The sequence below is a fragment of the Rothia sp. HMSC065B04 genome, from assembly GCF_001812285.1.
Taxonomy (GTDB): Bacteria; Actinomycetota; Actinomycetes; order Actinomycetales; family Micrococcaceae; genus Rothia; species Rothia mucilaginosa.
In genome coordinates this window covers 124,930-240,272 of sequence record NZ_KV808408.1, presented here as the reverse complement: position 1 = coordinate 240,272, position 115,343 = coordinate 124,930, and the positions used below count along the sequence as shown (strand labels likewise).

General features: G+C 61.4%; 80 protein-coding genes and 5 tRNA genes. 22 read left to right on the top strand and 63 right to left on the bottom strand.

The window, feature by feature from the left end:
* Positions 1 to 25 precede the first annotated feature (25 nt).
* From clpX to HMPREF2845_RS04350, 5 genes are all read right to left on the bottom strand, one after another.
* The gene (gene clpX, locus HMPREF2845_RS04370) at positions 26 to 1,348 is read right to left on the bottom strand and encodes an ATP-dependent Clp protease ATP-binding subunit ClpX (protein ID WP_210394530.1); all 1,323 of its coding nucleotides are present in this window, start codon (positions 1,346 to 1,348) and stop codon (positions 26 to 28) included.
* Between the two features lie 506 nt (positions 1,349 to 1,854).
* Positions 1,855 to 2,544, bottom strand: coding sequence for an ATP-dependent Clp protease proteolytic subunit (locus HMPREF2845_RS04365; RefSeq protein ID WP_012903382.1), 690 nt, complete (start codon positions 2,542 to 2,544; stop codon positions 1,855 to 1,857).
* Positions 2,545 to 2,549: 5 nt separating this feature from the next.
* Positions 2,550 to 3,203, bottom strand: a complete 654-nt coding sequence (locus HMPREF2845_RS04360) for an ATP-dependent Clp protease proteolytic subunit (protein ID WP_005505718.1) — start codon at positions 3,201 to 3,203, stop codon at positions 2,550 to 2,552.
* 319 nt (positions 3,204 to 3,522) lie between these two features.
* Positions 3,523 to 4,824 carry a trigger factor gene (gene tig / locus HMPREF2845_RS04355; protein WP_012903380.1) on the bottom strand — a complete coding sequence of 434 codons (1,302 nt, stop codon included), beginning with the start codon at positions 4,822 to 4,824 and terminating at the stop codon, positions 3,523 to 3,525.
* Between the two features lie 107 nt (positions 4,825 to 4,931).
* Positions 4,932 to 5,006, bottom strand: a tRNA-Pro gene (locus HMPREF2845_RS04350).
* A gap of 268 nt (positions 5,007 to 5,274) precedes the next feature.
* Between HMPREF2845_RS04350 and HMPREF2845_RS04345 the strand changes: the two genes are divergently transcribed.
* Positions 5,275 to 5,345: transfer RNA gene (locus HMPREF2845_RS04345), tRNA-Gly, on the top strand.
* A 466-nt stretch (positions 5,346 to 5,811) separates the two neighbouring features.
* Entirely contained in the window at positions 5,812 to 6,057 is a 246-nt protein-coding gene (locus tag HMPREF2845_RS04340; protein WP_083308734.1) for a hypothetical protein, read from the top strand.
* A 106-nt stretch (positions 6,058 to 6,163) separates the two neighbouring features.
* On the opposite strand, the gene HMPREF2845_RS04335 is transcribed toward HMPREF2845_RS04340, so the two are convergent.
* Together HMPREF2845_RS04335 and HMPREF2845_RS04330 are read right to left on the bottom strand one after the other, a co-directional pair.
* On the bottom strand, positions 6,164 to 7,048 hold the full coding sequence (locus HMPREF2845_RS04335; RefSeq protein WP_070633974.1) for an Fpg/Nei family DNA glycosylase: 885 nt from the start codon (positions 7,046 to 7,048) through the stop codon (positions 6,164 to 6,166).
* Positions 7,049 to 7,151: 103 nt separating this feature from the next.
* On the bottom strand, positions 7,152 to 7,643 hold the full coding sequence (locus tag HMPREF2845_RS04330; RefSeq protein ID WP_070605377.1) for a ribose-5-phosphate isomerase: 492 nt from the start codon (positions 7,641 to 7,643) through the stop codon (positions 7,152 to 7,154).
* A gap of 379 nt (positions 7,644 to 8,022) precedes the next feature.
* Here HMPREF2845_RS04330 and pepN point away from each other — a divergent pair, with 379 nt between their 5' ends.
* Both pepN and HMPREF2845_RS04320 read left to right on the top strand, forming a co-directional pair.
* Positions 8,023 to 10,572 (top strand): aminopeptidase N, encoded by a 2,550-nt coding sequence (pepN, locus tag HMPREF2845_RS04325; protein ID WP_049345623.1) that lies wholly within the window; start codon positions 8,023 to 8,025, stop codon positions 10,570 to 10,572.
* Between the two features lie 275 nt (positions 10,573 to 10,847).
* Entirely contained in the window at positions 10,848 to 12,005 is a 1,158-nt protein-coding gene (locus HMPREF2845_RS04320) for an SGNH/GDSL hydrolase family protein (protein WP_239664191.1), read from the top strand.
* A gap of 144 nt (positions 12,006 to 12,149) precedes the next feature.
* Here the strand turns inward: HMPREF2845_RS04320 and HMPREF2845_RS04315 are convergent, their stop codons facing one another.
* On the bottom strand, positions 12,150 to 12,755 hold the full coding sequence (locus tag HMPREF2845_RS04315) for a phosphatase domain-containing protein (protein ID WP_005508133.1): 606 nt from the start codon (positions 12,753 to 12,755) through the stop codon (positions 12,150 to 12,152).
* A 276-nt stretch (positions 12,756 to 13,031) separates the two neighbouring features.
* Positions 13,032 to 13,889 (bottom strand): DUF8185 domain-containing protein, encoded by an 858-nt coding sequence (locus HMPREF2845_RS04310; protein ID WP_070633973.1) that lies wholly within the window; start codon positions 13,887 to 13,889, stop codon positions 13,032 to 13,034.
* A 219-nt stretch (positions 13,890 to 14,108) separates the two neighbouring features.
* Between HMPREF2845_RS04310 and HMPREF2845_RS04305 the strand changes: the two genes are divergently transcribed.
* Complete coding sequence (locus HMPREF2845_RS04305) at positions 14,109 to 15,017, top strand: acyl-CoA thioesterase (RefSeq protein ID WP_049352423.1); 909 nt, start codon at positions 14,109 to 14,111, stop codon at positions 15,015 to 15,017.
* Positions 15,018 to 15,151: 134 nt separating this feature from the next.
* On the opposite strand, the gene HMPREF2845_RS04300 is transcribed toward HMPREF2845_RS04305, so the two are convergent.
* Positions 15,152 to 15,727 carry an HdeD family acid-resistance protein gene (locus HMPREF2845_RS04300; RefSeq protein ID WP_135007788.1) on the bottom strand — a complete coding sequence of 192 codons (576 nt, stop codon included), beginning with the start codon at positions 15,725 to 15,727 and terminating at the stop codon, positions 15,152 to 15,154.
* 290 nt (positions 15,728 to 16,017) lie between these two features.
* Positions 16,018 to 17,697: an energy-dependent translational throttle protein EttA gene (gene ettA, locus HMPREF2845_RS04295; RefSeq protein WP_070633972.1), complete on the bottom strand. Its 1,680-nt coding sequence runs from the start codon at positions 17,695 to 17,697 to the stop codon at positions 16,018 to 16,020.
* 92 nt (positions 17,698 to 17,789) lie between these two features.
* On the opposite strand from ettA, the gene HMPREF2845_RS04290 reads away from it, so the two are divergent.
* Positions 17,790 to 18,206 carry an MmcQ/YjbR family DNA-binding protein gene (locus HMPREF2845_RS04290; RefSeq protein ID WP_070633971.1) on the top strand — a complete coding sequence of 139 codons (417 nt, stop codon included), beginning with the start codon at positions 17,790 to 17,792 and terminating at the stop codon, positions 18,204 to 18,206.
* 671 nt (positions 18,207 to 18,877) lie between these two features.
* On the opposite strand, the gene HMPREF2845_RS04285 is transcribed toward HMPREF2845_RS04290, so the two are convergent.
* The 8 genes from HMPREF2845_RS04285 to ffh form a co-directional block, all read right to left on the bottom strand.
* Entirely contained in the window at positions 18,878 to 19,165 is a 288-nt protein-coding gene (locus tag HMPREF2845_RS04285) for an antibiotic biosynthesis monooxygenase family protein (RefSeq protein ID WP_012903365.1), read from the bottom strand.
* A 209-nt stretch (positions 19,166 to 19,374) separates the two neighbouring features.
* Positions 19,375 to 20,319 (bottom strand): tRNA (guanosine(37)-N1)-methyltransferase TrmD, encoded by a 945-nt coding sequence (trmD, locus tag HMPREF2845_RS04280; RefSeq protein WP_070633970.1) that lies wholly within the window; start codon positions 20,317 to 20,319, stop codon positions 19,375 to 19,377.
* 3 nt (positions 20,320 to 20,322) lie between these two features.
* The gene (gene rimM / locus HMPREF2845_RS04275) at positions 20,323 to 20,985 is read right to left on the bottom strand and encodes a ribosome maturation factor RimM (protein WP_005505693.1); all 663 of its coding nucleotides are present in this window, start codon (positions 20,983 to 20,985) and stop codon (positions 20,323 to 20,325) included.
* Positions 20,986 to 21,166: 181 nt separating this feature from the next.
* A complete protein-coding gene (locus tag HMPREF2845_RS04270; RefSeq protein WP_070615929.1) occupies positions 21,167 to 21,412 on the bottom strand; it encodes an RNA-binding protein in 246 nt (81 codons plus the stop codon).
* A gap of 2 nt (positions 21,413 to 21,414) precedes the next feature.
* Complete coding sequence (gene rpsP / locus HMPREF2845_RS04265; protein ID WP_005505689.1) at positions 21,415 to 21,837, bottom strand: 30S ribosomal protein S16; 423 nt, start codon at positions 21,835 to 21,837, stop codon at positions 21,415 to 21,417.
* Between the two features lie 332 nt (positions 21,838 to 22,169).
* Positions 22,170 to 22,658, bottom strand: a complete 489-nt coding sequence (locus HMPREF2845_RS04260) for an NUDIX domain-containing protein (RefSeq protein ID WP_005505687.1) — start codon at positions 22,656 to 22,658, stop codon at positions 22,170 to 22,172.
* A 12-nt stretch (positions 22,659 to 22,670) separates the two neighbouring features.
* On the bottom strand, positions 22,671 to 25,484 hold the full coding sequence (locus tag HMPREF2845_RS04255) for a hypothetical protein (protein ID WP_070633969.1): 2,814 nt from the start codon (positions 25,482 to 25,484) through the stop codon (positions 22,671 to 22,673).
* Positions 25,485 to 25,597: 113 nt separating this feature from the next.
* The gene (gene ffh / locus HMPREF2845_RS04250; RefSeq protein ID WP_049342095.1) at positions 25,598 to 27,178 is read right to left on the bottom strand and encodes a signal recognition particle protein; all 1,581 of its coding nucleotides are present in this window, start codon (positions 27,176 to 27,178) and stop codon (positions 25,598 to 25,600) included.
* Between the two features lie 347 nt (positions 27,179 to 27,525).
* Here ffh and HMPREF2845_RS04245 point away from each other — a divergent pair.
* A tRNA-Leu gene (locus HMPREF2845_RS04245) sits at positions 27,526 to 27,608 on the top strand.
* Between the two features lie 214 nt (positions 27,609 to 27,822).
* Here the strand turns inward: HMPREF2845_RS04245 and pyk are convergent.
* Positions 27,823 to 29,286, bottom strand: coding sequence for a pyruvate kinase (gene pyk / locus HMPREF2845_RS04240; RefSeq protein ID WP_070633968.1), 1,464 nt, complete (start codon positions 29,284 to 29,286; stop codon positions 27,823 to 27,825).
* Positions 29,287 to 29,808: 522 nt separating this feature from the next.
* On the opposite strand from pyk, the gene HMPREF2845_RS04235 reads away from it, so the two are divergent.
* Together HMPREF2845_RS04235 and HMPREF2845_RS04230 are read left to right on the top strand one after the other, a co-directional pair.
* Positions 29,809 to 30,381, top strand: a complete 573-nt coding sequence (locus HMPREF2845_RS04235; protein WP_070633967.1) for a flavodoxin domain-containing protein — start codon at positions 29,809 to 29,811, stop codon at positions 30,379 to 30,381.
* Positions 30,382 to 31,010: 629 nt separating this feature from the next.
* Positions 31,011 to 32,921, top strand: coding sequence for a GH25 family lysozyme (locus HMPREF2845_RS04230; RefSeq protein WP_070633966.1), 1,911 nt, complete (start codon positions 31,011 to 31,013; stop codon positions 32,919 to 32,921).
* Between the two features lie 945 nt (positions 32,922 to 33,866).
* On the opposite strand, the gene adhP is transcribed toward HMPREF2845_RS04230, so the two are convergent.
* The 6 genes from adhP to HMPREF2845_RS04200 form a co-directional block, all read right to left on the bottom strand.
* Complete coding sequence (gene adhP / locus HMPREF2845_RS04225) at positions 33,867 to 34,907, bottom strand: alcohol dehydrogenase AdhP (RefSeq protein WP_083308733.1); 1,041 nt, start codon at positions 34,905 to 34,907, stop codon at positions 33,867 to 33,869.
* Between the two features lie 412 nt (positions 34,908 to 35,319).
* Complete coding sequence (locus tag HMPREF2845_RS04220; protein ID WP_070633965.1) at positions 35,320 to 36,702, bottom strand: phosphoenolpyruvate synthase; 1,383 nt, start codon at positions 36,700 to 36,702, stop codon at positions 35,320 to 35,322.
* Positions 36,703 to 37,025: 323 nt separating this feature from the next.
* Positions 37,026 to 38,042: a prolipoprotein diacylglyceryl transferase gene (gene lgt, locus HMPREF2845_RS04215; RefSeq protein ID WP_070633964.1), complete on the bottom strand. Its 1,017-nt coding sequence runs from the start codon at positions 38,040 to 38,042 to the stop codon at positions 37,026 to 37,028.
* The gene (gene trpA / locus HMPREF2845_RS04210) at positions 38,042 to 38,896 is read right to left on the bottom strand and encodes a tryptophan synthase subunit alpha (RefSeq protein ID WP_012903349.1); all 855 of its coding nucleotides are present in this window, start codon (positions 38,894 to 38,896) and stop codon (positions 38,042 to 38,044) included. Before trpA ends, lgt begins: the two co-directional genes overlap by 1 nt.
* A complete protein-coding gene (gene trpB, locus HMPREF2845_RS04205; RefSeq protein WP_049327776.1) occupies positions 38,896 to 40,230 on the bottom strand; it encodes a tryptophan synthase subunit beta in 1,335 nt (444 codons plus the stop codon). Before trpB ends, trpA begins: the two co-directional genes overlap by 1 nt.
* A 317-nt stretch (positions 40,231 to 40,547) precedes the next feature.
* Complete coding sequence (locus HMPREF2845_RS04200) at positions 40,548 to 43,832, bottom strand: chromosome segregation SMC family protein (protein ID WP_070634231.1); 3,285 nt, start codon at positions 43,830 to 43,832, stop codon at positions 40,548 to 40,550.
* A gap of 326 nt (positions 43,833 to 44,158) precedes the next feature.
* On the opposite strand from HMPREF2845_RS04200, the gene HMPREF2845_RS04195 reads away from it, so the two are divergent.
* The 3 genes from HMPREF2845_RS04195 to HMPREF2845_RS04185 are packed head-to-tail and all read left to right on the top strand — an operon-like array spanning position 44,159 to position 49,531.
* Complete coding sequence (locus tag HMPREF2845_RS04195) at positions 44,159 to 45,211, top strand: 3-oxoacyl-ACP synthase III (RefSeq protein ID WP_070633963.1); 1,053 nt, start codon at positions 44,159 to 44,161, stop codon at positions 45,209 to 45,211.
* A gap of 54 nt (positions 45,212 to 45,265) precedes the next feature.
* A complete protein-coding gene (locus HMPREF2845_RS04190; RefSeq protein ID WP_070633962.1) occupies positions 45,266 to 48,256 on the top strand; it encodes an alpha/beta fold hydrolase in 2,991 nt (996 codons plus the stop codon).
* A 33-nt stretch (positions 48,257 to 48,289) separates the two neighbouring features.
* Positions 48,290 to 49,531 carry an NAD-dependent epimerase/dehydratase family protein gene (locus HMPREF2845_RS04185; protein ID WP_070633961.1) on the top strand — a complete coding sequence of 414 codons (1,242 nt, stop codon included), beginning with the start codon at positions 48,290 to 48,292 and terminating at the stop codon, positions 49,529 to 49,531.
* 171 nt (positions 49,532 to 49,702) lie between these two features.
* Here HMPREF2845_RS04185 and mutM read toward each other — a convergent pair whose 3' ends face one another.
* The 14 genes from mutM to murA all read right to left on the bottom strand — a co-directional run bounded on the left by mutM (position 49,703) and on the right by murA (position 67,644).
* The gene (gene mutM / locus HMPREF2845_RS04180; protein WP_070633960.1) at positions 49,703 to 50,743 is read right to left on the bottom strand and encodes a bifunctional DNA-formamidopyrimidine glycosylase/DNA-(apurinic or apyrimidinic site) lyase; all 1,041 of its coding nucleotides are present in this window, start codon (positions 50,741 to 50,743) and stop codon (positions 49,703 to 49,705) included.
* A gap of 75 nt (positions 50,744 to 50,818) precedes the next feature.
* Positions 50,819 to 51,508 (bottom strand): ribonuclease III, encoded by a 690-nt coding sequence (gene rnc, locus HMPREF2845_RS04175; RefSeq protein ID WP_049349058.1) that lies wholly within the window; start codon positions 51,506 to 51,508, stop codon positions 50,819 to 50,821.
* A 16-nt stretch (positions 51,509 to 51,524) separates the two neighbouring features.
* Positions 51,525 to 51,728, bottom strand: coding sequence for a 50S ribosomal protein L32 (gene rpmF, locus HMPREF2845_RS04170; RefSeq protein ID WP_005505656.1), 204 nt, complete (start codon positions 51,726 to 51,728; stop codon positions 51,525 to 51,527).
* A 30-nt stretch (positions 51,729 to 51,758) separates the two neighbouring features.
* Positions 51,759 to 52,367, bottom strand: coding sequence for a YceD family protein (locus HMPREF2845_RS04165; RefSeq protein ID WP_012903341.1), 609 nt, complete (start codon positions 52,365 to 52,367; stop codon positions 51,759 to 51,761).
* Between the two features lie 187 nt (positions 52,368 to 52,554).
* Complete coding sequence (gene coaD, locus HMPREF2845_RS04160) at positions 52,555 to 53,031, bottom strand: pantetheine-phosphate adenylyltransferase (RefSeq protein WP_060824643.1); 477 nt, start codon at positions 53,029 to 53,031, stop codon at positions 52,555 to 52,557.
* 132 nt (positions 53,032 to 53,163) lie between these two features.
* Positions 53,164 to 53,823, bottom strand: coding sequence for a 16S rRNA (guanine(966)-N(2))-methyltransferase RsmD (rsmD, locus tag HMPREF2845_RS04155; RefSeq protein WP_070615964.1), 660 nt, complete (start codon positions 53,821 to 53,823; stop codon positions 53,164 to 53,166).
* 116 nt (positions 53,824 to 53,939) lie between these two features.
* A complete protein-coding gene (locus tag HMPREF2845_RS04150; RefSeq protein WP_083308732.1) occupies positions 53,940 to 57,557 on the bottom strand; it encodes an ATP-dependent DNA helicase RecG in 3,618 nt (1,205 codons plus the stop codon).
* On the bottom strand, positions 57,554 to 58,822 hold the full coding sequence (locus HMPREF2845_RS04145) for a DAK2 domain-containing protein (RefSeq protein WP_070633959.1): 1,269 nt from the start codon (positions 58,820 to 58,822) through the stop codon (positions 57,554 to 57,556). Before HMPREF2845_RS04145 ends, HMPREF2845_RS04150 begins: the two co-directional genes overlap by 4 nt.
* Positions 58,823 to 59,111: 289 nt before the next feature.
* The gene (locus HMPREF2845_RS04140) at positions 59,112 to 60,452 is read right to left on the bottom strand and encodes a thiamine-phosphate kinase (protein WP_070633958.1); all 1,341 of its coding nucleotides are present in this window, start codon (positions 60,450 to 60,452) and stop codon (positions 59,112 to 59,114) included.
* Between the two features lie 78 nt (positions 60,453 to 60,530).
* On the bottom strand, positions 60,531 to 62,210 hold the full coding sequence (locus HMPREF2845_RS04135) for a PT domain-containing protein (protein ID WP_070633957.1): 1,680 nt from the start codon (positions 62,208 to 62,210) through the stop codon (positions 60,531 to 60,533).
* Between the two features lie 568 nt (positions 62,211 to 62,778).
* Positions 62,779 to 63,897, bottom strand: a complete 1,119-nt coding sequence (locus tag HMPREF2845_RS04130; RefSeq protein WP_049347437.1) for a D-alanine--D-alanine ligase family protein — start codon at positions 63,895 to 63,897, stop codon at positions 62,779 to 62,781.
* A 226-nt stretch (positions 63,898 to 64,123) separates the two neighbouring features.
* Entirely contained in the window at positions 64,124 to 65,242 is a 1,119-nt protein-coding gene (locus HMPREF2845_RS04125) for an NAD(P)H-dependent glycerol-3-phosphate dehydrogenase (RefSeq protein ID WP_070633956.1), read from the bottom strand.
* A 111-nt stretch (positions 65,243 to 65,353) separates the two neighbouring features.
* Positions 65,354 to 66,211: a lysophospholipid acyltransferase family protein gene (locus HMPREF2845_RS04120; protein WP_049347432.1), complete on the bottom strand. Its 858-nt coding sequence runs from the start codon at positions 66,209 to 66,211 to the stop codon at positions 65,354 to 65,356.
* Positions 66,211 to 67,644 (bottom strand): UDP-N-acetylglucosamine 1-carboxyvinyltransferase, encoded by a 1,434-nt coding sequence (gene murA, locus HMPREF2845_RS04115; protein WP_049347430.1) that lies wholly within the window; start codon positions 67,642 to 67,644, stop codon positions 66,211 to 66,213. The genes HMPREF2845_RS04120 and murA overlap by 1 nt, the downstream gene beginning before the upstream one ends.
* A gap of 692 nt (positions 67,645 to 68,336) precedes the next feature.
* Here murA and HMPREF2845_RS04110 point away from each other — a divergent pair.
* A complete protein-coding gene (locus HMPREF2845_RS04110; protein WP_049347427.1) occupies positions 68,337 to 69,785 on the top strand; it encodes a hypothetical protein in 1,449 nt (482 codons plus the stop codon).
* Between the two features lie 159 nt (positions 69,786 to 69,944).
* Here the strand turns inward: HMPREF2845_RS04110 and leuD are convergent, their stop codons facing one another.
* Positions 69,945 to 70,538: a 3-isopropylmalate dehydratase small subunit gene (gene leuD / locus HMPREF2845_RS04105; protein ID WP_005505627.1), complete on the bottom strand. Its 594-nt coding sequence runs from the start codon at positions 70,536 to 70,538 to the stop codon at positions 69,945 to 69,947.
* Between the two features lie 26 nt (positions 70,539 to 70,564).
* Positions 70,565 to 72,007 carry a 3-isopropylmalate dehydratase large subunit gene (gene leuC, locus HMPREF2845_RS04100; RefSeq protein WP_049327759.1) on the bottom strand — a complete coding sequence of 481 codons (1,443 nt, stop codon included), beginning with the start codon at positions 72,005 to 72,007 and terminating at the stop codon, positions 70,565 to 70,567.
* A 410-nt stretch (positions 72,008 to 72,417) separates the two neighbouring features.
* Here leuC and HMPREF2845_RS04095 point away from each other — a divergent pair, with 410 nt between their 5' ends.
* Positions 72,418 to 73,314, top strand: coding sequence for an IclR family transcriptional regulator (locus tag HMPREF2845_RS04095; RefSeq protein ID WP_371260507.1), 897 nt, complete (start codon positions 72,418 to 72,420; stop codon positions 73,312 to 73,314).
* 112 nt (positions 73,315 to 73,426) lie between these two features.
* Here HMPREF2845_RS04095 and HMPREF2845_RS04090 read toward each other — a convergent pair whose 3' ends face one another.
* Both HMPREF2845_RS04090 and HMPREF2845_RS04085 read right to left on the bottom strand, forming a co-directional pair.
* Positions 73,427 to 75,319, bottom strand: a complete 1,893-nt coding sequence (locus tag HMPREF2845_RS04090; protein ID WP_070633955.1) for a GTPase — start codon at positions 75,317 to 75,319, stop codon at positions 73,427 to 73,429.
* Between the two features lie 47 nt (positions 75,320 to 75,366).
* On the bottom strand, positions 75,367 to 77,313 hold the full coding sequence (locus HMPREF2845_RS04085) for a dynamin family protein (protein ID WP_049349028.1): 1,947 nt from the start codon (positions 77,311 to 77,313) through the stop codon (positions 75,367 to 75,369).
* 646 nt (positions 77,314 to 77,959) lie between these two features.
* Between HMPREF2845_RS04085 and HMPREF2845_RS04080 the strand changes: the two genes are divergently transcribed.
* The 7 genes from HMPREF2845_RS04080 (at position 77,960) to epsC (ending at position 85,549) form a co-directional block, all read left to right on the top strand.
* On the top strand, positions 77,960 to 78,781 hold the full coding sequence (locus tag HMPREF2845_RS04080; protein ID WP_239663294.1) for a DUF6318 family protein: 822 nt from the start codon (positions 77,960 to 77,962) through the stop codon (positions 78,779 to 78,781).
* Between the two features lie 268 nt (positions 78,782 to 79,049).
* Complete coding sequence (locus tag HMPREF2845_RS04075) at positions 79,050 to 80,252, top strand: DUF6318 family protein (RefSeq protein ID WP_070633954.1); 1,203 nt, start codon at positions 79,050 to 79,052, stop codon at positions 80,250 to 80,252.
* Positions 80,253 to 80,519: 267 nt separating this feature from the next.
* Positions 80,520 to 81,362 (top strand): DUF6318 family protein, encoded by an 843-nt coding sequence (locus HMPREF2845_RS04070; protein WP_070633953.1) that lies wholly within the window; start codon positions 80,520 to 80,522, stop codon positions 81,360 to 81,362.
* A gap of 106 nt (positions 81,363 to 81,468) precedes the next feature.
* Positions 81,469 to 82,434: a DUF6318 family protein gene (locus HMPREF2845_RS04065; RefSeq protein ID WP_070633952.1), complete on the top strand. Its 966-nt coding sequence runs from the start codon at positions 81,469 to 81,471 to the stop codon at positions 82,432 to 82,434.
* A 117-nt stretch (positions 82,435 to 82,551) separates the two neighbouring features.
* On the top strand, positions 82,552 to 83,328 hold the full coding sequence (locus HMPREF2845_RS04060) for a DUF6318 family protein (RefSeq protein ID WP_012903318.1): 777 nt from the start codon (positions 82,552 to 82,554) through the stop codon (positions 83,326 to 83,328).
* 402 nt (positions 83,329 to 83,730) lie between these two features.
* Positions 83,731 to 84,666: a cysteine synthase A gene (gene cysK / locus HMPREF2845_RS04055; protein ID WP_005505601.1), complete on the top strand. Its 936-nt coding sequence runs from the start codon at positions 83,731 to 83,733 to the stop codon at positions 84,664 to 84,666.
* Positions 84,667 to 84,964: 298 nt separating this feature from the next.
* A complete protein-coding gene (gene epsC, locus HMPREF2845_RS04050) occupies positions 84,965 to 85,549 on the top strand; it encodes a serine O-acetyltransferase EpsC (RefSeq protein ID WP_005507433.1) in 585 nt (194 codons plus the stop codon).
* 203 nt (positions 85,550 to 85,752) lie between these two features.
* Here the strand turns inward: epsC and gndA are convergent, their stop codons facing one another.
* Positions 85,753 to 87,225 carry an NADP-dependent phosphogluconate dehydrogenase gene (gene gndA, locus HMPREF2845_RS04045; protein WP_005505596.1) on the bottom strand — a complete coding sequence of 491 codons (1,473 nt, stop codon included), beginning with the start codon at positions 87,223 to 87,225 and terminating at the stop codon, positions 85,753 to 85,755.
* Between the two features lie 196 nt (positions 87,226 to 87,421).
* A tRNA-Val gene (locus tag HMPREF2845_RS04040) sits at positions 87,422 to 87,494 on the bottom strand.
* A 480-nt stretch (positions 87,495 to 87,974) separates the two neighbouring features.
* Here HMPREF2845_RS04040 and aceE point away from each other — a divergent pair.
* Positions 87,975 to 90,707: a pyruvate dehydrogenase (acetyl-transferring), homodimeric type gene (gene aceE, locus HMPREF2845_RS04035; protein WP_070633951.1), complete on the top strand. Its 2,733-nt coding sequence runs from the start codon at positions 87,975 to 87,977 to the stop codon at positions 90,705 to 90,707.
* Between the two features lie 83 nt (positions 90,708 to 90,790).
* Here the strand turns inward: aceE and HMPREF2845_RS04030 are convergent, their stop codons facing one another.
* From HMPREF2845_RS04030 to HMPREF2845_RS03950, 17 genes are all read right to left on the bottom strand, one after another.
* Positions 90,791 to 91,657: a hypothetical protein gene (locus tag HMPREF2845_RS04030; protein WP_070615994.1), complete on the bottom strand. Its 867-nt coding sequence runs from the start codon at positions 91,655 to 91,657 to the stop codon at positions 90,791 to 90,793.
* A gap of 680 nt (positions 91,658 to 92,337) precedes the next feature.
* Positions 92,338 to 96,717 (bottom strand): non-ribosomal peptide synthetase, encoded by a 4,380-nt coding sequence (locus HMPREF2845_RS04025; RefSeq protein WP_210394522.1) that lies wholly within the window; start codon positions 96,715 to 96,717, stop codon positions 92,338 to 92,340.
* Between the two features lie 256 nt (positions 96,718 to 96,973).
* Positions 96,974 to 97,201, bottom strand: coding sequence for a phosphopantetheine-binding protein (locus HMPREF2845_RS04020; protein ID WP_005507422.1), 228 nt, complete (start codon positions 97,199 to 97,201; stop codon positions 96,974 to 96,976).
* 66 nt (positions 97,202 to 97,267) lie between these two features.
* Positions 97,268 to 98,968: a (2,3-dihydroxybenzoyl)adenylate synthase gene (locus HMPREF2845_RS04015; RefSeq protein WP_049352772.1), complete on the bottom strand. Its 1,701-nt coding sequence runs from the start codon at positions 98,966 to 98,968 to the stop codon at positions 97,268 to 97,270.
* A 267-nt stretch (positions 98,969 to 99,235) separates the two neighbouring features.
* Complete coding sequence (locus HMPREF2845_RS04010) at positions 99,236 to 100,624, bottom strand: enterochelin esterase domain-containing protein (protein WP_083308731.1); 1,389 nt, start codon at positions 100,622 to 100,624, stop codon at positions 99,236 to 99,238.
* 504 nt (positions 100,625 to 101,128) lie between these two features.
* Positions 101,129 to 101,971, bottom strand: a complete 843-nt coding sequence (locus HMPREF2845_RS04005; protein WP_070633950.1) for an ABC transporter ATP-binding protein — start codon at positions 101,969 to 101,971, stop codon at positions 101,129 to 101,131.
* Positions 101,971 to 103,077 carry a FecCD family ABC transporter permease gene (locus tag HMPREF2845_RS04000; protein WP_070605456.1) on the bottom strand — a complete coding sequence of 369 codons (1,107 nt, stop codon included), beginning with the start codon at positions 103,075 to 103,077 and terminating at the stop codon, positions 101,971 to 101,973. Before HMPREF2845_RS04000 ends, HMPREF2845_RS04005 begins: the two co-directional genes overlap by 1 nt.
* A complete protein-coding gene (locus HMPREF2845_RS03995) occupies positions 103,077 to 104,126 on the bottom strand; it encodes a FecCD family ABC transporter permease (protein ID WP_246824595.1) in 1,050 nt (349 codons plus the stop codon). The genes HMPREF2845_RS04000 and HMPREF2845_RS03995 overlap by 1 nt, the downstream gene beginning before the upstream one ends.
* 163 nt (positions 104,127 to 104,289) lie before the next feature.
* The gene (locus tag HMPREF2845_RS03990; RefSeq protein WP_070633949.1) at positions 104,290 to 105,336 is read right to left on the bottom strand and encodes a plasmid partitioning protein; all 1,047 of its coding nucleotides are present in this window, start codon (positions 105,334 to 105,336) and stop codon (positions 104,290 to 104,292) included.
* A gap of 178 nt (positions 105,337 to 105,514) precedes the next feature.
* Positions 105,515 to 107,566: a peptidase gene (locus HMPREF2845_RS03985; RefSeq protein WP_049356633.1), complete on the bottom strand. Its 2,052-nt coding sequence runs from the start codon at positions 107,564 to 107,566 to the stop codon at positions 105,515 to 105,517.
* 126 nt (positions 107,567 to 107,692) lie between these two features.
* Complete coding sequence (locus HMPREF2845_RS03980) at positions 107,693 to 108,766, bottom strand: ABC transporter substrate-binding protein (RefSeq protein WP_070593435.1); 1,074 nt, start codon at positions 108,764 to 108,766, stop codon at positions 107,693 to 107,695.
* A gap of 365 nt (positions 108,767 to 109,131) precedes the next feature.
* Entirely contained in the window at positions 109,132 to 109,827 is a 696-nt protein-coding gene (gene rpe, locus HMPREF2845_RS03975; RefSeq protein WP_070633948.1) for a ribulose-phosphate 3-epimerase, read from the bottom strand.
* A gap of 54 nt (positions 109,828 to 109,881) precedes the next feature.
* Positions 109,882 to 111,885: an RsmB/NOP family class I SAM-dependent RNA methyltransferase gene (locus tag HMPREF2845_RS03970; RefSeq protein WP_070633947.1), complete on the bottom strand. Its 2,004-nt coding sequence runs from the start codon at positions 111,883 to 111,885 to the stop codon at positions 109,882 to 109,884.
* Positions 111,882 to 112,850 (bottom strand): methionyl-tRNA formyltransferase, encoded by a 969-nt coding sequence (gene fmt, locus HMPREF2845_RS03965; RefSeq protein ID WP_070633946.1) that lies wholly within the window; start codon positions 112,848 to 112,850, stop codon positions 111,882 to 111,884. The genes HMPREF2845_RS03970 and fmt overlap by 4 nt, the downstream gene beginning before the upstream one ends.
* Before the next feature lie 6 nt (positions 112,851 to 112,856).
* The gene (gene def / locus HMPREF2845_RS03960; RefSeq protein WP_070593439.1) at positions 112,857 to 113,462 is read right to left on the bottom strand and encodes a peptide deformylase; all 606 of its coding nucleotides are present in this window, start codon (positions 113,460 to 113,462) and stop codon (positions 112,857 to 112,859) included.
* Positions 113,463 to 113,706: 244 nt separating this feature from the next.
* Positions 113,707 to 114,555 (bottom strand): cytochrome, encoded by an 849-nt coding sequence (locus tag HMPREF2845_RS03955; RefSeq protein ID WP_070634226.1) that lies wholly within the window; start codon positions 114,553 to 114,555, stop codon positions 113,707 to 113,709.
* Between the two features lie 109 nt (positions 114,556 to 114,664).
* A tRNA-Val gene (locus tag HMPREF2845_RS03950) sits at positions 114,665 to 114,739 on the bottom strand.
* Between the last annotated feature and the right edge of the window lie 604 nt (positions 114,740 to 115,343).

Genomic DNA, 115,343 nt, shown 5'->3' with positions numbered 1-115,343 from the left:
TAGCCTGTCGGCTGGAAGTATTCGGTTATGCCGCCTGACGGTCCGCTTCCTTCAGGGAGGCAGCCTTCGCCTCCCCCTTCACGGTGCGGGTGGTCTCGGTTTCGGGGTCGGGTGCCTGCAACACGTAGCGGGGTTCCGCGCCGTTGAGCACGGTGTCCTCACCGATAACGATGGACACCACATCGGTGCGGTCCGGGATGTCGAACATAATCGGCTGCAGAATCTGCTCCATCATGGCGCGCAGGCCGCGGGCACCGGTGCCGCGTTCGGCGGCGAGGCGGGCAATAGCCGCGACCGCAGCGTCGTCGAGGACCAGGTCCACGCCGTCCAGGGCGAAGAGGTGACGGTACTGCTTGAGCAGCGCGTTCTTCGGTTCCGTCAGCACGCGAGCCAGCTCTTCTTCGTTGAGCTCGCTCAGGGTCGAGATGACCGGCAGGCGGCCAATCAGCTCGGGGATAATGCCGTAGTGCGCCAGGTCCTCGGGCATAATTTGGTCGAGCGGGTTCTTCACGGAGCCACCCAGCTCAGCACCGAAACCGATACCGCCGGCACCCACGCGGGCTGCGATGCGGTCGTCGATATTGTCGAAGGCGCCAGCCACGATGAAGAGAATGTTCGAGGTATCAATCTCAATATTCGCGTGTGCCGGGTGCTTGCGTCCGCCCTCCGGCGGTACGGTCGCCACGGTGCCCTCAATAATCTTCAGCAGCGCCTGCTGCACGCCCTCACCGGACACGTCACGGGTGATGGAGAGGTTCTCGCCGCCCTTGCGGGCAATCTTGTCGATCTCGTCAATGTAGATGATGCCGCGCTGAGCCTTAGCAATATCACCGTCAGCGGCATTGATGAGGCGCAGCAGAATGTTCTCCACGTCATCACCCACGTAGCCCGCCTCGGTGAGGGTGGTTGCGTCGACCAGGGCGAAGGGCACATCCAGCTTCTTCGCCAGGGTTGCCGCCAGGTAGGTTTTACCGCAGCCGGTCGGTCCGAGCATCAGAATATTCGACTTGCCCAGCTCCACCTGCTCCCCCGCGGTCGCCGAAAGAATGCGGGAGGTCAGCACCGGGTTATCAATATCGTGGATGCGCTTGTAATGGTTGTACACCGCCACCGCCAGGGTGCGCTTCGCCGCGTCCTGACCGATGACGTAGTCGTTGAGGTAGCTGTAAATTTCGCGCGGAGTAGCCAGCTGAGATGCAGGCGCCGCCGCGGAGGATTTCACCTTCAGACGCTCTTCAGCGAGGATCTCTTCGCACAGCTCCACGCATTCGTCGCAGATGGAAACATTCGGGCCGAGCACAATCTTGAAAACCTGCGCGCGAGTCTTCTTGCAGAAGGAGCATCGCATGCTGGCGTTGGGCTGTTCGGGAGGCACAATGATGTCTGTGGCCACGAAGATTCCCTTTCGATCGGCGTGGTGAAATCGGTGCAGAAGGGTCAGTGACCTGATGTCTGCGGTGATTCCTCAGGAGGGGCACCGGCGGGTGGTGGGCGCCGTGGTTTGAGTGAGAAACCGGTATGAAATACTCGAATTTTCTCCTTCTCTAAGGCTACCGGAGTTCACCCCGGAACTCAGAATTACGCACCGCAAATGAACGGACTTACCGGGCATATGACAAAGCGCGTCTTTTATGACGGCGGCGGGGCTGATACTCCGGCATATGACGGTAGGCATGTGACGCTAAAGCCCGGCAAGAAAGCGCAGGTCAACGCCACATATCAGCCTGCCTTGCCGTACCCCTGGCGGGCGCAAAAAGGGCGGCACCGCACCGCGCACCAGCCCGAAGGCTCGCACACGGAGCGATGCCGCCCCTCCCCCGAAAAACGCTCGGGGATATTCCTCAAAACTAAAGTTTAGGTGTGGGAAATAGCGGTGTTGGTCGCAGGCTTACGCAGCTTACGAGACTCCAGCACCTTATCGACCAGGCCGTACTCCAGGGCAGCAGCCGCAGTCAGAATGTTGTCACGCTCAATGGAACGGTCAACTTCCTCGTAGGTCTTGCCCGAGTGCAGTGCCAGGGTCTGCGCAGTCCACTCACGCATACGCATAACCTCGTTCGCGTGAATCTCAATGTCAGATGCCTGACCGCCCTGCTGGCCGCTCAGTGCGGGCTGGTGAATCAGCACGCGAGCGTTCGGCAGCGCCAGACGCTTGCCGGGGGTACCGGCAGCCAGCAGAACCGCCGCAGCGGATGCCGCCTGGCCCAGGCACACGGTCTGAATCTCGGGGCGGATGAACTGCATGGTGTCGTAGATGGCGGTCATTGCGGTGAAGGAGCCGCCGGGCGAGTTAATGTACAGGGTGATGTCACGCTCGGGGTCCTGTGCCTCCAGAACCAGCAGCTGAGCCATGATGTCGTCAGCGGATGCGTCGTCCACCTGGGTGCCCAGGAAGATGATGCGGTCCTCGAACAGCTTTGCGTACGGGTCCTGACGCTTGTAACCGTAGGGGGTGCGCTCCTCGAAGCTGGGGAGCACGTAGCGGTTGCTCGGCATAGCCGGCGCCGAGGTGGTGATATCGTTCGGCAGGTAGTTCATGTGCATCTCCCTTATGCGTTCTTCGATTCGGGCAGCTTACCGGCGGTGGTGGCAATGTGGTCGAAGAAGCCGTATTCCAGGCCTTCTTCCGCGTTGAACCAGTTGTCGCGGTCGTTATCCTTCAGGATGGTCTCGAGGCTCTTGCCGGTGCGCTCAGCGGTGATCTCTGCCAGGCGCTTCTTCATGTCCAGAATCAGCTCAGCCTGAGTGCGGATATCCGATGCGGTACCGCCAATACCGCCGAGGGGCTGGTGCATGAGGATGCGGGCGTTCGGGGTTGCGTAGCGCTTGCCGATGGTGCCTGCGGTGAGCAGGAACTGACCCATGGATGCTGCCATACCGGTCACCACGGTCACCACGTCGTTCGGGATGAGCTGCATGGTGTCGTAGATAGCCATGCCGGCGGTGACGGAGCCGCCGGGAGAGTTGATGTACAGGTAGATGTCTGCCTCGGGGTCTTCAGCCGAGAGCAGCAGCATCTGGGAGCAGATGAGGTTGGCGTTGGAGTCGCGCACCTCGGAACCGAGCCAGATAATGCGCTCCTTCAGGAGGCTGTTGTAGACGTAATCTTCCTGGGCACCAACGATGGGGGTTGCCATAGACGGCGCGGGCGCCACGCCGGCTGCCTGGGAGGCGCCGATGGGCAGAGGCATGTAGCTGGACATTCTTCCTCTTCTTCTCTAATGGGTCTTCGCTGCATCTTTGCGCGATTTACGCGCCGGAGCGCACGCGAAAAGTTTCGTTGCTACTACCTTACCGATAGTTGCTCTCCCCCGCTTCCCTTCGGGTTGTTCGTTCGCCAGGGGGTGAAGCCGAGGCGATAACCTCGGTACGGAATAACTTGAGAACGGAATAGTTTGGGGTAAAAAGAGCCTCAGCGGGCACCCAACCGGTAATTCGGTGGATGCCCGCTGAGGCTACACGTTTCAAGCAATCAGCTCACGCCCTCTAGCGGGGTGGCTTCTTGCAGACCGTGGCGGGGATTTAGGCAGCTGCCTCTTCGCCCTCGCCCAGGTACTTGGACAGATCAACAACGTTGCCCTTGGTGTCCTTGACCACTGCGGTCTTCAGCACTGCTGCCAGAGCCTTGGAGCGGCGAACCTCGCCGACCAGTGCGCCAGCCTGGCCGGAGCCGTCCAGCATCTGTGCGAACTGGTTGGGGTCCATGCCGTACTGGGAGCTCATGGTGATGATGTAGTTAATCATCTCAGCCTGGTCGACGGTCACTTCTTCCTTGTCCGCAACAGCGTCGAGAACCATCTCGTTCTTGAATGCGGTCTCGGTGTTCTCGCGAACCTCGGCGCGGTGCTCCTCGGTGTCGTGGCCTGCTTCAGCGTTGGGGTTGTTGAAGTGCTGCTCGAGCTGATCCTCGATAACCTTCTCGGGGACGGGGATCTCAACGAGCTCAACGAGCTTTGCGAGGACCTTGTCGCGTGCCTGGGTGCCCTGCTCGGCAACCTTAGCTTCTGCAACCTGCTTCTTGATGTCTTCCTTCAGCTCGTCGATGGTGTCGAACTCGGAAGCCAGCTGTGCGAACTCGTCGTCAGCGGCGGGCAGCTCGCGCTCCTTGACTGCGGTGAGCTTGACCTTGATGGTTGCCTGCTCGCCTGCGTGCTCGCCACCGGAGAGCTTGGTCTCGAAGGTTGCGTCCTCGCCAGCGGACAGGCCGGTCAGAGCCTCGTCGATGCCGTCGAGCATGGTGCCGGAACCAATCTGGTAGGACAGGTCGTTTGCTGCGTCTACCTGCTCGCCGTCGATTTCTGCGGCGATGTCGATGGTCACGAAGTCCTCGTCAGCTGCGGGGCGCTCAACGGTCTTCAGGGTGCCGAAGCGCTCACGCAGAGCGTCCAGTGCCTGAACCTCGTCCTCAGCGGTGACCTCTACCTCGTCAACCTCAACCTCGAGGCCCTCGTAGTTGGGCAGCTCGATTTCGGGGCGGACGGTGACGGTGATGGTCAGCTTGACGTCTGCCTCACGGTTCTCGGTGGAGGGCTGGGACTGAACGTCCAGCTCGGGCTGTGCCAGGGGGGAGAGTTCGTTCTCGCCCAGTGCCTGTGCGTAGTAGTCGTTCAGAGCGTCGTTCAGGGATGCCTCGACGATGTAGTCGAAGCCCGCACGCTGCTCGATGAGCTGCTTGGGCAGCTTACCCTTGCGGAAGCCGGGAACGCTGATCTGACCCGAGAGGTTCTTGTAGGTGCGGTCCAGGTAGGGCTTGAATTCTGCGAAGGGAACCTCGACCTCAATCTTTGCGAGGGTCGGGTTGAGCTTCTCGACGGCGGTCTTCACGTCCGTGATCTCCTCATATAGTTTCGGTGCGGCACGAATCGTGTGTGCCGCGGTTGCTTAGTGGAAAGAGCGCCACGACCTTGTAGCGTCGCGGCAACCGTTTCACGTCGGGGCGACAGGATTCGAACCTGCGATCTCCTGCTCCCAAAGCAGGCGCGTTAGCCAAGCTACGCCACGCCCCGTGAAACCGACCGTGTTGCGCACTTGCGTGTTTAACACAGTCAGTGCCCTAGTTTACCTGTTTTCCCGCTAAATGCCCAACACAGCGGCTCGTGCACGGTTTATTTCCACTGAGCGCGTACTCCCCTAATAAGGATGCGCAGACCGGCACAAAAAGAGGAGGCGAGCGCCCACAAGAACAGGCAAAGGCCACCACGCAAAACCGCGCCAACACGCCCAAGAGTTTGACAGCACAGATGGAACCTCGCTACTATGGTCAAGTTCCATTCCGGGGATGTAGCTTAATGGTAAAGCCTCAGTCTTCCAAACTGATTACGCGGGTTCGATTCCCGTCATCCCCTCGCACAATCCCCTCGACGTTGTCGGGGGGATTTTTTGTGCTCGGGGATGCCGGGAATCGCTTCCGGGCGAAAATGTATTCCCTCGCGCGCTCGGGATTTTCGCCCTCCAGCCCGTCATCCCCTCGAGAACTATCCTGAACGAATCGTGGGAACCGCTTCCACATGCGGATTTGTTTCCTCGCGCGCTCGGAATCCGCACGCTCCAGCTCGTCATCCCCTCCACAAATCCCGCTCAAGGTTGCCGGGAATCGCTTACGTCTAAAAGTTCCGAAAGCTTTCGAAACTTTTAGACTCCAGCCCGTCATCCCCAACAATATAGAGCCCCCACACACTTACCTCGCCCCAAAAAACTTCACTCCAGCAGAATAATCGGAGACAAATACGAATATTTGCATCAATGCGGATTATATACCGTAAAATATGGTACACTTATTCGAAGGTATTCTATTTCAGATAGGAAAATCCAGTGACCTTGAAGATTAATGAAAAAGCTTTGGAAAAGCTCGTACAGCAACAGATTGCTGCAACGACTCAGAAGTATCAGCATGAGTTTGACCGCATCGCCTCAACTATGAAGGGCAAACCGGTGGAGTTGATCCTGCCGGAACTGCAGAAGTTTGTGAAGCAACAGGGTGGAAATGTTGATAGTGCACAGCTGAAGGAGTGGGCTCAGTGCCTCTCTAAGGGCGAGAAATTCATCTTCACTTCATAAGCCCTCACAAAATCAGAGCAGTAGAGCTAAGCGAGGAGCCCCAATTTATTATCGAGGACTCCTCGCTTTTCTCGTATCCACAGCCGTGAGTTAGAGCCGGATACCACTACTTCTGGCAGCCGGGGCACCAGTAGAGTTTGCGGCCGGCGATTTCCTCCATGCGGATGGTCGTTCCGCAGCGGCGGCAGGGCTCGCCGTGGTGCATGTACACGTAGTTCGCGTGGTCGGGCCACGCTTCGGTTTCGGGCACGCCGGGGCGGTCTTCGGGCTCGGTGGTGATGATGCGCCCCACGCGCACGCCGATGACCAGCAGGTGCTTATTGTCCTCCCAGAGTCGCTCCAGTTCCTCGTCGCTGAGGCTCTTGCCGGGGCGTAGCGGGTCAATTTCCTGGCGGTACAGCGATTCGGCGCGGAAGATATTGCCCACGCCGGAGATTGCCGCCTGGTCCATCAGAATCACGCCAATCGGGCGGGAGCTCTTACGTGCGGCGCGGTAGAACTGTTCGGGGTCGGCATCCGGGTTGAGCGGGTCGGGGCCGAGCTTGGAGCGGACGGTGCGCACCTCCTCCGGAGTGAGGGTGCGGCAGATAGTCGGGCCCACCAGGTCCGCCCAGCCGTGCTCCGAAACAATACGGCAACGCACCGTACTCTTCCGTTCGGGAGGACCGGCGTAGGGTTCCCCCTCCCCCGCCGCGTATTCTTTTTCGCCGATCTTGCGGGGCGCGCCAATGCTCGAAGCACCCGTGAACGTCTCATCCCCACCGAAGCTCCAGTTACCGTAAATACCCAGGTGCACGTTCAGGGTCAGGTCGTTCTCGAAGGTCACGAACAGGTGCTTACCGTGCGCGTACGCCCCGGTGATGGTGTGCCCATCCAGCAGGGCGGCACCCTCGGCGTAGCGGCCCTGCGGGGAGGAAACCTGCACGCGCTCGCCGGTGAAGACGTCACTGATTTGGCGGGCAATACGGTGGATGGAGTGGCCTTCGGGCACGGGTTCTCCTCGAAAACTTGTCGGCTAGAAATAGTGCGGATTATATGGGGTGCAAAGACGACTGAGGCGCATAGCCTGCACTATGCGCCTCAGATTTTAGAGCTTAGGCAGCGTCAATCTGCTTGCCGGCAATGTCGCCGGTCTGCTCGTACTCAGCCAGCTGACCGATACGGCGTGCGTGACGCTCCTCGTTGGTCCAGGGGGTAGCCAGGAAGACCTTGATGATTTCCAGTGCTTCTTCCTTGCTGTGCTGGCGGCCGCCCACAGCAACGACCTGTGCATTGTTGTGCTCGCGAGCCAGTGCCGCGGTGTCGTGGTTCCACGCCAGAGCCGCGCGGATACCCTCAACCTTGTTCGCAGCCATCTGCTCGCCGTTGCCGCTACCGCCCAGCACAATACCCAGGGAGTCCAGGCCAGCCTCGCGGTCACGCTTCACGCCAAGGGCTGCATTAATGCAGAACGAGGGGTAGTCGTCCAGCGGGTCATAGTCGGCGGGGCCGTGGTCAATCATTTCGTAGCCCGCAGCGGTGAGGGACTCGATTAGGTAGTGGCTCAGTTCGAGGCCAGCGTGGTCGGTTGCGATGTGTACGCGCATGGTACTCTCCTGGTGATTTTGTCTTGGTGTGACGTGCGTTTGTGCGTTCGTGGGAGGCGCCGGTTCTCAGTTCTGAGCGCCGTTGCTAGAGTGCGCCGCGCATCCATCAGGTGGGATACGCTTCCCCGTTTGGGTTTTTTCTGTCTTAACTGTATCGAATTCGCGCGGGTTCGGGTAATGCGAAGCCTTCTATACCCCCACCTATACGGTAGACTGTGGGATATGGCACTTTTTGGTGTCCCGATTCGCCGCGCCCAAGCTTGAAGGCCTCCAGCGCTACGTATGCAGCGTCGCAGGAGCCGCGCACCTCGGGAACCAGCGCACCATGACAGGGCGTGTCAACACGGCACGCTATTCACATCTAAGGAGAGGGAGCTGTATGCCCGGCCTGAACCTAACCCGCAATGAGGCAATCGAACGCGCATCCATTATTAAGCGCGTGCACTCGTACCGTATTGAACTCGACCTTCCGAAGGACAAAGACGTCTTCTCCTCGAAGGTTGAAATTCGCTTCGACGCTCAGGAAGGTGCCTCCACCTTCATTGACGCCATCACCTCCTCGGTCAAGTCCATTAACCTCAACGGCGAAGAGCTGAGCACCGACCTGGCGGACGGCGAGCGCATCCAGCTGCCGAACCTTGCTGCTGAGAACACCCTGGTCATTGACGCAGAGATGTTCTACACCAACACCGGTGAGGGTCTGCACCGTTTCGTGGACCCCGCCGACGGCGAAGTGTACCTGTACTCCCAGTTTGAAGTGCCGGACTCCCGCCGCGTGTTCCCCGTCTTTGAGCAGCCCGACCTGAAGGCTGAATTCGAGTTTATTGTGCGCGTTCCCTCGCACTGGGTGGTTGTGTCTAACCAGCCCGAGGTGAAGGTTGAGGAGAAGGAGTGCGGTTGCGGCCGTGCGAAGACCTGGTTCTTCAAGCCGACCCCGCGCATGTCTTCGTACATTACCGCGATTGTGGCTGGCCCCTACGAGAAGGTCACCAGCGAGCTGACTAACTCTGAAGGTCGAGTGATTCCGCTGGGCGTGTACGCTCGTAAGTCCCTCATGCCGTTTGTGGATGCTGAGGACATGTTTGAGCTGACCCGTCAGGGCTTCGAGTTCTACGAGGAGCAGTTCAAGACCCCGTACCCGTTCGAGAAGTACGATCAGCTGTTCGTGCCCGAGTTCAACGCCGGTGCGATGGAGAACGCTGGCTGCGTAACCTACCTGGAGACTTACGTCTTCCGCTCCAAGGTTGCGGAGGCTCTGCGTGAGCGCCGCGCTATCACCGTTCTGCACGAGCTGGCTCACATGTGGTTCGGTGACCTGGTCACCATGAAGTGGTGGAACGACCTGTGGCTGAACGAGTCCTTCGCTGAGTTCATGTCGACCCTGGCTGCTGCGGAGAACACCCGCTACGCGAAGGAGGCGTGGGCCACCTTCGCCGCGTCGGAGAAGACCTGGGCGTACCGTCAGGATCAGCTGTCTTCGACTCACCCGATTGTGGCTGAGATCCGTGACCTTGCCGATGTTCAGGTGAACTTCGACGGCATTACGTACGCGAAGGGCGCTTCGGTGCTGCGTCAGATGGTGGCGTGGGTTGGCCAGGAGAACTTCATGGCTGCTCTGAAGGTGTACTTCGATAAGCACAGCTGGGGCAACACCGTTCTTGACGACCTGCTGGTTGAGCTGGAGCGCACCTCCGGCCGTGACGTGCGTGCGTGGAGCGCTAAGTGGCTTGAGACCGCTGGTGTGAACACTCTCGCCGTTGAGATTGAGAACGACGAGGCTGGCAACATTTCGAACCTGGGTATCCGCCAGTCCTACGCTGAGGGCTTCGAGACCCTGCGCCCGCACCGTGCCGTAATTGGTTTCTACAACCTGGTGGACGGCAAGCTGACCCGCACCGACCGCATCGAGCTGGACATTGACGGCGAGCTGACCGTGGTTGAGGAGGCTCTCGGTAAGAAGCGCCCCGACCTGCTGCTGCTGAACGATGAGGACCTGGCGTACGCCAAGATTCGCCTGGACGAGCGTTCCATCGAGACCGCTATCAAGCACCTGGGCGACATTGATTCGTCCGTGGCTCGCGGCGTGGTCTGGGGTTCGCTCTGGGATACCGTGCGTGACGCTCAGATGCCGGCACGTAAGTACGTTGACCTGGTGCTGAACAACATCGGTAAGGAGACCAACTCCACCGCTCTGCGCACCCAGATCAACAACCTGTCCGCTACTCTGCACTCCTTCGTAGCTCCTGAAGCTCGCGAGGAGACCCGCCACCGTGCCGCTGACCGTCTGTGGGAGCTGGCATGCGTTGCAGAGCCCGACTCGGATGCTCAGCTGCAGCTGCTGCAGGCGTTCATCAACCAGACCCGCACCGAGGAGCAGTACGACAACGTGCAGCGCCTCTTCGAGGGTGAGCTGACCCTTGAGGGACTGGACATTGACGCTGACCTGCGTTGGAACCTGGTGTGCCGCCTGGCTACCGGTGGCCGTTTCTCCGCCGAGCAGATTGCTGCGGAGCTGGAGAACGACAACACCGCAAACGGTCAGCAGTACGCCGCTCAGGCATACGCGTCGATTCCGACCGCGGAGGCTAAGGCTGAGTACTGGAACAAGATCATGGTGACCGGCGAGCTGTCGAACATGATTCAGCGTTACGCTATTTCCGGTTTCAAGTCCGGCAAGCCCGAGCTGATTGCCCAGTACGATGAGCCGTACTTCGAGCAGATTGAGGGTATTTGGCGTTCGCGTTCGCACGAGATTTCCATGCAGATTATTGGTGGCATGTACCCGAGCGAGCCGACCGCTGAGCTGCTGGAGCGTACCGAGGCGTACCTGGCATCTCTGCCTGAGGATGCTGCGGCTCTGTACCGTCAGATTGCGGAGGCACGCGACGGCGTGGCTCGTGCGCTGAAGGTTCAGGCGGCTGACATTTAACAATGCTTGTGAGCTGAGGCGGGTTCGCCACCTGCTCTCATGGGTTTTTGCTCATAGGTTTTTATTCGTCCCCTTCTACCCCGATTCGGGGTGGGAGGGGACGTTTCTATATGGGGGTTTATGCCGGTTCTATTTTGAGTTGTGCCCCAAGTTGCACACCGGTTTGCGCACCGAGTCTAATTCTTGTCACTGCGGTGCATATTTTTTGGTATTTTCATTTGAATATCCCTCAAAAGCTCTCTACTTGGGGTTGCGCCTATCGTATACTGTTGTGCATGCCTTCTATCAAGTCTCCTATCGCGAAAGTTTCTCTGACCGGCACAATCCTTGCTGTGGTTGCCGCCGGTTCCTTTGGCATGTACTCCGCAGGAGGCTTCACCGCACCCGGTAGCACCGCCGCTACCGCTGCTACGGGCGCCGAGCCTACCCAGTCGGCGCAGGAAAGCCCCAGCGAGTCCCCCTCCCCCGAGCCGACTCCGGAACCGACCACCCCGGCGCAGAAGATGGAACGCACCGCGCAGAACGCCTTCGGCAAGGAGGGCGCGCAGGCAACCGGTGAGATTCAGGCGCCGTTCCCCACCTCCGCTGATGCCGCCGACATGCTGGTTCAGCAGTTCAAGGGTGGCGTGGTCATGTACACCCCCAAGTACGGTCCGGTTGCGGTGGAATCCGGCGTCTACGAGCACTGGTGGAAGCAGCGCGGGTACAGCGACTTTGCCGGTTGGGAGGGTCTGCCGGTGAGCTGGCGATCCAAGAAGGGCGTTCTGTACACCAAGTTTGAGAAGGCTGAACTCTACTGGGATAAGGCGAACGGTCTGCCGCGTAACACCAATGTTCTTGGCGCTAAGGATGCCCTGGTGATTGGTGACTCGCAGGTGACCGCAACCTCCTGGGTTGGTTTGGGTCTGAAGCAGGCAGGTTTCGTCCCGTACCTGTTCCGTTGCGGCGGCATCGGTTTTGTGACTGCCCGCGAGGGTGTGTGCCCCTCCTACTATCAGGGTGTGATGGGTGGCCGTTGGGCTCTGCCGAGCGGTAACCCCGGCGTGATTTACCTGGACGCCTCCGGCAATGACATTTACATTCACGAGGATGAGACGAAGGCGCGCGAGCACGTGAACGCTCACCAGACTCAGGTCATTGAGCAGCTGCGACGTATGTACCCGTCGTCGAAGATTGTGTTCGGTGGTGTGGTGTCTATGGATGAGGCGTCTGCACCGGATAAGCAGGTGGCGCATAAGCGTCACGTGGCAAACGAGGTGGCAAGGCAGGGTGCCCGCGAGACCGGCGTGCTGTTCATGGACACCTCGGGCTGGCAGAGCCTCTACCTGGCTGAGGGTGACATGGCTGATGGCGTGCATCTGAAGGAGAAGGCGCACCATAAGCTGGCGGGCCCCTTTGCGACTCGTCTGCGTGAACTGCTCGGCACCGCGTAAACTAACTGTGTAATCAGCCGAGTACATCAGCTTCGATCAACGTATAGAGCATCAAGAATGAGGCGCCGGGAGGATTGAATCCTTCCGGCGCCTCATCCGTTTGAGTGGGTTACCCACCGCAGCTCTCAAGTTAGTGTGCGGGTTTTATGCCGCGACGTTTGCCTGGCGTTCCTTCGCCTCAGCCTTCTGGTGTGCGAGCACGCCCTCCGCAAGGCGACGCTTCTGACGCTCACGAGCGGCTTCCTTCTCACGCTGCTCGGCAGCCCAGGCGACCGGGTCAATGTCGATCGACTCGTAGTGCCATTCGCCAATGTAGTCGCGAATCGGGGCGACCCAGGTGACGGGAATGCCGCGGCGCAGGTACACCTCGTGGTCGGTGTCTTCAAAAGCGTGGATAATGCGGTTGCCGTCAGCAATCAGGGACTCAATGACGGAGTCCTTCCATGCGGGGCTGTTGGAGCCGTCGTTGCCGGGCTTAGCGAACACGTGCTTGGGTTCCAGACCTGCGCGGGCGATGAACTGGTTCAATTCCTTCATGTAGGTGCCATCGCGGCCGGTAATTACTACGACCTCTGCGCCGGTGTCTGCCGCGATTTCGCGAACACGGTCGGCAATTTCAACATTGACCGTGGCGTTGCGGATGGCCTTGAAGAATCGGCGGTTGCTTGCGAAGAAACCGGTCAGGTACTTGTCCATCTGATCTCGGTTGCTGGCAAGGGTACCGTCAATGTCGACTGCAATCAGATCCATATAGGTCTCACTTTCGATCCGTACGGGAAGAATGCGCCTGGTGAGGGCGCGGCGGAAGAGTTCCCGTGCGGTGTGGCTGGTAATCGGTGTGTCAAAGACGCCCCGGTGAAAGGGCGTAGTCTCTCTAGAATACCCTATTTTCGTAAAGTAATGCCCTATCGAATGTCATTATTACAACTACCCCGTTGATGTCATACGGCATAGAAAAACCGCTGGTGGCGCAGGCAAAGAGCCCACACCACCAGCGTAAAAAGTCTAGAAATATCTCGAGGAAAGTTAGAGTAGCGAACCGGAACCGCGGCGCACCAGCACCATACCGGCGGGCGCCACAATGCGCAGCCACTCCTCCGAACCAACATGCGCAGCGAACAGCGGCAGATCGCCCGTGAAGCCTTCCGGGATGAAACCAAACACGCGCAGGGCGAATGCCGCGCCGGTCGGCACAAGCACGGTATCGAACTCAGGTAGGTACTCCAGCACCATATCGGAGGACCAAATACGCGAGCGCACCGTAGAAAGCACAGCAGCGCCGGGGTTCTCGGGCAGGGCGCGTTCTACCGCCTCCAGGCCTTCTGCGGTGGCGCGGTGGAACTCTTCAACCGGGACGGTACCAACCTCGTACCAGCCGCTGAGCGGGGCTGACTTGCCAGCCCAGCTGGCGTTGACGGTCACCGGCGGCATGAACAGCACCAGCTGCGGGTTCTCTTCGTTACCCTGTTCTTCTGCCTGCTTCTGCAGACGCGCCAGACGGTCCAGCAGCGCCTGCGCCTGTACGGTCATGTCCAGGGTGGAGTCAGCCAGCAGGTGCAGGGCACGCAGACCCATAATGACCGGGGTGTCCGAGGAGGCGTCCTCCGGCTCCAGGGAACAGGCGAATACCGCCACCACGTGGCCGCGCGCGGTCAGGCGGATAGCGGCGTCCGGGTTCACCGCCAGGGCGCGAGAAATGTAGGTGGCAAGGTCCTTCACCACTGCGGCACCCTGCGCGCCGCCGGGCAGAATCAGGAAGGGTTCCTCCACGCCTTCGTGGGGGTTGTACTTGAGTTCAATGGGTGCCGCCGCGTTCGGTGCGCTGTTCTGGTCGGGAGCGTTGTCCTGTGCGGTGTCAGGGGTGGTGTCAGACGGCGTAGTCATTTCTGCTCCTTTTCGGCGTTGGCCTGCTCGGTGGCAAGTTGGTGGGTGATATCGTGCGATGGTGTGTTAGGGGAACGTTCCGGATTGTTCATCCAGATCGATAATCCGGGCCGTTGTTCCTAGTCAATGTTCCGAATCAACCTGTCGTGGTTGTCTCAGAGTATGCTCTCCCACTCTACGCCAGAAACCGGTTCATTGAAAACGTGCGAGAATAAAACCATGACCAAGCCCACTGTGACCCAAAACCTCATGCGGATGCTGGACCTCTCCCCCGTGGAGGCGGCGCCCGCTTCCTTCGGTAGTGATGAAGTGTCTACCGGCGTGACGCTCACCCGCGAGCAGCCGCGTACTTTCGGTGGTCAGGTTCTTGCCCAGTCGATTATTGCCGCCGACCGCACGGTGGAGGGCAAGTACATCCACTCGATTCACGCCTATTTTCTGCGTCCCGGCGATATTGAGCGTGAACTGTTCTTTGCCGCTCAGCGTCTGAATGATAGCCGTTCCTTCTCGACCCGCCGCGTGCAGGTGTTCCAGGATGAGGCGCCCATGTTCTCTGCAATTATGTCTTTCCAGGCGGATAGCCGCGGCCCGGAGCACACCGCGGTCACCATGCCGGAGGTTCCGGACCCCGAGTCCCTTCCGAAGGTCAGCGATTATCTGGGCCAGCTCCCCCACCCCATTGCACAGGCGGTAGCGTGGGAACGTCCGATTGATATGCGCCACGTGGATGCGCCCCTGTACACTCAGCCGGATGCCTCCTCGACACAGCCGCGTGCCTGCGTGTGGTTCAAGACCTTTGACCGCCTGGTGCATGCTGATGGTTCTGAGGCGTCGGAGGCGGAGCACCGCGCCGCTATCGCCTACGCTTCGGATTACCTGCCGCTGGAGCCTGCTCTGCGTCGTCACGGCAAGTTCTGGCTGGAACCGGGCCTCAAGAGCGCCTCGCTGGATCACGCGATGTGGTTCCACCGCCCGGCGCGCGCCGACGAGTGGCTGCTGTACGTGCTGGATTCCCCGAGCGCGCAGGGCGGCAGGATGCTCGCGCAGGGTTCGATTTTCAATCGTTCCGGTGAGCTGGTGGCGACCGTGGCGCAGGAAATGATGTTCCGCCTGCCGGAATATCGATAAAGCAGAGCACCGCTAGGACTACCGGAAGGCGTCAGGCGAACCTGGCAGAGCATACAGAAAGACCGTGTGAGGTGGTTGTCTCACACGGTCTTTCTTATGTTCTAGTGTACGGTCTAGAAGCCGTTTGGAAGCTCTTATTTAGCTTCGCCGTCAATCACACCGTCCGGGGAAATGTGCACGGTGCTCTTGGTGCGGCGGGAAACAAAGAAGTCACCCACGAATACCAGACCGGTCACCAGAAGACCCAGTGCTGCCATCCATACTGCCGCCACGCCGTAGATTATCGGGAACAGCACCACGAGCAAGCCCAGAATAAGGGTACCAATAGCAGAGAGCTGCAGGTGGCGTCCGGCGGCGTAGCTCAGGTATTTCACGCCCTGGGCAGTCATCAGACGAATCAGCGCCCACATAATCATCCACGTACCCACAATGGTCGGGATGAAGGTTGCCTGTGCACCCACCGAGGCAGTCAGCAGAATCAGGCCAGCCACCACGGTCAAGATGCCGTCAACCAGGTCCCAGCCGGTACGTGCCTGCTTTGGCGTGCCGAAGTAACGTACCAGTTCAAACACGCCACCAAGCCACACCGAAATGGAGAACACATAACCCAGAACTACCAGCGGAATAGCGGGATTGGCGAACATGTAGATTGCCGCTGCAATCAGCAACAGACCGGTAACCAAGGACATCCAGTTATATTTTGAAAGCATAATGCTCTTCTCTTCGTAATCACATGTGTCAGTTGTACTTACGCACATACCCATTATAAACCGTAAATATGAAGTCCGCCACGATATATCGGTCGCCACTGAGCGAACTATTTCTACCGGCGAACACGCGACCCTCCCCTCGCCAGCACATACAGCAGCCAACGCGCGCAGCATCCAGTACACACAGCGCGTACGGCATCCAGCGCATATGGCATCTAGCGGGCACAGCAAAGCCCCGCCTCCCCACGCTTCAACAGCGCAGGAGGCGGGGCTCGCTACCGAACTAAACCCTATCGGGTCAGCTTGCGGTGCACCACGCGGTGCGGCTTGGCGGCCTCGGGGCCGAGGCGCTCAATCTTGTTCTTCTCGTAGGACTCGAAGTTACCCTCGAACCAGTACCACTGATCCGGGTTCTCGTCGGTGCCCTCCCACGCCAGGATATGGGTTGCCACGCGGTCCAGGAACCAACGGTCGTGAGAGACGACCACGGCGCAGCCGGGGAATTCCAGCAGCGCATTTTCCAGGGATGCGAGGGTCTCAACGTCCAGGTCGTTAGTGGGCTCATCGAGCAGCAGCAGGTTACCACCCTGCTTGAGGGTCAGCGCCAGGTTCAGGCGGTTGCGCTCACCACCGGAGAGCACACCCGCCTTCTTCTGCTGGTCCGGGCCCTTGAAGCCGAACGCGGAAACGTACGCACGCGAAGGCATTTCAACGTTGCCGACCTGGATGTAGTCCAGACCGTCAGAGACGACCTCCCAGAGGCTCTTCTCCGGGTCGATGTTCGCGCGGTTCTGGTCAACGTACGAGATCTTCACGGTCTCGCCGACCTTCAGCTCGCCGCCGTCGAGGGGCTCCAGGCCAACGATGGTCTTGAACAGGGTGGACTTACCCACACCGTTCGGACCAATCACACCCACAATGCCGTTACGGGGCAGGGAGAAGGACAGACCGTTAATCAGGGAACGGCCGTCGAAGCCCTTCTGCAGGTTCTCAGCCTCAATAACGACGTTACCCAGGCGGGGTCCCGGAGGAATCTGAATCTCTTCGAAGTCAAGCTTGCGGGTCTTCTCAGCCTCCGCAGCCATCTCCTCGTAGCGTGCCAGACGAGCCTTCGACTTAGCCTGGCGGCCCTTAGCGTTGGAGCGGACCCAGTCCAGTTCCTCGCTCAGGCGCTTAGCGAGCTTAGCGTCCTTCTTGCCCTGAACTTCGAGGCGGGCGCGCTTCTTCTCCAGGTAGGTGGAGTAGTTACCCTCGTAGGGGTACAGGTTACCGCGGTCAACCTCGGCGATCCACTCGGCAACGTGGTCGAGGAAGTAGCGGTCGTGGGTAATCGCGATGACGGCACCCTCGTAGGACTGCAGGTGCTGCTCCAGCCAGAGCACGGACTCTGCGTCCAGGTGGTTGGTGGGCTCGTCGAGCAACAGCAGGTCGGGCTTCTGCAGCAGCAGCTTGCACAGTGCCACGCGGCGGCGCTCACCACCGGAGAGGTGGGTGACGGGCATGTCAGCGGGCGGGCAACGCAGCGCTTCCATTGCCTGCTCCAGCTGGGAGTCCAGGTCCCATGCGTTAGCGGCGTCGATAGCTTCCTGCAGCTGACCCATTTCTTCCATGAGGGCGTCGAAGTCAGCGTCGGGCTCAGCCATGAGAGCGGAGATTTCGTTGAAGCGGTCCAGCTTGGACTTGATTTCGCCCACGCCTTCTTCAACGTTGCCCAGAACGGTCTTCTCTTCATTCAGCGGCGGCTCCTGCATGAGGATACCCACGGTGTAACCGGGGGTCAGGCGTGCCTCACCGTTGGAGGGCTGGTCGAGGCCAGCCATGATCTTCAGGATAGTCGACTTACCCGCACCGTTCGGACCAACCATACCGATCTTGGCGCCGGGGAAGAACGACATCGTCACGTCGTTAAGGATGACCTTGTCGCCCACAGTCTTGCGGGCCTTGATCATCTGATAAATAAATTCAGCCATAGTTACCTATTTTAGCGTGGATTCGGCTGAGGGTACGAGAGTTTTAGGTTGCATGCTATGCGAAGTACCACGCGGGTACTAGACTCGAAGCTATGAGCACAAACCCCTCCCCCAAACTTCTGGCACCCGAAGACCTCGAGCATGCCGTTGACCGCCTCGCGCTCGCCATGCCGCTGGCGACGCGTGATCAGCCGTTCGGCCCCGAACACACGGTGTACCGGGTGGGCGGCAAAATCTTCGCCATGTACACGGAGGGCATCGGCCACCCCATCGTGAACCTCAAAACCGACCCGGAAGAATCCGAGGTGCTGCGGCGCATCTACCCGAGTATCATTCCGGCATGGCACATGAATAAGCGACACTGGATTTCCGTAGGCGCCGGCGAAGGCATAACCGAGCGGGTTCTGGAGGAGCTGGTGGAGGATGCGTACCTGCGCGTCATGTACTCGCTACCCAAGGCGAAGCGACCCATCGAGTTCCGCGAGCGCCCAGTGCCCGAAAAGCATTAGGGCCTGAAGGAATCTTTTAAACAGCGGAGCGGGCGAGCACCGGTCCGGACCACCGAGTTGCTCACCCGCTAAGCAAAGCACTTTTCTATCCGCGGCTGGGAGGGTCATCAACCACGATGAACGCTCGAACCACCAAGCTCCCATCCCATATATTGCGGGGTCCAGTACCATGCACCACTTGTGTGAATACGTGATAGTTGAGTCGGCTCCCCTGCCAGACCTTCCTATGCAGAGGAGGTACTCACACGGGTGCGCTGAATATTCCCTTGAGTGACTCGGCTGTCTCATGCGATGTAGCCGAGAGGGGATCGCTGTCTTCGCCCGAACTACCGGCACGGACGAAGTGTGCTCTCGGGAACAATCATAACCTTTTTGCATTAAAGTGTCACTTTCGGATTGAAGGATATAGAGGGCATTTATTGACCATAATTCAGGTGTTTTATAGCGCCGAACCCACATATCCAATAACCACGAAATACCTGCAGATTTTATGCCCCGAAAAATCAAGGAGGGGCCACGCTGACCCTTCCTTATACCGCCTCCACATGGGCTAATACCCACTTAAAGCAATATTCAGAAAAGTCAGCGCGACCCCTCACTATATGAGATAAATTCTTCATCTCACATGGGCTTCAGCCATAAATCCGGTCAGACGCAGACAAGCACAGATGTTAGTCGTCGAACTCTACCTTCTCGAAGCTCATGGTGCCGTCAGCGTGAGAGACAACAGTGTTCGGGTCACGCTCACGACGAGCCGCCGCGTACGCATCGTGGCTTGCCTCATCAACCCAGCGGGTCACCACAAAGTAGTCGCCGCCCTCATCCAGGGGGCGCCACAGCTCAAAACCCTCAAAGCCGGGGAAAGAGTCAGCAATGTGGCGGGCAGCAGCGAAGCGCTTCTCCAGCTCAGCCTGGTTGTCGCCAACGACAGCAAGACGGTGAACCTTAACAACGGACATGTGTCCTCCTTCTGTTGAGTACGTGCTTTCAACGATGAAAGCGTATTACCACCTCGCACCACCTATAGGTAGGCTATGTTCTTAGCGAGGTTACCCTCAGAATAACGGTTTGCAGGCACAAAAAATAGGGGTCAGCGCCAACTAACAGTTATATGACGCTAACCCCCATTCAGAGGATTACGAGGCGCTCGCGAGCGCCTATTCGAGGCCTAGGAATTTGCCTCGGGCTGGGCGGTATCGGGCTGAGTAGATTCACCCTGAGGTGCGGTATCCGCCTGAGCGGCGGTATCAGCCTGCACTGCGGGGCTCTTCTTTGCTTTCTTCTGAGCCGCCTTCGCCGGGTTCGCAAAATGCACCCCGCGCTCAGCCAAGAAACGGCGGTCCTTCTTATCCCACTGCTCCACCGGGTACGCCTCCAACAGGTCCGGGCGGCGCTCCAGGGTGCGCTCAATCTGACGGTCACGACGCCAACGCGCAATCGCACCGTGATTACCCGACAGCAGCACCTCCGGCACCTCACGGTCACGCCACACGGCGGGCTTCGTGTACACCGGGTACTCCAGCAGACCGCCCGTGTGCGACTCCTCCTCCAGGGAGGCGGGGTTACCCATCGCGCCCGGAATCAGGCGGGTGATAGCCTCAATCATCGCCATGACCGCGACCTCGCCACCGTAGAGCACGTAATCGCCCAGGGACACGGGCATCACGCGGAAGCTCTCCTGCGCCCAGTCCAGCACACGCTCGTCAATGCCCTCGTAGCGCGCCGGAGCGAAGACAATATGCTTCTCCTCCGCCAGCTCATACGCCATCGCCTGATCGAAAACGGCACCCGCCGGGGACGGGACAATCAGCAGCGGGCGGGTATCAGCGGCGGGTTCGACAGGCTCGGCACCCTCAGTAGAGTCTTCGGAAGCGTTCAGCGGGGAGGCGGCAAGTACCTCGTCCAGGGCCAGGCCCCACGGCTCGGGCTTCATGACCATGCCCGCGCCACCGCCGTACGGAGTGTCATCCACCGTGCGGTGACGGTCAAACGTGTACTCACGCAAATCATGCAGGTGCAGATCCACCAGACCCTTCTCGCGTGCCTTACCCAGCAGGGACAGCTTCAGCGGCTCCAGATACTCGGGGAAAATCGTGACCACATCGTAGCGCACGGACTACTCCCCCGCCTGCTCGGTCGCCTGCGCAGAATCCTGCTCAGCGTCCTCGACCAGGTCAATCAAACCCGCCGGAGGGGTCAGCAGCACAAAGCCGGGCTCATCCTCGGTCGAGGGAACCACCTCGGGCACAATCTCCTCAACAAAAGGAATCATGATCTCTTCACCCGCACCGGATGCAAGACGCGGCGAACGAGCCAGCTTAATCAGCAGCAGATCCTGAACCGGCATGGTCTGCAGACCGGTCACCTTACCCAGCGGCTTGCCCACAGCCGGGTTATCCACGGGGCTCTCACCCTCGGGAACGTCCGCCAGCAGGTACACGGGCAGGTTCACCAGCTCCTGCTCGTAGAAGCCCTCTTCATCGCCCTCATCCTCGGGAACCTCGTAGACCAGGCGGCTGCCGCGCAGCTCCTCAGCCTGGTTGCGGGTAGTCACCTCATCAAAACGGACCACCAGAATCTTCTTGTTCCAGCGGGCACCGGCAACCGTCAGCTCACCGGTGGGCGCCACCGAAGCGGCAGCAGAGCCGGGCTTGAAATTCTCGATACCGAGCACCTCACCGCGGGCAAAACGCTCCTGCGGGGCATCAGTAAAGAGCTGAACCGTCACCTCACCACGAATACCGTGAGGCTTACCGATACGAGCCACCACAACCTGCATATTTTCCCTCCGCTGGATACAAGCTAAAAACCTACGCCGTGCACGTGCACGGCTCCCACTATTCTACCGGGCACTTAGGACGGGCGCATTCTGCCGCACGCACTACCACCGGGACCCGGGTACGCGAAAGCCCCCGCCTTCCGGAAAAACTCCGGGAGCGGGGGCTTCAAGCGTTTACGAGCTAGCGTCGCTTTTTGTCGGTGTCGATAATGTCGATACGCATCGGCTCGCCATCAGAAATAGCGTCCATCACCAGACGGATGCTCTTGGCGGTACGACCAGACCTGCCGATCACTCGGCCCAGGTCATCCGGATGCACGCGAACCTCAAGGGTTTCACGGTGACGCTGAGTGCGCAGGCGCACCTTCACTTCCTCCGGACGATCGACAATCCCTCGAACCAGGTGTTCGAGTGCGTCAGCCAACATAATTACTCAGCTGCTTCCTCAGCCTCAGCCTCGGGTGCTGCTTCCTCAGCAGCCTCTTCAGCCTTCTCAGCCTTGGGGGTGATAGCCTCGGGCAGGATCACGGAACCCTTTTCGGGAACAACGAACTCAGCCTTAGCCTCGACGGGCAGAACCTTGGACTCTGCCTTCTCGCCCTTGAATGCAGCCCAGTCGCCCGAGAGCTTCAGCAGAGCCAGAACCTGCTCGGTCGGCTGTGCGCCGACAGAGAGCCAGTACTGAGCACGCTCAGAGTTGATCTCGATACGCGAGGGGTGCTCGGTCGGGTGGTAAATACCGATCTCTTCGATGGTCTTACCGTCGCGCTTGACGCGCGAATCAGCGATCACGACGCGGTAACGAGGATCGCGGATCTTACCCATACGCTTGAGACGAATCTTAACAGCCACTTTAGTGGTTACTCCTGTTTCATAATTTGGTGCGAGGCACACGGTTCAGCACCCGTGGGGCGGGCCATTCACGGCGCCTCTATGGACACAACGGCGCGCGAAGAGAGGGGTCGCGCGTCGCCGGGTACTCAGCTAGGGTATCAGAGCCCAAGATTTTAAGCTAGCGACACGGAAAAATAATTGCCGCAGGCACCGAACATCACTTTTAAACAGCGTTCTGTTCCCGTGATGTGCCCGGCTGTGCCCGGTCACTCGGCTGTTACTCGGCTCAAATAGCTGCCCCGGCGCCCTCACCGATGAGCTCTAGTCGAGGTTGCTAGGAATTGATGTGGCTAGGAGTCGAGGTTGCTCATCTCCAGAGTCTCCCCCGTCTCCAGGGCGCGGTAGCACTCACGCAGACGCTCCACCATCGACGGACGTACGTAGCCTTCCAGGTTCTCCGGAGCAACCCACTCGTAGGTCACCAGCTCAGCATCCTGCAGGGTAATCTTCGTATCCGCCGCAATCACGCCGCCGTCATACATGTAGTAGGTCGAATCGCCCCACACGCCCAGCGACAAGCCGTGGAAAATCAGCAGCACGCGGCCCAGCTTCACATCCAGGCCCAGCTCCTCCACAATCTCGCGCTCGCAACCGGGCTTGGGAGCCTCGCCAGCCTCCACGGTGCCGCCGGGAAGAATCCAGCCGTCCTTATAGTTCGGCTTCACCAGCAGCATCTCGCCGCGCTCATTACGAATCAGCGCGCCCGCCGCCAAACGGCGCGTGGGCAAGGTGGCGATAAAAGCCTTCAGCTCTTCATCGCTCAGATAGGAATCCTTCATGGCTTCTTTCCTTTAGCGGTCGGTTTTCTTCGCAGCGCGCTGCCTGATGCTACGCACTATACCCAGGGCACGCTCACGCAGTCCAGAGGGTGCCTGCTCCATGGACGGGGCGGCATCCTCCACCGTGCGGTAGTGGCCCTCACGTAGGTCATCAATCAGAGTACGCTTCTTGGTCGAGGGCTGCTCCCCTGCGGTGTCGCCCGGATGCACCAGCTCAGCATCCGCCACCGGGCGGGCATGCTTCTTCCGCTGCATCTCGTCGAAAGAATGCAGAATCGTCGGAATCAGAGCCGTCTCAACCGTGGCATTCAGCGCAAAGAGTGCGGCAGCCACCGAGAACTTACGGCTCGCCTTACCCTGCGCACGGCGGCGGCGCGCCACATTCGCCAGGGTCAGGGCAATAGCGCTTTGAGCCGTCACATCCGCACCCAGGACCAGACCCACGCGGCGGGTCTTCGCACGAATCTGCTCCGGAGTCAGGCGCTTTTTCGAGGCAGGCTTCTTCGAGACAGACCACGCGGAGGGGGATGCCTGCGTTGCCTGAGACGGAACATCTTCAGCAGATGCGTTCTCAGACGGTGCATCATCAGATCCCGCGGCATCAGAAGGCGCGTCCTCAACCGGGGTCGCCTCGGACTGTGAGACAGCAGGCTGTTCTGTTGCGGACTTGGCGGAGTGCGGTGCGAGGGCAGCCCTCAAATGCGCAAGAATAGCTTCTTCTTCCTCCGGGGTGAAATTCCTGCCACCCGTAGGCCGGTTCGCGTCGTCCTTATCGGAATCACGGTCCTGTTCGTAGGGACCCTCGAAGTCGTCAAACGCCTCAGCGTCCAGGAAGTCTTCTTCCTCATCAAGAGTGTCTTCCGGGAAAGACATATGAGTGTACTCGAAGGGAATATGACCTTCGCTAATGGCATCCATCCACTCGGCGAGGGTCACGCGGCGACCGGTCGCAACCAGTCGGTAGCTACGCTCCATGGGCGAGGGGAAATTACCCGGATAGGGCTCAATCTCCTCGTCATCTTCAAAGGATTCATCCTCAAATGCATCCTCCTCTGCAGAGCTGTTCTCAGGGAAAGTGTTCTCAGAGAAGGTAGCCTCGGCAACGGAGTTATCCAGCGGGAAGGTAACGTCCAAAGCTTCAGAAGTCTGCATCTCATCAGCCGAATCAGCCGCATCTGCAGGCTGCGCGAAGCCCTCATCCTCGTTGCCGAAGATGCGCGCCGTACTAATCGACGCCACATCAAAACCGGTGGTCGGAACCAGCGCCAGCTCCGTAGGAACATCCAGCAGCTGCAGCACCGACTCCAGCGCCAGGGTGTTGCTCGTATCGCGCAGGTACGCGTTCAGGCGGCGACCGGTAATGGAATCAGCTTCCACCCCAAACATCGCCATGACATTAGCGATGCCCTGCTCGATTTCATCCTCATCGGAACCGAAAATCTTCGAACCCGAAAGCTCCGGGGCGCTACCGGGAAGCTCTGAGAGCAGATCCTCCAACACGCCGCCAAAACGTGCGACTTCCTCACGGCTGAGGGCACGGTTCAGGCGCTTAGGCACGCGCTGCCAGGTGAACTCCTCCACGATGTTCTCGTAGGGTTCGCCGAACGCCTCCAGGTACCACTCCTCATCCGAGTAGGGTTCGCGGGCGGGCTCCTCATAGACCACCAGGTGCTGCTGGTTCGCGTTGCCCTCAGCAATCAGGGCGTTGCAGTTCAGCAGGCCCAGTAGCGCCATCAGGTCCACCGGGTCGGCAGAAATGAGGGTCCACTCCCCCGCCGGCGCGGCAACAACCTGCCGAGTACCGGCAGGAAGGTACGCCAAAAGAAGCCCGGTAATCATGTCAATGGGCAGGTCAACGAGCATGGCGGCGTCGCCGTCCACCAGGAACTCCAGCTCACCCTGTCCATTGGGCAGCTCCTCCCACACGGTCGCCTCACCCTCAAGGGCGGCACCGGTAACCGGCAGCTGATCCACCAGCTGCGCCACGTAATCCTCAACGGGGGTGCCCACGTGCAGATGGCCGTCAGCGACCTCCAGCACGTTCATGTAGCCCTCATCGTCCACGGCGCACAGCACGTAGAGCTGCACCTGGTGCTCACCCATCTCGTAAGCAATCAGCTCCGGGGAGGCGGCGGTCGCCTCAATGAGGGCGGCAATCAGCTCCTCATCGGTAGTGGAACGAGCCATGATGCGGCGGCGCTGAATCTTCTCCTCCAGCTCCATGGTCTGCTCGATGCGCTCATTGCGCTGCTTCTCAGCGGTGCGCTCCTCATCCTGGGCGCGCAGGTACTCGGGGCTATCCGACTCACCGGTTCCGGCGGGTGCGGGGGCCTCGTCCCACATGCCGGTGAGCTTATCGACGGTCCACTCTTCGCTCTCCAGGGCGGCGGCGAGGCGGTCAACCTTCGTGCGGTCGTTCCAGGCGCGCTGCTTATCGGGGTCTTCCGCCTTCACCTCATCGTGCATGCTGCGGGCTTCACGAATGAGGTTCAGGATGGTTGCGGCAACGTCGTCAACGGCGGGGTCGTCACTCTCGCTGGAGTAGACGAGGTCGCCCGCCAGTTCGGCGGAGTGCTCCCCGTACTCGAGGGCAATACGCGCCCAGACGGGAGTGTACCCGGGAAGGATGCTCGAATCATCGTCGAAATCGCCCACGAGGTCTTCCGAGAACTCGCATGCAGGCTCCTCTACAAACTCAGCGGCAGATGCGCCGGCAGGGTCCTCTACAGCATCATCAGCGAAGGCGCGCTGAGACCACGGCGTGACCTGCTCATTCAGCTGATCATCCGCGTTCTCTCGATTCCAATTCTGCTCGTTCTGAGCCATTGATACCTTCCCTTCACACCATTCATGCACCCAAACCGGGCACCATACCGGTACGGGTGCGCCCGTCACCACGTGCGCACCCGTACCACCCCTTACCGGGCTCATATTTGCTCTTACTGCAGGAACTTCTCGAAGCCCTTCGGCAGGTTCATGCTGGACAGATCCATCTCCTGGTTCTGAGCCTGCTGACCGAATGCAGCACCGGCGCGAGCCTGCTGCGCCTTAGCTGCTGCCGCCTCCTGCGCCGCACGCTTCTGCGGGTTGCCGGAGCGAGCCTTCTTCTTCTTGTTGTTGTTCTTCGCGTTCTTACGAGCGCCACCGGCCGCAGCCGCCATACCGGGCATCTGCATACCACCGGGCATGCCGGGCATCTTGCCCGAAGCGAGCTTCTTCATCATCTTCTGAGCCTGAGCGAAACGCTCCATCAGCTGGTTCACTTCAGACACGGTCACACCCGCACCCTTAGCGATACGGGCACGACGAGAACCGTTAATGATGCGCGGAGCCACACGCTCATGCGGGGTCATGGAGCGAACAATCGCCTCCACGCGGTCAATCTCGCGCTCGTCAAAAGCTTCAAGCTGCTGACGCATCTGAGCCGCACCGGGCATCATCATGAGCAGCTTCTTCATGGAACCAAGCTTACGAATCTGCTGCATCTGAGCCAGGAAGTCCTCAAAAGTGAAGTCTTCCTGATCGATGAACTTCTTTGCCATGCGGTCGGCTTCAGCCTTATCCCACTGAGCTTCAGCCTGCTCAATCAGAGTCAGGATGTCACCCATATCCAGGATGCGGCTTGCCATACGGTCCGGGTGGAACTGCTCAAAGTCAGTGACGTTCTCACCGGTGGACGCGAACATAATCGGCTTGCCGGTCACCGAAGCCACCGACAGCGCCGCACCACCGCGGGCGTCACCATCAAGCTTAGACAGGACCACACCGGTGAAGTCCACACCCTCGTTGAAGGCGTTAGCGGTGTTCACGGCGTCCTGACCGATCATCGCATCGATAACGAACAGAACTTCGTGCGGCTCAATAGCGTCACGAATATTACGTGCCTGCTGCATGAGCTCAGCATCAACACCCAGACGACCCGCGGTATCGACAATCACCACGTCGTGCAGCTTAGCGCGAGCCTCAGCCACACCGTCACGCGCCACCTGCACGGGATCGCCGGTGGGTACGTCAAACTCGCTGGTCACACCGGGGTGCGGCGCGTACACGGGCACGCCCGCACGCTCACCAACAACCTTCAGCTGGGTCACCGCATTGGGGCGCTGCAGGTCGGATGCAATCAGCATCGGGGTGTGACCCTGGCCCTTCAGCCAGTGAGCCAGCTTGCCCGCCAGGGTGGTCTTACCGGCACCCTGCAGACCCGCCAGCATAATGATGGTCGGGCCGCTCTTCGCCATGTTGATGCGGCGGGTCGAACCGCCGAGGATGCTCACCAGCTCCTCGTTCACGATCTTCACGATCTGCTGGGAGGGGTTCAGCGCCTCGGAAACCTCCGCACCGAGAGCGCGTTCCTTCACGTGGGCGGTAAATTCGCGGACCACGGGGACGGCGACGTCAGCGTCGAGCAGGGCGCGGCGGATTTCGCGGACGGTTGCATCAATGTCTGCCTCGGAGAGGCGGCCCTTGCCGCGCAGGTTCTTAAAAGTTGCCGTCAAGCGGTCGGAGAGAGAATTGAACACGAGCCGTGATCACTTTCTTAACGTTGAGGTGGCCCCCAGCCGCGAAGGCGAACGGGGATGGTTAGTCAGTCTTTAAGGATACAGGATGCGCGCTTTCTCCCCCGCCTCCACCTGTGGATAAGTGGCGCCGGTTCACCCTGAGCTCAGGATTTACGCTCAACATCCCCTCCCGCGCCCCTCAGCAAATGCGCGGCAGGTACCAGACTTACCCCCTCATAGAGGCGCAGCTGAAACCCTCAGCAAATGTTCCGCGCCCCACCTCAGCCTGCTCAACACGTCAGATAGATTAGATTTTCTAGACAGCCTGGGTTAGAATTCTAAAGGTGTTACGCACAAATGCGTGATACGCCCGAGTGGCGGAATTGGCAGACGCGCCTGACTCAAAATCAGGTTCTTCGGAGTGTGGGTTCGAGTCCCACCTCGGGCACCAACGCAAAAAGCGGCGGGAAAGCTTGAAGCTTTCCCGCCGCTTTTGCGTATCTACTTCTACTTTTACGCCCACCCGCGCATCGGATGCGGCAACAATAAAGACACAAGAAACCGCCGCCCGGCCGTGAATTCACGACCGGGCGGCGGTTCTATATACCTAGCGTGCAGGCTGAGGATTACCCTCAGCTACGCATCGAAAAAGATTGGTGAGCGGCTTAGCGCTTGACCTCGTTCTCCTCGTAAGGACGCAGAGCCTCGCGCTCGCCCTCAGCACCGTGGACGCGGTGTACCTGAACCATGTTGGTGGTACCTGCGCGGCCTGCGGGAGCACCGGCAGCAACGACGACCAGGTCGCCAGCTTCTGCCAGACCGTTCTTCAGCAGGTACTCGTCCACGAAGTGGAACAGACCTTCCTGATCGGTGATCATCTCAACCTGCTCAGCGTCAACGCCCCACAGCATGGACAGGAAGGAGCGAACCTTCGAGCTGGTGGTGAACGCAACAATCGGGGTCTCGGGACGCAGACGTGCCAGACGACGTGCGGAGTCACCGGACTGGGTGAAAGTAACGATGAGCTTTGCATCCAGCTGGTCAGCGATGTTCACTGCTGCGCGGGTAATTGCGCCACCGCGGGTGCGGGGCTTGCGGTCCAGCTCGGGCACGCGGTACAGGCCGCCCTTTTCGGTATCCTGAACGATTGCAGCCATAGCCTGCAGGGTCAGGATCGGGTACTTACCGACCGAGGTCTCACCGGAGAGCATTACTGCATCTGCGCCGTCGAGGATTGCGTTAGCGCAGTCAGAAACCTCTGCACGGGTGGGGACGGGGTTGTCGGTCATGGACTCGAGCACCTGGGTTGCCACGATGACGGGCTTTGCCCAGCGGCGTGCCATGTCGATAGCCTTCTTCTGGACGAGGGGAACCTCGGAGAAGGGCAGCTCAACACCGAGGTCACCACGAGCGACCATGATGCCGTCGAACTTGTCGATGATGTCCTGCAGGTTCTCAACTGCCTGGGGCTTCTCGATCTTGGCGATGACGGGTACGCGGATACCCTCTTCGTCCATGATCTTGTGGACGGGGTCAACGTCTGCGCCGGTACGGACGAAGGAGAGTGCAATGATGTCTGCACCCATCTTCAGTGCGAAGCGCAGATCGTTTGCGTCCTTCTCGGTCAGCGCGGGCAGGGAGACTGCTGCGCCGGGCAGGTTGATGCCCTTGTTGTTGGAGATCGGGCCACCGACGACCACGCGGGTGCGAACGCGGGTGGGAGTTACCTCAATAGCTTCGAGGCGAATCTTGCCGTCGTCGAGCAGGAGCTTGTCGCCGAGCTTTACGTCGCCGGGCAGACCCTTGTAGGTGGTGCCACAGATTTCTGCGGTACCTTCAACGTCTTCGGAGGTGATGGTGAAGTCTGCGCCGGGCTCAAGGTATTCCTTGCCGTTTGCGAAACGCTCGAGGCGAATCTTGGGGCCCTGCAGGTCGGCGAGGATAGCAACGTCCTTACCGAGCTTTGCAGACTGGTCACGGATGGTGTCGTAGCGTGCCTGGTGCTCGGCGTGGTCACCGTGGCTCATGTTCAGACGGGCGACGTTCAGGCCAGCCTTGATTGCCTCGGAGATCTTCTCGGGGGACTCGATTGCCGGACCGATGGTTGCAACGATTTTTGCGCGCCTCATGTACCTAACCTTTGTGTGTTGTTTCATGTGGCCCCTGAGGGCTCACACTGATTTTCCGGGGAAGACTAATGTCAAATTCCCAATTATTCCCACGTGTTCTAACAGGTAACCACATGCCGGATGCGTGGGACTCTTTCTCAATTATAGGGGTTTTGCGCCCTCTTGGGTATGCTTCTCCCAACTCTTTCCACCGAAGAAATTGTGTTTCACGTCGCATTTTGAACGCCACCCCTCTTCCATCGAACACGCCACAGAAAGTCGATTTTCACCCCCACCACCCCCGCCTCGCCCGGAAAGTAAATTAGGGTGCTTTTTACCCATATCTAGCCAGTACTGCGCAATATTTAGTCTCGTTCGAGAACATTCGAGCATATTTCAAAAACATAGAGACACTCAGAGTGGGCTATGAGAAGATAGATGGGGCATCCAAAAGCTGGGCGATTTCACATTTTCGCGCGCCTAGCCTATATTGGAACCCATAATTAGTATTTGAAATGCGAAATATATCTGGAAGGTTCACAGATGACTACTCGCGTGCTGATTATCTTCGGCTCCACCTACGGCTACACCGAACAGTACGCCACCTGGCTGGCAGAAGATCTGCGTGCACTCCCGCAGGCCCCCGAGGTTGAGACTGTCCCCGCCTCCAAGGTCACCCCCGAGCAGGCTGAGGCATTCGACGCTTTCGTCATTGCCGGCAGCGACTACGGTGGATTCCTCAACGGCGCACCGGCACTTCGCAAGAAGATTCTGCCGATTATTGCGCCCAAGAAGAACCGCACCGCATTCTTCACCGTCTCCTTCACCGGTGAATACTCCAAGAACCTGCTGGACAAGGCCGTCGCCAAGAGCTACACCCCCGAACTGACCGAAGGTCGCCCCGTCTACCACCTGCGTGGCGGCATCGACTTCGACAAGATTTCGCTGGCTCACAAGACCGCCCTGAAGGGCCCGGTGCGCGCATGGCTCATGGCTAACCCGCACCCGAACGAGGGTATTCAGCAGATGCTCGAATGCTACAAGACCGGCAAGGCTGAGTACATCGATCGCGAGACCCTCAAGCCGCTGGTCGAGGACATCGCAAAGTTCCTCTAAGCCTTTCGGGAAACACAAGCTTTCGCCTCTTCCCACCCGTCTCTTTCAGCCGGACATCAGAACCTGAAGGAGCGGGCGGGAAGAGCCGAGATAAACGTGCCAACAGGCACCATATACGTGGTCGATGACTCTTCATCTCTCCTGCATCGACCATGCAACTCCGGGTGCCGGTGCGAGGCCGCGCCAGATACAGTACCCGGAACATGAGGGGTGGGTCTTTGTGTGTGCGGCCCACCCCTTTCCTTATGCCCGCAAGCCAAAGCCCCTGCAGCGTCCCCTCCGACAGAGCAGTCCACAGAATGAAATTCGCAACGCCCCGGCGTGTCGCGTGCCTAAAATTTTGTCCCAAAAACTTGAGCCAATAAATGCACCGACAAGCCACAAAGTAAAACAGACACCCCAAAGATTCCAGGTTACTGTGCACTCTGCGAAAGATATGCCGCCAGAATGACACCCCAAATCATTGCGCACAGCGGTGCAGGTACCGTAGGCTGATAGCTGTGCCGGTCGCTTGACGCGGCAACAATTGACACATAAACCTCACCCAACTACCCCACCATTCACTCGTGCCAGAAGCCCCCACACAGGGCCACATCGACACATCCACCTCTCAAACACAGGCAAAATCTATGAAGAAACTCCAGACTGCCGCGCACTCCGCGGCAGCCCGCTCCATCGTGGCGTCCGCAGGTGCGCTCTCCCTGGTCGCCGCATCCCTCACCTCCGTTCCCGCAGCCTTCGCCGCCCCCAGCGTGAGCGCAGCCGCAGAGGTCAACCTCGGCGCATCCTACGAGGAGCTCACCTACGCTCCCGCCCCGGATGCATCCCTCGTCGAACACTCCAACCCCGCCATGGGTGCGGGCGAGCGCGAGCGCCTGGGCACCGCGAACGCACGCACCGGCGCAACCTCCCCCGCTTCTACCGCAACCCTGAGCGGTATTGCCGCACACCAGAGCTCCGCGCAGGGCGTGGCATCCGGTCAGGCACTGGCACAGGGCCGCTCCGCGTGGACCCCCTCCGGCGGCACCCTCGGCATGGATGTCTCCTCCCACCAGCAGAACGTGGACTGGGCGAGCGCCTACGCCGCAGGTTCCCGCTTCGCCTACGTGAAGGCAACCGAGGGCGGCTACTACACCAACCCCTACTTCGGTCAGCAGTACAACGGTTCGGCACAGGTCGGCATGGTGCGTGGCGCCTACCACTTCGCAAACCCCCGCACCTCCTCGGGTGCCGATCAGGCACGCTACTTCGTGCAGAATGGTGGCGCGTGGACTGCCGACGGCAAGACCCTGCCCGGTCTGCTGGATATTGAGTTCAATCCCTACCCCGCCTACGGCAACACCTGCTTCAACATGACTCCGGCGCAGCTGACCGCCTGGACCCGCGACTTCGTGGACACTTACCGTTCGCTGACCGGTCGCGCCCCGATGGTGTACACCGCAACCTCTTGGTGGTCGCAGTGCGTGGGTTCGCAACAGTTTGGTTCTCTGCCCCTGCACCTGGCGAGCTACTCGACCGTGGTCGGTGCAATTCCGGCGGGTTGGAGCGGCTACGACATTTGGCAGTTCACCGATTCGGGCCCGTTCGTGGGTGACTCGAACTTCTTCCCCGGCACCGTGAACGATCTGAAGGTTCTGGCGAAGAACCCGAAGGCTGTGCACCGCAACTGGTCGAACGGCCAGGACCGCACGGTTGAGGAGCGTGCGGCAAAAGATCGCGCCGCTCAGGATTCGAACGTGGTGACCACCGCGACCGGCTCCATTGATATTCGCACCGGCATCGGTAACTTCTGGAATAAGAACCGCTCCTTCTACGGCAACCCGATTGGCACCGAGTACTCTCTGGGTCACGGCGTGTACGCGCAGAAGTTCACCAACGGCAAGACCATCTACTGGACGAACTCTCACGGTTCGCACTGGCTGGTCACCAACGGCGGCCTGGATTATAAGTTCCGCTCGGACGTGGCACGATTCCGCGGCCTGACCACCGACGAGGAAACCCGCTCCGACACCATCGCAGTCTCCTTCGCTAACGGTGAAGGCGCCTACTGGTCTGCCGCTACCGGCACCCACATCATCAATGAGCGCGGCTCCATCTACGCGACCTGGCGTGCAGCTGGCATGAGGGGCGTGCCCACCACTGACGAGCAGAATCTGGGCAACGGCATCATCAAGCAGGAATTCACCGGCAGCACCACCTACGTGTGGTCCGCACAGACCGGCACCCACCGCCTGCACACCGGCGGCGCGTTCTACCACCGTTTCCTGCAGCACCGCGGCGCCTGGGGTGCACCGGTGACCGACGAGACTGTCACCTCCACGGGTGCTCAGATTCAGTTCGCCTCGGGTAAGGTACTGCTCTGGTCGGATGCGTACGGTGCGTACGAAACCAACGGTAACGGCGCGATTTTCAAGCATTGGGAGAAGAACACCGCCCGTTACGGTGCGGCACGCGGCGACGAATCCTACGTGAACGGCGTGTACTACATGGACTTTGAGCGCGGCACGATCCGCTGGACCGCGCAGCGTGGAATCTACTAAACAGCGTGGAATCTACTCAACAGCACGGCAGCTAATAAACACTGCAACGCGCATATAAAAACGAGGGGCACCTGGCAGAGGTGCCCCTCGTTCTTTTGCTACAGGGCGCATCTTCTGAACAACACAAAAATCAAGATGCGTTCTGCAGCGGGTGGGTTACCGAGTGAGTAGAGAACCCGGCTATGTTACCCGTGCCGGCAGGTAAATTTATGGCGTGGCGGGCGTGCCGCCTCGAAGTCATGCAATGTCCTAAAAGCCCCGGATTAGTGTGGCGGACATAGTCCCCATTGACTATGTCCGTGGGGCCCACACTAATCGTTGGTGAGACCTCAATCCGAAGGTGTCTAAAGGGGCGCCTGGCCGGAATTAAGGACTCAACGGTGAATAACGGCACGGTACGAAGATGCTGAAATTCACCCGGGTATGGCGTTCCGGGAGAAGGAATCGATATCTAGGAGGGCCGAAACCTTCACACGTCATATCCCGTTACATCTAGGGTAGGTGTAGGCGCACGCGAAACCTATCTCTTCGGCAAATATTACGCCTCAACCAGTGGTTGAATGTTTACAATACAAGTATGCATTTTGAGGCCTATAGATGTCAAACAAGATACTCTATTGAACTAATTTAGTGAGAATTTTGAGATATTCCCCGAATATTTCAAAAATAAATTCCTGCGTATATTACGTTTAGGTGCCTAGTACTCACAGAGGAATTCGGCTCCTCACGATAACGGCTCTCAAAAACCTACAGCCCACCCCACCCTAAAAAGCCGCGTTAAAAACACTAAGGCGCACCCCGCGTCGTATGCACAGCAGAAAGAGTACCCATACTCCCCCGCCACACGGGATGCGCCTTAGGCGCTATAACCATCGAAACTACCGGCAAGACCCCAGTCGAGTGAGACCTTGAAGCCCTACCGGGCGCCTCGAACCATCCGCCAGCTTAGAGGCTAGCGAAGTCCAGAACCATACGGCCGGTAATCTTACCAGCAGTCATTTCCTCGAAGACAGCCGGTGCCTCGTCAACCTCACGCAGCTGAACCACCGGAACCACGAGGCCGTCAGCACCGAACTGGAACGCCTCCGCCAAATCCTGACGGGTGCCCACCAGGGAACCCACCACGCGGATACCGTCCAGAACGATCTTCACAATGGACAGCTCCATCATCTCCGAGGGCAGACCAACAGCCACCACGGAACCGCCCGCACGAACCGACTCGATAGCCTGGTTGAACGCAACCTTCGACACAGCGGTCACCACAGCAGCGTGAGCGCCGCCGCCGGTCAGCTCGCGAATACGAGCCGGAACGTCCTCAACCTCACGGCCGTTGATGACGTGATCAGCACCGATCTTACGAGCCAGAGCCAGCTTGTCGTCGTTGATATCAACAGCGATAACCTTGGCACCGAAAACCTTCTTAGCGTACTGAACAGCCAGGTTGCCCAGACCGCCAGCGCCGTAAGCAACCAGCCACTGACCCGGGCGAACCAGCGACTCCTTGGTTGCCTTGTAGGTGGTCACACCCGCGCAGGTAATCGAGCTGGCCTGCGCCGGGTCCAGGCCCTCGGGCACCTTGACCGCGTAGTCGGCGGTCACCAGAGTGTACTCACTCATGCCGCCATCGACCGAGTAGCCTGCATTCTTCACCGAACGGCACAGGGTCTCACGGCCCGAGGTGCAGTACTCACAGTGACCGCAGCCCTCGAAGAACCAAGCCACCGACACGCGATCGCCTTCCTTCAGGGACTCAACACCCTCACCGACCTTGACGACACGACCAATGCCTTCGTGGCCCAGAATACGACCCGGAACCTCACCGAAGTCACCGGAAGCCACGTGCAGGTCAGTGTGGCACACGCCCGAGTACTCAATCTTCACGAGCGCCTGGCCGTGACCGACAGCCGGAACGGGAACCTCACGGACAACAACCGAACCGTCAACCTTCTCAGGAACAACAACAGCCTTCATGGTTTCCTTGCACATGACCTATAACTCCTTAGTCATTGGTTGCCGCGCTCAAGCCGCAATCTGCAATTTGCGCTTTGCAACCTAGCGGGGTGGGCGCGCGTATTCTTTACATTTCCACCGTAAAATGATGAGCCGCCAATCTAAAGGACTATCCCCGAATATGACAGAGGGGTTATTTAGGGGTCAGCACGCGAACGAGGATGAGCTTTCGATAAGGTCTATTCCGACCAATGCGCTAAACCGCCAAAGGTTGATATGACGCTATGACGAAGCGACACAGAAGATGAGAATGCCTCCCAAACAAGCGGTTTGGGAGGCATTCAGAAAAAATTTAAATATTAAGTTTGAGGCGCATACCACCCTAAAGAAAGGGTTCAATCTACACCTATACGCTTCCTCACGGCTCTTAGCAGCTCTGAGCGGCCGCCTAGAAGCAGAAAGCAACCTCAATATAGCCGGCACCGCGCTCACCCGGACCATTCGGAGCGTTCAACGCCCAACCCAGATCCGTCACACGCACCGTAGTATCCATGAACGTACCGCCGCCAGCGCCACCGCCAGCCAGCTGCACCGAACCCACTGCATAGCGGGCACGAGCCGCATCATTATTCCACTTCTGCGACACCACACGAGCCGAAACGCTCAACGCAGCACCGGAACCGCCGCCGCCATAACCGGCGCCACCGCCTCCAGAAACCACCGACTGGTAGCCGTTAAACAGCTCGCCAGCGTTCGACGGGCGGTTATCGGTACCCTCCGGAGTCTGATCCCACTGGTACGAATAGCTCGCCACACCATCGGCGCCCTTCGCACGGAAACCGCTCGCACCCACCGCACCGGCAGTCGCAGTGCTCACCAGCTTCTGGGTGGAGGTGCTCGAAAAACCAATCACCGAACCATCGGTGGTCGGCGGGTCCAGCTTCTCGCCGCCAGCACCGCCCACACCACCGGCAGCACCCGAACCCGGGTTCACCGTCAGAATCGGCTCAGACTGCACCTCGTACGAGGTGAAACCAACAAAACCGGGCGAACCGTCGCCGTCACCCGAACCAGCGCCGCCACCGGTGCTGAACTGGTGCTCACCGCCGGAGCTATCCAGCGAATAGTGCGCGGTCGGGCGCACAGCACCCGCATTCGCGGGGTTCGGCAGAACCGTCGCATACGACGCCAACACACCGGCACCGCCGCCGCCACCGGCAACAATCATCGGCACGCCATCCACCTCAATAGCGGAGGAACCACCGCCGGACGCCGAATACAGCACAGCGCTCATGCCGCCGCGACCGGTCACACCGCCAGAAATGCGGGTCAAATCATTAATCGCAGAAACAACGTTTGCGGGAACCGGCGAAGAAGCCTTCGAGGAGCCACCCACACCGTAGCCGTCGCCGCCCTCAGCGGGCTTCAGCTCACCATTACCAATACCGCCCGAACCGGCCGTCAGAGTAATAGTCTGGCCGCCGCGCACAGCCATAGAACCCTCCACCATGGCACCGGAACCGGCATCAGCCACAGTGTAGTTCGTGCCACCGGCACCGCCCACAGCGGTAAAACGCATACGCTTAGCGCCCGCAGGAACCGTCAGCACGGCTACCTTCTTCACGCCGTCACCGGCAGTGATCATCGTCGAATCCTCGTAAGGTCCGGTGCACTCGCCTTCCTCATCAGACGCCGCATACGCCGGAATCACCGATGACGCCACAACAACCGGGGCAGCCCACGCCGCACCAGCCACCAGACGACGACGGGTCAGACCCGGACGAGAAGAAGGAGAAATGGGGCGCGAAGAATCGCCGGCAGAAGAGCTCACGATAAAAATCCTGTACGTTGAGTGGGTGTTTCTAAACGCAGACGCGACGGGCGTTCGAAGAGCCTCATACTCCTTACACGGAGCCTCATACTCCTTACGTGGGTGCCCGCCACACGCAATACCTCTATTATGCCTTCTCAACAGCCCAAATCCACGCAGGGTCCCGGCACATGCCACCATGAGAACATCCACCAGCAAGAAACAGACAGCAAGCACAAATAGCGGGCACAAAAAACCGCCGGACAGGGGCGCTCCCCCATCCGGCGGTTTTTCTATGAAATTTAGATGGAGCTAGAAGATGAAAGCTAGGAGCCCTTTGTCAGCTAGGAGCCCTTCGTCGAAGACTCAGAAGAGTCAGAATCCTCGGCGGGCTCTGCCTTCTCAGATGCCTTCTCGGATGCCTTCTCCTCAGCGCCCTCTACAGACTCATCTGCGGCAGGCTTCGGAGCGAACTCCGCCGGAGCCGGCTCAATACCTGCAGCAGCCTTCGCCGCAGCACGACGACCAGCCACCACAAAACCAGCAGCACCCAGCAGAACCAGCAGCAGAGCAGTCCACACGTGAATACGAACGCCCCAGAGCATCTCCGAGGTATCAATACGCAAGAACATCTCAATGAAGAGGCGACCCACACCGTAGTAGAACACGTACAGCCACAGGGTCTGACCCAGCTTCAGCACGCCCTTACGGCCCAGCCACAGCAGCAACGCCACACCCAGCAGGTTCCACAGCGACTCGTACAGGAACGTCGGATGGAACAGCGTACCCGCCGGATACTGCGACGGAAAATTACCGCTCGACGCGCTAATCTCCAAGCCCCACGGCAGAGTCGTCGGCTTGCCGAACAGCTCCTGGTTGAACCAGTTACCCCAGCGGCCAAACGCCTGAGCCAGCAGAATACCCGGCGCTACCGCATCCGCAAAAGCAGGGAAATTCATGCCATAGCGGCGGCAACCATACCAGGCGCCCAACGCACCAACCGACACGGCACCCATAATGCCGATGCCGCCCTCCCAAATCTTCAGGAAAGCCCACGGATCAGCAACATTCGGACCGAAATAGCTACCCGGGTCAGTAATCAGCACATGGTAGGCGCGGGCACCAATAATACCCGCCGGAATAGCCCACATCGCCACGTCAAAAACGCGCTCAGGGGTACCACCCGCCGCCTTCCAACGGCGAGAACCCAGCCACAAGCACACCGCCATACCCGCAAGAATACACAGGGCATAGAAATGCACACGGAACGGGCCCAACTGCAGGTACGAAACGCTCGGAGAGGGAATCGAAGCCAGCACGTTAGCTACCGGCACGCTCGCCAGCGACAGCACATCAGACATTAGCCTTCACGCCCCGCCAGCTCACGGGTCAGCTTAGCCACCGCCTCAACACCGCCAGAAGCCAAAGCCTTCACTAGCGCAGTACCGACAATCACGCCGTCCGCATACTCGCCAATCTCCTCAACGTGGGCACGAGTCGAAACGCCCAGACCCACGCACGCACGAGGCGCACCGGCAGCCTTAATGTCCGCAACCAGGGTGCGAGCCGCCTCCGACACGGAGGTGCGGGCACCGGTCACGCCCATCACCGACACGGCGTACACGAAGCCGCTCGACGCCTTCGCAATAGTCGCCAGACGCTCCGGCGAAGAAGACAGAGCAGCCAAGAAAATACGGTCCAGACCGTACTCATCAGAAGCTTCAAACCACGACGACGCCTCATCAGGCACCAGGTCCGGGGTAATCATGCCCGCACCGCCGGCAGCCGCCAAATCACGCGCAAAATTCTTCACACCGTACGCCAGAACCGGGTTCCAGTACGTCATCACGACAACCACCGCGTCGGTCGCCTCGGTAATGCGGCGGACCGCCTCAAACAGCTGAGGAAGCTTGAAACCGTTCTCCAGCGCCACGCCGGTAGCCTTCTGAATCACCGGGCCATCCATGACCGGATCAGAATAAGGCACGCCCAGCTCAATAATGTCCGCGCCGTTATTGCCCAGAGCAATCGCCGCGTCAATCGACTCGTCCAGGGTCGGGAAGCCCACCGGCAGGTAGCCAATCAGCGCCGCACGGCCCTGCTTCTCGCACTCAGCCAGACGAGCCGCCAGAGGCGACTGCGCATTCGGAGCGGGGAAAGAACCATCCAGCACCGTAAAAGGTGCCGCCTGAGAAATAGCGTCCTGGTAGCTCATTACTTAGCCTCACTTTCAGCCTGTGCGTTCTGTGCAGCGGATGCGGCAGCTTCCTTATTACCGGTCATCAGGGTCGAGGACGGAATCGCCTTACCCAGACCGAACCACTTCAGCGCGGTCTCCATGTCTTTATCGCCACGACCGGACAGGCAGACAATCATCGTCTTCTCGCGTGCCGCCTCCGGATCCTCAGCAGCCCAACGCTGGCACACGCGCAACGCGCCCGCCAGAGCGTGCGAAGACTCAATCGCCGGAATAATACCCTCGGTGCGGCAGAGCAGACGCAGAGCGTCCATCGCCTCGGTGTCAGTCACCGGCTCGTAAGTCACGCGACCAATATCGGACAGGTAGGAGTGCTCCGGACCCACACCCGGGTAATCCAAACCAGCAGAAATCGAATGGGACTCAATGGTCTGACCGTCCTCATCCTGCATCAGGTAGGTCATCGCGCCGTGCAGCATGCCCGGGCGGCCCAGAGTAATGGTCGCCGCGTGACGGCCCGTCTCCACGCCGTCGCCGCCAGCCTCAAAACCGTAAATCTCAACCGACGAATCGTCCAAGAACGCGTGGAACAGACCAATCGCGTTCGAACCGCCACCCACACAGGCAGCAATACCATCGGGCAGGCGGCCGGTCTCAGCCAGAATCTGCTCGCGCGCCTCCTCACCGATAGCGTCGTGGAAGAAACGCACCATCGCCGGGAACGGGTGCGCACCCGCAGCGGTACCCAGCAGGTAGTGGGTGTTCTCAACGTTCGAAACCCAGTCGCGCAGCGCCTCATTAATGGCGTCCTTCAGGGTGCGGGAACCGTTCTGAACCGCAATCACCTTCGCGCCCAGCAGCTGCATACGAGCCACGTTCAGCGACTGACGCTCGGTGTCTTCCTCGCCCATGTAGACCACGCACTCCATGCCGAACAGGGCCGCAGCGGTCGCAGTCGCAACACCGTGCTGACCCGCGCCGGTCTCAGCAATCAGGCGGGTCTTACCCATGCGCTTAGCCAGCAGAGCCTGACCAATCACGTTATTAATCTTGTGGCTACCGGTGTGGTTCAGGTCCTCACGCTTGAGGAACACACGCGCACCAGCATGCTCAGAGAACTTCGGAACCTCAGTCAGTAGCGACGGACGGTTCGAATACTCAGCAGAAAGACGCTGGAACTCAGCAATGAACTCGGGGTCGTTCTTCGCCTCGTTAAAGGTTGCCTCCAGCTCATCCATGGCGGCAATCAGCGACTCGGGCATCCACCGCCCGCCGTACTCACCAAAATAGGGGCCGGGGGCATTCTTCAACGACTCGCCGTTGAGGAAAGCATCTGCCAGGTTCTCGCTCATCACTATTCCTTCCCTGGATGGTTACCGCCGGATGCGCGCCGCGGGTAGGGCGGGGCATCAGGCCTGATCACAGCGAAACACCACGCAACCGCGGGTAGGGCGGGGCGGCGTTCGCACATATCCCCCTATAGTACCCGGGTGCAGGCGGTGAACAGTACCCTGGGGTGCACATGACCATTCCTAGGACATGTGACGTTCGCCAGGGTGGGTGTGCTCGCGGGTATGGGCGGCTCGCATGGGAAGGTTTAAACGCTGGGAAGAAGCGGCGAGGCAGGGGCGCTCGGCTGGGTCTGGCAGGGTCTGGCAAGCGCGGCGGGCTACAGCAGCTCGCGCAACTCCTCCATCTGCTGAGAAAGCACCGTCGACACACCACCGCGCATCGACACCCCGTACAGGGTCTCCGCAATCTGCATCGTGCGCTTCTGATGCGTCACCACAATCAGCTGCGAACGCTCCCCCAACTCACCAATCACCTGCAGCAGGCGCGAGAGATTGCGGTCATCCAGCGCCGCCTCAACCTCATCAAGGGCATAGAACGGCGACGGACGAGACATATAAATCGCAATCAGCAGCGCCAACGACGCAAGCGAACGCTCACCGCCGGACAGCAGCGACAGGCGCTTGACCTTCTTACCCGCCGGGCGCGCGTGAATCTCCACACCCGAGTTCAACGGATCGGAGGGGTCGTCCAGCTCCAGGTGGCCCTCGCCTCCCGGGAACAGGGTCTCAAAGATGCGGCGGTAGTGGGTGTTGATGTCATCCATAGCGGCGGTGAACACCTCCGCAATGTGGCTACTGACCTCGTCCATGACCGTGTTCAGGTCGCGGCGGGTCGCCTTCAAATCCTCAATCTGCTGATTCAGGTAGGCGTGGCGTTCGGACAGCGCCTCGTACTCCTCCAGCGCCAGGGGGTTAATGGCGCCCAGCGCCTCCAGTTCGGCGCGGGTTGCCTTGAGGCGAGCGCGCACGCTCTCGGTGGAAGCTTCGGTAGTCTCTGATGCCGTTTCGGTAGCGTCGTTTTCGGAAGCCTCCTCAGCGGGCACATCAACCGGCAGCTGCTCGGAGTACTCCTCCTCCAGCTGCTCCAGGGTCAAACCGGTCATCAGGCGGGCACGCTCAGCCAGCGCCTGCACGCGCTCCTGCACACGTGCCGCCTCCGTCTGGGTGCGCGCCAGCAGGGTCAGCGCCGCCGCGTGCGCTGCCTGCAAATCCTGCGCCTCCTCGTTCGTGCTGGTCAGACCCTCCTGGGCGTTCTTCAGGGCGCCGCTCAGCTCGTGCAGCTGCTGCTCACGCTCGCTCACCTGCTCGGCAAGTACCTCACCCAGACGCTGGGCGCGGCGCTCAATTGTCGCAGCGGGAGCCTGCTCCCCCGTGCCCGCCAGGTAGGAATCCTCGCGGGTGCGCGCCAACTCGTAGGCGGTACGCGCCTGTGCCACGGATTCCTCCGCGGCGGTGAGGCGCTCATTCAGGCGGGCGCGCTCATTCTGAATATTCTGCGCGGAGGCTTCCAGGGACTCCGCCTGGGCGCGGGCGCGGGCGTGCTCGGCGCTCGCCACGCCCGCCGCCTTCGCTGCCTCGCGTTCTGCTTCGACCGCCGATTCTGCCGCGGTCTGAGCCTGCTGAACGGACTGCTCGGCTTCGTCCAGTTCCGCGCGGGTGCGGGTCACGACCTGGGAGGCGGCGCGGTATGCGGCGGCAAGTTCCAGGGGGCTGGCGCCCTCAGCCGGGTAGAGCAGGCTGTAGCGGGTATGTTCGGTGCCTGCGGGGTCAAAAATACGCCACATAGTGCGCTGACCTGCGAGGGGATTCTCTGCGAGCAGGTGCAGGGCGTGCTCTGCGGAGGCGGCGTCCGGCGCGAACAGCACACCCGCCAGGCGCTCACCCAGCGCCGCGGTGACGCGTGCCAGGGCGTGCTCGTCGATACCGGCGAGCGCGGCGGCGTCCTCGCTGAGCGGTTCAATCATCTCGGTTGCGGGGCGGATACCCAGCTCGCGCAGCTCGGTGGCGCAGGATTCGGGCAGGGTGGTTTCGGGCAGTTCTGTTGAAAGTTCCTTCGCGGCAGATTCGTTGCTTTCATCATCCTTGTCACCGCGCAGCTGCGACACCTCGGCACCCTCAACCGGCACGCTCAACGCCGCGGTCGCCAGCGAAGTCAGCGCCGCAGACGCCGCGCGCGCATACTCGGGGTCAATCTGCACGGCATCCAGCACGCGCAGCAGGCTCGCGCCCTCGCTCGAAGAATCCATGAGCTCGCCGGTCTCGGGGTCGAACACCGCCTCAGCAGATTCAGCGTCCAGTTCGGCGGGCGCCTCACCCAGGCTCTGACCCAGCGCCTCACGCAGGGTTGCGGCACGCTCAGCCGCCGCCGCGTAGGCGCGGGTCGCCTCCACCGCCGCGGCGCGGGCGGCATCCAGCTGAGCCTGCGCGCGGGCACGAGACTGTGCCGCCTCACCCGAGGCGCGCTCAGTCTGCGCCACCTCGGACGCCGCCTTCTCAACGTTCTTCAGCGCCGCATCGTAGCGTTCCTCAAAGCTGGCGTAGCTTTCAACCGCGCGCTCTGCCTCTTCGCGGCGCTCTTCCAGCAGTTCCAGGGCGCGTTCGTATCCGGCGCGGGCGGCGGCGGTCGCCTCGGTCAGTTCCACGCGGTAGGTGCGCACGCGCTCGGCGGCGATGGACTGCACGGTGCGCACGCGCGCTGCGGACTCGCGCAGGGTCGACACGGCCTTCTGGCAGGCGGTGACCTCGGCGTTCAGGCGGTTCTGTTCCTGCTGATGCTTCGCGGATGCTGCACGCGCCGCCTCCAGCTGTTCTTTCAGGGTGTCGGCGCGGCGGGTACCTTCCGCCTCGGAGGCGAGCGCCTGCGCCTGCTCAGCCTGCAGAACACCCAGCTGACGAGCCAAAAGAACCGCCTCCAGCTGGCGGATGCGCGCCTGCAGCTGGCGTGCAGTCGCGGCGGATTCTGCCTGCTCGCTCAGCGGTTGCAGCTGCGAATCCAGCTCGGCAACCAGGTCGCTCAGGCGGGTAACGTTCGATGCCACAGACTCCAGTTTGCGGCTGGTCTTCTCCTGGCGGCGGCGGTACTTGACCACGCCCGCCGCCTGCTCAATCATGTCGCGGCGCTGCTGCGCGGTGGCATGCAGGACCGCATCCAGCTGACCCTGGCCGACGAGCACGTGCATCTGCTGGCCCAGACCCGCCTCCGAGAGCAGGTCCTGAATGTCAGCAAGACGCGCCGGGGAGCCGTTAATCTCGTACTCGCTGCCGCCGGAGCGGAACATGGTGCGTGAAATCTGCACCCGATCAGCGGGAATGCTGAGGGTGCCGTCAGAATTATCGAAAGTCAGGGTGACTTTGGCGCGGCCCAGGGGCGCACGCTGGGCGCCATCGCCCGAACCAGCCTCGCCGGAGCCCGCAAAAATGACGTCCTTCATGCTGCCGCCGCGCAGGCTCTTAGCGCCCTGCTCACCCATAACCCAGGCGAGCGCATCCAGCACATTGGACTTGCCGGAGCCGTTCGGGCCGACCACCGCGTTAATGCCGGGGGTGAACTCAAAAGTGGTTGCGGAGGCGAAAGACTTGAACCCGCGCAGGGTCAGCGACATCAGGTGCACAAGGGGCCTTTCTGCAGAAGAACTGGTGTTTGCCGGGCACGTTCTGTGGTGCGTGGCGGCATCCCTCTAGTGTACGCGGTGCGGCGGGCGGGCGGCGTGAACGTGCACGGGGTGAAAGGGGTTCAAAGTTCCTCATTGTGCATCATCTTACGCGCGGGGTGAACGGGCGCGTTCATATTGGGTCTACGGATACGGGTTCGCCCGGTCGGTGCGGTAGATTGGAATGAGCATCACGAATTCTGCGGGGCCACTGTTCGCATCCCCGCGTTTTTCTATGTATCCCACTGACTTCTATTTTCAAGGGCCACACCCCATTGATGAATTCATCCGCCGATAAGATCGGCACGAACTCTGACATTCGCCACGCTAATGCAGCTCTGCTGTCTATTACCCATGAGCTGCCTCCGGAGGTCGTCGCGAGCGACTACTTCGATGAGCAGCTGGCCCAAACCTATCAGCGTCTGCGCATGCCGAAGGGCCTACTGGAGCGTCTAGCCGGTATTAGCACTCGCCGCGGTTGGGCTGAGGGCCAGACCTTCGAGGACGGCGTGGTTGCCGCAGCCGAGAAGGCTATTACGGAGGCGGGTATTGACCGTTCCCAGATTGGCCTGCTGATTAATGCTTCGGTGACTCGCGATAACTTTGAGCCCGCCGTTTCGGTGGGTGTGCACGACCGCCTGGATTTGCCGCGTCACGCCCTGAACTTCGATATTACGAATGCCTGCCTGGGCTTTGTGAACGCGATGACTGTCGCCTCCACCATGATTGATGCGGGCGCTATCGACTACGCCCTGATTGTCGCTGGCGAGGACCCCTCCCCGTGGCACCGTACCGCGGTGCGCATCCTGAACAACCCCGATTCGACCCGCGAGGATGTGCTGGCTCAGTTTGCGACCCTGACCCTCGGTTCGGGTGCGGCGGCGGCTGTGATTGGTCGCGCTGACCGCCACCCGGAGGGCCACCGCCTCGTCGGTTCGGTGTCCCGCGCGGGCACTGAACACCGTAACCTGTGCATCGGTGGCGAGGCGGATCAAGGCATGAACACTGACGCAGAGGGCCTGCTCAAGCACGGCCTGGAGCTGGTGGCGCAGGCGTGGGAGCAGGCGCATCAGGACGGCTGGGAATGGAACGACATGACCTCCTACGTGACCCATCAGATTTCTAACGCCCACACGAACGCCATTATTGAGGCGGTCGGTATTGAGCGTGAGCGCATCCCCTTGACCTTCCCGAAGTGGGGCAATGTGGCTGCGGCGGCTCTGCCGATGACTCTCGCCGAGTGCGCGCCGACCTACACGGAAGGCGACCGTATTCTGTGCATGGGTGTGGGTTCTGGCCTGAACACTGCCCTGCTTGAGATTCAGTGGTAACCCGTTAGCTTTTGCGGTAGACATTCACCGATTCGATCCGGAAGGATTCCCAGCATGCGCCATTTGAACTTCCCTAAGGCTCAGCCCCCGTATAACCCGGAGGAATGGGCGGGCGTGAACCCGCGCTACTCCCACCTTCTGGAGGTGCCCACCTCCGCCCCCATTGAGCAGCGGGCGCAGCAGGCTGGCGCGCGCCGCTGGCACTACCTGGATAACCTTCCGGTGCTGGTCGAGCAGGGTTTGGAGCCGATTGGCACGATTCTGTGCGTGCACGGTAACCCGACTTGGTCGTACCTGTGGCGTACCGTGCTGGATGCGGGTGTGAATGAGCGCGCCCCGTGGCGTGTGGTTGCGGTTGATCAGATTGATATGGGTTATTCGGAGCGCACCCACCTGGATTTGGAGGGTGAGCGCCGCTCCCTGACCGACCGTATCGCTGACCTGGGTGATTTCACGAAGACGCTCGGCCTGGATGAGACCGATAAGCCGCTCGTGACTCTCGCCCATGACTGGGGTGGGCTGGTGTCCTTTGGTTGGGCGCTGGAGCATCGTGAGATTCTTTCGGGCGTGATGCTGACGAACACCGCGGTCTACCATGACGGCATTGAGAATATCCCTGCCGCCCTGCGCCTGGCGTTGGGTGTGCACGAGTGGGGTACTCACGATTCGACCGCGTTTATTGATGTGACCTTGGGTTTGGCTCAGAATGAGGGCCGCCTGCCCGCGCCGGGTTCTGCCGGTGCCGGCGCGCTTGATGGTGCCCTGCCGCAGCCGGTGGGCAAGCAGCCTAAGCGCCTGTACCCGAGCCCGCTGAACGAGGCGATTTACCGCACCTACCGTGCGCCGTACGCTCATTCAGCGTGGCGTGAGGGTGTACGTAATTTTGTGGGCGATATTCCGACCGGCACCGATATTCCTTCTTATACGCCGATGCAGCGTATTGCCGAGCAGATCCGTGGCCTGGACGTGCCCGCCTTCTTCCAGTGGGGTACGAAGGACCCGGTGTTCCAGCGCCGCTACCTGTTCGACCTGATGGAGCGCATGCCGCAGGCGAAGGTGCACCGCTACGAGAAGGCCTCGCACCTGGTCATTGAGGATTACGATATTGCCTCCCCCATGATTTCGTGGCTTGCGCAGACTTTCGGCACGCTGGAGGACGGCATGCTGGTTCCGGCGCGTAATGCGGAGGCGGAGCACCGTGCCGCCCGCGCACGCCGCCACGGTCTAACTACCGGCGAGGGCGCTACCGCTGAGGGTGCTGTTCCCGCGGCGTTCCGCCCCATGCTCGCAGCCCTCACCGAACGCGCCGACGACGCCTCCACCGCCGTGGTGGACATGGACCCCAAGGGCGACGGCACCTCCGTTTCCGTGACCCTGACCTGGGCTGAGCTGAACCAGCAGGTCAACGCCGCCGCGACCCGCCTGCACGCCCTGGGTGTGCGTCCGGGCGACCGCGTGAACCTGATGGTGCCTCCGGGTGCCCGCCTGACCACCCTGATTTACGCCTGCATGAAGCTGGGCGCTGTCATTGTGGTGGCTGATACCGGTCTGGGTATTCCGGGTCTGACTCGCGCGTTGAAGGGCGCTAACCCGAGCTTCCTGGTGGGTATTCCCGCCGCGCTCAGTGCCGCCCGTACCCTGCTGTGGCCGGGTGTGCGTATTTCTGTGGAGCCGCTGGGTTCGGTGCAGGAGAAGCTGTTGGGCGTTGCCGGTTCGGTGTTTACCGCGCCCTCCGCTGACGGTACTCCGGGTGCGCCGGTGCCCACCCCGACCGTGGTGGAGTTCCCCTCCCCCGTGCCGGATGCTGATGCGGCGGTGCTGTACACCTCCGGTTCGACCGGCCCGGCTAAGGGTGTGGTGTACACGCAGCGTCAGCTGGCGGGTATGCGTGATGCCATTGCGAATACGTACGGTTTTGCGCCCGGTAGCGGCCTGGTGGCTGGCTTTGCGCCGTTTGCGCTGTTGGGCCCGGCGCTGGGTGCTACCAGCGTGACCCCGACGATGGATGTGACCCGTCCGAAGACTCTGACGGCTTCGGCATTGGCGTCGGCCGCGGCGGCTATTGATGCGTCCGTGGTGTTTGCGTCCCCCGCCGCCCTGGTCAATGTGGTGGCGACCGCCGACGAGCTGAACGCTGAGCAGCGTGCGGCGTTGGCTAAGGTTCAGACGGTTCTGAGCGCTGGCGCGCCGATTCCCGTGCCCCTGCTGGAGGCGCTCTCCGCCCTGGTGCCGAACGCCTCCCTGCACACCCCCTACGGCATGACCGAGGGCCTGCCGGTGACTGACGTGTCCTTCGAGATGATTCGCCAGGCGATTGCCGAGGGCACCCCGAACGCCGCCGGTGAGGTGCTTGACCCGTTCGCCCGCGACGGCGTGTGCGTGGGCTTCGCGGTGTACGGCGCGGCGGTTGCCATTGCGCCGCTACTGCAGGACGGTTCGGTGGCTTCTGAGCTGACCCACGAGCCCGGCGTGACCGGCGAGATTCTGGTGTCGGCACCCCACGTGAAGGACCGCTACGACACTCTGTGGGTGACCGAGGAGCAGTCCATTAGCACTCCGGGTTGGCATCATACCGGTGACGTCGGACACCTGGACGCTTCGGGTCGCCTGTGGGTTGAGGGTCGCCTCGCGCACGTGCTGCTGACCTCCCAGGGCGTGCTGACCCCGGTGGCTGCCGAACAGTCCGCCGAGTCCCTGCCCGAGGTGCGCCGCGCCGCCCTGGTTGCGGTGGGTCCCGCCGGTACCGCCGCCCCGGTGCTGGTCATTGAGGCTTCCGCGAATACCGCCGCCCTGGAGGCGCGCCAGTCCGCATCCGTGTTCAAGCGTGCCCTGCTCGATCGCGTGCCCGGCCGCTTCCCCATTGCGGAGGGTGTGGCCCCCTTCGAGCTGTCCCAGCTGGTGCGTCAGAAGGTTGCCGAGGATACCGGCGTGGAGCTTGCCGCGGTGCTGGTGGTGCACGAGCATCCGACAGATATTCGCCACAATTCGAAGATTGACCGCCCCGCCCTGGGTGAGTGGGCGTCGAAGGTCCTTGCGGGGGCGTAAGCGCCTGCCGGATCTCTAAGTCTAAGGAGTATGATGTCCCCTCATTCTTCGCGTGAGTCCTCTTCCCACGAGCATGCATCCCGTCTGCCTGCATCCCGCCTGTCGACCTCGCATGCGGTGAACTCGCCGACGGCTCGGTTCCGCAAGCCTGCGCAGCCGCTGGCGGCACGCTACACCGACCCCGCCCCGCGTTCGCTGCGCCCGATTGAGGAGCCCGATTTCGCGCCGCGTATTGGCGAGCGCATCCTCTTTACCGGCGCGAGCGGCCTGCTGGGTCGTGAGAGCGTACTGGCGCTACTGCGTGCGGGCTACGATGTGCGCGTTTTTCAGCGTGGTGATTCGGGTATTGCGGCGCTTCTGCCGGATTCGGTGCGCCCGCGTTTTGAGCAGGTGCGCGGCGATATTACGAACGCGCAGGCTGTTGATTTGGCGATGACCGGTGTGAACGGCGTGGTGCATGCCGCGGCGAAGGTTTCGGTCAGCGGCGAGTGGGCTGATTATGAGCGCATCAATATTGAGGGCACCCGCACCCTGCTGCAGGCGGCGCTGAATCATTCGGTGGGTTCGTTCCTGTACATCTCCTCGCCGTCGGTGGCTCATGCCGGCGCGGCGATTGTGGGTGACGGTGCCGGCGTGGCGTCCCCGGAGCATGCGCGCGGTAACTATGCGCGTTCGAAGGCTGCCGCCGAGCTCCTTGCCCTGGAGGCGAACGGTACTCCCCTGCCCGGTGGCGGGGTTTTGCGTGTGGGTGCGTTGCGTCCGCACCTGATGTGGGGCCCGGGCGATACCCAGCTGGTCGAGCGCATTCTGGAGCGTTCCGCCGCGGGCCGCCTGCCGCTGCTCTCGGGCGGTACGGGCCTGATTGACACGCTCTACATTGATAACGCCGCCGACGCCGTGGTGCGCGGATACCAGCGCCTCGACGCCTTTGCGGGCCGGGCGCTGGTGGTCACGAACGGCCAGCCGCGCACTATTGCTGAGCTTCTCGGTGGTTTCTGCGAGGCGGTCGGCGTTCCCGCCCCGCGTTTCTCGGTTCCGGCGAAGGTTGCGGCTCTGGCGGGTAAGGTCATTGAGCGCGTGTGGGAACGTCTGCCGAAGAACGTCACCGCCGGTGACGAGCCACCCATGACGGAGTTCCTTGCCGAGCAGCTGTCGACCGCGCACTGGTTTGACCAGCGCCGCACCCGCGAACTGCTGCAGTGGGAGCCTTCCGTGTCGATTGAGGAAGGCTACGAGCGCCTGGGCCTGTTCTACGGGGACAGGTACAAGCGATAGGTACAGCCGCTAGCTGCTTCTTTTCGGGTCGGCTCCCCAGCCCTTTCCCAACCCAGTTTTAAACAAATGACGGCGTAGCTACATCCCCCGTACGAGAGGAACGTAGCTACGCCGTCATTTGCGTATCTAGCGTGATGCTTTATGGAGCCTTTATCTAGCGTGCGCTTTTATCTACCGAGTACGCGGCGCCCGCTGGCAGTGCGGGCAGCGGTAGGAGGAGCGGTTCTGGAACGGTTCGCGCACGATCAGGGAGGTGCGACCCGCCTCCGCGCACCGGTGGCAGGGCTCCCCGGCACGCCCGTAAGCGTTCAGCGAGCGCTCAAAGTAGCCCGATTCGCCCAGCACGTTCACGTACAGGGCGTCGAAGCTCGTGCCGCCAGCCGCCAGGGACTCGCGCAGCACGTCCGTGACCGCCTCCAGCAGTTCGCGGGTCTGCGCGGCGCTCAGGGTGCGGGCGGGCTTCGCGTAGTGCAGCCGCGCACGCCATAGCGCCTCGTCGGCATAGATATTACCCACACCGGAGATTACCGACTGGTCCAGCAGCACCTTCTTGATGCCGCTAGAGGTGCGCAGGAACTTACGACGCACCGCCGCGGGGTCGAAGAACTCATCCAGCGGGTCACGGGCAATGTGCATGACCGCTTCCGGTACTAGAAAACGCTCCGGTACTTCACCCGGCGCTACCTCACCCGGCGCTACTTTATTCGTTGCAACTGCCGCGGGTACGTCCGGTACCAGCGGGCTGAGGAACATGCCGCCGAAGATGCGCTGATCTACAAAAAGCAAGCGCTGCCCGGTGCTTGCCCGGTTGGTGCTCGCCGCACCGCCGGTGGCTCCCGCCGGTCCTAGTTCGAGCGCCACGCGCAGGTGCCGCGGCTGCTCATCAAAGGCCGCGCGCGCCTCAGATTCACTATCCGATTCGCCACCCGGTTCATCGCGCACGAGCAGCTGACCGCTCATGCCCAGATGCACCACGAGCGCCTCGTCGGCAAGCGTGCCGTCCGCCTCGCTCAGGGTCAGCCACAGGTACTTGCCGCGGCGGTAGGCGCCGCGCAGCGCCCTGCCGGTGAGTGCCGCTTCAAAGTGGGCGGGACCGGGCAGGTGCCTGCGCAGCGAACGGGCATCGACCACGCGCACCGCCCGCACGGGCCGACCCAACGAATGGTCGGCAATACCCGCACGAACGGTTTCCACCTCGGGCAGTTCGGGCATGAATTACTCCAATCAGCGGGGCTACAGAATCAAGAGCCCGCAGAGCTAACAGGCCTGCAGGATGCTTGAATGAGCCTAAATCAGAACGCGGTACGCCTGCTCAGCGGCAAGGCGCTCCGCCTCCTTCTTGCTCGGACCCACACCGGTACCGGCCTGCTGGTTCGCCACAATAGCAACCGCAGTGTACACGCGCGCGTGGTCGGGGCCCTCGCCGGTCACCTCGTAGCGCACGTCTCCCCAGCCGCGGGCGGTGGCGAGGTTCAGCAGCTCAGTCTTCCAGTCGCGTCCAGAGTTCAGGACCTTCTCATCGTCGAGCAGCGGCGCAATCAGGCGCAACACCAGGTCACGAGCCGCCTCGCGACCGCATTCCAAGTAGGTCAGGCCAAAAATCGCTTCCATGGTGTCGGCAAGGATCGAGTCCTTATCGGCGCCGCCGGTGTGAATCTCGCCCTTACCGAGCAGGATGTACCTGCCCAGGTCAAGGTCGCGTGCCACCTTCGCCAACGCCACCGTAGACACCACCACGTGGTGCAGCTTCACGAGCTCACCCTCGGGCAGGTCGGGGTAGCGTCGGTACACTTCTTCAGCGATCGCCAGGGAAAGCACCGAATCGCCCAGGAACTCCAGGCGCTCATTATGCTCCACTCCGGGGTTCTCGAAGGCGTAGGAGCGGTGGGTTAGGGATAGCAAAAACGTCTCGGCGTCGATATCGACTCCGAGACGTTTACGCAACTCCCTAGTATCAACACTAGGAAATTCAGTCATAAGGATTCACCGCTTCTTAGGCGTCTGCAACCTTACGGCCCTTGTACTCCAGGAACAGGGCGTTGCCTGCAGCGTCGGTTACAACCTTTGCCTGGTGGGGCAGGCTGTAGGTCACGCGACCGTTTTCAACGGTCTTAACCAGCTGGGGCACGGATGCCTTCCACTGGGAACGGCGTGCGCGGGTGTTAGCGCGGGACATCTTGCGCTTGGGAACAGCCACAGCTATCTCACAATCTCTAGTAACAACAATTTAGTTTTCGGTATCTGCACCGAGCAGGCCCTGTAGGGCCGACCAGCGCGGATCCAACACCTCGTGATGATGCCCGGGGTCATCCTCCAGGCGCGCACCGCAATCGGCGCACAGACCCTGGCAGGTGTCCCTACAAACAGGCTGGAACGGCAGTTGAAGGATTACTGCGTCCCGCAGAGCCGGTTCAAGGTCGATGGAATCATCCTCAACGGCGTACTGCTCATCTACTTCGTCTTCGGGGCCGCCAGCCGGGGCCTTCTCAAAGACGAAAAGCTCTTGAATATTGGCCGACATCTCGTAATCAATCGGATCCAAGCAGAGGCTACACTCGCCGTGTACATCCACAACGACGGAGCCGGTTACTAGGATACCATCAACAACAGACTCCATACGAATATCGAGGTCAATATCCGAACCCTCTTCCACGCCGATGAGCGTGTTACCCAGGTCTGCCGGTGCGGGCAGAACCTCAGTGAGAGTTTCCATGGTGCCGGGGCGGTGAATCAGGTTAGTGACCGATACCACCAGCGGCGATGCGTCTGCACGTGAAATGGCGTTTCTCCTTACGAAATGTATAAACCAAAGTCCCATTTTAGGGGTCATTCGCACCGTTAATCAAGATTAAGCGCCTTTTAAATCTCTTTAAGTGGCGCTCACCTCTTAAATATCCCCTTAAGGAGGCGCCGCGCGGCATTTAATCGGCCGGTCGGGGCTACTACAGGGGCGGTAAGCTCCCTGTCGGCGGTGCGGGTGCACCGGGCGGGCAGGCTCTCTAACGCCCCAAGACCCGGCTTAACTAGGCGTTTTTCAGAGCGCGGGCGACCGCCTCCGGCACGAAGGGAGTCACGTCACCACCCAGCGAAGCCACCTCACGAATAATCGTGGACGACACCGCACCGTAGCGGTCCTCACCCGCCAAAAACACCGTCTCAACCTGCGCCAGGTGGCGGTTCATGCTCGCCATTGGCGCCTCATAGCTGTAGTCCGTCGCCGAACGCAGACCCTTCACCAGCACCTTCGCGCCACGCTCCGCCGCATACTCGGCAAGCAGCACGCCCGGCGGAATCGGCTCCACGCTCACACCCTCAATGCCGAGCTCCTGCAGAGACTCACGCACCAGCTGCACGCGCTCCTCCAGGGAGAAACGGTACTTCTTGGAGCTATTGTGCGCCACGCCCACGATCACCTCGTCAAAGAGCTGAGCGGCGCGGGCAATGATTTCCAGGTGGCCGTGGTGCACGGGGTCAAAAGATCCGGGGCAGAGGGCAATCATGGCGGTCCCTTCACGAATAAATATCAGACGTTGGAATGAGTAGATGCGGGTGAATTTAGGATGCGGGTTAGTGGCATGCGGACGAGCGCAGGCTGAGGTAGCAAGATCGGGCGGTGAGATGCGGCGGCAATCTTAGGCGGCGAGCTCTTCAGCGTCTTCGCCGGGCTCAAGGTTCGTGCCGGGCTCGTCGCCCGCCTGCTCCTCCACCTCGTCAGGCTCCACATAGTAGAGAACCGTCTCGCCGTGCTGACGGGTCGAAAAACAGTACAGGCCCTCGCCCCACACCGGCTCGGGGTCGCGCGAAGAACGCTCCACCACGACCACGGCACCCTCGGCAAGCTTGGGGGTGAGCGCCTCCAGCAGCTCACTGACCTGCTCATTCGGCATGGCGTAGGGCGGGTCAACAAACACCAGATCCCACGGCCCGGAGGCGGACTTCACGTAGGTCAGCGCCTGAGACTGCTGCACGCGCGCCGCAGAACCGGTAGCACCAGAAGAACCGGTGCGGCCCATCGCCTTCTCCACCGCGGCAACGTTCTTGCGAATCACCGCAACAGCCTTCGGGTACGTATCCAGCAGAGTCACGGAGGCGGCACCGCGTGAGAGTGCCTCGCAGCCCAGCGCACCCGAGCCACCAAAGGCGTCCAGCACGCGGGCGCCACGAATAATGTCGTAGCTCTCCAGCTTGGAGAAGAGGGATTCCTTCACCCGGTCGGTGGTGGGGCGAGTATTATCCCCCGGAACCGAGGCAAGGCGAACGCCTCCGGCAGCACCGGAAATAATACGGCTCATAGGTCTCTCCTCTTAGCTAGTGCGGTGTGTTGAAGCCACAGTTTAGCGGCGGTTTTAGTAGGCGATGGGCAAGACAGATTGGCGGGCGGGGGCGGGCGTTCTCCCCTATCGGGCGCCTATCCCCTGCCGAGGAACGCCTCACGGTCAGCGTCCAGGGCGCGGTCAATCGTACGCGCCAGCGACGGATGCTTAGCCAGCGTCGGGTCCTTCTCCACCACCGAGCGAGCATCCTCGCGGGCACGCTCAATAATGTCGGCATCGGCGAGCGCCCGCAAGAACCGCAGGGTGCTCTTCGAGCCCGATTGTGCAGCACCCAGAATATCACCCTCACGGCGCTGAGCCAGGTCGATGCGGGAAAGCTCAAAGCCGTCCGTGGTGGAGGCGACCGCATCCAGGCGCTCGCGGGACACGCCGCCCTCCTCCTGGCGGGTGACGAGCAGGCAGGTGCCCGCGTAGCCGCCGCGGCCCACACGACCGCGCAGCTGGTGCAGGCCCGAGATGCCGAAACGGTCGGCATCCATGATGATCATGAGCGTGGCGTTCGGGACGTTCACGCCCACCTCAATGACGGTGGTGCTGATGAGCAGGTCAATCTCTCCGCGCTCAAAAGCGGTCATGACGGCGGTCTTCTCCGCCGGGTCCATGCGGCCGTGCAGGGTGCCGATACGCACGCCGACGAGGGCGTCCTCAGCGCTCAGGTACGAGTACATTGAGGCGACCGAGGTCAATTGAACCTTGCCGTCGCTACTGGCGCTACCGCCCTGCCCGAAATAGCCCTGGGCAGAGTTGCCCGCGCCCGCACCCGCACCGTTCAGGCTGGATGCGCCAAAGAACGCGGCGCCTTCCTCCATGCCGTCGCCATCCTCCCCGATTTTGGGTACGACAACATACACCTGGTGGCCCGCATCGATTTCTTCGCGGGCGCGCCTCCACAGCCGGGACGCCCAGGCGGGCTTCTCGGCAAGGGGTACCACGTGCGTTGAGATTTTCTGGCGACCGGCGGGCAGGGTGTCGAGCACGGACACGTCCAGGTCACCGAACACGGTCATGGCGACGGTACGCGGAATGGGCGTTGCGGTCATGACCAGGCGGTGCGGCAGAACGCCGTCGGTGCCGCGCAGGCCGTCGCGCTGTTCCACGCCGAAGCGGTGCTGCTCGTCCACGACGACCAGACCCAAATCGTGGAAGCTCACCTCATCGGAGAGCAGGGCGTGGGTGCCAATCACAATCTGGGCGGTGCCGTCGGCGAGCTCCTGCAGAACCTTGCGCTTGGCGCGGGTACCCATGGAGGCGGTCAGCAGGCGCACGCGCACACGGCGGGGTTCATCCCCGCTCCTCGAGGGAGTTTCCTCGGCAGAACCGGCGGCTGAATCGTCAGAGTCTTCGGGCGCCGCCATATCCCCCAGGATGTCCAGCACCGAACGCAAATGCTGCTCGGCAAGCACCTCGGTCGGGGCGAGCATCGCGGACTGGCCGCCCGCATCGGCCACCTGCAGCATGGCGCGCAGAGCCACCACGGTCTTACCGGAACCCACATCACCCTGTAGCAGGCGGTTCATGGGCGATTCGCTCGACAGATCGGCGGCAATCTCAGCGCCCACCTTCTGCTGCCCCTCGGTTAGCTCGTAGGGCAGAACCTGAAGCAGCTGATCGGCGAGTCCACCCTCCACGGCGGGGCGCGGCTGAGTCAGGTGCGCGGCACGCGCCGAATGCAGGCGGGCGAGCGCGCTCTGCAACACGAATGCCTCGCGGTAACGCATCTGCGCCTGCGCGGCACGCCAGGTGTCCTCCGAATCGGGGGTGTGCAGGGCGCGGTACGTCCACTCCAGGGAGGGCACCTTGCGGGCGCGACGAATCGTGTAGGGTACCGGGTCTTCGAGTTCTTTGAGCGGCACCTTTTCGAGCAGCTGCGCCATGTAGCCGCTAATGCGGTCGGTGGGCAGCTTCACGGGGGCGCGGTAGACGGGCACGGGGGCGGTGGCGGCGTCGGTGATGTCCGCGCCGGAGGCGTCCTTCGAGAGCAGAGCGTAGTGCGGGTTGGTGAGGGTGTATTCGCCGCGGTAGATGTCGACCCTGCCCGAGAACATCATGGTTTCGCCCTCGTGGATTTCTCGGGCGGCGGTCCAGGCGTTGAAGAAGGAAAGCTTCATCTGCGAGCCAATAAGCGCACCGGGGTTCGTCATGCTGGGCGCGGGCACGCCAAAGAGGCCTCCCTGCGCGAAACTATCCTGCGCAAAACTGTCCTGCGCGAACGAATCTTGGCCGTAGCTATCTGCGTAGCCGCTGTAGGAGGCGGGTTGCGCTCCCCTGCCCTGTGCCGGGTTCTGAGCGCGGGGAATCTGGGCAGCTGGGTTCTGCCTGGAGTTAGCGAGCGCATTAATGCGCGGGTTGTGCATCCCGGTTGCCTGCCAACTCTGAGCGGGCGCAGCAGAGGAACCGGGGCGGTTAGCGCGCCCGGGCACCACGGATACGGGACCGCCAGCCCCGAAGCCAGCAACACCAAAACCGGCGGGTGCGTCCTGCCCGGTGGCGTCGGCGAGCCGGTCGGTGATGGTCACTTCCGTGATTTTGCCGCGGCGTGCCGCCATGGTTCGGGTGCTCACGTGCACCACGCGGGCAATAATGGTCACGTCCTGGCCTTCGACGAGTTCGGCGAAGGAGCTGAGCTCGCCGCGCGGCAGGTATTTGCGCGGGAAGTACTCGAGCATTTCCCCGACGGTGTGCAGGTCAAGGTGCGCGGAGATTGCCTTGGCGCTGGGTGCGGGCAGGTACTTTTTGAGCGGCGCATTTTCGAGGCGGTCTTCGGAGGCGTAGCGCGCCAGGGCACGGCTTTTAGCCTCCGCGGCTGCAGATGCGGAGGCTGCAGCGGGCTTCTCAGCCGCAACCTTCTTGGTAGCGGCCTTCTTCGCAGGAGCTTTCTGGGCGGGAGCTTTCTTCGGCGTAGTTTTTTGCGCAGGCGTTGCCTTCTTGGAGGGGGTTTTCGGCGTAGCAGTTTTCGATGCCGGGGTTTTAGATGCCGCGGCTTTGGAAGCGGGAGCTTTCTCTGCGGGCGCAGTCTTCTTCGCTACAGCCTTTTTGGGTGCAGGCTTTTCAGCTTCTACCTCGGGCACGCTCTTCTTCGGCGCAGGCTTCTGCTCGATTCCTTCGCTTGCTTTCGTCACCTTCTGCGGGCGCGCCGAAGTAGCCCGCGCGGGATTTTCGTTCTCCTGCGGGCTCGGTTCGTTCTGAGCAGGTTCCTTCTGAACAGTCTTCTTCTGGACAGGTGCTTTCTGGGCGGGTGCCCTGCGGGTTGCCTTCTTCCGTGCGGGCTCCTCCGGCTGAGTTGCCTGCCGCGCCGCCAACGCAATATCAACCAGCTCGTAGAGGGCATCGTCGGTCATGGTGTGCGCGGCGGGACCCAGCGAATGTTTGAGCGTCTTGAGCGCCTTACGGTAGGGTGCGCTGGCGCGCTGTGCCGCGCGTTCGCTCAGTTCGGCGCGGCTCACCTCGCCGCGGGCGTAGGCGGCAAGATCGCGCACGGTCAGCTCGGCGGTGGTGCGGAGCTGCTCATCGCTCAGTAGAAGCGTAGCTTTTTTCCCCCGCTGAGCGCGGGTAGGCTCGACAGCCGTTGACTCTGCGGGTTCACCCTGCGCTGCCTCGGCCTTCGCAGGTTTAGTCTTAGCGGGCGCAGGCTCGGGAAGCCCCAAATCCAGGGCTTCCTGCTGTGGGTTCACGGAACGTCGGGCGGGACTCATGCGCCGCCCTCCACACCGCACGCGTGGTCGGCGTGACGACCATCCGCCAGGGAGGAAATACGCTCATCCGACCACTGACCGTAGCCCATAATCAGCTCGCGGGCGGGTTCAATTTCGGGCACGTGCACGTGCAACGCCCAGAGTCCAGCCGCCATGTCCAGGGGCGTGATGAGCAGGCTGTCGCCCATGGATTCAAGTTCGGGGCGCAGCTGCGCCAGGGCGAGAGGCTCGCAGGTCAATGTACCCATGAGCTCCCAGCCGCTCTGCCCCGCATGTTCTGCGTGCTCGGCAGGTTCAGAGCCAGCCCGCGCCGCATCCACAGCTGAGGGCGCGCGGAGCATAGACTGCACCTGCGCCTCGTTCAGGGTTGCCCCCTCCCAGCGCGGATTGGAGTGCACCACGGCAAGGTAGAAGCCGAGCGCGCCGGCATCCACGAAACCGGCAAGCTCGGGCGAGGGCGGGAACTGCGCGGTACGTTCCAGAGCGGCACGCATCAGCGCACGTCGACGCTCTTTCAGCGCCTCGTCAGCAGCTTCTGCGTCCTGTGATGCGTCATAGTGCGCGTCCAGGCGGGCAAGCTCCACCATGACCGACAGCATCGTGGAGGGCACCATCTGCTCCCCCACACTGGCGCGAATACGCTCAGCCGCAAACGCCATCGCGCGCGCCTCCGCGTGGGCGTACTCCAGCTTCACTTCGCGGTGCTTCGGCAGGGAACCGCCAGCCAGCACACGCTCGTAGTCTGCTTCCAGGGCGCGCACGAGCGGCAGCTCATCGGCTGCGTCGCCAAGCTCCCGAGCGAGGTTTCCGGGCAGGAACCAGTAGCTACGCACCGCCTCCAGCGCCCAGGCGCAGAGCAGGGTACCCGAGTTGCCGCGTGCCACACGGGATGCGCGCATAATCGCGTGCTCGTAGATTCCACCCAACTGAATCCACAGGTGGGCGAGGGTTTCCTCGTCAGAGGTGCCCTCCCCGCCAAGAATTTCGCCCGCGGGAAGAACCTCACTAGAAAGAATTTCACCGGGCAGAACCTGCTCCATGCCCCGCTCAAACTCCTCGGTCAGGGTCAGCAGGGTGTGGGCGATATTGGAGCCGGTGTCCTTATCGGGCACGGGGAACCCGTTGAGTTCGTTGAGCGCCTCGCGGTAGCGTTCGATGGTGGTGCGGGCGGCGGTGGACCACGCTACGCCGAAGCGGTAGGCACGCACGCAGGCGCGGCGGTAAATCTCGCGCTCTTCGGTGCGCTGGTTCTGTTCTGCGTTCACGCTACCCTCCTTGTAAGTTTCGTCGGTTTCGCGCGGTTCTCGGCTGAGTTTGTGGCTAGTTCCCGACTGATTTCCCGGTTAGTTCCCAACTGATTTCTCAGCGCCCGCGGCACGGGCGGAATCCAGTCTATTTCGTACTTCTATTCTAGGTAATTTCGGTTAAATGTACGGTATTGTCCGCTACCTATCCCGCGGGATGAAAGCACGGAGGATGAAAGCACGGACTAAACATATAAACCGCACGCGCCTCGCGGCACTCGGCAACATTCGGCAACACTCGGCGGAGCTCCTACGCGGAAGCCCCGTAGTGTTCCCAGCCCATGCCGTCCAGGGAGCGGCCGTCCATCACGACCGCCGCGCCGGTTACCGTATCATGGCGGCGCTCGGCACCGTAGAGCTCGGCGCTCAGACCTCGCTCCGGGGCGTCCGCAACGCAGGTGCCCAGGGGCACGAACTCTTCGGGCACCTCATAGGGGAAGGTCGCCAGCAGGCCGTGGTCTTCTCCACCGACCAGCACAAAGGTGCGCGCCAGGGATGCGGGGCTCTCCCCCGCCTCGTTGCGCTCACCAATCGCCAGTAGTAGGCGTGCCAGCGGTAGTAGCGGCTCGGCGAACGCATCCACGGCAGCGCGGTCGAGGCGCATCTGTATCCCGGAGGCGGCGGCAACTCGCCCGGCGTCCTTGACGAGCCCGTCGGAAAGATCCAGCATGGAGCTTGCCTGATGCTGGCGCGCCACCTCTCCTGCGGGGATGGGGCTGACCGGGTGGTGCTGTGAGTCGACGGCGCGCTCGCAGACCGCAAGCATCTGTGCGGCATATTCGGGGGTGAGGGTGCGGGCAAGCTCGATGAGTCCTTCGGGAAGAGCGCCAGTACCTTCCGGTTGCTGCTGAGCCCACGCCTGGGCCACCGCGTTCAGCGCCACCTCAGCATCCTGACCTGCGGCGATGGCACGCAGCAGTGCCGTAGCGGGCAGGGAGAGCGGGTTGAGCAGCAGGCGCAGACCGGCATCGGACCAGGCGGTACGCCCCGCCAGGGCGATAGTGTCGCCGGGGCGCGCACCGGAGCGCAGCACGGCGCGGTCCGTGTAGCCGAGGGCGGTGACGGTCACCGACATTTCGGTGGAGTCGCCAATATCGCCGCCGCCAATCACACATTCGGTGGCTCCGCAGGCGTTGATTCCGTCCACAATGCCGTGGGCGAAGCCGTCAATCCAGCCGTAAGGAGTGCTACCGGGCAGGCTCAGTGAGATGAAGAGACTCGCCGGGCGCGCACCCATGGCGGCAACGTCGGCGAGGTTCTGGGTCGCGGCTTTGCGCCCCACATCGTAGCCGCTACTGCGGGCGGGGTCCAGAATGAACTCACCGGCCTCACCCGCCCGTGCGATACCACCGGGCCACAGGTTCATGAAGTCTTGGTCCTCAACGAGAGTGTCGGTGGTGACCACGGTACGCTGACCGGGCGCGGGCTCGGCGAGGACGGCACAGTCGTCACCGGGGCCCACCTCGAGGGGTTCGATGCGCCCCGCCTGGCGTGCCGCTGCGGCAACCTGCTCGTTGTGGGCGTTGATAATCGGCATGAAAGCGCGCAGAACGCGGGACTCCCCCAGCTTTGAGAGAGGTGTCTCTCGCATGGGGTTGTCCCGCGTTTCGCTAAAAGTCTGAGGATTCACATCCTCTATTATCGCGTATTCTTACGCGTTATGTTCGCCTTATGCTCCGCGGCTGAAGTAGCGGATTGCCAGAGCAATCAGCACCAGACCGATGAGCGAGAAGAGAATCAGCGGTGCAATACCGGAAAGTCCGGAATCGTCCGCGTCCGCATTCTTCACGGCCTGCTCCTGGGCGGCATTCGCGCCGTCAGCCTTTGCCACGCTCTTTGCAGAGCGGCTGGCGCTAGCCGAGGTGGAGGAGGAGCTAGGCGACTTCGAAGCCGATACCGAGCTTGAGGAGTTCGAGGGGCTTGCCTCGTGGGAGTGGTCCTCCTCTGTCTTATTGCGCGAGAGGTATCCAGCAACCCAGTCAGCCGCACCCGGAATGGAGTCATTCGAACCGTTATTAGCTGCGATTCGTCCGAGGGTGGTGCCACCAGAACGCAACGGATCGTCATCCTCGCCATCAAGCCTGTCGCTCGGTGCCTTGCTCGGTGAAGAGCTCGAAGATCCCGAAGAGGAACTTGAGGAGTCAGAGGAGCTGCCCGGTCGCGGAAGCTCAATGGAGATGATGACATCTTCCCCAGAGACTTCCTGACGATTGCCGGGGACGGTCACCGGGTTGTTCGCCGGAGGAATCGGAGCAACAGGTTCGGTCTCGATCGGGGTAACCGATTTGGAGTCCGAGCTGTCCTTGTTATCCTCTACCGGAGCTACCGGAATCACGGGGATGACCGCATCCTTGGTCGGCTCCTGCTTAGCTTCCTTGGAGGGCTCCTGAGTCGGATCCTGAACCGGGGCCGGAACAACTGGAACCTGAGAGGGCTCCTGGGTCGGCTCGGGAGTTACGTCCTTAGTCGGCTCGGGAACCGGGACGGGATCCTGGGTCGGCTCCGGATTCGGTTCCGGAGTGGGGTCCTGGGTCGGCTCCGGGGTCGGTTCGGGAGTTACGTCCTTGGTCGGCTCAGGAGTGGGCTCCGGATTCGGTTCCGGAGTGGGGTCCGGGTTCGGCTCGGGAGTTACATCCTTCGTCGGCTCGGGAGTAGGCTCAGGGGTCGGATCCTGAGTAGGCTCCGGAGTTGCATCCTTGGTGGGTTCCGCGGTGGGCTCCACAGTAGGCGCAACGGTCGGCTCCGGAGTGGGAGCAACAGTAGGTTCTGCCGTCGGCTGGACCGTAGGCTCCGCAGTCGGAGCTACAGTCGGCTCAGCCGTCGGAGTTGCGGTAGGAGCAACACTCGGTTCGGCACTTGCGCTAGGAGCTACGGTCGGCGTAGCGGTAGGTTCAGCGGTCGCATCCTTAGAGGGCTCTACGCTAGGACTCGCCGTAGCACTCGGGTTTGCAGTCGCACTAGCAGAAGCGGTGGGCTCGGCAGTAGGCTGCGCGGTAGCGTTCGGACTGGGCGTAGCACTCGCGGAGGGCTCGGCGCTAGCGGTGGGCTGAGCACTCGAAGAAGCGCTAGGCTGAGCGGTGGGCTCTGCCTGCGCTTTGTCAGTCTTATTGTCCCCCTGAGCGGTGGGCCATGCGCTCACGGTTGCGAGCGTGGGTACTGCCGCCTGAGAGGAAGATGCCGCGGCCGCGGCGGGGTCCAGGGTTTGGCTTGCGGTGCCGACAGGGTTCGGCGGAAGCTGTGACGCTGCCTCCTGCACATCTTGAGCAAATGAGGCTACGTATGGACTTCCGGAAGCAACCAGTGCTGTCGCCAGACTCGCAGAGACCACCTTACGGTTTCGTTTTCCCAAAGGTTGTCCTTGACTTTCTAATACGTTGTGAGTGAATAGATACCCAATCGCTAGGGCAGATTGGATATGCCTTCATCTATTCTACCGAATCGGCTTTTTCTTCATTACTCATTTTAGCGCTTTCATACCAATCTTTGAGCTTCAAGATGTGCAACGACCATCAACCACATCTTTTTATTACCTAGAAGCATCATTTCATGCACTTATGAGCAGAATTATGTTTTGCCTTATCAATACCACTTTAAAACTTGCACTCCACTATCCAAGCAGCCTCGAGGCGAGTGTGAGTGATTTTTCTCATGGGTGAAATTCGAGCGATTCTCATCAAGATGTAGAGGCTAATACGTACCAATTACCCTTCCCACAAAGGCAGTAACTTGCCCACCGCGCAAAAAGCGCCCCGGCGCGAATCCCTCAAGAATCCGCACCGAGGCGCCTTACAGCAGGGGCTACTCCCCCACCGTTACGTATTCAATAACTGAGCGCAGTCAAAACGACAGCGTGCCCAAGAACTAACGCAGCTTCAAGAACAACTAACGCAGTCTCAGAACTAACGCAGCCTCAAGAACTAGCGCAGACCCAGGGGTCGTTCCATCGCCAGGGTCAGCAGCTCGCTAATCAGGTCAGTGTAAGAGATGCCGGTGTTCTCCCACATGGTCTTGTACATCGAAATCGGGGTGAAGCCGGGCATGGTGTTCACCTCGTTGATGACCAGGCGGCCATCCTCGGTGTAGAAGAAGTCCGCACGAGACAGACCTTCACCATCCAGCGCCAGGAACGCCTTCACAGCCAGCTCACGCAGACGATCCTGCACATCCTGCGGCAGGTTCGCCGGGCACACGGTCACAGCGGAAGACTCAGAAACATACTTCGCCTCAAAGTCGTAGAAGCCGTGATCCTCGTCCACAACCTCAATCTCACCGGGGTAGGATGCGCGGGGCATCTCGCCGTGGTGGCCATCGAGCACAGCGCACTCGATTTCGCGGCCCACAATACCCGCCTCAATAATGATCTTCGGATCGTGGCGGCGCGCCTCTTCAATCGCGGGCACGAGCTCCTCCACCGAATCCACCTTGGTAATACCGAAGGAAGAACCTGCGCGGGTCGGCTTCACGAACATGGGGAAGCCCAGCTTCAGCACGCGCTCCAGGATCTGCTCGCGGTCCTCGTGCTCCCACTGGCGGTTGGTGACAACCTCGTAGGGGCCGACCTCCAGGCCAGCAGACTCGAAAGCAACCTTCATGAAGTGCTTATCCATACCCACAGCGGATGCGGTCACACCGCAACCCACATAGTGCAGGTCAGCCATTTCCAGCAGGCCCTGCACGGTGCCGTCCTCACCGAAGGGGCCGTGCAGCAGCGGGAACACAACGTCCACCGGTGCGGTGCGGGTAACGTTACCCTCAGCATCCACCAGGGTCAGGCGGGAATCGCCGGCGCCCATCGGCAGGAACACCTGCTGGGTACCCTCGGGGAACTCTGCGGTACCGCGAGTGCCAGCGGTCAGCTCGGCAAGCTGCTGCTCGTCGGTCAGGTACCAGCGGCCGTCACGGGTAATACCGATAGTGATGACGTCGTAGGCGGTGCGGTCAATAGCGCCCAGAACGCCGGCAGCGGTAATGAGCGAAATCGGGTGCTCGGAGGAGCGGCCACCGCACAGCAGGGCGACGGTCTTCTTCTCGGTCATATATTTCTCCTAGTCAATGTTCCCCTACCCTTAGGTCCGGAAGGTGGAACGGCAATGCGTCAATAATCCTAACGCACGAATACCGTCGCGGTCACTGATGCGTTTCTCACGCACCGGTTTTCCGCAACGGTATCCGTCCTCGGATGTCTACATTCAATCTTCTTCTAGTATGTCCTGGCACACAACCCGAATCAAGGGGTGCCAGCACACCAGAAAGCTTCAAAACCTAGTGGCCCTCATGCTTGAGGCGGCGACCCAGCAGCTGAGGCGCCAAGTCCTCAATGCCAATGCGACCCGAAAGCACCGCCACCACAGCCTCCACGATGGGCATCTCCACGCCGTGACGGCGAGCCAACTCAGCCACCACGGGAGCCGACTTAATCGACTCGGCAGTCTGGCTCATGTGCTCGTGCAGGCGGTCAGGGGAAATACCCTGAGCCAGCAGACGACCCGCCGTGTGGTTACGGGACAACGGCGAAGAGCAGGTCGCAATCAAGTCGCCCATGCCAGCAAGACCGCTCATGGTCGCAGCCTCGCCGCCCAACGCCACCGCCAGGCGGGTAATCTCCGCCAGGCCGCGCGTCATAATGGACGCCTTCGAATTATCGCCGTAATTACGGCCCTCGCAAATACCCACGCAAAGGGCAATCACGTTCTTCACCAGGCCACCAATTTCAGTACCCACCACATCCGTGTTGGTGTACGGGCGGAAGTAACCGCACGCAATCGCGTGAGCAACAGCCTCAGCCACCGGCAGGGTACGAGCCGCAACCACGGAGGCGGTAGGCTCCTCCCCCATGATTTCCTTCGCCAGGTTCGGGCCCGACAGCACGCACACGCGGTGCGGAATATGGCCAATCGCGCGCAGATCAGCACCGCGCAGAGCCATGGATTCTTCCAGTTCCTCGGTAATGACCTGCGACATGCGCAGACCCGTACCGGTCTCCAAACCCTTCGCCAAAGACACCAGCATGGCGTTCGGCTCAATATAGCGGGCGAAGCTCTGCAACTGCGAACGCAGAACCTGCGCGGGCAGGGCAAGAACCACAATATCCGCACCGGCAAGCGCCGCGGGGGCATCCGCCGTGAAGTGCATGTTATCCGGCAGCTTCATTCCCGGAAAATAGCGGGCATTCTCGCGGGTGCGCTCGCATTCAGCCATCACCTGCTCATCACGACCGATGAGGGTCACGCGGGTGTCATCGCCGCGCTCGCGGGCAGCGTCCGCCGCGATCTTAGCGAAAGCGGTGCCCCAGCTACCGGCACCGAGCACCGCAATAGACTGTACGGTTGCCGGAGGGGTAAATTCAGGGCTTGCTGCGGGGGTGCGTCCAAAGAAGGTCACGAAAACACCTGCCTCTCTTCCTTGCGAGGTTATTGTGCGAGTCCCTGACAGGCGCCTCAGCAAATAGCCGCGGCTTCTGTCAGGGCCTCTACGATTTTCCCAGCTGGGATGCTACTTTTCGTCCGGTTCGCCGAGCGCACCACCAACCGGACCCGAGGGGGTACCGGGTGCTTCACGACGCTTCGTGCGCGGGTTCCAACGACCCTCAGGAGCCTTCTCACCGCGGATCGTCTCCAGCTCGGCGGTAATAGCGTCCAGCATGGCGTCGGTGACCACGCCCAGTTCGGTGCGGGTGTGCTTAGCCTCGGGGCTGGTATCCTCAACGAGGGAGGCGATATCCAGCGCCTTGCCAACCTTTACGCGAACGGTCTTGCGCGGGAACAGCGAAATCTTACGCTTCTCCTTGATGCGGCCGTCCTCGCCAGCCTCATCCACGTAACCGAGAATCTGTTCATCACCCCAGTGCGCCACCGGGTAGACGGGCGCACCGGTCGCAAGAGCCAGACGAGCCGCGCCGGTACGCGCCTGCATGGGCCACAGCTGCGGATCATGGGTGGTGGTGCCCTCCGGGAAAATCACGACGGCACCGCCAGCCTCAACAATCTTGCGGGCAGTAATCAGGGACTTACGCGCATCCACCGAACCGCGAACCACAGGAATATGCGCGAGCTTGCGCATAATGTAGCCGAGCACGGGGGCGCGGAACAGCGAATCCTTCGCCAAGAAGCGCGGCAGGGCGCCCTCAACGAAAGCAGGGAAAGCCACAGTCACCGGGTCAAGCTCGGTGGTGTGGTTAGCCACGATAATGTACCCGCCGCTCTTAGGCAGGTTCTCACGGCCGGTAATCTCAACGCGCGCGATGAGCTTGTACAGCCCGCGCGCAGCGTTACCGAGCACCTTGTACAGAGCATCACCGGAGGCGGTGGGCTCAATCTCAGGCAGAGCCTGCTTTCCCTGCTGTCCGCTCACTAGTCCTGAACCTCAACTTCCTCGGGCTCAACAACGACGATTGCTGCATCGGGCTTGGGAGCCTTCGACGCCTTGCGTGCCAGCACCTCAAAGTTGGCACCCAGGCCCTTGAGCTTCTCCTCGAAGTTCTCGTAGCCGCGAGCAATCAGCTCAACACCGCTCACGTGAGAGGTGCCCTTAGCAGTCAGAGCAGCAATAATGTGGGAGAAGCCGCCGCGCAGGTCCGGAACCTCAATGTCGGCACCGGTCAGCGGGGTGGGGCCAGAAATAATAGCGGAGTGACCGTAGCCCTTACCCTCGAAACGGCAGGGCGTGCCGCCCACGCAGTCACGCATGACGACAATATCTGCGCCCATCTGCTTCAGCGCGTTGGTGAAGCCGAAACGCTCCTCGTACACGGTCTCGTGCACGATGGACGCGCCCTTAGCCTGAGTCAGCGCCACGACGAGGGGCTGCTGCCAGTCGGTCATGAAGCCGGGGTGCACGTTGGTCTCAAAGACGATGGGCTTCAGCTGAGCTCCGGGGGTGCGCTGAGCCGGGTGGGTAAAGCGGATGCCCTCGGCGGTCACCTCGTACAGGCCGCCCATCTTGCGGAACTGGTTCAGGAACGCGGTCATGTCCTTCTGAGCTGCACCGCGAACGAAAATGTCGCCGCCGGTAGCCAGCGCCGCAGAAGCCCAAGAAGCGGACTCGTTGCGGTCGGGCAGGGACGCGTGATCGTAGCCGGTCAGCTCGTCCACGCCCTCAATGACGATGGTGCGGTCCTCGTTGATGAAGATAATCGCGCCCATCTTCTGCAGAACAGCAATCAGGTCAATAATTTCGGGCTCAATCGCAGCGTTGCGCAGGATGGTCTTACCCTTAGCGCGCACACCGGTGAGCAGGACCTGCTCGGTAGCGCCCACGGAGGGGTAGTTCAGCACAATCTCTGCACCCTTCAGGCCCTCTTCGGGAACGATCAGGGTGGTGCCGGTTTCGTCGTCCTTCTCAACGACTGCGCCGAACTTGCGCAGTGCAGACATATGGTAGTCGATGGGGCGGTCACCGATCTTGCAGCCACCCAGGTTGGGGATGCGTGCGGTACCGAGGGTGTGTAGCAGCGGGCCCACCATCAGAATCGGGATGCGGGAGTTACCGCCGAAGAGCTGAATCTCCTCTGCGTTCTTTGCGGCGGTGGTTGCATCCTGTGCGGGGTTGAGGGTCAGAACACCAGCTTCGCGGTCGTAGTCGACCTTTGCACCGTGCAGCTCCACGAGGGTGGTAACGATTTCGACATCGCTCAGGTCAGGGACGTTACGCAGGGTCGAGGGGGTCGAACCGTGCAGTGCTGCGACCATCGCCTTGGGCACCAGGTTCTTGGCGCCTCGAACGTGAACCTCACCAACGAGCGGAGTGCCACCTTCAATGCGAAGCTTGCTGATGTTCTCAGTCATTAAAAATCCTTTGTGGAGTCGGCTGGTTTAGGCCGAACTTTAACAGTGTGCCGATGCGCCGCGTTCTGTCGTGCCGCGCCCCTGCCGGTAGCAGGGCGAAACGGGCGCATATATTCATCATTATTCTAAGCCCTGCGTAAAGGTGCTCCAAACACTGAAGAACCTTTGGAACTCGTGACTGAGATTTTGCTCTGTTGTGTATGTGAAAAACCGCTCTGACCCCCTCAGATTCAGAGCCAGAAAAAACAAAAAGATACACAAATATTCACACTAATGCAAACATTTTCTGTTTCTTCGCCGAAATTTGACGTTAGTTTCGTCTTTTTAACGTCCGAATTTGAACTTGAGAGCAACCTCACCCCTACAATAACGTGCACACTCGTGCCCACTGAACGGCGCCTCCGCTCTCACGGAGGAGCCAATCAGCTCTACACTGCGGCATAGGCGCCGGCACCGACCTTGCACCCGCGCAGTACAGAGCCTCACAGGAGGGTGCGTGGCGTGCATTCACTGCATAAACCTTTGCGATGGTACCCAACCAAAACGGTTCGGCTTCCTGATTCACTTCAACTTCAAAAATTCACTTCAACATCACCGTAAATATTCGAAAGTCAACTAAAAACCAGGGCCCATCGCAACCAACCACAGGTCGCTTCGCGGCTGCATCCGCGAACTACCGGAGGACCCCAAATATGACACATCACAACACTGCATCACGCATTTCGCGCCGTCGCCTCGTACAGGGTACGGCATGGAGTGCCCCCGTTATCCTCGCCAGCGCAACCGTCCCTGCATGGGCGGCAAGCGGCGAGCCCACCTGCTCCCCCGCTCTGACCCTCAAGCCGACCGCAACCGGCTTCGACGACAAGGCTGGCGCATACACCGAATGGCTCGTCCCTGAAGGCGTTGGACGAGTACGATTCGACCTCGTGGGAGGTGCTGGCGGTGCCGCATCTTCCTTTACTCCCCGATACCTGACCGACGTCACGAACGCGGCCCTGGCTGGCGGCGGTGCCGGTGCACAGCTCAGCGGTGTTCTTGCGGTCAAGTCCGGCGACATCCTGCGCGTCTGGGCGGGTAACGGCGGCGTCGGCTCCGCAGCCGGCGCGGAGCCCGCACTCGGTGGCGAAGGCTACGCAGCCGGCGGCGACTCCACCGGCTCCAGCACCGCAACCGGCGCAGCGCAGGTAGTGGACACCGATAGCGGCTACGTGTACGGCGCGTCCGGCGGCGGCTCCTCCGCGGTCGAGCTCGTCCGCGACGGCGCAGTCACCGTCGTAGCCGTTGCCGGCGCTGGCGGCGGTGGCGCACAGCTGGGCACCCTCACTACCCACCAGCGCATCTTTGACGCGCAGCCCAAGGACCAGCTGAACCCGGCACTGCGCGTGGCACTGGACGGCCGTGACGCATCCACCACCGCAGGCGGTAGCGCAGGCGGCGACCTGGGCACCGACAACACCGGTCAGGGCGGCATGCTCATGGCAAGCCCCTACCAGGAGTTCAAGCCCCTTGAGGAGGACGACAAGACCCTGGACATGCGCTTCATGGTCACCGGCGGTACCGCTGGCCGCTCCGGAGTGGCGGGTACCCTCGGTGAGGCGCTGGTCGGCATTCTCGACGAGAATAACGAGCTGAAGCTCCAGCCCATGTCTACCTCCTGGTTCGAATCGTACAGCTTCCCGCGCTACTACCTTTACCAGGGCGACTCCGTGCATGAGGGAGAGAAGGGCACCGGCGGTGCGAACGCAACCGGCTCTTACCGCGGTAAGGGCGGCTCCGGCGCGCTGCTTTCCCGAACCCACGGCAAGCTCTCCCTCACCTCCGTAGCATCCGGTGGTGGCGCCGGCTACGGCGGCGGAGGCGCAGGCCTGAACATCTGGACCGTTGGCTCATACTACGAGGGCGTTTTCGGCCGTCAGGTGCAGTTCGAGGGCGAAGGCAACATCTACTCGCTCAGCGCCCTGAGCAGCGGCGGCGGCGCAGGCGGCAGCTACATTAACCACGAGGTGGTTTCTGACTTCGCTCTTGCCACCGCACAGAACGCAAACCCGACCGCGGGCGTGCGCTCCCCCGGTTCTGCAACGCTGTACGGCTGCACCGAGAACGCAACCCTGAACACCCCCATCACTGAGGGTGCCTAAGCTCTAGGTCGTCAATAAATGCGCCTCCCCGGAAGCTGATGCTCCGGGGAGGCACATTCATATGTGTGCTAGGTTTTTGGGTACAGAAAAGCTCGAAGGCGGCAACTGAATCAGTCGCCGCCTTCGAGCTTTATATCTCTAGGTTTTAGAGCTCTCGGCTTAGAGTTCCTGAGTACGGGGCATCCAGGAGGGGCGCTTCGCCTCGTACGCTTCAATAGCTTCGAGGTTCTGCAGGGTCAGACCAATATCGTCCAGACCCTCCATGAGGCGCCAACGCACGTAGTCGTCAATCTCGAAGGGAACAACCAGCGCACCCACGGTTACGGTCTTGGACTCCAGGTCAACGGTGATTTCGGTGCCGGGCTCGTGCTCCAGCGCCTTCCAGATCAGCTCGATATCGTCCTGTGCAACCTGCGCGGTAACCAGGCCCTGCTTGCCCGAGTTGCCGCGGAAAATATCGGCAAAACGAGCAGAAATAACGACCTTGAAACCGTAGTCGCGCAGCGCCCACACGGCGTGCTCACGCGAGGAACCGGTACCGAAGTCCGGGCCCGCAACCAGCACGCTACCGTGCTTGTAGGGCTCCTGGTTCAGGATGAACTCGGGGTCCTTACGCCAGTTAGCGAAGAGGGCATCATCGAAGCCGGTCTTGGTCACTCGCTTGAGGTAGACGGCGGGAATAATCTGGTCGGTGTCAACATTCGAAGAACGCAGCGGCACGCCAATGCCGGTGTGCTTAATAATGGGTTCCATAATGGCTCCTTAGCTATAGCGGCGTGCTAGGCCACGACGTCGGACGGGGCGGACAGGGTACCGCGCACAGCGGTTGCGGCAGCAACCACCGGGGAGACCAGGTGGGTGCGGCCACCCTTGCCCTGGCGGCCCTCAAAGTTACGATTCGAGGTGGAGGCGCAACGCTCACCGGGTGCCAGCTGGTCGGGGTTCATGCCCAGGCACATGGAGCAACCGGCAAAGCGCCAGTCGGCACCGAATTCCTTGAAGACCTTGTCCAGGCCTTCTGCTTCTGCCTGTGCGCGGACCTTCTGTGAGCCGGGCACGACCATCATGCGTACGTTCTCAGCGATGGTGCGGCCACGCACAATGTCTGCGGCGGCGCGCAAATCCTCGATGCGGGAGTTGGTGCAGGAACCCAGGAAGACAACATCCACGGGGATTTCCTTCATGGGGGTGCCCGCCTCCAGGCCCATGTATTCGAGGGCGCGTTCTGCTGCGACCTTGTCGTTCTCGTCCTCGAAGTCGTCCGGGGAGGGAACGGCGTGGCTCAGCGGAATGCCCTGACCGGGGTTGGTACCCCAGGTGACGAAGGGTTCGAGCTCGTCAGCGTTGATGAAGATTTCCTTGTCGAAGACGGCGCCTTCGTCGGTGGGCAGGCTCTTCCAGTACTCGACTGCCTTGTCCCACTCTTCACCCTTGGGCGCGTGCTGGCGACCCTTGATGTACTCGAAGGTGATCTCGTCGGGGGCGACCATGCCGGCGCGTGCGCCCGCCTCGATGGACATGTTGCACATGGTCATGCGGCCCTCCATAGAGAGGGAGCGGATTGCGGAGCCGCGGTATTCGAGCACGTAGCCCTGACCGCCGCCGGTACCAATCTGCGCGATGACAGCGAGGATGATGTCCTTTGCGGTCACGCCGGGCTTGAGTGTGCCTTCAACGTTGATTGCCATGGTCTTGAAGCGTGCCAGGGGCAGGGTCTGGGTCGCCATGACGTGTTCCACCTCGGAGGTGCCGATGCCGAACGCGAGAGCGCCGAACGCACCGTGGGTGGAGGTGTGGGAGTCGCCGCAGACGATGGTCATGCCGGGCATGGTCAGACCCAGCTGCGGGCCGACCACGTGCACAATGCCCTGTTCTTCGTCACCGAGGGAGTGGATGCGCACGCCGAATTCCTTGGCGTTGCGGCGCAGGGTCTCGATCTGGGTGCGGCTGGTCAGGTCGGCGATGGTGCCGAAGATGTTGTCGGTGGGGGTGTTGTGATCCTCGGTGGCGATGGTCAGGTCGAGGCGGCGCAGGGGGCGGTTCTCGATGCGCAGGCCTTCGAATGCCTGGGGGGAGGTCACTTCGTGCAGTAGCTGCAGGTCGATGTAGAGCAGGTCGGGCTTGCCGTTTTCACCGGGGACGACGACGTGTGCGTCCCAGACTTTTTCTGCCAGGGTGCGCGGACGGGTGCCCGCGGTGGTTGCGTTCTGTTCGCTAGTCATGCTTTCTCCTGCTTGATGCGTTCCTACGGTGGATGCGTTCGGTGTGGTGCGTGCCGCAAGTTTGCGGAGTTGAGGGGCGGATTATTTACCCGATGGGACCCTCAAATCGGTATTTCCCTGCGGCGTGTCGCATATTTTTTCACGGATTCTTAGCCTGTGAGACGGCCTAGAAACACCCCGAACTAGCGAGTGTTTTTATGTGGGTTTACTCTATGACTCCAGGGTAATTTTGCGAGATTATTCGCATTTTTCTGCGTCTTTTCGCATATTTTCACCCATAAACCCACACAAACACTTATTATGAAAAGTTCACAATTTATCCCGTAGGGGGTGATTCCATCTTCAGCTCTGCATCTCAAAGAGTCCATGAAGTCCGGGGTATCTTTCATATTCTGAGATAGAATATAAGAATGACTCCTTCCGCCTCACGTTTTAACGCACACGGAATGCGTCACCCCAACGCATCCACATACCACAACGCACCGATTGTCGACCCCGTCAAGCCGCCCGAACACATGGCCGCCGACGAGCAGATGGTAGAGGTAAACTCCCACGGCTCCTCCGGCGTTGGCGTGCTCGACAAGGCGACCCTCATTCTTGATTGCCTCGAGGCAGGACCCGTATCCCTGGGCGACCTCGTCAAGGCAACCGGTCTGGCACGCCCCACCGCGCACCGCCTCGCCGTGGCGCTGGCTCACCACCGCCTCGTAGCCCGCGACGTGCAGGGACGCTTCATGCTCGGACCCCGCCTGACCGAACTCGCGTCCGCCACCATTTCCGATGAGCTCATCACCGTGGCAGACCCGATTCTGCAGAAGCTTAGCCTCGAAGCTGACGAGTCCACCCAGCTGTACCGCCGCCAGGGCGACTGGCGTGTATGCGCGGCAACCGCGGCACGCCCCTCCGGCATGCACGAATCCATCCCGGTCGGTACCCAGCTGTCCATGCAGGCTGGTTCCGCCGCCCAGGTTCTGCTGGCTTGGGAAGACCAGAACCGCATTGTTGAAGGCCTGCGCGACGCCCACTTCAGCGCCGCCATGCTCGCGGCTGTGCGCCGCATCGGTTGGGCGCAGTCCGTGGGTGAGCGCGAGCGCGGAACCGCCTCGGTCTCTGCTCCGGTGCGTGCGCCCGGCGGCAAGGTGATTGCGGCAGTGTCCATCTCGGGTCCGATTGACCGCATGACCCGCCAGCCGAACCGCAACTACCCTGAGCTGGTCGTTATGGCTGCTCAGGCGATTACGGACGGTCTGCGTGAGCTTGCGGCGTCTCAGCAGGCTCCCTGCGGTGAGAGTACTGAAGAGGACTAAGCTTCAGTAGCGTGTAGATTTAACGAAAAGAATCCCTCCCCGCCTCGATTGAGGTGGGGAGGGATTCTTTTGTGCGCTCTTAGTTTGATGCGGTTTCTCGGATGATACGCCGCTAAATGTCCAGCGCCTTGCGGTAGGCGTTGAGGCGCTTTGCTTCCTGCTGTACCGGGGCGACCACGCAGGACTGCACTGCCTTCTCCACGCCGGTCTGCAGGTGACCCCGCAACTTACGTGCGTAGTAGCGTGAACCCATGGCGGTAAGTAGCCTGCCCACACCCGCCGAGGCGATACCAAGCAGGATACCCAGCAGCAGAAGCAGGGTCGGCAGGGGCACCGGGGAGCCTTCGGGGGTCGGGGCGGGCGGCAGCTGAATCTGCAGGTACGCCATGCCGGAAATCAGGGTCAGCCAGCCGACGCCTACCAGGGCGCTCAGTAGCGCGATCCACTGCAGGGCATTGAAGATGACCCAGGGGGCGCGGGTGCGGCCCAGACCGTAGTCGATGCGCATCATGTCGCGTTCGAGCAGTTCGGGTAGCTCAGCCTCGCGGGAGAGGGCGGCTTCCTTCATGCTGCGTTTCCACGGTTCGTCGATGCGGGCCGCCATCTGCTTGCTGTATTGGCGCACGGCGTTTGCCATGCCAGCCTTCTGCGCGGCGCTCAGCGGAGGTAGCGAGGATGCCACCAGCTCGGGTGCGTTCTCGCTATCGGAACCGAGCATGCCCGCGGACTTCTCGGCCTTAGACGTGCTCTTCGTTTCGTCTTGCTGCCCCAGGTGCAGGCGGCGCAGGGGGTCAGCTTTCAGGCGGCTCATCCAGCGGGTGAGGATCCAGCCGGTGTGCTGACCCGCGGTGCGGCGGTAGGAGGCGGTTGCCGCCTGCAAAACCTGCTCTGCCTGGCTGGAGGTGTAGCATGCCTTCACGAGCTTCTGCTCCGCTTCGAGGGCGTAGGCTCCGGCGAGTACGGTGCCCTCTCCCCCGGCGTAGGTGCGCAGCTGGGAGGCGGTGGCGTGCAGCTGCGCGTCGGTTCGCTGCAGGGATAGGCTCTTGGCGGCGGCTACCTGTGCAAGCAGGTCACGGAGCACGTCGACGCCGTCACCGGTTCGTGCGGAGACGGCGATGGGTGCGGAGAGCAGGTGCGCTTCGGTGCCCTCGGCCTGGAGCAGGCGGGTGAGGGATGCGAGCACGGCGGGCACCTCGGCGGGTGCGAGTTTGTCCGCCTGGTTGAGCACGCAGAGCGCCTGCGCGCCGGATGCGGCAAGCGGCACCATGAAGTCGCGGTGGATGACGGCGTCGGCGTACTTTTGGGGGTCGACCACCCAGACGAGTACGTCTACGTAGCGCATCATGCGGGCGGCGAGGTCGCGGTTGGTGGTGGTGACCGAGTCGAAGTCGGGCATGTCCAGCAGGATGAGGCCGCCGGTGCGGGTGCGCATTTCGCCGCGTCCGCCGACGGCTCGGCGGATGCGGTTGAAGAGTCCGGGTGCCGGTTCGGTGACGGCGTTGGGTGCCGCCGCGCCCCCGGCTTTATTGTGTTTACCTGCCCCGTTGCCGTCGCTTGCTTCTCCTTCTGCGGCGAGCGCCTGAGTTTGCGGGTAAACGCGCTTGTCAATGCCGAGCCAGTCAAGTAGCTCTTCGCTGCCTTCTGCTTCCCAGATTGCCGCCTGCACGGTGGAGGTGGTCGGGCGTGTGGGCGCGGAGAGGGCAATGTTCTGCCCGGCGATGGCGTTGAAGAGCGTGGATTTGCCGCTGCCGGTCGCGCCGAAGAAGCCGATGACGGTGTGTTCGGTGGAGAGTTCGCGGCGTTGGCTGAGGCGTTCGAGGGTTGCGGCGGCGTCGAGCAGCACGGTTTCGGGGACTCGTCCTTCGCCGTAGCTAATGGCGTCCTTGAGGGATGCGACGGAGCGCGCGAAGGGCGAGGTTGCCACGGCGGGGGTGGCGCCTCGCTCGGTGTTGCGCTCAGTAGTATTGCGCTCGGCGTTCTCGAGTTTCTTCTCGGGGGTAGTCATAGTGCGTTTTTCTTCGTCTGTGGTGCGGGGTGCCTGTCCGGAGTGGTTTAGCGAGCAACCGTGCCGTTAGTGTGGGCTGCGGCTTGGCGCTGTGTGGTTTGACTCTGGGTGCTCATTTCTGCGGCGATTGCCTGCACCTGCTCAGCGGCGCGGTGAATGTCCTCGGCATCAGCCTGCGGGTCGGTTTCTTCCAGTACGGCGGTGAAGGGCTGAGCGTGCTCAGTGAGCAGCCCCGACATGCGTTCGAGCAGGTCGGTGCGGGCGCGGGTTGCCATGCGGCGCACCGCGTCTTCACCGAAGATGGACTCGAGCAGTTTGGTGCCGACCACTCCGCTACCGCCGGCGATACCCGCCTCAATACCGGTGATGCCGCCGGTGAGGCTGAACGCGGCAACCATGAGCATCACGGCGGTGGCGTTCACGCCCAGGGAGAGGAAGCGGGCGCGTTTGCGCTTGTCGGCTCCTTCTTCGCGGATCATTTCGAGGACGGATCCCTGCCAGAGGCGAATCTGTTCGGCAACGGCTGCGGAGAAGATGTCCTCGGCGGACTGCACTTCCCCCTTCGCTTCGTTGCCCTTTGCCTCGCCGTTTGCGCCTACGTTCTGTTCGGGCGCGGCGGAGGCCGTCTGCGGCGCAACAGAAACAGCCTGCGGCGCATCAAGGCGCGCCAGCAGGGAGCGTCCGGCGCGGCTGGCACGCCAGCGGGTGCGGGTATTTTCGGAGGCGCGGGCGGCCGCATCCAGCACGACGGCGTGGATGCCGCTTTCGAGGGCGTCTTCTACCTTCTGGGCGGCGGCGGGCTGGCCTCGCAGGGCGGAGCCGACGCGGTCGCGCAGGCGACCGATGGTGCTGTCGAGGGAGCGGAAGAAGTCGCCGGTTCCCACGAAGTCGTGCCAGCGCGAGAGCACTTCGCCGCGTAGCAGGGAGCCGTCGGAGAGGGCGCCGTCGATGGTGGTCAGCGCGTCCTCGTATTCTTCGGCGACGATGGTGGCAAGCGACTGGTGCGCCGCCTGCTGGCGTGCCTGTTCGGCGGCGAGCACCTGCAGGTTTCCGGCGAGGGTTTCGACGGCACCGGCGAGGGTCTGCCGGGCGATGGCGGCGCGGGCGGGTGCGTCGGCGCCAAGTTCGCGGATCCACAGGGTCAGCGGGGCGAGGCTGACGGGGGCGAGCATGCCGCTTGCGTCGCGGGGCTGTTCGGTGACGGTGTGAATCAGTACGGCGTGGATTCCCGCCTCGTCGAGCATGCGTCGCAGGTCGTTTTCGATGGCTTCTTCGTCGCCTTCGGGCACGCGGTTGAGCACCACGGCGATGGCGATGGAGCGTGCGGCTGCTTCGTGGAGCAGTTCCCAGGGCACGGCGTCGGCGTAGCGGTTGGCGGTGGTGACAAAGAGCCACAGGTCAGCGGCGGAGAGCAGTTCCTTGGCGAGGGTGCGGTTTTCCTCGGAGACGGAGTCGATATCGGGTGCGTCGATGAGCGCGATGCCCTGCGGTAGCGCCGAGGTAGTAATAGGAATGAGGGCGCGCGCGATCTTCGGGTCGAGGCCGGGTAGTGCCTGCGATCCGGCGTTCATGCCGGAGGTGCGGGTGCGCGGCAGGGTGGGCAGGAAGCGTTCGGGTGATAGCGCCGCTTCGTCTTCTGCGCGGTGCAGGAGTACGGGGTGGCGGGTGGTGGGTCGAATCGCGCCGGACTGGGTGAGCGGTTCGCCGAGCAGGGTGTTGACGAGGGTGGATTTGCCGGCGCCAGTGGAGCCTCCGACCACGATGGTGAGGGGGTTATCGACGCTGGCGCTGCGCGGCAGGATGTAGTCGTCGAGTTGGCGTGCCATGGCGGCGAGCAGGGTGCGCGCGGTGGCGGTGCCGTGCTCGGCGGTACCGTCGTGGGTGACGGTGTAGGGGGTGCCGGGGGTTTCGCCGGCTTCTACGTCGAGCGGGAGGGGGATTCGAGTGAGCAGTTCGCGAGCTGCTTTGAGCTGCGCATAGTCGGTGGTAGTCACAGCGCTATTGTCCCATAGGGTGCACCTGCTTCATGCCATGTGTAGGCGTTGCGGTGGGCGCGTTGCGGTTGCGGGTTGTTTGGGGGCTCATATTGAGGTGTTTTTGATAGGTGTTTGGACAACCTGAAGAGGTTGAGATACTACTTGCACACAGGGTGCAACAACTCCAATTTATGATTTATTCATAAGAAGAGCAGGTGAGAAAATCCTTGATTTTCCGCAGGAAATCAGTACATTTCAATGCGGTTACCCGGAACACATTGGTACGTTTTATAACCCGCATAAAACGGGCAAATATTAAGATTTGATAACTTTTTACGCTCAAGCGCAGATATGGTCATTTTGAACCTGAAAGTACGCTTAGAATCGTTGAGCACGACATACAGGCAGGTCATAATCCACACCGAATCCCCAGGAGGTTTCTGACCTGCCCTTCGTATCGCATCCGTACTCACCGCGGTATGCGATACCCACCGGGAATGCTCACCGAACCCTCACGCAACTACATTCACAATTTACTGCCGTTGAGGTTCACTGCATCCGAGCTACCCGCATACTGTCTGCCCATCTTTACTCTTGCGAAAGGTTGCGTATGTTCGGTTCGCTGTCACGGCGCCATCTTCTTGCTCTTTCTTCCGGAGCAGCATTGAGCGCACTCGCAAGCGCTTGCAGCCCCAGCGCAGTTTCTCGCCCTCAACCACTCGCTAACCCTTCCCCTACTAAGGCTGCTCCTCAGAGCTCCCAGACCAAATCTGCGACCACCACGCGCAGCATTACGTACGCCGAGCCCCTGCCCGCATCCGCCCTGGACGGTCGCGGACCGGCTCTTCTGCCGGATCAGTTCTTTGAGCGTTCCGGAAATTTCTCAAACGGCACCCTGAGCCATCGAGCCGTCAATGTCCCCCGCCCCACCATGCCCCCGGAGGCTAAAGAGCGCACCGTCGAGGGCCTGCACGCCTTTCTGCAGTACTGGGGTGCGGCGCAGAACTACATGCTCCTCACCGGCGATACCGACCCTTTCATGGGTCTGCCCGGCCAGGAGCACTTTAGCAACATGGCGCAGATGTACCGCGATATCTACCGCTACAACATTGGCTGGCTGGTCTCTAAGAACAACCACCCCATGTGCATTAACCTGAGCTCCCCGCAGCCGGTGCCCGCTACCGAGCAGGACGTCTACTGCTGGAAGGCGACCCTGAAGGTGGACGAGAACGCGTTCTTGTTCAACCATGAGACCCGTCAGCGTGAGCAGCTCACCGGTATCTACGGCAGCAATCAGAAGGCGGATGCTTACGTCTACTTTGGTGAAGAGGGCTGGCAGATGCTGGAGGATCCGAAGTCTTCCCCGAGTGCTACCGCCACCCCTGCGGCTACCGCTGAACCGTCCGCGAATATTCCGAGTGCGCACCCGACCCCGAATGAGGGCACCCCTTCTAAGGCGGCTCGTTATATTCGAGGCTCAGCCTAAAGCTTCTTTACATCCGTGCCTCAAAGAACCCGTCATATTGGGTGATATGAGGCACGGATGAGGGCTTTTATTTGTGTGCCACGCGTGAAATCTATAGGCTAGGGCTAGATGAGGTCCGCCCATTTTTGCCTCAATACGCGTCTACTCGCCCTGCGGGTGACTGCTTCGCGCCCTCCTGTAGGGGCGTGATGTTAGGCTGAGAATTGGAGCGTGAGCTCTTCACTTATCACCGATACTTCCGCATCACAGCACATTCAAGGGGATCACTATGATTCACAGCCGCCGCCACTTTATTGCGCTTACGGGCACCGCCGCCCTGGGTGCGATGCTTGCCGCTTGCGGTTCCAAAAAGACTGAGGAGGCGACTGCCTCCCCCACTGCTTCCGCTTCGATTGCGGGTGCCTACGACAATCTGTCGGGCGAGCTGAAGTGGACTAAGTACATTGCGGGCAACGGTGCGGCCCCGATGAGCAGCACCGACCCGGAAACCGGTCAGGTGTACACGATTGAGCCGACTGCCGGCCCGGCAAGCGTTGATTCTAAGGCGAGTGCCGTGCCCATCCCGATTGAGGATGAGAGCATGTACGACAAGAACGCCCGCGGTCTGCGCGCCACTTTCGCGTATTTTGCGGCGGCGGTGAACTATGCCCGCATGACCGGTGACCCGGGTCCTGCTCTGCAGGTGGTTCAGGCGCAGAACTCTACCGACCGTGCGGCGCTGGAGAAGCTGCGCGTGTTCTACGCGACCGGTACGAACTGGCTGGTGGGCGGCGAGTGGACGTTCCGTCTGACCGATAAGCAGCCGACGACCCGCGGCACGAAGTATTCGTGGGCGTGCACCGTGACTCAGGCACACGGCATGCGGGTTGAGAAGGCGACTAATACGACCAAGCCTCTGGAGGACACTGAGGCCCCGGAGATTAAGGCTCTGTACGCTGAGTACGATGAGGAGGCGAAGCGCTGGGTCGTGATTTCGCCTCAGCAGTACGATCCTGCGTTGGCTCCGAAGCCGACTCAGACTCCGCGCGCGCATCCTTCCTCGACCTATACCCCGACGGTGACTGATGACAGCACTGTGGCGGCTAATGCTGGTGCGAATGCCGGCGCGAATACTTCGGGTAACGGCGCGGCTCAGGGCACTGCTCAGAATGGTGCCGCGCAGAACGGTGGTGCGCAGGCTCCTGCCGCCCAGAATGGTGCAGGTCAGGGCGGTTCCCGTCAGTACACTGGTTCCCAGAATGGTGGCGCACAGACCGGCACCGGTCAGGGTGGCGCGGCTCAGGCTCCTCAGCCTGCCGCTACCCAGGCGCCTGCGGCTACCGCTCCCGCGCAGCCCGTGGCGACTCAGCCTGCAGCTGCGACGGCTCAGCCGACCGTAGCGCCCGGTGCCCCCGATGCGGGCGGTGCAGCTGGCGGCGCTGAGGCACCTGCCGGTGTTCCCGGTGGTGTCCCCGGTGAGGGCGCCCAGTAGCCCCTCCCCCTATAGACGATGAACGCGTCCCCTCTTTCACCCCATCTGGTGCGATGCTCCCGCTGGTTCCACTGAGTTCACTGGCTGCGGTAAGTTCGCTGATGGGCGGCATATCACGCTCCTTTGAGCGCTGGTACGCACGGGTGTGAAGGCGGGGGCGCGTTATACTTAGGACTGTCTCTAGAGGGATGTCCGCGTGTGATATCCGCTCGTCGAGGCGCACTCTCACTCGTCTCTCACCTGAGATTCTCACTCGAAAGGTACTCCGTGGCGCTTTTCCCCATGACCTCCGGGCTTCCCAGTTCCACTACCGGCATCAGCCGCCGTTCTGCTCTGCGTTACGCGGGTGCGGGCGTTGCGGGCGTGTCTTTGAGCGCCCTACTGGTTGCGTGCGGTGGTTCTTCGTCCACCAGCGAAAACGCTGATGCGGATACCCCTCAGATTTCCCCTTCGGCTTCTGCGCGTACTGATTTTAGCGGCGAGGTCACCTTCGACAACTATGAGAAGAAGGGTACTTTCGTTCCGGCGACCGAGTCTGCGCCCGCTCAGAACGTGCCGTTCCCCAAGCGCCCGGCGAGCGCTTCGGAAAACTCGGTGCAGGGTCTGTACGATTCGATTGCATTCGTGTATGCGGCGATTAACTACCTGGTGCTGACCGGTGATGCGGCTCCGCTGCGTGAGTCGAAGGCTGATGAGAAGTTCGTTGCTTCGTTCTCGTCGTTTATGGATGAGTCGAATGAGAGCTCGCAGAATCGTGATTGGTTTGTGTCGCCGAAGGTGACCATGTCTGCGTTCACTGCGGTTCCTGCGCTGGTGAAGAAGAGCGTGCAGTGGACCTTTGATCTGGTGATTGATTTGGGTCCGACCGTGGTGATTGACGGTGCTCCTGCGGAGATGTCTGAGAAGGTGCGCCGTACTGAGCGCGGCTTGGTGATTACCGGTGTGCGCCACGATAATGACTGGACTTTGACTATTCAGGATGAGTACGAGGCTCAAGCGTCGGCTCAGCCGCAGAATGGTGGCGCTAATGGTGGTGCCGCTAATGGGGGTAATGCTGGCAATTCCGGCAACTCCGGTAATGGCGGCAATTCTAATGGTGACAACCTTTAAGCCCTCAGATGGATGAGGCATCATGCCCTAACTCGCACTCGGGTTAGGGCATGATCTGTTTTACTCTGGTAGTAACGAGCTTTCCTGGATTCAAGGTTTTTCTCTTATGTCTTCTTTTTCTCAGTCTTTCTCTCGCCGCTCCCTGCTGCGCCTGGGCTTGGGCGCATCTGCTGTTGCGGGTTCTGCGGCGCTGTTGAGCGCGTGCGGCTCGGGTAGCTCTAGCCAGCAGTCGGGTTCTCAGGGTGGTAGCCTGAATGGTTCGAAGTCGAGCGCTAACCCGAATGGGTACAGCGATGATGGTAAGAACTATTCGGGTCTGGTGGAGTACACCCACTATGAGGGTGCGGTGAATTATGAGCAGGGTACGGTGGATCATCCGCCGCGTAATGCTCCGAAGCCGAAGGTGACTGATACTCTCTCGTTGAATACGGTGACGGGTTTTCATGAGGCGATTGCCTATTTTGCGGCGGCTATGGATTATCTGGTGAAGACCGGTAGCACGGATGCGTTCTCGACCGGTATTCAGCTGTCGTCGAAGACTCGCTCTGAGGTGGATGCTCTGTCGGCTTCTATTCTTGCGGGTGTGGAGAAGGGTTCCTGGTATGTGAATCCGTCGGCTTCCTATGCGCTTTCGAGTGCGCAACCGTCCATTATGAGCGATGGCAACCTGCTGTTTAAGGGCAAGTACACTCTGGACTTCGGTGCGGAGGCGGTGGCTGAGGGCAAGATCCAGCCGGTGGTCGCCTCCGCGAGTACTTCTGCTGAGCCTACTGAGCCGTCCGAGGATGCGCTGGTGTCTGATGCGGCGTCCCCCACTGCTTCGGCTTCTGCTACTGCTACTGCGGCGGGTCCGGCTTCTCGGGTAACGGTTCAGGAGTGCGATTTCCGCGGTCGCTACCACGCTGATTCTAAGATGTGGGAGCTGAGCGTGGCGTACGGTGCGACGCTCCAGGGCGGCGCTTCCACCGCGAGCGCGGCGGCGTCCGGCGCGGCATCTGGTTCGGCTTCTGCTTCTGCCCCCGCTTCTGCTGAAGCTTCCACTGAGGCGTCCGCCACTTCCGCGGCGTCATAGTTCGTCATAACGCTTTTATCTGCGAGGCGCTTCTCACGCTTCGTCCACTCAACTCTGTATCCTGTTGGGTTTGCGGCTAAACTGGTTGCAATCACCGACTGACTGAAAGGTATCACTATGTCCGAGAACCTGACCCGCCGCGCGGCGCTGGGCGTACTGGGCGTCAGCTCCATGGCTTTGCTGGCGGCTTGTGGCTCTAAGGCTACTTCTGAGGCGTCTGCTTCCGCTTCTGGCTCTGAGAGCGCTTCTGCTGCTGCTTCTGAGTCTGCTACCGCTTCGCCCTCTGCTTCTGCATCGGCGTCTGCTTCCCCTTCCGCTTCTGCTTCGGCTTCGGCTACTGCAACGAACTCTCCGCTGCCTAACGACAATAAGGATTACAGTGGCGTAGCGAAGCTGGAGAAGATGGAGGATCACGGCGAGTACCAGCCGGGTAATGCTGAGCACCCGCCGCAGAACGTGCCGTCCCCGATTGTTCCGGAGGCTATGCACCAGAATTCGGTGGCTGGCTTCGCGGCGGCTCTGGCGTACTTCGGTGCGGCGTTTGAGTACCTGCTGCGTACCGGCGATATGCACTACATGAACGAGGTCAGCACCGACCAGGAGACCCTGGCGGCGATGAAGAAGTACGCGGACTCCACCAAGGCCGGTATTGATGAGAAGAAGACCTGGTACGTGAACCCGACCGCTACCCTGACTATTGGTACTAAGCAGCCGGTTCTGGCTCAGGGCGCGTACAACTGGACCGTGACGTTGAACGTGGACCTGGGTGAGAAGCTGTTCAAGGACGGCAAGGAGCAGACCGTGGCGGCTGATAAGCGTCACGTGAAGATGTTCGGTGAGGCTGTTGGCCGCTACCTGAACAACAAGTGGGATCTTCACATGGACATCAACTAGTCCTCTGAGGCTGGTTTTCTCCCCCGCTTTTAGCGTTGTGCCGTCTCAGGATGCGGTTTTCTACTGTTTTTTCCATTGATGGCAATAAAATTTGTGGCTCCAGCTTGCGGTGAACGGAGTTCACCACTACTCTTATATACAGAGGTTGTCTTTTGGGCTACATAATGTTTCTAGAGAGCGCCGCACATTCATCATCCTTTGTCGAGAAAGGGTTTGTGCGGCGCTTTTCTGTACCCTCTTTCTGAACCTCGTTCCTTGAGGTTTTTCTCTGGCATTATTACGAACTGTGACCGCAGGTTTAAACCTGCCGCCGGTGAGTAGTAGAGTTGCCACGTAACCGATTATTCATTGCGGAGACCCCATCGCGGCTGGCCTCCCCCCAAGCTCATGAAGGAGCACCCCATGGCAAAGATTCTCAACAGCATTGTTGAAGCAACCGGCCAGACCCCCCTGGTTAAGCTGAACCGACTGGACGAGGGTCTTCCCGGTAACGTAGCGGTCAAGCTTGAGTTCTACAACCCCGCTGGTTCGGTTAAGGACCGTATCGGTCGCGCCATCATTGACGCTGCTGAGAAGTCGGGTGCGCTGAAGCCCGGCGGCACCATTGTTGAGGGCACTTCCGGTAACACCGGTATTGCGCTGGCTATGGTGGGTGCTGCTCGCGGTTACCGCGTCATCCTGACCATGCCGGAGACCATGTCTGCTGAGCGTCGCGTGCTGCTGCGCGCTTACGGTGCTCAGATTGTGTTGACCCCGGGTACCGAGGGTATGCGCGGCGCTGTGGAGAAGGCTAAGGAAATCGTTGCGACCACCGAGAACGCTATCCTGGCGTCCCAGTTCTCCAACGAGGCGAACCCCACCATTCACTACAACACCACCGGCCCCGAGATTTGGGAAGCAACCGACGGTAAGGTCGACATTTTCGTGGCGGGTATTGGCACCGGCGGCACCATCTCCGGTACCGGTAAGTACCTGAAGGAGCAGAACCCGAACGTTAAGGTTGTTGCGGTTGAGCCGAAGGACTCCCCGCTGCTCTCCGAGGGTCGCGTTGGTCCCCACAAGATTCAGGGCCTGGGCGCTAACTTCGTTCCCGACACCCTGGACCGCGGCATCTACGATTCGGTGACTCCGGTCAGCGCTGAGGACGCTATGCGCACCTCCCGCCTGCTGGCTACCCAGGAAGGTATTCTGGGCGGTATTTCTTCCGGTGCGGCTGTGTGGGCTGCTCTGGAGGAGGCTAAGAAGTCTGAGAACAAGGACAAGCTGATTGTGGCTATCGTTCCCGACTTCGGTGAGCGTTACATCTCTACCGCTCTGTACGAGGATATCCGCGGCTAATAGGCCCCGGTCTTCGGCACCCCTCCCCGTGAGGCCGCCATCTAGAACAGTACGCAGTGTTCGACGCTCCGTCCCGGTTGCATGCCGGGGCGGAGCGTTTGCGTTTTCTCGCGATGCTCCCCCGCTGAGACCCACCCGAGCCCGAATATTACGTTCCGCACGCAATTGTGACCGAGATGTTAAAGAGAGCACTCACTATGACGACGACAGAGTTCGGGAATAGGTGAATGAGCACCGTTGTTGGTACCTTTGGAAAGGTCGCATACACAGAGCGCGACCGATGAGGGAAAGGGAACCCATGAGTTTTATTGCGCGTCTACGTGAAGATATTGAGAACGTCCGCCAGCACGACCCTGCTGCGCGCGGCGCTGTCGAGATTGCGCTGAACTATTCGGGTATGCACGCCATTTGGGTTCACCGTCTGACCCATAAGCTCTGGCAGAAGGATGAGACGAAGGCTCTGGCTCGTACTCTCTCGCAGTTTGCTCGTTTTCTGACCGGTGTGGAGATTCACCCCGGTGCGACCATTGGCCGCCGTTTCTTCATTGATCACGGCATGGGCATTGTCATTGGTGAGACTGCTGAGGTTGGTGACGACGTGATGCTGTACCACGGTGTGACCCTGGGCGGTCGCTCCCTGGAGAAGGTGAAGCGTCACCCCACCATTGGTGACCGTGTGACCATCGGTGCAGGTGCTAAGGTGCTGGGTCCGGTGGTTATTGGTGCCGATAGCGCTATTGGCGCGAACGCCGTGGTCGTCAATGATCACCCCGCCGATTCGATTATTACCGGCATTCCGGCGAAGCACCGCCCGCGCACCCCGGAGAAGAAGAAGCCCCTGGTGGACGCTGTGGAGTACATTGACCCCGCCATGTGGATTTAGGCTTGGCAAGCGTTTTGAGGCGGTAGAGGCGCACCTGGCGGCTCCTCACGAGGCTCTAGGCTCTAGGGGCTGCAGGTCTTCTCTCCTGCTATATGCCCCTGAGGCATCTCGGGGGGTGCCCCATCAAGACATAACGAAAGCCCGCCTTCGACCGGATTCTCATCCAGCCGAAGGCGGGCTTTGACGTATTCAGCTACGTGAGCTTAGTGAACGTGAATGTCCGCTGCGTTCACCTCGGAACGGTCACCGCTCCACATGGTGTGGAATGCGCCCTCTTCGTCAATACGACCGTAGGTGTGTGCACCGAAGAAGTCACGCTGACCCTGAATCAGGGATGCGGGCAGGCGGTCGCGGCGCAGGCCGTCGTAGTAGGACAGTGCGGATGCGAACACCGGCACGGGGATGCCCAGTGCGGTTGCCTTAGCCACCACGCGACGCCAGGAAGGAACGAGCTCCTCCATGAGGTTCTTGAAGGCGGGTGCCAGCAGCATGTTCGCGGGTGCTTCGCCTGCGTAGGCAGCCATGATGTCGCCCAGCAGCTCGGCGCGGATAATGCAGCCTGCACGCCACAGCGATGCGATGGTGTCCAGCTTCAGGTCCCAACCGTATTCCTTGCCTGCGCGGGTGAGCAGGTCCATGCCCTGTGCGTACGCAACGAGCTTGGATGCGAAGAGTGCGCGGCGCACATCCTCAACGAACTCGGGGTCGCCTGCACCGATGCCGGTGGTTGCGATCAGACCTGCGGGCAGTTCGCGCTGTGCTTGCTCTCGCTGCTCACGCTCGGAGGAGGAGAGGGCGCGTGCGAACACGGACTCTGCGATAGCGGAGACGGGGGAACCGAGGTCCAGGCCAGCCTTAGCGGTCCACAGGCCGGTACCCTTCTGGCCCGCTGCGTCAACGATAACGTCGACCAGGGGCTTGCCGGTCTTTGCGTCTACCTGTGCGAGCACCTCAGCGGTGATTTCGATCAGGTAGGAGCTCAGGTCGCCTTCGTTCCAGGTCTTGAAGATTTCTGCCTGCTGTGCCGGCTCAATGCCTGCGATGGAGCGCAGAATGTCGTACGCTTCGCCGATCACCTGCATGTCGGCGTACTCGATGCCGTTGTGGACCATCTTCACGAAGTGACCCGCACCGTCGGTGGAGATCCATGCGCAGCAGGGTGCGCCGTCCTGAGGTGCCTTCGCTGCGATCTTTTCGAGCAGCGGGCCCAGGTGCTTGTAGGACTCTGCGGAGCCGCCGGGCATCATGGAGGGGCCCCAGAGAGCGCCCTCTTCGCCGCCGGAAACGCCAACGCCTACGAAGTGCAGGCCCTTTTCAGCCAGGGCGTGCTCGCGACGGATGGTGTCGGGGAAGTGGGAGTTACCGCCGTCGATGATGATGTCACCCTCGTCGAGCATGGGGGTGAGCTGCTCGATCACTGCGTCGACGGGTGCGCCCGCCTTGACCATAATCAGGATGCGGCGGGGAGACTCGAGGGAGTCGACGAGTTCCTGCAGGGACTCGGTACGGATGAAGTCGCCGTCTGCGCCGTGCTCAGCCAGCAGTGCGTCGGTCTTCTCTACGGAACGGTTGTGCAGTGCCACGGTGTAGCCGTTACGTGCCAGGTTGCGGGCGAGGTTTGCGCCCATGACAGCAAGGCCGGTGACACCAATCTGTGCCTTCTTGTTTTCAGTCATGTATATAAGGATACGCGCTGAGGACAGGCTATATACAGGTAGAGTGTACTTTTATACCCTGATGGACTGTTCTTCTCACTCTTGGAGAAATGCACCGGGACACGCATCGGGATACTCGCGGGGGAATACGGCCCGGGTGGGTAAACCGCTGAGGGTAAACAAAAACCCCGGTACCGTGCGGTACCGGGGTAATCGGTGGGTCCTACCGGGATCGAACCGATGACATCCACGGTGTAAACGTGGCGCTCTACCAGCTGAGCTAAAGACCCGTAGTTCTCACTGTTTCGTTTCCATTCCAGTGACGAACACAAGAAACAACTATACGGGCTTTTGAGGTGCCACGCAAATCCAGAACACGTGTTCTATGTCTCAATATTTTTTTCATTTTCCCACCGCACCCAACATCAAGCCACACCAAGCCACAGCTACCCTCCCCCTCAGAAACAAGCCACACCCTCTCATTCCGCGCCATTCCGCCAACCCCGCCATTCCGCGCCATTTAGGTGCAAAAAGACCCTAACTAGTACTTTTGATGCGCATTTTTTCCACTCAGATAGTCACAATGCGAAACCCACATCACAAAAACCCCCATTTGAGACCAAGAGAGGCACCTTTAGGTCTAAGATAGTAGAGATAAGAAGCGAAGTGGGTCTTACAGACCTATAGCGCTTAAACACAAAGATTGTTCGACAACGCAACAACGCGCGGCGGGCGATCTCACAACCGCACAGAAGAGAGGTTGGATTAGTTTGGCTAACGTACCGAACGAGCACTCCCTGAGCACCCTTCTCGATGGCTTCAAGGACATCGACGTAGAAGAGACCCAGGAATGGGCTGAGTCCCTCGAGGACCTTATCAAGACTCACGGCACCGAGCGTGCAGAGTACATCCTTCGCGCACTGCTCAAGGAAGCTGGCGAGAAGGGCGTTAAGGTCCCGACTCTGGTCAAGACCGACTACATCAACACCATCCCCGTCGACCAGCAGCCCGAGTACCCCGGTGATGAGGAACTCGAGCGCCAGTACCGCGCATGGATTCGTTGGAACGCAGCAATTATGGTTCAGCGTGCCCAGAAGAAGGGTATCGGCGTTGGCGGTCACATCTCCACCTTCGCAGGTGTGGCTGACCTCTACGAAATGGGCCAGAACCACTTCTTCCGCGGCCGTAACCACCCCGGTGGCGGTGACCAGGTCTTCTTCCAGGGTCATTCCTCCCCCGGTGTCTACTCCCGCGCATTCGTTGAGGGCGTCCTGAGCGAAGACCAGATGGACGGCTTCCGTCAGGAGAAGACCAAGGGCGCAGACGGTATTCCTTCGTACCCGCACCCCCGTTGCATGCCCGAGTTCTGGCAGTTCCCGACCGTTTCCATGGGTCTGGGTCCCCTGAACGCAATCCACCAGGCATCCTTCAACAAGTACCTGCACAACCACAAGATCAAGGACACCTCCGAGCAGCACGTCTGGGCATTCCTGGGCGACGGCGAAATGGACGAGCCCGAGTCGCGTGGTGCACTGCAGCTGGCTGCAAACGAGCACCTGGACAACCTGACCTTCGTCGTCAACTGCAACCTGCAGCGTCTGGACGGCCCCGTTCGCGGTAACGGCAAGATCGTTCAGGAGCTCGAGGCATTCTTCCGCGGTGCAGGCTGGCACGTCATCAAGGTCCTGTGGGGCTCCGACTACGACGAGCTGCTCAAGAAGGACAAGAGCGGCAAGCTCATCCAGCTGATGAACGAAACCCTCGACGGTGACTACCAGACCTTCCGCGGTGAAGACGGCGGCTACATCCGCGAGCACTTCTTCGGCAAGTACCCCGAGACCAAGGAACTGGTTGCAGACCTGACCGACGAGCAGATCTTCAACCTGCGTCTGGGTGGCCACGACGACAAGAAGATCTACGCAGCCTACAAGGAAGCTATGGAGACCAAGGGCAAGCCCACCGTCATCCTGGCACAGTCCATTAAGGGTGCGGAGCTCGGCCCGTTCTTCGAGGCACGTAACTCCACCCACCAGATCAAGAAGTTCACCATGGAAGCACTGAAGGGCTTCCGTGACCACCTGAACATCCCCATCTCCGACGAGGAGCTGGAGAAGGATCTGTACAACCCGCCGTACTACCTGCCCGAGGCAAACCACCCGGCTCTGCAGTACATGCAGGCACGCCGTAAGGAACTCGGCGGTTACATCCCCGGCCGTGCAAACACCCAGCCTGAGATTATCCTGCCCGAGTCCAAGGTCTACGCACAGACCAAGAAGGGCTCCGGCAAGCAGACCGCTGCTACCACCATGGCGTTCGTCCGCCTGATGAAGGACCTCATGCGCGTGAAGGGCTTCGGTCACCGTATCGCTCCCATCACCCCCGATGAGGCACGTACCTTCGGTATGGACTCCTTCTTCCCCTCGGCTAAGCTGTACAACCCCAACGGCCAGAACTACGTGCCCGTTGACCACCAGCTCATGCTCACCTACACCGAGTCCCCCGAGGGCCAGATTGTTCACGTGGGTATTAACGAGGCAGGCGCAACCGCTGCATTCATCGCTCTGGGTTCGTCCTACGACACCCACGGCGAGCCGATGATCCCGATCTACATCTTCTACTCGATGTTCGGCTTCCAGCGCACCGGCGACTCCTTCTGGGCTGCTGCCGACCAGCTGTGCCGCGGCTTCGTCATCGGTGCAACCGCAGGTCGTACCACCCTGTCCGGTGAGGGTCTGCAGCACGCTGACGGTCACTCCCCGATTCTGGCGTCCACTAACCCGGCGTTCAAGATCTACGACCCGGCATACGGCTACGAGATCGCTCACATCGTGGAGCGCGGTATCGAGCAGATGTACGGCACCAAGGACGAAGACCACAACGTCATGTACTACCTGACCGTGTACAACGAGCCGATTCACCAGCCTGCTGAGCCGGCAAACGTTGACGTTGAGGGCATCATCAAGGGTATCCACAAGATCAGCGAGTCCCCGCTGACCTCCGGCCCCAAGGCACAGCTGCTGGCATCCGGCGTTGCTGTTCCGTGGGCTGAGAAGGCTCAGCAGCTGCTGGCTGAGGACTGGGGCGTCTCCGCAGACCTCTGGTCTGTCACCTCGTGGACCGAGCTGCGCCGCGACGGCATTGCCGCTGAGGAAGAGGCTCTGCTGAACCCGAACCAGCCCGCTCGCGTTCCTTACGTGACCCAGAAGCTGGCTGGCGCTGCTGGCCCGATCGTCGCGACCACCGACTTCGCTTCGGATGTTCCCGACCAGATCCGCCAGTTCGTTCCGAACGACTTCGCAACCCTGGGTGCTGACGGCTTCGGCTTCGCAGACACCCGCCCGGGTGCACGTCGCTTCTTCCACATCGATGCAGAGTCGGTTGTTGTCCGCACCCTGCAGACGCTGGCAAAGCGCGGCGAGGTTGCAGCAGACGTTCCCGCGAAGGCATTCGCTAAGTACGACCTGCTGAACGTGAACGCTAACTCCGAGCTGGAGCAGCACTAAGCATTTAGCGGTAGAACCCCGGTTCTGCGTTAGAAGCTAAACGATGCCCCCGGTTGATGATTCATCAACCGGGGGCATTATATTTATTGGTTTTTGAGAACCCACTCTTTATATCGGAGATTAACTTCTGATAGCTGCTTTCGCTGTTCTTCTAGTTTTGTTTCATTATCCCGGATGAGCGGTTTTTGATACGAAGCTACAAGATTAGCAAGACCTTGAGCCATTCCTGTATCTTTACTGCATTGTGCTTCAATGACGCTGAGTCGAATTTCTTCTTCTGATGCCGGGGCATTATTATCACCGCTAGCACGGGTTGCATTTGATAGTTCTTTTGTACCCCATTCTTCGTCGCCTTTTCGTGGCGTTAGACCTTTATCCGATAGGCATTTCCACCATGCTTCACGGTATTTTTTCCATTCAGGATGATTCATGGCAGCTGCATAGGATTCGCCGTGGATTCGACGATAGGCTTCTGTGAGGCCACTTTGCTCTTCGAGGCTGATGCCCGCGATCTCTTTCAACGTGGCTAAGATTTCAGGCATGCACTGTTCCATGATTTTTGTGTCATAGCCCCCGGATGATGGTGCATTCCCTCGCTTGTAGTTTCCATATTTGGCGGCGTATTCGGGGTTCCAGAGGCCAAACTCGCGACCGGACGAAAAGAATTTCCTATCTTCTACATCCGGGATATATATTTCATAGGATTGGCCGTGTTTTGCGAAACAGCGCTGCCTGAGAATTTCCAAGGCTCGAGTGTAATACTGGGAATTTTCATCTAAAAGGTCATTGTATTCTTCGAGTGGAGTAATGATTTGGTTGTTTTTATAGTCTAGAGTTGCTTGGGCTGTTTCATCACGTTCTAGTTGCGGGCCTGTAGAACAGGATGTGCAGGCTAACGTGAATGCAAACGTTATAGCCATTGCGGGTTGAAAGAATTTCTTGAGGTTCATAATTCTCCCTCCTTAATTGGATAAAGAATATGCGGTAGTAAAGAAAGCTGGGTTATGCTCTGGCGATAATCACCATGTAGTGCCCAGTAATACGGGTGCTTAGGGAATCAGTTGTCTATGCTAAGCCCTATGCTGAACCAAAGTTCAAGCAGGACTTCGGGCATGGGGGAATACCTACTAGTTTGGGAGCGCACCCATGACGAAAGGATCAAGCCGCTATGTGCAGACAATACACAGGGGGGTCTGCAGCGTCATGACTACTAGGAGAATGTTCTAGAGCTTCATCGTAAACTCCTAGTGTTTTGAGAAGGATATCCTTCTGCATGAGTGAGATACGTTTCAAGACCTGGTGTATGCCGAGTCGTTCTCTTAGATACAATCCCAATCTATGTAATCGGAATCATATTTAAGAGGTGGCTTCAATCTAGCACTCATTAAGGAGTCTTTTCAAGCAACAAATGAGTCATGTGTCACAAAATTTAAGAGTGTATGTGTATAATAAGGTCTGTAAAATTTGGCATTTTGCGCCATTTGTGTACCGATAATTTTTTACACAAATCTTTTATATGACTAAAATCACCTAAAAGATACTCTTTATGATAAGAACACGCATGCATGTTTTAACCGATGTAGCCCGGAGGTAACGACTATTACCTCCGGGCTACATCAGTTATAGAGGGTTAGCCGGCGAAGTGGCCGGTCACCTCCGCCAGACGCGTCGGATTCACCAGGTCAGGGTGCGTACCCTCCAGCAGCACCGAACGGAACGACGACGCATGCGCCGACCAACCCTCCGCATCCAGGTACGGCTGATCCTCATGCGGCACACCCACCAGCAACACGTCCCCTTCAAAGAACGCCTGCTCAGCACCACGCATCAGTGCCGCTGAAGCACGCATACTACCCAAGCACACGCCCAGCTTCTCCTCCGGTAGGTAACCCATCGCCGAACCCGCCCGCTGCAGACGCTCCAACGTACCCGGCAAATCAAGCCGCTCATCGGCGGCAGGCTCCGGCAAACCGCCCATACGCAACAGCGCGCGGAAGCTCTCCTGCTCATCCGGCGCAGGCACGCCCTGCCACTGCTCCGAAGGATACGCATCCAACAGGATGACGCGCTCAACCTGCGCACCCGCAGCCTGCGCCAGAGCCGCCACCTGCACCGCGGCAGTACCGCCCACAGACCAGCCCATCAACGCAAAACGACGCGGCAACGAACGCTCCGCCAGGGTCTTCTCGATCAGCTTCAGGTAGCCCTCAGCCAGCTCCTGCAAACTCGACGCAAACCCGGCATTCGGGTCAGAGAACGCCTCAGCCTGCACAGCATACACACCCTGCTGAGCCGGAAGATGCGAAAGGTACCCCGCATAGCACCAGCCCAAACCACCAGCAGGCGGCAGAATAAACAGCGGCGCGGGGGCACCGGTAGTATCGGGGACAACGGGCTGCTCACGCTGAGTCACAACGTGTTCGCGCTGAGTCAAAATGTGCTCACGCAGCGGCAGAACCGGCGCGAACTCCGCACCCTCGCCACGCTCGCCCGCAATGGACGCCGCCAAAGCCTGCACTGTCGGATGCGCAAACAGCGCACCAATGCTCACGCTCAGACCCAGCTGCTCCTCAACCGCGGCAATCACCTCAAGAGCCGCCAGCGAATGACCACCCGAGGCGAAGAAATCCTCATCCACGCCGAAACGCTCACGACCCAGCACACCGGCAATAATCGAGCACAGCTGCTGCTCCAGCAGGCCGTGCGGGCCCTCAGCATCAGAAGTCTGAGGGGTCAGGTCGAGGGACGCCAACAGCTTGCGATCCGCCTTACCGGAGGGGCTCACCGGCAGAGCAGGCAGGGTGTGCCACAGGGTCGGCACCATGTAGTCCGGCAGAACCTGCGCACAATGCTCACGCGCCGCCTCCACCAGCTGCTCAGCACGCTCAGCGGGCACGTCGCCGACCTCCAGCACCGCCGCCAGGGCGGGCTCACGCAGGCCGCGGTACAGCAGAGCCACCGAAGCGCTCACGCCCTCAACCGCTGCAAGAGCCATCTCAATATCGCCCAGCTCCAGGCGCTGACCGCGCACCTTAATCTGATAGTCCGTGCGGCCGCGGTAACCAATGACGGCACGGCCATCGGGAAGAATCTCCCAGCACGCCAAATCGCCCGTACGGTACAGGCGCTGACTCTCACCGTTCAGCAGTACGAGCGCACCGGCGGGAGCCTGCTCCACGAAAGCCGCCGCGGTCGCCTGCGGGTTGTTCTTGTAGCCGCGCGCCAGCTGCACGCCCGACAGGTGCAGTTCGCCCGTCACGCCCACCGGCACGGGGTGGCCGGTCGGGTCAAGAATCAGGGTTCCGGTGTTCCAGACCGGCTCGCCAATGGGCACGCTCTCACGCTGCGGGTCGTTGGACGTCTCCCAGAAGGTGACATCCACCGCCGCCTCGGTCGGGCCGTACAGGTTCAGCGGGTACACGCCCAGAACCTCGCCCGCAGCCTGCACCTGGTCCTTCTGCAGCGCCTCACCCGAGCAGACCACGTAGCGCAGGGGCTGCTCTCGATCCTGACCGAAGCCAGCATCAGCCAGGATGCGGCGCGCCGCCGGCGAAGAGGTCAGCGCCGACAGCATGGTCGGCACAAAGTGCACCGCAGTGACGGACTGCTCGGCAATCACTCGCGCCAGGTAGGCGGGGTCGCGGTGACCCTCCGGCGCGGCAATGACCACGGCGGCACCCTCGGCGAGAGGCCAGTACAGCTCCCACACGTGCACGTCAAAGGAGATGGGGGTCTTGTGCAGAACGCGGTCGCCCTCCCCCACCGGAATCTGGTGCTGCTGCCAGCGCAGGCGGTTATCAATCGCGCGGTGGCTGATGGCAACGCCCTTAGGCCTGCCCGTGGAGCCGGAGGTGAAGAGCACGTAAGCGTCCTCGTCCAGACCGGTTTTCGCGCCCGGAAGCTCCTCTGCGGCGGGTGCTGAGGAGTGTTCCCCGTTGGGTTCCTCGGCGCTCAGTAGGGGCAGAGTATGCTGCGGCAGGTTCGCGTGACGCTGCGGTTCCTGCGGGTTCAGCTCTTCCGCGTTCAGCGGGTGCAGGCCGGGGCCGTGCAGAAGCAGGGAGCACTCGGCGTCCTCCATCATCACGCCCACACGCTCAGCGGGCAGATCCGGAAGCACCGGCACGTAGGTGGCGCCAGCGTACAGCAGGGCGTACAGCGCCACGTACTGCTCCACACCGCGGTGCACACGCAGACCCACCGCATCGGCGGGGCGAACGCCCCAGTCCAGCAGCTGCGCGGCTAGCGCGCGGGCGCGCTCGTCCAGTTCGGCGTAGGTGAGGGCACGGTCAAAAGCGTAGGCGCGATTCGACTCGGGGGTGAGCACCTCACCGGGCGCGGGGGCAGAATCCAGCACGGCGAGCGCCCGCGGATGCGCCGCCACCGCGTCATGGAAGCGACCCAGCAGGGTCTTGTACTCCAGCGGGTGCTCGGTCAGCGCCGGGGCGGTCAGCTCGCGCAGGGTCGCAAGCTCCGCCTCGGTCGCCAAGCCGAGATTGTTCAGGGAGGCGTCCTCGCGCTGCGTCTCCGCCGCGTAGGCGGGTAGCCACTCGCTCAGGCGGGCGGCGTGACGTTCCAGCTCCTCGGCGGTGTAGAGCACCGGGTTCATGTCAATCTCGCAGGAGATGCTGTTGCCGCGGCCGGGCATGCCGCGCAGGGTGAAGGTCGCGTCAGCAACGGGACCGGCAGAGATATTGTGGATGCGCGCCGTCGGCACCGGGGCTCCGGACCCGTCCTTGGAAGGTGCCGCCAGGGGCAGCACCGCGTCGAAGGGCACCACGTTAATCTGCGCGCCAAAGAGCCTGGACTGGGCGTTACGCGCGATGCGCTCGAGGTCTTCCTGGCGTGCCAGGGGGTGCTCGGCGTTGCGGGCGTACTGTTCCTTCACCGAGTGCAGGGACTCCGCGATGGGGCCGGTCGCCGCAACCTGCGCCGGCAGCACGTTCACCGCGGTACAGCCGGTCTGCGCGCTTGCCGCGCCCAGGGCGCGGGTCGCCTCCGGCAGGGTGCGGGCGAACATGCGGTTCATCTGCGGCACACCGAACGAAGCCTGCGCATAGCCGCCTACACGCGCCAGGTACGAGCCGACGGCGGCGGTCGCCAGCACGGGCCAGGAGACGCCGTACTGCTTTGCGGCATCCAGCAGAGCCTGCTGGGTGGGTACGTCAATGCTGAACGCCAGGCGCACAGACTGCGCCGACGGGGAGGCGGCACGACCCGCCAGTGAGGTGTCTTCCTGTTCCAGGGCGCCGCTCGCCTGCCAGAAGGCGACGTCTTCTTCACGGGCGGCGGAGGCGGCATCGTCGGCGTCGAGCAGCTGTTGCAGGCTCATGCGGCGGGTTGCCGGAACCGGCTGACCGGCGGACAGAGCACGGTAAATAGCGGCGACGCGGGAGAGGCCGTTGAACGCGGCGAAACCGTCGGCAACCACATGGGAGAAGGAATGATAAACCCAGAGGAACCCGCCGTAACGCACCACGGCGCTGCGCACGGTCACGCCCTCATCGGTGACGAGGGGCTGGGCGAGCAGACGCTGCGCCCAGGCGCGCACCGGCGCGGGCAAATCAGAGTCAGGCAGATCGGAAGTATCGCTCTCCTCCGCCTCGGCGGTACCGCTCAGCTCGCCCTCCTCCAGTTCGCCCCCGTCCAGTTCGCCTCCGTCCACGAGCAGGTCAATACCCTCGAGGAACGCCTCAAGCGGCAGAATCTGCTGGGAGGCGGCACCATCGGCAATGCGGGTGCGCACGCGGAAGCCCTCGTTCTCGCGGTAGAGCTGTTCAAAAGCCTCACGCAGCAGAGCGAGGTCGGTGTCTGCGGGGCATTGCAGAACCTCCGCGGTGTTGTAGCAGGGGTTCGTCGGGTCAATCGCGGCGGCAAAATAGATGCCGCGCGCGTTAGTGGTCAGCGGCAGCCAGGGGCTGTCAGCGCTGTGCTGTGCGGAGGGGTTCGCGGCGGTGCGAAGGTCGGAAGCAGTCCCGAAGCTAGCGGGTGCGGTAGTATCAGCTACGCCCATGGTGGCCTCTCAAAGGTCTGGATTAGGGGTCTGGATTAGGGATGATATGCGGTGTGTGAAAGGTAAGTGTGAAAGGTAGGCTACTGCCCCGCCGTTTCGCGCTGGCAGAAGTGCACTAACAGAAGTGCGCTGACAAGTGCAAACGCAGCTACACAACACGGCGTAAAACCGGCGCACAGAAAAACGAGGCGAGTAGCAAACACCCCGGGCACCCGTCTGCATTCGCGGCAGGCGGGCACTCGGGGTGCGGTAACGCTTAGCCCAGGCGGGAGGCGATGAACTCCACGGTCGGGTTCTCCACCAGCTCGGTAAACTCAATCACGGCGCCCTCGGCGGCAAGGTCGTCGAGCAGGGCGAATGCGCCCATAGAATCCATGCCCAGGGAGAACAGGTCGGTGGTCGGCTCGTCAAAAGCGGTCTGCAGGGAGTCGGGCTCGACGATGTACTTCTCCATGATGGGGCGCAGGGTCTCAAATGCGGACATTTTTCTCCTCAATAGGGGTAGGAATAAGGGCGTACGGTTTAGCTGAAAATGATCAGCTCAAAGGGTTTAGCCGAAAATTTCGGCAAGCTTGGCGCGCAGTTCGCGGCGAGAAATCTTACCCACGTTCGTGGTGGGCAGCTCCTGCAGAACCTGCACTCGCTCCGGGATTTTGAAGTCGGCGAGCTTCTTCGAGGTGAAGAACTCATGCATCGTGCGGCGCGGGTTTTCACCCAGGTCGGCGCCTTCCTGCGGCACAATGACCAGGCCCACGCGCTCGCCCACAGTCTCATCCGGGATACCCAGAACCACGGCGTCAAAAACGTCGGGGTGGGTCAGCGCCAGCTCTTCGATTTCGTCCACGGCAATCTTCTCGCCGTTGCGGTTAATCTGGTCCTTCGCGCGGCCGGTCACCTCAAGGTACTTGCCAGCGACCAGGCGCACGATGTCGCCGGTGCGGTAGAAGCCGTCCTCGGTGAAGCCGTAGCGGTTCGCGTTCTCCTCCAGGTAGTAGCCGCGAATCGTGTACGGGCCGCGGGTGAGCAGGTGGCCGCTCTCGCCGCGCTTGACCGGCTGGTCCTGATCATCAACAATCAGGATCTCGTCGTCGGGGCTAATCGGGTAGCCCTGGGTCCGCAGGCGCAGCTCAATCATGTCGGTGGAACGGGTGTAGTTCACCAGGCCCTCAGCCATGCCGAACACCTGCTGAACCGTGCAGCCGAGCACCGACTCAATCTTGCCCGCAACCGCCGGGGCCAGCTTCGAACCGCCCACCTGCAGGGTCTGCAGAGACGGCAGGGACACGCCGCGCTTCTCCGCGGAGGCGACCCATGCCTGAGCCAGCGGCGGCACCAGCGCGGAGGTGGTCACACCCTCCATCTCAATGAGGTGGAACGCAGTCTGCGGGGACGGATCCGCCGCAAACACCAGCTTGCCGGAGGCGCACATGACGCCCAGAATACCGGGCGAGCTCATCGTGAAGTTGTGCGCGGCGGGCAGCACCACGAGCATGGTCGTGTTGTTGTTCAGCTTGCAGATATCGACCGAGCCGCGCACCGAGTACAGGTAGGCGGCGTGGGTGCGAGGAATCAGCTTCGAAATGCCGGTCGTACCGCCGGAGAGCTGCAGGAACGCCACCTGCTCGCTCGCACGCAGGTTCTCGGTGTTCTGAATGACGCCGGGCACGAACTCTTCAGCGAGCTCTTCTTCGGTCAGCGGGGTCAGCGGCTCCGCAACATCAATAGCAACCGGCGGCTCCTGGGAGTTCTTGCGCAGCTCGGCGGCAACGTCCTCGTGCAGGGCGGCGAAATCTGCGCCCGGGGTCAGCGAAGAGAACACGTGCGCCGCAGCGTCGGTGCGGGTCGCAAAGTGCACGAGCTCGGTGGTGCGGTGCTGCGGCAGGCAGAACACCGGCAGCGCCGCCGCCCAGAAAATACCCAGCAGGTACACCAGGTACTCGGCGGTGTTGCCCAGCTGCAGCAGCACGCGGTCACCGGGCTGCACACCAGCCTTCACGAGGCGCGCCGCAGCAGCACGGCCTGCCGCCTCCAGCTCACCGTAGGAGAGGCGAATCTGCTGAGGCTTGCCGTCCTCATCGAGCTGCGCGTGCGAGAGCGCCACCAGCGCCGGGAAGTGCGGCTTTGCGCGGCAGGTATCCAGCAGGAACTCGGGGATGGTCTGGTCAATCCAGTAGCCGGCTTCGCGGTACTTCGCGGCAAAAGACTCGGGGATGAGCGGCGTGGGGGCCAGGGGGCTACGTTCTACGGTCATCTTCTCTCGATTTCTGTGTCGTTTGCGGTTTCTATAGCGCTCACGTGCTGCGTGCGTTCGCAGCGTGATGCCATCTCGTCAATGAGGGCGGGTGCGCAACCTGCGCCGGGTACCCTTCGGCACCCCTCGCGGCGCGGTAGCGTTGCACTTCTCTTAGGCTGCACTTCTCTAGGATACGGGCGCGGCGGTGTTTACCCTAACGGGAACCCCGCACGCCCACCATGCGGGGTGTGCTCTACCCGTGCAGGATTCATAGGCGACCTCTCGCTACTCCTCAGCTAAGCTCCGCTCAGCGCGCTCAGCCTCCCGGTGGGCAGCAATAATACGTTCCAACGCCGGCACAATCGCACCGCGCCAGCACGCATAATCGTGACCGCCGTTGAAGGTCGTGCAACGCGCATTCTTCAGGCCCAGCTTTTCCAGGCGCTCCTTCAGCTCGCGGTGAGGAGGCACCAGAACCCACTCCTGCTCCCCCACCTCAATCTCAAGGTACAGGTGGCGCAGGCGGTCAATCTCACCCGCCGCCTCAAGCTCGTCCAGGCGGTCCATGACCTGCGGCTGCCACAGCGACGAAGACTGCGCGATTGCGCCACCAAACGCCTCCGGGCGGCTCAGCACCGCAAGTAGGGAGGACAGCCCGCCCAGCGACTGACCGTTAATCACAATGTTCTGCGGCGCGGTCTTAATGCAGTGCACTGCCTCCAGGTGCGGGAACGCGATCTCTACCAGGTAGTCGGCAATCGGGTTGTCGCCGTTCAGCTCCTTCCAGCGGTTCTCACGACCGCCAGAGTGCAGGAAGAACACGTGCATCGCCGGAATACGACCGGCCTCGTGGGCACGGTTGAGGGTGTGCTCCATACCCTGGCTGAACCACATCTCACCGTCGAACTGGATGAACAGCGGCGCATCCGGGGCGGGGTCACCCACGCGGCCGAGCACATACTGGTGACCGTCAGAGGTCTGCATCCACTCGGGGGCGGGCAGCGCGTCAATCTCTTCCTGAGTCAGGATGAACTCCTGCACCGGCGCATGCTCAAGCTGCACCACCCCCATGCAACGACCGATACGGTTGCACGCGGTCTCGGGGTTCAGCGGGTCACCCTCGCCGGAGTCCAGGGCGGCGCGCAGGCGCACCTGATCGTCATCACCCAGCCAGGCGGGGCGCTCGCCGGGCAGCGCCGGCAAGAAGTTGTAGGAGGCACGCCAGGTGGTTTCCATCTGCATGCTCAGCTGCCACCAGCCAGTGCCCTCGATGCGGGCCATAAGGGAACGGTCAAGGTTCTTCTCATCGGTCAGGCGGTTGATGAACATGAGCACCTGCTCCGCCTGCTCGTTGTGGTACAGGAAGGTGACGATGCGCTCGTTCTCACTGATGCTGCCGTCTTCGCGGTGCACCGGCTCGATAATGGGGGTGCCTTCGGAGACGACCTCAAGGATGCGGGCGTTCAGCTCTTCGGGGCTGACCGCCTCGGCAATGAGGGCGCTGATGAGGGGGCTGTCCACGCGCGGTGCCGGTACGGGGCGCGGGGTCTTAGGAGGGGTCGGGCGCACAGCCGGCGCAACGGTACGCGGCTGCACAGAAGTAGCCTGGGCAGAAGCAGTCTGCACAGAAGTAGCCTGTGCGGGAACGGTCGCGGTGGGTTCGTGCTCGCCCAACGGTTCCTCCTTGGTCTGTGGAAACACTCAATCGGTGAGAATCGGTGAGGAGGCGCATTATCATTAGTTAGCCTCTACTACCTCACTCTATGGTATCCCTTACCCAAACTCCAGCCAAAGGGAAAAGCGAAAGAACCACAACATGACATTCATGACAGCGAGCGCGGGGTTCAAATGCAGGCCCCAACTGTAGGTCGCAAACAGTGCCCACCACAAACAGGGCAGTTAAATGAGATGAGGCACCGAGACCGTGCATCAAACCTCCAAACAGTGAAGGTCTCATACGGCAGTCTCGGTGCCTCATCTGCGGGTTCCCAAAATGGAACCTACCCAGTGCTCGGATCCGTTCATGCGTCAAAGACGGGCGAGCACCGGGTAGGCGCCCTACGCGCAGGGGATCCTGGGTCCCTCAGATCCTAGCGTTCGCTGCTTGGCGCAATGCCGAGCTTTTCCACCCGTACTGAGACGGTTGGTGCTAACTCCCACGCGGCTTAGGGGCGAAAACTATTCGCTTTCGCGGGCCGCCGAAATAGCGTCAGCGGCAATATGAATTGTTTGGTTCTCCTTCGGAATAACCAAAGGGGTACCAGTGCATGGATCAGGAATAATGACCGATTGCAGGTCAAAAACTTCCTGAATAAGTTCCGGTGTAATTATCGCACGCGGATCGCCCTGAGCGATAATCCGTCCCTGCTTCATTAACACAACATGAGTAGCATACCTGAAAGCAAGGTTCAGGTCATGCAAAACCACGGCTACAGTCCGACCTTCGGAATGCAACTTCTTCGTCAGGTTCAGCACTTCAATCTGGTGCGTGATGTCCAGGTAGGTGGTCGGCTCATCGAGCAGGATCAGCGGGGTCTGCTGCGCCAGGGTCATGGCAATCCACACGCGCTGACGCTGACCACCGGACAGCGCCTCAATGGGGCGTTCGGCAAGCTCCAGAACGTTCGCAGCCTGCATCGCATCCACACAGGCGCACTCGTCCTCATCGGACCAGGAACGCAGCAGCGACTGGTGCGGGTAGCGGCCGCGCGCCACCACATCCGCCACGGTCACGCCGCTAGGCGCCTCCGGGGTCTGCGGCAGCATCGCCAGGATCTTGGCGATGGCGCGGGACTTCATCTGCGGCAGCGGGGTGCCGTCCAGGCGAACCTCACCCTCCTTGAGCGGGTTCACGCGGGCAAGAGCCTTCAGGGTGGTCGACTTACCGCAGGCGTTCGGGCCCAAGATAACGGTCAGCTCCCCCTCCGGCACCTGAAAATCTACCCCGTTGAGCACCGTATGCTCACCGTAGGCAACCACCATGTTCTCGCCTTCAAGGCGGGTCGTCACACTAGTGTTCACTAGCTCTTCTTCCTTTCGAGGTAAATCAGGTAAATCAGGTACAGGCCGCCAATCGCGCCGGTCACCACACCCACCTGAATGATGCGTCCGGGAACAGCGAATCGGCCAATCAGGTCAGAGCCGAGCACCATGAGCGCGCCCATGAGTGCCGCGGAGGTGAAGCCCACCCCGCCACTGCGAGACAGGGTCTTCGCGATGTGCGGTGCCGCCAGGGCGACAAAGGCAATCGGGCCGGTCGTCGCGGTCGCCAGCGAAACCAGAAGCACACCGATAAACAGAGCCGCCACACGGTACGCGTTCACGCTCACACCCAAACCGGATGCCACCTGGTCACCAAAACGAATCGCGCCCAGCGGGCGGACCAGCATCAGCAACAGCGGAGTCACCACGAGCAGCAGACCCATCAGCGCGTAGGTGCGCTCCCACGTGATGTCATTGAGCGAACCGGCAAGCCAGGACGCCGCGGTCTGCGCCTGAGTCAGCGAAGCACGCACCACCAGCAGCGCATTGAACGCCGCCAGGGTCGACCCCACACCAATACCGACCAGCACCAAGCGGAAGCCATGCAGGCCCGTGCGGCGCGTCAACAGCCACACCAGCACCGAGGTCGCCAAACCACCAATAACGGCGCCCAGGGCAACCTCAACGGGGCCGGAATTGAAGACAATAATCTGCAGAAGCGCACCGGTCGCAGCACCATTCGTGAAGCCGATAATATCCGGCGAACCCAGGGCATTACCCGAAATCACCTGGAAAATCGCACCCGAGAGACCAAGCGCCGCACCCACCAGAAGCGCCGCCACAATACGCGCCGCACGCTGCTGAGCGAAAGTCACCGTAATCTGCTTGCCCTCACCCAGCAGCGCCGGGATCAGCTTCTCCGGGGCGATCTTATAATCACCCTGCAACATGCCCCAAAACGCCAGCGCCGCAATCAGCACCACCAACGCCACATTCAAAATCAGCACACGCCACGGCACCTGAGCACTCAGCGGACCGCGCACAGTCAACACCGGGCGGCCACCCAAATCGCGGCCGCTACGACGCGCAGAACGATTAGCTGCAGTGGTGACGGTCGCCGTCGAAACAGCGGAAGAATTCGACATTAGAGAGCCTCCACCTTACGACGAGTCATCAAGAACAAGAACACCGGGGCACCGGCAAGAGTCGCCACAATACCCACCTGAGTCTCCTGCGGAGCCACCAGCACACGCGCCAACACGTCAGCACACAGCAGCCACACCGGACCCAACAGCGCCGAACCATAATTCACCCAGCGCACATCATTACCGAGTAGGGCACGCACCACAAACGGCACCGCCAAACCCACAAAACCAATCGGACCCACCGCAGCAGTCGCCGCACCGGCAAGCACCGTCACCGCCAGCAACGTCAAATTCTGGGTCGTACGCACACTCACGCCGAGGCTGGTCGCCGCCTCCTCGCCCATACTCAGAGCATTAATCGCAGGAGCCACAAAGAACGCCACCAGCATACCCAGCAGAATCACCGGACCCACCGTCGACGCGATATCCATACCGCGGCCCTCCAGCGAACCGGCAACCCACACACGGAACTCGTTATATGCATCCTGATCAGCCAAAATCAGGCCCTGCGCAATCGCCGACAGCGCCGCAGAAATCGCCACACCCGCCAGAGCGAGCTTCACGATCGACCCGTCACGACCACGACCCAGCGTATACACCAGCACCGCAGCCAACGCGCCACCAATCGTCGCAGCAACCATGTACTGCCAAATACCCATCACGCCAAAAACCACCACGGAGCCAATCACAGCCACCGCAGCACCGGCGTTCACACCCATCAGGCCGGGCTCAGCCAACGGGTTACGAGTCAACGACTGCATCAGAGAACCGGCAATAGCCAACGCCGCACCCGCCGCAAGACCCACCAGGGTACGCGGAATGCGCTGCTCCATCACAATCGTCTGCGCCTGCTCAGAAGCAGTGCCATTGAAAACAGCCAGAACCTGATCCGGCGGAAGATTATTCGACCCGAACAGCAAAGAAGCAGCCACAGCCCCCACCAAAAGCACCGCAAACAAGAACAGAAAAGCCAGGCGCTTACCCAACTTCTGCCCCTGAATCACAGAACCCTGACGGGACGTACTCTCCTGCTGAACATCTCGGGACAATGAGCTCGTGCGGGCCACTATGCTCCTTATGCTCGATACAAGAAAACGGGGAGGCACACCCGGCGCACCCACACCACACGAGGGGCACCCGGCACACCGGTAGATAATGAGAGAAACGCCGGAGCGGGCGGGTTACTCCCCCACCCGCATCCGACGTTAAGTCTTAGCGCTTACGGGTCAGCAGCAGCGCAGCGGCACTCACAATGCTTACGCCCAGAACCACCACGCCAATCCACGGGAACGCAGCACCGTAAGTCACGGTCTGAACGGTGGATGCGGTGTTAGCCGCGCCCGAAGCCGAAGCGCTCGGGCTCGACGCGGTACCGCGCGCAACAGCCGAAGAAGATGCGCTCGCCGAAGCGGTCGCCTTCTTCTGGGCATTTGCAGAAGCCGAAGCAGCAGGCGCAGCGGAAGAGCCAGAGGTACCGGAGGTACCGGAAGAGTCAGCTGCCGCGTTCAGGCGGTCGTACTCCTCCTTAGTGATGGTGTTGCCCTCAGCGTCGGTGTACACGGTCTCAGCCTCAGCCGCGCCACCTGCAGAACCATTCGAGGAGCCGTTCGAACCACCATTGGACGAGGACTCGTTGGAATCGTTAGAGCCCTGAGCCTCGTCTGCAGAGTCTGAGTTGTTAGAGTTCGAGCCGCCGTTCGAGGAACCACCGTTGCTCTTCGAGCTGGAAGAGCCGCGGTTCGAGGAAGAACCCGAAGAGTTCGAGGAGGAATTATCCGAACCGCCCTCACCCACCACGGTGAACTCGGGGCTACGGTTGCTGTACGCCTCGGTGCCCAGGTACTTGCCGTCCTTGTCACGCTTCTCACCAGTTGCAAGGAAACGCAGAGTGTGAGTGCCAGCGCCAACATCCGGCAGAACGAAGGAACCGGAGACGTTACCGTTGCCATCGGTCTTCTGCTGGTGCACCACGCAAGCGCCCTGTGCCGCATCGGAGGGGCACAGGTTACCGTCGTCCACCTTCACGGACACCACAGTGTTTGCGGGGAAGCCGCTCACGCTAAAGGAAATCACGCCGTGCTCGCTCACAGAGGAGGAAACAGTCGAAGAGGTGCCGGGGGTAGATGCCTTCGCACCGCCCGGAGGCAGAGCGGATGCAGTGCCAACGCCCAAGCCCAGCGCCAGGGTTGCGGCAGCACAGGCGGTCAGCGCCTTAGAGGTCAGGGATGCCTTCGGGGCTCCCGAAAAAGGTGCACGCATGGTGGTCCTTTCAAAATTACCGGGGTCGAAGCTGAACGCTACCGGGTTCGTGGAGGTGCAGTTCAGCGGGTCGTGACCCGAATGGTTGGAGGCACCCGATCCACGCCCCTGTTCAAGGGTGCAGGGTCAAAAGTGTGGGGCGTGAGCCGGTGCCGGTGTGAATGTGTGGTCAGAGAGCTTACTTCTTGGAGGTGCGCAACAGCAGAGCCGCAGCCAAAACCACCAGGCCAGCCGCCGAGAGCAGCAGGTTATTGGCGTTGTTCACCAGCCACTTGGTCAGACCGGTCAGCTCAGTACCCTCAATGGTCGGGCCCTGTGCCTTGGTGCCAGCGGCGGAGTTCTGCGAACCCTGCGTGTTCTGCGAGTTCTGCGAACCGGCGGCAGCCTTCACTGCCTTCTTCGCGTTGGCTTCGGTCTTCTGCACGGTGGTTGCCAGGTTCTTCTGCGCGTTCTGAACCTTCGCCTTAGCCTGCACGCGGTTCACGACCGGGGCGGTGCTCTGCGAGAGCGCGGCGAGGGACGCGTCCACGTCGGTGGCGCGGGTGCTGATGCGGCCGCCCGCGTTACGCATGGGCACAGGTGCCGTGGAGGTTGCGGTTGCGGGGTTCTCGTTCAGCTCTTCGACCAGCTGGTCGGTGGCGTCCTGCTCATCGCGGGAAACGTCCTGACGAGGGGTAACAGCACGTTCCACGGTCATGTCAGCAAAACCGAGCACCGCATTGTCAGCGCCCTGGTTGCCGTTGTGCACGACCACGCGGTAGGTTGCGGCGGGCATGCTCACACTGGTTTCGTAGCTGAAGCTACGGTTGCCATCCAGACGCTTCCAGCCGGAGCCGTAGAGGGTCTGCGGGGAGTTGCCGAGGTAGGTCGCGGCGTACACCCAGGTGCCCGGTTCAGCGTTCGGCACGGTCACGGTCACAGTGGAGCCGTCACGGCTCACCTGCACGCCATTACCAGCGGTCAGCTCGGAGGCGTTGACCGGCTCGGGCGCGTCACCGGGGGCGTACTCACCGATGGTGAAGGTGGTGTTGATGCCGCCCTGGCTGTTGGCGCCGCCGTAGGTTCCGGATCGGTCGCCCTCACGCAGGCTACCGGTCAGCAGGCGCAGGGTGTGCTCACCGGAGGCGTACTTGGCGGCGTCTTCGTCATTCTTGAAGGCTGCGTTGTCGCGGGTGGGCAGGTCAATCCAGGCGTCGATATGGCCGTTCTCATCGGGGGTGATGACAGCCCAGATGGTGCGGTTGTCGTTGACCGCGGTGGCGTCGTTACGGGATACCTTGCCGTCGTCAATCTTCAGACCGATAACGGATGCCTTCTTGTCTTCAGGGTTGCACCAGCCGTCACCGGTCAGGTGCAGCTTGCCGCCCTGAACCGCCTTGGGGTTCTCGATGCTCAGGCGCGGGGTGAAGGAGCCGTCAGCGGGGGTGCAGGTTTTCGAGTCTTCGCTGGGTGCCGGGGTGGGGTCTGCAGTAGGTGCCGGGGTGGGGTCTGCAGTAGGTGCCGGGGTGGGTTCTGCGGTAGCAGAGGGATCCGCGGTAGGCTCGGCAGTCGCAGAAGGCTCAGCGGTAGCAGAGGGCTCCGCAGTAGGCTCGGCAGTCGCAGAAGGCTCTACAGTTGCGCTGGGCTCAGCGGTAGCAGAGGGATCCGCGGTCGGTGCCGGGCTCGGAGCCGGGTCGCTCAACGTAATATTCTGCGACACAGATGCACGACGGTCGTAGGTGTTGCCGTCCGCATCCGTACCGCCCAGGGAACCGGAAAGCACCTGAATACGGTGGCTGGTGCCTTCCACGGTCCAGCCCTTGTTCTTGAGCTGTTCAGCGGTCAGACCAGTGTTTTCGGGGGTCGGCAGGGAGACCTCAACCTCGAAGGTGCCGTCCTCCTTGGCGATTGCCATGAAGTTCGCGGGCGAGTTGCCGCCCTGCTTGGTGAGCGGGTTAATCGCCTGGTGCGCTTCATCCGGCAGGGCGTCGAGGAACTTCACTGCGAACACTGCGCCGCGACCGGGTGCGGTGCTGGTAAAGCCGGTGCCGCGCAGCACGAGCTTACCTTCGCGCCACTTCTCGGTGGAGATGGTCACGGCAGCCTTAGCTTCCTGCTGGGTGGCGGCGGGAGTATCCGCGAATGCGAGAGTGGAGCCGGTCAGCGCTGCACCGGGGGTGATGAGCGCGCCGGCGAGAGCCACGACGGCACCATAGCGGGCTGCGGTGCGCACGGGTCGAGTTTCGGTCATGGTGGTCCTTGAGGATGGTGTGGTGGGTCGTGCATCCCCTTCCCGCCGCGGTTTTTAGGTCGCGGCGGGAAGGGTGGCGGAAGCTTCAGCGGGTGATTGCTTCACAGGGTATTTAGAGCGGGGCGTTTAGAGCGGAAGCGCCTTCTTGACGTCTTCGATAATGCCCTCGAGCAGTAGCGGGCCGCCGGTGGAGGTCCACTTGGAGCCGTCCACGAGAATCACGTGGTCGTCCTTGACTGCCTTCAGGTTGGTGAAGCCGGAGGTTTCCTTCGCCTTATTCAGTGCTTCTTCGGCGCCCTGCAGACCTGCGGTACCCTGTGCGTTCGGGTTCTTCTGGCTTGCGCCGCCGAGGGTACCGAGGAACATGTAGTCCGCGTCGATGGTTGCCAGGTTCTCCAGGGAGACAGGTTCGGAGTGGCCCTGGCCGTTGCGGTCCTGCGCCTCGGGGCGCTTGAGGCCCAGGTCGTTGAGTACCTGGCCGGCAGGCAGTTCCTTGAGGATCAGGGCGGGGCCGTTGCCTGCCCAGCGGACGATGGAGAAGGTCTTGTCGCCGTACTTGGGGGCGAGCTGATCCTTCAGCGCTGCGGCGTTTGACTCGTATGCCTTGATGACTTCTTCGCCCTTGTCGACCATGTTCATAGCGTTGGCGACGTTGCGGAAGTTGATGCGCCAGTCGCCGCCCGCGTAGCCGCAGTAGACGACGGGAGCGATCTTCTTGAGGGTTTCGAAGGCCTCAGAGCGCTTGTCTACGCCGGTGGAGTCGACCAGAATCAGGTCGGGATCAAGGTTGCCAATCTGCTCGTAGTTGACCTGGGCGACGGTGCCGATAATCTGCACGCCCTTGGCGCGGTCGGCAAGGTAGTTGGGCACGCCGGACTGGCCGCGACCGGAGACGGAACCGACGGGGGTCACGCCGAGGGCGAGCAGGCCGTCGAGGGTGGGCTCAGAGAGGACGATAACCTTCTGCGGGTTGGCGGGAACTTCTACGTTCTCCTCGTCAATGTCCTTGATGGTGCGGGTACCGCTGTTGCCGCCGGAGGTGGAACCGCCGGAAGTGGTGGTCGTGGTGGTCTCGCTGCTGCATGCCGCGAGGGCGAGAGCAGCCGAGGAGGCGAGCGCCAGGCCGAAGAATGCGCGGCGGTTAACGCCCGATGCGCCGTGGTTTTCGGCGTCGGTCAGCTCGGTTCGGTTGAAAGACATAGTTCCCCCTAGATTTGACTAAACTATACCTAACCTTACAGATATCTGAGTGTTACATCAAGATGTGTTCTGTTTGCCTTCTCTGACCGCCAGGATACCCGGTTTTGCCGCGGAATTGCGCGGGGTAACATATATCACGCTTTGTCATAGTCTTGCTGACACTATGTCATTTAAACAGGCCCTCTCCCCTGCTGTTACCTTGCTATAAATCTGCGGCGGTTGAGAACGCCTGGTACGCAAAACGCCCCGCCGCGAAGAGCCGCGACGGGGCGCAGACTTCACAACGGGGCGTATGAGGTTTTATGGGCGCGGGGGTCATCGATGCGGGCGCCATTACTGGCAAGCGCCGTTACCGGCAAGCACCGCTAGCAGCCGCAACCGGCGCCGGAACGCTTGACCGATGCTGCCGCCGCACGCAGGGAGGCGATTGCCGCCTCCGGGCCGCCGAGCGCCTCATCCACACCGTAGACCGAGCTACCGGCAACGAAGCAGGTTGCGCCAGCCTCCGCGGCACGCAGGATGGTCTCTTCGGTGATGCCGCCGTCCACCTGCACGGTCACCGGCAGGTTCGCCCCCTCAATCGCCTTGGCGGCGCGGGCGATCTTCGGCAGGGTCACGTCCAGGAACGCCTGACCGCCGAAGCCGGGTTCCACGGTCATGATCAGCAGCATGTCCAGTTCGCCGAGCATGTCCAGGTAGGGTTCCACGGCGGTTGCCGGGCGCAGCGCCATACCCGCCTTCGCACCCTCAGCACGCAGAGTGCGCGCCAGCTTGATGGGGGCGATAGCCGCCTCCGCGTGGAAGGTCACCGATTCGCAGCCCATGCTGGCGTATTCGGGTGCCCAACGGTCGGCGTCCTCAATCATCAGGTGCACGTCGAACGGCACCGGGGAGATTTCGCGCAGACGCTTAACCACCGGCGGGCCCCAGGTGAGGTTGGGGACGAAGTGGTTGTCCATCACGTCAATATGCGCGGCGTCTGCGGTGGAAATGCGCTCCAGCTCGCGCTGCAGGTTCGCGAAATCCGCCGAGAGAATCGACGGGTTAATGGCAATACCCATGGGGTTCCTTTCAAATCCGTGCCGTATGGCGGATGATGCTAGGCGGTGAAGCGGCTAGTTCTTACGCAGCAGGGCGAGGAACATGGCGTCGGTTCCGTGCACGTGCGGCCACAGCTGCGCGGTGGTCGGGTTCTCCGAAGCCTTCACGACCGGCGCACCCTTCTTGACCTTGATCTCGGGGGTGTGGCCGGGGTCCTTCTCCCCCGCCAGCACGCTCACGGGCTCGCCGTTCGCGCCTTCGGTGTGCAGGGCGACTTCGCGCAGTGCGGCGGCGGAATCAAGCAGGCTGACCGCGCCGCTTTCGAGCACCTCGGCAACAATGTTCTGGGTCTCTGCCGCGTGCGGGGAGCAGGTCACGTAGGCAATCACGCCGCCGGGGCGGGTCGCCTCAATGGCTGCGTCCAGGAGCTGACGCTGCAGGGGCAGCAACTCGGCAATATCGCGCGGGGACTTGCGCCAACGTGCCTCGGGGCGGCGGCGCAGGGCGCCCAGACCGGAGCAGGGCACATCCACCATGACGCGGTCGAAAAGCTGACCGGGCTCAATGGAACCGGGCAGGTCGGAGGCGTTCTTGCGCAGGGTCTCGCGGATCTGGCGGCCGTCGCCGGTGAGTACCGTGTAGCTGTCCTCGGGCAGGGGGCGCATGGAGGATTCCACGAGCTGCGCGCGGTGCGGTGCCGCCTCGTTGGCGACCAGGGATGCGCCGCGCTGAATACCGAGCGCGCCGAGGAGCGCCGCCTTACCGCCGGGGCCTGCGCACAGGTCGAGCCATGCGGTGTCGGTGCCGTCCAGGGGTGCTGCGGCGAGCGCACGTGCCACCAGCTGAGAGCCGGCATCCTGCGCACGGACGGTGCCTTCACGTACGGATTCCAGGCGTGCCAAGTCGCCGGAGGCGTACAGCGCCGAACCTTCAACCAGCTCGCCATCAACGGCGCCCTGTTCGCGTGCCTCGTCGAGGCTACCCAGGCCGGGCAGCGCAACCAGGTTCACCACGGGGGCGAGGTTGTCCGCTTCGAGCAGTTGCTCAATTTCGGAGGCGGGGCGGCCGTGCGCGACGAGTGCCTGGCGCATGGAACGCACAATCCAGCCGGGGTGCGAGGCGAGCAGCGCCATGCGCTCGGTGTCGTCCTTCGCGTCCTCAATGATGAGTTCGTACCATTCTTCGGGGGTGCGCTCGGAGACGCGGCGCAGCACCGCGTTGATGAAGCTTGCAGGGCCCGCACCGATCTTTTCGCGTGCCAGGGACACGCTCTGGTTCAGTGCCGCGTGGGCGGGAACGCGCATGTTCAGCAGCTGGTGCACGCCCATGCGCAGCACGATCAGGGTGGTGGTGCCGACCTTCTCGATGGGGCGGTCTACGCAGCGGCTGAGGATTGCGTCGTAGGTGCCCTGGTGGCGTAGCGTGCCGTAGGTCAGCTCGGTGGCGAAGCCTGCGTCGCGGTGGTCGAGGCGGTGGCTACGAATCGCCTTGGGCAACACGAGGTTTGCGTAGGCGTCAGATTCGGCAACGGAGCGCAGTACGTCGAAGACGGTTGCGCGTGCGGTGTCTGCGGTACGCGAGCGTGCGGAGGGTGCCGCCGCGGAGAACTCGCGGGCGGACATGGAGCGGCGGTTGCGTTCGTGGCCGCTCTTATTGCGCTGGGAGGTGCCGCCGCCACCGCGTTTGGTGTCATCGTGCTCGGTCTTGGCGCGGCGTGCGGCGCGTTCGACGCTGGTCAGGCCATCGAAGCGGCGACCGGTGCGCGATTCGCTGCGGGAGTTGTCGTCCCACTTCTGCGGGCGGCCCTGAAAGTTTTGATTCTGGGAGCGCTGGTTCTGAGCGCGCTGGGAATTCTGGGACTGCTGGCGGTTCTGCTCGCTCACACCAGAGCCGGAGCCGCTGCCAGCGCCGGAGCGGCGGCGACGCTTACGCTTCGCACCGCCCTCACCCTGGCCACTGCCCTGATTGAACTTACCCTGACCGCTACCCTGGCTGAACTTGCCGTTGCCGGGCTTGCCATTGCCAGCGTGACCGGACTTGCCGTGTCCTCCCTTGTAGGGGCGCTTTTCGTTGCTCATGCGAGTACCACCAGGCCTTCCGCCATGTCCTTGCCAGCGCCGCGAGCCCACGCGGGCGCATCCATCATTTTTTTACCGGCAGGCTGAACCTGCAGCAGCATCAGGGGTTCGGTACCGGTGCCGACCAGTACCTTCTTTGCGTGCAGACGCACCGCACCGGGTGCGAGGGGGCCGCCGTTCGCCTCAGTCAGGGACTGCACCAGGCGCTCGTCGGCAACCGCCAGGCCACCGATCTTGAAGCGGTTTTCGCCCAGTTCGCACCATGCGCCGGGTTCGGGGGTCACGCCGCGGAAGCGTGCCAGGATCTGCTCGGCGGGCTCGGTCCAGGTGAGGCGGCCGTCGGCAATGCTCATCTTGGAGGCGTAGCTGACCAATTCGTCCTCGACCTGCACGGTGCCGCTCTCGCCCGCTTCGAGGCGTTCGAAGGTGCGTTCAAGCAGTGCTCCGCCGCTGGTGGCGAGGCGCATCAGCACGGTGCCTGCGGTGTCGTCGGCGACTACGGGGGTGGATTCCTGTTCGAAGGTGGGGCCGGTGTCCAGACCTTCTTCGAGCAGGAAGGTGGTGGAGAAAATTTCCTGCTCACCGGCGATGAGGGCGCGCTGCACGGGGGCGGCGCCGCGCCATGCGGGCAGCTTGGAGAAGTGCAGGTTGACCCAGCCGTAGCGCAGGGATTCCAGCGCGGGCAGCGGCAGCAGGGCGCCGTAGGCGACCACGGCGGCTGCGTCAGCGTTCAGCTCAGCGATGGCTGCGGCGGCTTCGTCGTTCCAGTGGTTTGCCTTCACGATGGGCAGGCCGAGCTCTTCGGCGCGCTGTGCGACCGGGGAGGGGGTGAGCACGCGCTTGCGGCCCACGGGGGCGTCTTCGCGGGTGAGCACGCCGACCACGCGCACCTTATCGGAGTTCGCCAGGTAGTCGAGCGGGGGCACGGCAACGTCGGGGGTGCCTGCGTAAATGATGTTGAGCATGTGAGCCTACTTTCCGAAGCTACCGAAGGAGGAACCGGCAGAGCCAGCACCGAACGCGCCACCGCCGCCGAACGCACCACCCACGCGGGTTGCACGCTCGGTCACGGTCTTCGCGGCGACAGCGTTGTAGTCTGCGGCGCGCAGGGCACGCATCACGCGCTGGCGGTCTTCACCCACGAGGCGGTCGATGAACAGCTTGCCGTGCAGGTGGTCGGTCTCGTGCTGCAGCATGCGCGCGAACAGGCCCTCACCTTCCAGCACGAGGGGTTCGCCGTGGCGGTCCACGCCGGTCACGCGCGCCCAGTTCTTGCGCGGAGTCGCGGACTTCTGACCGGGCACGGACAGGCAGCCTTCGCCGCCTTCCTGGTCTTCTTCGCCGACTTCGAGCACGGGGTTGATGATGTAGCCTTCGCGATCGTCAATGCCGCCGAAGGTGAAGATCTGCTTGGAGATGCCAACCTGCGGGCCTGCAAGGCCCACGCCGCCCACGTCGTACATGGTTTCTAGCATGTCGTCGATAAGTCGTGCCAGGTCGTCGTCGAAGACGGTGATGGGGTCGCAGACGCTGCGCAGCACCGGGTCGCCTACGGTGCGGATGCTCAGGATGGTCATGGTTCTCCTTTGCCGGCGGGGTGCCGGGAATGTGCTTACGGATTTCAACATGGTGGCAGAACCGCGCTGGCGGTTTTCCCAGTAGCGGGTTCTTCACAGCGGGCGCATTCTTCACAGCAGGTGCGCGGGCGCCGTTCTGTCTATTGTTCTATTGTCGCCGATTCAGTAGCGCGAATCTAGAACGAATCGAGGCGTTGGGGCGAGGGGTGAGCCTCATCTCTCCCCGGCTATTATCGCTACTCCCCTATACCGCGGGCGGCGGTACTACGGGCATGAGCGCGGGGTCTTCAAATTCTTGGACCTGGCGGTCGAATTCCCAGACGCGGCGCAGGGCGCAGAACTTGTACCAGTTGCGTTCGAGCACGGCGGGGTTTGCCTGCTGCGGCAGCACCTGCGTTTCGCCGAGGGCTACGCCCATGAGGACGGGTGCGTCGCCGTATTTCCAGGGTTCCCAGGTGCCTTCGTCGGGGTCGAGGAGGGATTCTTCGGCTTTGAGTCCGGCGACGAGCTGCATGACGACTTTTTCGTCGAGTGCTTTGACGCGGCCGCGTTTGTCGGTGCCTTTGGTTTTGTAGTCGATGATGCAGGTTCGGCCTGCGATTTCTGCGACGAGGTCGAGGGTTCCGGCGTAGCCGACGGTGTCGTTCCAGATGGTGACTTCGGCGGCGAGGGGGCGGGGTTTGAAGGCTTCCCACCACTCGTCGAAGCGGTCGGCGTAGGCTTGCTCGCCGTTGGCGATGAGCAGCTCGCGGCATCCGGCGACGTCGTGGTCGCGTCCCATGGCGCGCAGGGCGACGTTTTCGGCGTAGTTGTGCACGCGGTCGCCTCGGGCGGCGGCTGCGTCGCGGTATCGTTCGGAGGCGCTGGCTGCATCGCGGATGATGGCGAATTTGAGGCCGTGGGATCCGGTGGCGCGGTAGGCGCGCTGGTCTTCGAGAGCGGCTTTGGCGGCCATGTACCCGTGCCAGCCGCTGAGGTCGTTGGCGTGCTGCCCGATGACGGTGGTGATGGAGGGGACGAGGGGTTCTCCTCCGCGGACGCGCGCGTACATGCGTCCGTAGTCGGTGGCTGCGGCGAGTTCGGGTGTTGTCACGGGGTACCTCATTCTCGGGTGGTTGTGTCCGCGGCTGGGTTTGTACTGCTTGTGGGCACAAATACCGGTGGGCATAATAAAACCCCCGTTCCTTGAAACGGGGGTTCTTTGGTGCGTGATACTGGGTTCGAACCAGTGACCTCTTCGGTGTGAACGAAGCGCGCTACCACTGCGCCAATCACGCTTACGGATAAGACTATACCGAGGCTTGGCGTGAAGGTCAAATTTTGCGCTCCCCTTTTTTTCTCCCCGTTCCCTTCCCGCCGAGAAGCCACTTGTGTTTCGAAAAGCCACAAAAATGGTGGCTTCTCGAAACACTTGTAGCTTTTCGAGGAGATTCTTCTTCTCTGCTCATGCACTGCTTCCTCCGATTGAGGTGACTGCAGGTTCAGTAATGACTTATGGACTCTGGTCATGAGGTACGGACTTTGGGACTGGGTTAGCGTCTTGAGGGATAGCTTTTAACCATGGCTGAAGTCGCTAAGTCATTACCAAATCTAGACTTAGAGGTGCTGGGTAAACAAAAAAGCCTTGATTCCGAAGAATCAAGGCTTTTTTCCTAGTGTGACCCCAACCGGTTTGTAACGGTGACGGAGGGGCATGATGCCGAGCGCGCGAGGGATTCCATCATGCCCCGCAGTGCCGCGACGTAAGGAGCGGCGCCGTGAGAGGCTCACGGCGGCACCGTAGAATCTAAAACCATTTTTCACCGGATAAACAAAGAAGCTCCCCAGTCTTTCGACTGGAGAGCTTCTTTCCTAGTGGTGACCCCAACCGGATTTGAACCG

Bases quoted from the DNA above. Each gene is read 5' to 3' on its own strand.
- rimM (WP_005505693.1), bottom strand. From the start codon at position 20,985: ATGCAGGTTGTGGTGGCTCGTATCGGTAAGCCTCACGGTATTCGTGGT.
- leuC (WP_049327759.1), bottom strand. From the start codon at position 72,007: ATGACTAGCGAACAGAACGCAACCACCGCGGGCACCCGTCCGCGCACC.
- ettA (WP_070633972.1), bottom strand. From the start codon at position 17,697: ATGGCTGAATTTATTTATCAGATGATCAAGGCCCGCAAGACTGTGGGC.
- HMPREF2845_RS03970 (WP_070633947.1), bottom strand. From the start codon at position 111,885: ATGAGCAACGAAAAGCGCCCCTACAAGGGAGGACACGGCAAGTCCGGT.
- gndA (WP_005505596.1), bottom strand. From the start codon at position 87,225: ATGACTGAAAACAAGAAGGCACAGATTGGTGTCACCGGCCTTGCTGTC.
- HMPREF2845_RS04060 (WP_012903318.1), top strand. From the start codon at position 82,552: ATGTCCGAGAACCTGACCCGCCGCGCGGCGCTGGGCGTACTGGGCGTC.
- HMPREF2845_RS04285 (WP_012903365.1), bottom strand. From the start codon at position 19,165: ATGTCCGTTGTTAAGGTTCACCGTCTTGCTGTCGTTGGCGACAACCAG.
- murA (WP_049347430.1), bottom strand. From the start codon at position 67,644: ATGACTGAGAACATCAGCAAGCTTCGCATTGAAGGTGGCACTCCGCTC.
- rsmD (WP_070615964.1), bottom strand. From the start codon at position 53,823: ATGAGCCGTATTATTTCCGGTGCTGCCGGAGGCGTTCGCCTTGCCTCG.
- HMPREF2845_RS03985 (WP_049356633.1), bottom strand. From the start codon at position 107,566: ATGACCGAAACTCGACCCGTGCGCACCGCAGCCCGCTATGGTGCCGTC.
- HMPREF2845_RS04310 (WP_070633973.1), bottom strand. From the start codon at position 13,889: ATGACTACGCCGTCTGACACCACCCCTGACACCGCACAGGACAACGCT.
- epsC (WP_005507433.1), top strand. From the start codon at position 84,965: ATGAGTTTTATTGCGCGTCTACGTGAAGATATTGAGAACGTCCGCCAG.
- HMPREF2845_RS04020 (WP_005507422.1), bottom strand. From the start codon at position 97,201: ATGTCCGCATTTGAGACCCTGCGCCCCATCATGGAGAAGTACATCGTC.
- HMPREF2845_RS04200 (WP_070634231.1), bottom strand. From the start codon at position 43,832: ATGTCGCTGACCCTGCGCGGGTTCAAGTCTTTCGCCTCCGCAACCACT.
- HMPREF2845_RS04270 (WP_070615929.1), bottom strand. From the start codon at position 21,412: ATGTTGGCTGACGCACTCGAACACCTGGTTCGAGGGATTGTCGATCGT.
- pepN (WP_049345623.1), top strand. From the start codon at position 8,023: ATGCCCGGCCTGAACCTAACCCGCAATGAGGCAATCGAACGCGCATCC.
- HMPREF2845_RS04110 (WP_049347427.1), top strand. From the start codon at position 68,337: ATGACACATCACAACACTGCATCACGCATTTCGCGCCGTCGCCTCGTA.
- def (WP_070593439.1), bottom strand. From the start codon at position 113,462: ATGACCATCCTGAGCATCCGCACCGTAGGCGACCCGGTGCTGCGCAGC.
- coaD (WP_060824643.1), bottom strand. From the start codon at position 53,031: ATGATTGCCCTCTGCCCCGGATCTTTTGACCCCGTGCACCACGGCCAC.
- HMPREF2845_RS04190 (WP_070633962.1), top strand. From the start codon at position 45,266: ATGCGCCATTTGAACTTCCCTAAGGCTCAGCCCCCGTATAACCCGGAG.
- rnc (WP_049349058.1), bottom strand. From the start codon at position 51,508: ATGACTGAATTTCCTAGTGTTGATACTAGGGAGTTGCGTAAACGTCTC.
- HMPREF2845_RS04185 (WP_070633961.1), top strand. From the start codon at position 48,290: ATGTCCCCTCATTCTTCGCGTGAGTCCTCTTCCCACGAGCATGCATCC.
- HMPREF2845_RS04235 (WP_070633967.1), top strand. From the start codon at position 29,809: ATGACTACTCGCGTGCTGATTATCTTCGGCTCCACCTACGGCTACACC.
- adhP (WP_083308733.1), bottom strand. From the start codon at position 34,907: ATGTGCAAGGAAACCATGAAGGCTGTTGTTGTTCCTGAGAAGGTTGAC.
- leuD (WP_005505627.1), bottom strand. From the start codon at position 70,538: ATGGAACCCATTATTAAGCACACCGGCATTGGCGTGCCGCTGCGTTCT.
- HMPREF2845_RS04365 (WP_012903382.1), bottom strand. From the start codon at position 2,544: ATGCACATGAACTACCTGCCGAACGATATCACCACCTCGGCGCCGGCT.
- HMPREF2845_RS04320 (WP_239664191.1), top strand. From the start codon at position 10,848: ATGCCTTCTATCAAGTCTCCTATCGCGAAAGTTTCTCTGACCGGCACA.
- HMPREF2845_RS04300 (WP_135007788.1), bottom strand. From the start codon at position 15,727: ATGCTTTCAAAATATAACTGGATGTCCTTGGTTACCGGTCTGTTGCTG.
- HMPREF2845_RS04095 (WP_371260507.1), top strand. From the start codon at position 72,418: ATGACTCCTTCCGCCTCACGTTTTAACGCACACGGAATGCGTCACCCC.
- HMPREF2845_RS04030 (WP_070615994.1), bottom strand. From the start codon at position 91,657: ATGAACCTCAAGAAATTCTTTCAACCCGCAATGGCTATAACGTTTGCA.
- HMPREF2845_RS03990 (WP_070633949.1), bottom strand. From the start codon at position 105,336: ATGCGTGCACCTTTTTCGGGAGCCCCGAAGGCATCCCTGACCTCTAAG.
- HMPREF2845_RS04025 (WP_210394522.1), bottom strand. From the start codon at position 96,717: ATGGGCGTAGCTGATACTACCGCACCCGCTAGCTTCGGGACTGCTTCC.
- HMPREF2845_RS04015 (WP_049352772.1), bottom strand. From the start codon at position 98,968: ATGACCGTAGAACGTAGCCCCCTGGCCCCCACGCCGCTCATCCCCGAG.
- HMPREF2845_RS04305 (WP_049352423.1), top strand. From the start codon at position 14,109: ATGACCAAGCCCACTGTGACCCAAAACCTCATGCGGATGCTGGACCTC.
- fmt (WP_070633946.1), bottom strand. From the start codon at position 112,850: ATGCTCAACATCATTTACGCAGGCACCCCCGACGTTGCCGTGCCCCCG.
- clpX (WP_210394530.1), bottom strand. From the start codon at position 1,348: ATGCGATGCTCCTTCTGCAAGAAGACTCGCGCGCAGGTTTTCAAGATT.
- HMPREF2845_RS04090 (WP_070633955.1), bottom strand. From the start codon at position 75,319: ATGACTACCCCCGAGAAGAAACTCGAGAACGCCGAGCGCAATACTACT.
- HMPREF2845_RS03980 (WP_070593435.1), bottom strand. From the start codon at position 108,766: ATGTCTTTCAACCGAACCGAGCTGACCGACGCCGAAAACCACGGCGCA.
- HMPREF2845_RS04360 (WP_005505718.1), bottom strand. From the start codon at position 3,203: ATGTCCAGCTACATGCCTCTGCCCATCGGCGCCTCCCAGGCAGCCGGC.
- cysK (WP_005505601.1), top strand. From the start codon at position 83,731: ATGGCAAAGATTCTCAACAGCATTGTTGAAGCAACCGGCCAGACCCCC.
- HMPREF2845_RS04130 (WP_049347437.1), bottom strand. From the start codon at position 63,897: ATGACCGAGAAGAAGACCGTCGCCCTGCTGTGCGGTGGCCGCTCCTCC.
- HMPREF2845_RS04290 (WP_070633971.1), top strand. From the start codon at position 17,790: ATGAGCACAAACCCCTCCCCCAAACTTCTGGCACCCGAAGACCTCGAG.
- mutM (WP_070633960.1), bottom strand. From the start codon at position 50,743: ATGCCCGAACTGCCCGAGGTGGAAACCGTTCGTGCGGGTATTGCCGAC.
- HMPREF2845_RS04150 (WP_083308732.1), bottom strand. From the start codon at position 57,557: ATGAGTCCCGCCCGACGTTCCGTGAACCCACAGCAGGAAGCCCTGGAT.
- HMPREF2845_RS04315 (WP_005508133.1), bottom strand. From the start codon at position 12,755: ATGGATCTGATTGCAGTCGACATTGACGGTACCCTTGCCAGCAACCGA.
- HMPREF2845_RS04230 (WP_070633966.1), top strand. From the start codon at position 31,011: ATGAAGAAACTCCAGACTGCCGCGCACTCCGCGGCAGCCCGCTCCATC.
- HMPREF2845_RS04260 (WP_005505687.1), bottom strand. From the start codon at position 22,658: ATGAAGGATTCCTATCTGAGCGATGAAGAGCTGAAGGCTTTTATCGCC.
- HMPREF2845_RS04255 (WP_070633969.1), bottom strand. From the start codon at position 25,484: ATGGCTCAGAACGAGCAGAATTGGAATCGAGAGAACGCGGATGATCAG.
- HMPREF2845_RS04065 (WP_070633952.1), top strand. From the start codon at position 81,469: ATGTCTTCTTTTTCTCAGTCTTTCTCTCGCCGCTCCCTGCTGCGCCTG.
- HMPREF2845_RS04140 (WP_070633958.1), bottom strand. From the start codon at position 60,452: ATGCGAGAGACACCTCTCTCAAAGCTGGGGGAGTCCCGCGTTCTGCGC.
- trpA (WP_012903349.1), bottom strand. From the start codon at position 38,896: ATGAGCTACCAGGACGCTATTTCTCAGGCGGCACCTTTTACGGTGCTG.
- lgt (WP_070633964.1), bottom strand. From the start codon at position 38,042: ATGTCTGATGTGCTGTCGCTGGCGAGCGTGCCGGTAGCTAACGTGCTG.
- HMPREF2845_RS04075 (WP_070633954.1), top strand. From the start codon at position 79,050: ATGATTCACAGCCGCCGCCACTTTATTGCGCTTACGGGCACCGCCGCC.
- HMPREF2845_RS04330 (WP_070605377.1), bottom strand. From the start codon at position 7,643: ATGCGCGTACACATCGCAACCGACCACGCTGGCCTCGAACTGAGCCAC.
- rpe (WP_070633948.1), bottom strand. From the start codon at position 109,827: ATGGGTATTGCCATTAACCCGTCGATTCTCTCGGCGGATTTCGCGAAC.
- pyk (WP_070633968.1), bottom strand. From the start codon at position 29,286: ATGAGGCGCGCAAAAATCGTTGCAACCATCGGTCCGGCAATCGAGTCC.
- HMPREF2845_RS04000 (WP_070605456.1), bottom strand. From the start codon at position 103,077: ATGTCGAATTCTTCCGCTGTTTCGACGGCGACCGTCACCACTGCAGCT.
- trpB (WP_049327776.1), bottom strand. From the start codon at position 40,230: ATGAGCGAGAACCTGGCAGATGCTTTCCTCAACGGCGAGTCGTTGAAG.
- HMPREF2845_RS04195 (WP_070633963.1), top strand. From the start codon at position 44,159: ATGAATTCATCCGCCGATAAGATCGGCACGAACTCTGACATTCGCCAC.